This window comes from Actinokineospora iranica (assembly GCF_900101685.1).
GTDB lineage: Bacteria > Actinomycetota > Actinomycetes > Mycobacteriales > Pseudonocardiaceae > Actinokineospora > Actinokineospora iranica.
Genome location: NZ_FMZZ01000015.1, coordinates 1 through 113237, shown reverse-complemented (window position 1 = coordinate 113237; position 113237 = coordinate 1). Strand labels below are relative to the sequence as shown.

General features: G+C 71.5%; 108 protein-coding genes (1 of these 108 running past the window's edge). 57 read left to right on the top strand and 51 right to left on the bottom strand.

All coding sequences use genetic code 11. From position 1 onward, the window contains the following. Positions 1–692, bottom strand: the 5' portion of a protein-coding gene (locus BLS56_RS25150; protein ID WP_091455643.1) for a lipase family protein. 130 nt of this gene lie to the left of the window's left edge; the window shows 692 of its 822 coding nt (coding positions 1–692); its start codon is at positions 690–692; its stop codon lies beyond the left edge, outside the window. Positions 693–998: 306 nt separating this feature from the next. Here BLS56_RS25150 and BLS56_RS25145 point away from each other — a divergent pair, with 306 nt between their 5' ends. Further along, a complete protein-coding gene (locus tag BLS56_RS25145; RefSeq protein WP_091455640.1) occupies positions 999–1835 on the top strand; it encodes a peptidoglycan-binding domain-containing protein in 837 nt (278 codons plus the stop codon). 43 nt (positions 1836–1878) lie between these two features. On the opposite strand, the gene BLS56_RS25140 is transcribed toward BLS56_RS25145, so the two are convergent. Together BLS56_RS25140 and BLS56_RS25135 are read right to left on the bottom strand one after the other, a co-directional pair. Next, positions 1879–2433, bottom strand: coding sequence for a hemerythrin domain-containing protein (locus BLS56_RS25140; RefSeq protein WP_091455638.1), 555 nt, complete (start codon positions 2431–2433; stop codon positions 1879–1881). A gap of 117 nt (positions 2434–2550) precedes the next feature. After that, positions 2551–3381, bottom strand: a complete 831-nt coding sequence (locus BLS56_RS25135) for an SDR family oxidoreductase (RefSeq protein WP_228771913.1) — start codon at positions 3379–3381, stop codon at positions 2551–2553. A 116-nt stretch (positions 3382–3497) separates the two neighbouring features. Here BLS56_RS25135 and BLS56_RS25130 point away from each other — a divergent pair, with 116 nt between their 5' ends. From BLS56_RS25130 to BLS56_RS25090, 9 genes are read left to right on the top strand one after another with little or no spacing between them, the layout of a single operon-like run. Then, positions 3498–4589, top strand: coding sequence for an Rv2629 family ribosome hibernation factor (locus BLS56_RS25130; protein ID WP_091455633.1), 1092 nt, complete (start codon positions 3498–3500; stop codon positions 4587–4589). A gap of 49 nt (positions 4590–4638) precedes the next feature. Next, complete coding sequence (locus tag BLS56_RS25125; protein ID WP_228771912.1) at positions 4639–5715, top strand: glycosyltransferase family 9 protein; 1077 nt, start codon at positions 4639–4641, stop codon at positions 5713–5715. Beyond that, positions 5712–6734, top strand: coding sequence for a glycosyltransferase (locus BLS56_RS25120; RefSeq protein ID WP_091455630.1), 1023 nt, complete (start codon positions 5712–5714; stop codon positions 6732–6734). Before BLS56_RS25125 ends, BLS56_RS25120 begins: the two co-directional genes overlap by 4 nt. Further along, positions 6731–7948: a glycosyltransferase gene (locus BLS56_RS25115; protein WP_091455628.1), complete on the top strand. Its 1218-nt coding sequence runs from the start codon at positions 6731–6733 to the stop codon at positions 7946–7948. The genes BLS56_RS25120 and BLS56_RS25115 overlap by 4 nt, the downstream gene beginning before the upstream one ends. Positions 7949–7953: 5 nt before the next feature. Further along, entirely contained in the window at positions 7954–8535 is a 582-nt protein-coding gene (locus tag BLS56_RS25110; protein ID WP_091455625.1) for a D-sedoheptulose-7-phosphate isomerase, read from the top strand. Further along, a complete protein-coding gene (gene rfaE2 / locus BLS56_RS25105; RefSeq protein ID WP_091455622.1) occupies positions 8532–9836 on the top strand; it encodes a D-glycero-beta-D-manno-heptose 1-phosphate adenylyltransferase in 1305 nt (434 codons plus the stop codon). The genes BLS56_RS25110 and rfaE2 (BLS56_RS25105) overlap by 4 nt, the downstream gene beginning before the upstream one ends. A gap of 17 nt (positions 9837–9853) precedes the next feature. After that, on the top strand, positions 9854–10552 hold the full coding sequence (locus BLS56_RS25100) for an SDR family oxidoreductase (RefSeq protein WP_091455620.1): 699 nt from the start codon (positions 9854–9856) through the stop codon (positions 10550–10552). Then, complete coding sequence (locus BLS56_RS25095) at positions 10543–11157, top strand: UdgX family uracil-DNA binding protein (RefSeq protein ID WP_228771911.1); 615 nt, start codon at positions 10543–10545, stop codon at positions 11155–11157. Before BLS56_RS25100 ends, BLS56_RS25095 begins: the two co-directional genes overlap by 10 nt. 31 nt (positions 11158–11188) lie before the next feature. Further along, entirely contained in the window at positions 11189–12484 is a 1296-nt protein-coding gene (locus tag BLS56_RS25090) for an aldehyde dehydrogenase family protein (protein WP_091455617.1), read from the top strand. Here BLS56_RS25090 and BLS56_RS25085 read toward each other — a convergent pair. Next, entirely contained in the window at positions 12378–13346 is a 969-nt protein-coding gene (locus BLS56_RS25085; RefSeq protein ID WP_091455614.1) for a glycosyltransferase family 9 protein, read from the bottom strand. The two genes, BLS56_RS25090 and BLS56_RS25085, sit on opposite strands and share 107 nt — an antisense overlap. Next, on the bottom strand, positions 13337–14437 hold the full coding sequence (locus BLS56_RS25080) for a glycosyltransferase family 9 protein (RefSeq protein WP_228771910.1): 1101 nt from the start codon (positions 14435–14437) through the stop codon (positions 13337–13339). Before BLS56_RS25080 ends, BLS56_RS25085 begins: the two co-directional genes overlap by 10 nt. A 72-nt stretch (positions 14438–14509) precedes the next feature. Here BLS56_RS25080 and BLS56_RS25075 point away from each other — a divergent pair, with 72 nt between their 5' ends. The 7 genes from BLS56_RS25075 to BLS56_RS25050 all read left to right on the top strand — a co-directional run bounded on the left by BLS56_RS25075 (position 14510) and on the right by BLS56_RS25050 (position 21724). Next, a complete protein-coding gene (locus BLS56_RS25075) occupies positions 14510–15031 on the top strand; it encodes an HAD-IIIA family hydrolase (protein ID WP_091455611.1) in 522 nt (173 codons plus the stop codon). A 31-nt stretch (positions 15032–15062) separates the two neighbouring features. Beyond that, positions 15063–15560: a hypothetical protein gene (locus BLS56_RS30920; protein ID WP_139190984.1), complete on the top strand. Its 498-nt coding sequence runs from the start codon at positions 15063–15065 to the stop codon at positions 15558–15560. Continuing rightward, entirely contained in the window at positions 15548–16819 is a 1272-nt protein-coding gene (locus BLS56_RS25070) for an MFS transporter (RefSeq protein WP_091455608.1), read from the top strand. The genes BLS56_RS30920 and BLS56_RS25070 overlap by 13 nt, the downstream gene beginning before the upstream one ends. A 152-nt stretch (positions 16820–16971) precedes the next feature. Next, a complete protein-coding gene (locus BLS56_RS25065; RefSeq protein WP_091455605.1) occupies positions 16972–17274 on the top strand; it encodes a type VII secretion target in 303 nt (100 codons plus the stop codon). Next, positions 17274–18479, top strand: a complete 1206-nt coding sequence (locus BLS56_RS25060; RefSeq protein ID WP_091455604.1) for a DUF6973 domain-containing protein — start codon at positions 17274–17276, stop codon at positions 18477–18479. The genes BLS56_RS25065 and BLS56_RS25060 overlap by 1 nt, the downstream gene beginning before the upstream one ends. Positions 18480–18569: 90 nt before the next feature. Then, on the top strand, positions 18570–20006 hold the full coding sequence (gene rfaE2, locus BLS56_RS25055) for a D-glycero-beta-D-manno-heptose 1-phosphate adenylyltransferase (RefSeq protein ID WP_091455600.1): 1437 nt from the start codon (positions 18570–18572) through the stop codon (positions 20004–20006). Between the two features lie 488 nt (positions 20007–20494). Further along, positions 20495–21724: an MFS transporter gene (locus BLS56_RS25050; RefSeq protein ID WP_091455597.1), complete on the top strand. Its 1230-nt coding sequence runs from the start codon at positions 20495–20497 to the stop codon at positions 21722–21724. Here the strand turns inward: BLS56_RS25050 and BLS56_RS25045 are convergent. After that, positions 21702–23027, bottom strand: a complete 1326-nt coding sequence (locus BLS56_RS25045; RefSeq protein WP_091455595.1) for a cytochrome P450 — start codon at positions 23025–23027, stop codon at positions 21702–21704. The genes BLS56_RS25050 and BLS56_RS25045 overlap by 23 nt on opposite strands. A 182-nt stretch (positions 23028–23209) precedes the next feature. Between BLS56_RS25045 and BLS56_RS25040 the strand changes: the two genes are divergently transcribed. From BLS56_RS25040 to BLS56_RS25025, 5 genes are all read left to right on the top strand, one after another. Next, entirely contained in the window at positions 23210–23458 is a 249-nt protein-coding gene (locus BLS56_RS25040) for a hypothetical protein (RefSeq protein ID WP_091455593.1), read from the top strand. Positions 23459–23521: 63 nt separating this feature from the next. Continuing rightward, positions 23522–25045 (top strand): hypothetical protein, encoded by a 1524-nt coding sequence (locus BLS56_RS32540; RefSeq protein WP_228771908.1) that lies wholly within the window; start codon positions 23522–23524, stop codon positions 25043–25045. An 85-nt stretch (positions 25046–25130) separates the two neighbouring features. Then, positions 25131–26390 (top strand): hypothetical protein, encoded by a 1260-nt coding sequence (locus tag BLS56_RS25030; protein WP_139190982.1) that lies wholly within the window; start codon positions 25131–25133, stop codon positions 26388–26390. Between the two features lie 475 nt (positions 26391–26865). Next, positions 26866–27156 carry a hypothetical protein gene (locus BLS56_RS30915; protein ID WP_139190981.1) on the top strand — a complete coding sequence of 97 codons (291 nt, stop codon included), beginning with the start codon at positions 26866–26868 and terminating at the stop codon, positions 27154–27156. Between the two features lie 267 nt (positions 27157–27423). Further along, positions 27424–27687 carry a hypothetical protein gene (locus tag BLS56_RS25025; protein WP_091455588.1) on the top strand — a complete coding sequence of 88 codons (264 nt, stop codon included), beginning with the start codon at positions 27424–27426 and terminating at the stop codon, positions 27685–27687. Between the two features lie 71 nt (positions 27688–27758). Here BLS56_RS25025 and BLS56_RS25020 read toward each other — a convergent pair whose 3' ends face one another. Further along, on the bottom strand, positions 27759–28955 hold the full coding sequence (locus BLS56_RS25020) for an aKG-HExxH-type peptide beta-hydroxylase (protein WP_091455586.1): 1197 nt from the start codon (positions 28953–28955) through the stop codon (positions 27759–27761). Continuing rightward, the gene (locus tag BLS56_RS25015) at positions 28952–30067 is read right to left on the bottom strand and encodes an FxsB family cyclophane-forming radical SAM/SPASM peptide maturase (RefSeq protein WP_091455583.1); all 1116 of its coding nucleotides are present in this window, start codon (positions 30065–30067) and stop codon (positions 28952–28954) included. Before BLS56_RS25015 ends, BLS56_RS25020 begins: the two co-directional genes overlap by 4 nt. Before the next feature lie 158 nt (positions 30068–30225). Between BLS56_RS25015 and fxsA the strand changes: the two genes are divergently transcribed. From fxsA to BLS56_RS24995, 4 genes are all read left to right on the top strand, one after another. Then, positions 30226–30414: an FxSxx-COOH cyclophane-containing RiPP peptide gene (gene fxsA, locus BLS56_RS25010; protein ID WP_091455581.1), complete on the top strand. Its 189-nt coding sequence runs from the start codon at positions 30226–30228 to the stop codon at positions 30412–30414. 36 nt (positions 30415–30450) lie between these two features. Further along, the gene (fxsT, locus tag BLS56_RS25005) at positions 30451–34158 is read left to right on the top strand and encodes an FxSxx-COOH system tetratricopeptide repeat protein (protein ID WP_091455578.1); all 3708 of its coding nucleotides are present in this window, start codon (positions 30451–30453) and stop codon (positions 34156–34158) included. Continuing rightward, entirely contained in the window at positions 34136–35125 is a 990-nt protein-coding gene (locus BLS56_RS25000) for a hypothetical protein (RefSeq protein ID WP_091455576.1), read from the top strand. Before fxsT ends, BLS56_RS25000 begins: the two co-directional genes overlap by 23 nt. A 156-nt stretch (positions 35126–35281) precedes the next feature. Beyond that, positions 35282–36454: a cation:proton antiporter gene (locus BLS56_RS24995; protein WP_091455574.1), complete on the top strand. Its 1173-nt coding sequence runs from the start codon at positions 35282–35284 to the stop codon at positions 36452–36454. Between the two features lie 393 nt (positions 36455–36847). Here BLS56_RS24995 and BLS56_RS24990 read toward each other — a convergent pair whose 3' ends face one another. The 3 genes from BLS56_RS24990 to BLS56_RS24975 form a co-directional block, all read right to left on the bottom strand. Then, positions 36848–39067: a hypothetical protein gene (locus BLS56_RS24990; RefSeq protein WP_091455572.1), complete on the bottom strand. Its 2220-nt coding sequence runs from the start codon at positions 39065–39067 to the stop codon at positions 36848–36850. After that, positions 39064–39948, bottom strand: coding sequence for a hypothetical protein (locus tag BLS56_RS24985; RefSeq protein ID WP_139190980.1), 885 nt, complete (start codon positions 39946–39948; stop codon positions 39064–39066). The genes BLS56_RS24990 and BLS56_RS24985 overlap by 4 nt, the downstream gene beginning before the upstream one ends. A gap of 963 nt (positions 39949–40911) precedes the next feature. Next, a complete protein-coding gene (locus BLS56_RS24975) occupies positions 40912–43239 on the bottom strand; it encodes an MMPL family transporter (RefSeq protein ID WP_091455568.1) in 2328 nt (775 codons plus the stop codon). Positions 43240–43391: 152 nt separating this feature from the next. Between BLS56_RS24975 and BLS56_RS24970 the strand changes: the two genes are divergently transcribed. The 4 genes from BLS56_RS24970 (at position 43392) to BLS56_RS24955 (ending at position 45961) form a co-directional block, all read left to right on the top strand. Beyond that, the gene (locus BLS56_RS24970; RefSeq protein ID WP_091455567.1) at positions 43392–43802 is read left to right on the top strand and encodes a type III secretion system chaperone family protein; all 411 of its coding nucleotides are present in this window, start codon (positions 43392–43394) and stop codon (positions 43800–43802) included. Positions 43803–43879: 77 nt separating this feature from the next. After that, complete coding sequence (locus BLS56_RS24965) at positions 43880–44818, top strand: hypothetical protein (RefSeq protein WP_139190979.1); 939 nt, start codon at positions 43880–43882, stop codon at positions 44816–44818. A 223-nt stretch (positions 44819–45041) separates the two neighbouring features. Next, positions 45042–45662 carry a DUF6801 domain-containing protein gene (locus tag BLS56_RS24960; protein WP_091455563.1) on the top strand — a complete coding sequence of 207 codons (621 nt, stop codon included), beginning with the start codon at positions 45042–45044 and terminating at the stop codon, positions 45660–45662. A gap of 53 nt (positions 45663–45715) precedes the next feature. Further along, the gene (locus BLS56_RS24955) at positions 45716–45961 is read left to right on the top strand and encodes a DUF2630 family protein (protein ID WP_091455760.1); all 246 of its coding nucleotides are present in this window, start codon (positions 45716–45718) and stop codon (positions 45959–45961) included. Positions 45962–46087: 126 nt separating this feature from the next. Here the strand turns inward: BLS56_RS24955 and BLS56_RS24950 are convergent, their stop codons facing one another. After that, positions 46088–46345, bottom strand: coding sequence for a DoxX family protein (locus tag BLS56_RS24950; protein ID WP_091455561.1), 258 nt, complete (start codon positions 46343–46345; stop codon positions 46088–46090). A gap of 159 nt (positions 46346–46504) precedes the next feature. On the opposite strand from BLS56_RS24950, the gene BLS56_RS24945 reads away from it, so the two are divergent. After that, the gene (locus tag BLS56_RS24945) at positions 46505–47125 is read left to right on the top strand and encodes an L-threonylcarbamoyladenylate synthase (RefSeq protein WP_091455559.1); all 621 of its coding nucleotides are present in this window, start codon (positions 46505–46507) and stop codon (positions 47123–47125) included. Positions 47126–47372: 247 nt separating this feature from the next. Further along, positions 47373–47576 carry a cold-shock protein gene (locus tag BLS56_RS24940; RefSeq protein ID WP_091455558.1) on the top strand — a complete coding sequence of 68 codons (204 nt, stop codon included), beginning with the start codon at positions 47373–47375 and terminating at the stop codon, positions 47574–47576. Between the two features lie 65 nt (positions 47577–47641). Here the strand turns inward: BLS56_RS24940 and BLS56_RS24935 are convergent, their stop codons facing one another. The 3 genes from BLS56_RS24935 to BLS56_RS24925 all read right to left on the bottom strand — a co-directional run bounded on the left by BLS56_RS24935 (position 47642) and on the right by BLS56_RS24925 (position 50595). After that, a complete protein-coding gene (locus BLS56_RS24935; protein WP_091455555.1) occupies positions 47642–49180 on the bottom strand; it encodes an adenylate/guanylate cyclase domain-containing protein in 1539 nt (512 codons plus the stop codon). 154 nt (positions 49181–49334) lie between these two features. Further along, positions 49335–49970 carry a GNAT family N-acetyltransferase gene (locus BLS56_RS24930; RefSeq protein WP_228771907.1) on the bottom strand — a complete coding sequence of 212 codons (636 nt, stop codon included), beginning with the start codon at positions 49968–49970 and terminating at the stop codon, positions 49335–49337. 136 nt (positions 49971–50106) lie between these two features. Then, positions 50107–50595, bottom strand: a complete 489-nt coding sequence (locus BLS56_RS24925) for a DUF6328 family protein (RefSeq protein ID WP_091455553.1) — start codon at positions 50593–50595, stop codon at positions 50107–50109. Positions 50596–50698: 103 nt separating this feature from the next. On the opposite strand from BLS56_RS24925, the gene BLS56_RS24920 reads away from it, so the two are divergent. Beyond that, entirely contained in the window at positions 50699–51043 is a 345-nt protein-coding gene (locus tag BLS56_RS24920) for a GNAT family N-acetyltransferase (RefSeq protein WP_324187538.1), read from the top strand. A gap of 33 nt (positions 51044–51076) precedes the next feature. On the opposite strand, the gene BLS56_RS24915 is transcribed toward BLS56_RS24920, so the two are convergent. Both BLS56_RS24915 and BLS56_RS24910 read right to left on the bottom strand, forming a co-directional pair. Further along, on the bottom strand, positions 51077–51592 hold the full coding sequence (locus tag BLS56_RS24915; protein ID WP_091455549.1) for a hypothetical protein: 516 nt from the start codon (positions 51590–51592) through the stop codon (positions 51077–51079). 212 nt (positions 51593–51804) lie between these two features. Beyond that, positions 51805–52326, bottom strand: coding sequence for a hypothetical protein (locus BLS56_RS24910; protein WP_091455546.1), 522 nt, complete (start codon positions 52324–52326; stop codon positions 51805–51807). A 152-nt stretch (positions 52327–52478) separates the two neighbouring features. On the opposite strand from BLS56_RS24910, the gene BLS56_RS24905 reads away from it, so the two are divergent. From BLS56_RS24905 to BLS56_RS24895, 3 genes are all read left to right on the top strand, one after another. Beyond that, the gene (locus BLS56_RS24905; RefSeq protein ID WP_091455544.1) at positions 52479–53228 is read left to right on the top strand and encodes a maleylpyruvate isomerase family mycothiol-dependent enzyme; all 750 of its coding nucleotides are present in this window, start codon (positions 52479–52481) and stop codon (positions 53226–53228) included. 133 nt (positions 53229–53361) lie between these two features. Next, the gene (locus BLS56_RS24900; RefSeq protein WP_228771906.1) at positions 53362–54336 is read left to right on the top strand and encodes an ATP-binding cassette domain-containing protein; all 975 of its coding nucleotides are present in this window, start codon (positions 53362–53364) and stop codon (positions 54334–54336) included. Positions 54337–54427: 91 nt separating this feature from the next. Then, complete coding sequence (locus BLS56_RS24895; RefSeq protein WP_091455542.1) at positions 54428–55282, top strand: ABC transporter permease; 855 nt, start codon at positions 54428–54430, stop codon at positions 55280–55282. 60 nt (positions 55283–55342) lie between these two features. On the opposite strand, the gene BLS56_RS24890 is transcribed toward BLS56_RS24895, so the two are convergent. From BLS56_RS24890 to BLS56_RS24880, 3 genes are all read right to left on the bottom strand, one after another. Continuing rightward, complete coding sequence (locus BLS56_RS24890) at positions 55343–56128, bottom strand: TetR/AcrR family transcriptional regulator (RefSeq protein WP_091455540.1); 786 nt, start codon at positions 56126–56128, stop codon at positions 55343–55345. Positions 56129–56367: 239 nt separating this feature from the next. Then, positions 56368–57819: a DUF2637 domain-containing protein gene (locus BLS56_RS24885; RefSeq protein WP_139190978.1), complete on the bottom strand. Its 1452-nt coding sequence runs from the start codon at positions 57817–57819 to the stop codon at positions 56368–56370. A 365-nt stretch (positions 57820–58184) separates the two neighbouring features. Continuing rightward, positions 58185–58856: a hypothetical protein gene (locus BLS56_RS24880; RefSeq protein ID WP_091455535.1), complete on the bottom strand. Its 672-nt coding sequence runs from the start codon at positions 58854–58856 to the stop codon at positions 58185–58187. Between the two features lie 355 nt (positions 58857–59211). On the opposite strand from BLS56_RS24880, the gene BLS56_RS24875 reads away from it, so the two are divergent. Further along, complete coding sequence (locus tag BLS56_RS24875; RefSeq protein ID WP_091455532.1) at positions 59212–59871, top strand: thiaminase II/PqqC family protein; 660 nt, start codon at positions 59212–59214, stop codon at positions 59869–59871. An 84-nt stretch (positions 59872–59955) separates the two neighbouring features. Here the strand turns inward: BLS56_RS24875 and BLS56_RS24870 are convergent, their stop codons facing one another. After that, complete coding sequence (locus BLS56_RS24870) at positions 59956–61236, bottom strand: cyclase family protein (protein ID WP_175483034.1); 1281 nt, start codon at positions 61234–61236, stop codon at positions 59956–59958. A gap of 143 nt (positions 61237–61379) precedes the next feature. On the opposite strand from BLS56_RS24870, the gene BLS56_RS24865 reads away from it, so the two are divergent. After that, the gene (locus BLS56_RS24865) at positions 61380–62417 is read left to right on the top strand and encodes an NAD(P)-dependent alcohol dehydrogenase (RefSeq protein ID WP_228771905.1); all 1038 of its coding nucleotides are present in this window, start codon (positions 61380–61382) and stop codon (positions 62415–62417) included. 262 nt (positions 62418–62679) lie between these two features. Further along, complete coding sequence (locus BLS56_RS24860) at positions 62680–63114, top strand: histone-like nucleoid-structuring protein Lsr2 (protein WP_091455527.1); 435 nt, start codon at positions 62680–62682, stop codon at positions 63112–63114. Between the two features lie 31 nt (positions 63115–63145). Here BLS56_RS24860 and BLS56_RS24855 read toward each other — a convergent pair whose 3' ends face one another. Both BLS56_RS24855 and BLS56_RS24850 read right to left on the bottom strand, forming a co-directional pair. Then, positions 63146–63841: a DUF6218 family protein gene (locus BLS56_RS24855; protein WP_139190977.1), complete on the bottom strand. Its 696-nt coding sequence runs from the start codon at positions 63839–63841 to the stop codon at positions 63146–63148. Then, positions 63838–65166 carry an exonuclease domain-containing protein gene (locus tag BLS56_RS24850; RefSeq protein WP_228771904.1) on the bottom strand — a complete coding sequence of 443 codons (1329 nt, stop codon included), beginning with the start codon at positions 65164–65166 and terminating at the stop codon, positions 63838–63840. The genes BLS56_RS24855 and BLS56_RS24850 overlap by 4 nt, the downstream gene beginning before the upstream one ends. Before the next feature lie 293 nt (positions 65167–65459). On the opposite strand from BLS56_RS24850, the gene BLS56_RS24845 reads away from it, so the two are divergent. Continuing rightward, complete coding sequence (locus BLS56_RS24845) at positions 65460–66296, top strand: spermidine synthase (protein ID WP_139190976.1); 837 nt, start codon at positions 65460–65462, stop codon at positions 66294–66296. Between the two features lie 58 nt (positions 66297–66354). Here the strand turns inward: BLS56_RS24845 and BLS56_RS24840 are convergent, their stop codons facing one another. From BLS56_RS24840 to BLS56_RS24810, 8 genes are all read right to left on the bottom strand, one after another. Beyond that, complete coding sequence (locus tag BLS56_RS24840) at positions 66355–66717, bottom strand: STAS domain-containing protein (protein WP_091455522.1); 363 nt, start codon at positions 66715–66717, stop codon at positions 66355–66357. A 158-nt stretch (positions 66718–66875) separates the two neighbouring features. Continuing rightward, positions 66876–70385 carry an alpha-amylase family glycosyl hydrolase gene (locus tag BLS56_RS24835; protein ID WP_228771903.1) on the bottom strand — a complete coding sequence of 1170 codons (3510 nt, stop codon included), beginning with the start codon at positions 70383–70385 and terminating at the stop codon, positions 66876–66878. A 116-nt stretch (positions 70386–70501) separates the two neighbouring features. Further along, positions 70502–70822, bottom strand: coding sequence for a hypothetical protein (locus BLS56_RS32535; RefSeq protein WP_228771902.1), 321 nt, complete (start codon positions 70820–70822; stop codon positions 70502–70504). After that, on the bottom strand, positions 70786–71136 hold the full coding sequence (locus tag BLS56_RS32530; RefSeq protein WP_228771901.1) for a hypothetical protein: 351 nt from the start codon (positions 71134–71136) through the stop codon (positions 70786–70788). The genes BLS56_RS32535 and BLS56_RS32530 overlap by 37 nt, the downstream gene beginning before the upstream one ends. A 59-nt stretch (positions 71137–71195) precedes the next feature. Then, the gene (crcB, locus tag BLS56_RS24825; RefSeq protein ID WP_091455517.1) at positions 71196–71570 is read right to left on the bottom strand and encodes a fluoride efflux transporter CrcB; all 375 of its coding nucleotides are present in this window, start codon (positions 71568–71570) and stop codon (positions 71196–71198) included. Beyond that, positions 71567–72013 carry a fluoride efflux transporter CrcB gene (crcB, locus tag BLS56_RS24820; protein ID WP_175483033.1) on the bottom strand — a complete coding sequence of 149 codons (447 nt, stop codon included), beginning with the start codon at positions 72011–72013 and terminating at the stop codon, positions 71567–71569. Before crcB (BLS56_RS24820) ends, crcB (BLS56_RS24825) begins: the two co-directional genes overlap by 4 nt. A 105-nt stretch (positions 72014–72118) precedes the next feature. Further along, positions 72119–73090 carry a choice-of-anchor P family protein gene (locus BLS56_RS24815; RefSeq protein ID WP_139190975.1) on the bottom strand — a complete coding sequence of 324 codons (972 nt, stop codon included), beginning with the start codon at positions 73088–73090 and terminating at the stop codon, positions 72119–72121. Between the two features lie 538 nt (positions 73091–73628). Next, the gene (locus tag BLS56_RS24810; protein ID WP_091455510.1) at positions 73629–74171 is read right to left on the bottom strand and encodes a DinB family protein; all 543 of its coding nucleotides are present in this window, start codon (positions 74169–74171) and stop codon (positions 73629–73631) included. Between the two features lie 545 nt (positions 74172–74716). Here BLS56_RS24810 and BLS56_RS24805 point away from each other — a divergent pair. From BLS56_RS24805 to BLS56_RS24795, 3 genes are all read left to right on the top strand, one after another. Continuing rightward, entirely contained in the window at positions 74717–75985 is a 1269-nt protein-coding gene (locus BLS56_RS24805; protein WP_091455508.1) for a family 4 glycosyl hydrolase, read from the top strand. Further along, on the top strand, positions 75982–76929 hold the full coding sequence (locus BLS56_RS24800) for an N-acetylglucosamine kinase (RefSeq protein ID WP_091455745.1): 948 nt from the start codon (positions 75982–75984) through the stop codon (positions 76927–76929). The genes BLS56_RS24805 and BLS56_RS24800 overlap by 4 nt, the downstream gene beginning before the upstream one ends. A gap of 359 nt (positions 76930–77288) precedes the next feature. Next, positions 77289–78521 (top strand): hypothetical protein, encoded by a 1233-nt coding sequence (locus BLS56_RS24795; protein WP_091455506.1) that lies wholly within the window; start codon positions 77289–77291, stop codon positions 78519–78521. A 75-nt stretch (positions 78522–78596) separates the two neighbouring features. Here the strand turns inward: BLS56_RS24795 and BLS56_RS24790 are convergent, their stop codons facing one another. The 4 genes from BLS56_RS24790 to BLS56_RS24775 form a co-directional block, all read right to left on the bottom strand. Next, the gene (locus BLS56_RS24790) at positions 78597–79454 is read right to left on the bottom strand and encodes an NAD(P)H-binding protein (RefSeq protein ID WP_091455503.1); all 858 of its coding nucleotides are present in this window, start codon (positions 79452–79454) and stop codon (positions 78597–78599) included. A 101-nt stretch (positions 79455–79555) separates the two neighbouring features. Further along, positions 79556–80416, bottom strand: a complete 861-nt coding sequence (locus tag BLS56_RS24785) for a carbohydrate ABC transporter permease (RefSeq protein ID WP_091455502.1) — start codon at positions 80414–80416, stop codon at positions 79556–79558. After that, on the bottom strand, positions 80413–81381 hold the full coding sequence (locus BLS56_RS24780; protein WP_091455499.1) for a carbohydrate ABC transporter permease: 969 nt from the start codon (positions 81379–81381) through the stop codon (positions 80413–80415). Before BLS56_RS24780 ends, BLS56_RS24785 begins: the two co-directional genes overlap by 4 nt. Positions 81382–81450: 69 nt before the next feature. Beyond that, positions 81451–82710, bottom strand: coding sequence for an ABC transporter substrate-binding protein (locus BLS56_RS24775; RefSeq protein ID WP_228771900.1), 1260 nt, complete (start codon positions 82708–82710; stop codon positions 81451–81453). Positions 82711–83034: 324 nt separating this feature from the next. Here BLS56_RS24775 and BLS56_RS24770 point away from each other — a divergent pair, with 324 nt between their 5' ends. Further along, positions 83035–84132 (top strand): ABC transporter ATP-binding protein, encoded by a 1098-nt coding sequence (locus BLS56_RS24770; RefSeq protein WP_091455495.1) that lies wholly within the window; start codon positions 83035–83037, stop codon positions 84130–84132. 137 nt (positions 84133–84269) lie between these two features. On the opposite strand, the gene BLS56_RS24765 is transcribed toward BLS56_RS24770, so the two are convergent. Beyond that, complete coding sequence (locus tag BLS56_RS24765; RefSeq protein WP_091455493.1) at positions 84270–85307, bottom strand: LacI family DNA-binding transcriptional regulator; 1038 nt, start codon at positions 85305–85307, stop codon at positions 84270–84272. A gap of 1 nt (position 85308) precedes the next feature. Beyond that, entirely contained in the window at positions 85309–86913 is a 1605-nt protein-coding gene (locus tag BLS56_RS24760) for a glycoside hydrolase family 13 protein (protein WP_091455488.1), read from the bottom strand. A gap of 300 nt (positions 86914–87213) precedes the next feature. Between BLS56_RS24760 and BLS56_RS24755 the strand changes: the two genes are divergently transcribed. Beyond that, entirely contained in the window at positions 87214–87657 is a 444-nt protein-coding gene (locus BLS56_RS24755) for an SRPBCC family protein (protein ID WP_091455487.1), read from the top strand. 129 nt (positions 87658–87786) lie between these two features. After that, on the top strand, positions 87787–87987 hold the full coding sequence (locus tag BLS56_RS24750) for a hypothetical protein (protein ID WP_091455484.1): 201 nt from the start codon (positions 87787–87789) through the stop codon (positions 87985–87987). A gap of 93 nt (positions 87988–88080) precedes the next feature. Here the strand turns inward: BLS56_RS24750 and BLS56_RS24745 are convergent, their stop codons facing one another. After that, a complete protein-coding gene (locus BLS56_RS24745) occupies positions 88081–88491 on the bottom strand; it encodes an anthrone oxygenase family protein (RefSeq protein ID WP_091455482.1) in 411 nt (136 codons plus the stop codon). A gap of 165 nt (positions 88492–88656) precedes the next feature. On the opposite strand from BLS56_RS24745, the gene BLS56_RS24740 reads away from it, so the two are divergent. Further along, positions 88657–89607 carry a GlxA family transcriptional regulator gene (locus BLS56_RS24740; protein WP_091455742.1) on the top strand — a complete coding sequence of 317 codons (951 nt, stop codon included), beginning with the start codon at positions 88657–88659 and terminating at the stop codon, positions 89605–89607. Further along, complete coding sequence (locus tag BLS56_RS24735; RefSeq protein ID WP_091455480.1) at positions 89604–91013, top strand: DJ-1/PfpI family protein; 1410 nt, start codon at positions 89604–89606, stop codon at positions 91011–91013. Before BLS56_RS24740 ends, BLS56_RS24735 begins: the two co-directional genes overlap by 4 nt. Here BLS56_RS24735 and sigI read toward each other — a convergent pair. Beyond that, on the bottom strand, positions 90943–91839 hold the full coding sequence (gene sigI / locus BLS56_RS24730; RefSeq protein ID WP_228771899.1) for an RNA polymerase sigma factor SigI: 897 nt from the start codon (positions 91837–91839) through the stop codon (positions 90943–90945). The two genes, BLS56_RS24735 and sigI, sit on opposite strands and share 71 nt — an antisense overlap. A 138-nt stretch (positions 91840–91977) precedes the next feature. Between sigI and BLS56_RS24725 the strand changes: the two genes are divergently transcribed. Next, positions 91978–92649, top strand: coding sequence for an NAD(P)-dependent oxidoreductase (locus BLS56_RS24725; protein WP_091455474.1), 672 nt, complete (start codon positions 91978–91980; stop codon positions 92647–92649). Between the two features lie 224 nt (positions 92650–92873). Here BLS56_RS24725 and BLS56_RS24720 read toward each other — a convergent pair whose 3' ends face one another. Genes BLS56_RS24720 through metH form a run of 3 tightly spaced genes read right to left on the bottom strand, consistent with a single transcriptional unit; the run spans position 92874 to position 97764 of the window. Further along, complete coding sequence (locus tag BLS56_RS24720) at positions 92874–93629, bottom strand: ArsR/SmtB family transcription factor (RefSeq protein WP_091455471.1); 756 nt, start codon at positions 93627–93629, stop codon at positions 92874–92876. Between the two features lie 35 nt (positions 93630–93664). Then, the gene (locus tag BLS56_RS24715; protein WP_139190974.1) at positions 93665–94108 is read right to left on the bottom strand and encodes a hypothetical protein; all 444 of its coding nucleotides are present in this window, start codon (positions 94106–94108) and stop codon (positions 93665–93667) included. Positions 94109–94146: 38 nt separating this feature from the next. Then, positions 94147–97764 (bottom strand): methionine synthase, encoded by a 3618-nt coding sequence (metH, locus tag BLS56_RS24710; RefSeq protein ID WP_091455740.1) that lies wholly within the window; start codon positions 97762–97764, stop codon positions 94147–94149. A gap of 324 nt (positions 97765–98088) precedes the next feature. On the opposite strand from metH, the gene BLS56_RS32525 reads away from it, so the two are divergent. From BLS56_RS32525 to BLS56_RS24700, 3 genes are all read left to right on the top strand, one after another. Further along, positions 98089–98637 (top strand): AAA family ATPase, encoded by a 549-nt coding sequence (locus BLS56_RS32525; protein ID WP_228771898.1) that lies wholly within the window; start codon positions 98089–98091, stop codon positions 98635–98637. A 70-nt stretch (positions 98638–98707) separates the two neighbouring features. Further along, on the top strand, positions 98708–99337 hold the full coding sequence (locus tag BLS56_RS32520; protein ID WP_228771897.1) for an AAA family ATPase: 630 nt from the start codon (positions 98708–98710) through the stop codon (positions 99335–99337). Positions 99338–99482: 145 nt separating this feature from the next. Beyond that, on the top strand, positions 99483–99851 hold the full coding sequence (locus BLS56_RS24700; RefSeq protein WP_091455467.1) for an RloB family protein: 369 nt from the start codon (positions 99483–99485) through the stop codon (positions 99849–99851). Here the strand turns inward: BLS56_RS24700 and BLS56_RS24695 are convergent. Next, positions 99835–100638: a hypothetical protein gene (locus BLS56_RS24695; protein ID WP_139190973.1), complete on the bottom strand. Its 804-nt coding sequence runs from the start codon at positions 100636–100638 to the stop codon at positions 99835–99837. The genes BLS56_RS24700 and BLS56_RS24695 overlap by 17 nt on opposite strands. Positions 100639–100756: 118 nt before the next feature. Between BLS56_RS24695 and BLS56_RS24690 the strand changes: the two genes are divergently transcribed. Continuing rightward, positions 100757–101431, top strand: coding sequence for a DUF998 domain-containing protein (locus tag BLS56_RS24690; protein ID WP_091455463.1), 675 nt, complete (start codon positions 100757–100759; stop codon positions 101429–101431). Positions 101432–101473: 42 nt separating this feature from the next. Here BLS56_RS24690 and BLS56_RS31770 read toward each other — a convergent pair whose 3' ends face one another. Next, the gene (locus BLS56_RS31770) at positions 101474–101620 is read right to left on the bottom strand and encodes a hypothetical protein (protein WP_175483032.1); all 147 of its coding nucleotides are present in this window, start codon (positions 101618–101620) and stop codon (positions 101474–101476) included. A 116-nt stretch (positions 101621–101736) separates the two neighbouring features. Between BLS56_RS31770 and BLS56_RS24685 the strand changes: the two genes are divergently transcribed. After that, positions 101737–103584, top strand: coding sequence for a hypothetical protein (locus BLS56_RS24685; RefSeq protein WP_091455460.1), 1848 nt, complete (start codon positions 101737–101739; stop codon positions 103582–103584). A 6-nt stretch (positions 103585–103590) separates the two neighbouring features. Here the strand turns inward: BLS56_RS24685 and BLS56_RS24680 are convergent, their stop codons facing one another. The 3 genes from BLS56_RS24680 to BLS56_RS24670 are packed head-to-tail and all read right to left on the bottom strand — an operon-like array spanning position 103591 to position 106260. Further along, on the bottom strand, positions 103591–104547 hold the full coding sequence (locus tag BLS56_RS24680) for a magnesium transporter CorA family protein (protein ID WP_091455457.1): 957 nt from the start codon (positions 104545–104547) through the stop codon (positions 103591–103593). Further along, positions 104544–105569 carry a type III polyketide synthase gene (locus BLS56_RS24675; protein WP_091455454.1) on the bottom strand — a complete coding sequence of 342 codons (1026 nt, stop codon included), beginning with the start codon at positions 105567–105569 and terminating at the stop codon, positions 104544–104546. Before BLS56_RS24675 ends, BLS56_RS24680 begins: the two co-directional genes overlap by 4 nt. A gap of 4 nt (positions 105570–105573) precedes the next feature. Continuing rightward, complete coding sequence (locus BLS56_RS24670; protein WP_091455451.1) at positions 105574–106260, bottom strand: class I SAM-dependent methyltransferase; 687 nt, start codon at positions 106258–106260, stop codon at positions 105574–105576. Between the two features lie 389 nt (positions 106261–106649). Between BLS56_RS24670 and BLS56_RS24665 the strand changes: the two genes are divergently transcribed. Beyond that, positions 106650–107402, top strand: coding sequence for a UbiA family prenyltransferase (locus BLS56_RS24665; RefSeq protein WP_228771896.1), 753 nt, complete (start codon positions 106650–106652; stop codon positions 107400–107402). Positions 107403–107453: 51 nt separating this feature from the next. Here the strand turns inward: BLS56_RS24665 and BLS56_RS24660 are convergent, their stop codons facing one another. Beyond that, positions 107454–108299 carry an aldo/keto reductase gene (locus BLS56_RS24660; protein WP_091455450.1) on the bottom strand — a complete coding sequence of 282 codons (846 nt, stop codon included), beginning with the start codon at positions 108297–108299 and terminating at the stop codon, positions 107454–107456. 121 nt (positions 108300–108420) lie between these two features. Between BLS56_RS24660 and BLS56_RS24655 the strand changes: the two genes are divergently transcribed. Continuing rightward, a complete protein-coding gene (locus BLS56_RS24655) occupies positions 108421–108723 on the top strand; it encodes a hypothetical protein (protein ID WP_091455447.1) in 303 nt (100 codons plus the stop codon). A 1-nt stretch (position 108724) separates the two neighbouring features. Here the strand turns inward: BLS56_RS24655 and BLS56_RS24650 are convergent, their stop codons facing one another. The 3 genes from BLS56_RS24650 to BLS56_RS24640 form a co-directional block, all read right to left on the bottom strand. Beyond that, positions 108725–109108, bottom strand: coding sequence for a hypothetical protein (locus tag BLS56_RS24650; protein ID WP_091455444.1), 384 nt, complete (start codon positions 109106–109108; stop codon positions 108725–108727). Then, positions 109105–111837 (bottom strand): FtsK/SpoIIIE domain-containing protein, encoded by a 2733-nt coding sequence (locus BLS56_RS24645; RefSeq protein WP_091455441.1) that lies wholly within the window; start codon positions 111835–111837, stop codon positions 109105–109107. The genes BLS56_RS24650 and BLS56_RS24645 overlap by 4 nt, the downstream gene beginning before the upstream one ends. A gap of 117 nt (positions 111838–111954) precedes the next feature. Continuing rightward, positions 111955–112212 carry a hypothetical protein gene (locus tag BLS56_RS24640; protein WP_091455439.1) on the bottom strand — a complete coding sequence of 86 codons (258 nt, stop codon included), beginning with the start codon at positions 112210–112212 and terminating at the stop codon, positions 111955–111957. 212 nt (positions 112213–112424) lie between these two features. Between BLS56_RS24640 and BLS56_RS24635 the strand changes: the two genes are divergently transcribed. Beyond that, on the top strand, positions 112425–113237 hold an 813-nt coding region (locus tag BLS56_RS24635; protein WP_175483031.1), incomplete at its 3' end, for a diaminopimelate decarboxylase family protein.

Genomic DNA, 113237 nt, shown 5'->3' with positions numbered 1-113237 from the left:
ATTCTGTCGCGCAGCTTCCCGGAGGCGTCGATGTAGTGCAGCGTGGCGGTGTGGTGGTAGGCCGGTTCCGGCGGCACCTGCGGCACGATGTCGTTGTTGTTCACGAACCGGTGGGTCCGGCCGCGGAACGCCTTGTCGTGAGCTTGGGCGAGGACGCGGTCGCAGACGCGGGGCTGGCCGAAGGTGTAGACGCCGTCGGCGAGCAGGTTGGGCTCCTCCAGGTGCAGGCGCAGCGCCGCGAGCAGCGCCAGCGCGGCGCCCAGGCTGTGGCCGGTGAACCACACGGTCTGCTCGTTGTCCTGGAACTCGGTGACGGCGTCGCGCACCCGAGGGTAGACCGAGTCCAGCGCCTCGCCGAAGCCGTAGTGGACCAAGCCGGTCTTTCCTGGCCCCGGCCACGGGGGAGTGGTGGCGTCGGAGAGCCAGTCGCGGATCTGCGCGGGCTCGGTGCCGCGGAACGCGGTGATGACCATGCGGTCGCTGCCCATGGTGTAGGCCTGCGTGTGCTCCAGCGGGAACGGCGGCGAGAACGTCGTCTCGTGGTGGCGGACCCGGTCGAATCCCCACTCCGCGGCCTTGGCCTCGATCTCTTCCCGGCTTCGGTAGGCCAATGCCGCGGCGTGCGCCATCCAGCACGCGTGCCGGAGGCTGTAACCCGTGGCCGACTGGTCGACCGTCGACATGGAAGTCATTTTTCTCGCCTTTCGGATCGGTGGCCGCCCTCCATCCGAATCTACGACTTTCCGCTTATCCGGCCGGCGTCAATTGATTCCATCGAGCCGAGTTCACCCGAAAAGGGAAAAAGTGATCGCCGAGTGTGATGCCGATGTGGCGAGAGTCCACGCGGCCAGTCGGCTGGCCTGCTAGGCGCGGGTCCGGGCGTCCGGAGCCTGAACGTCACGCGAGTTTCTGCCAAACCGCGGGCGGAAAGGGTTGATCTTTCTTGTCAGGTGATCGTCGTCGCGGTTCACTGAGGAGTCCTACGAGGGGGAGGAACCATGGTCAAGCCGTTCACCCGGATCGCCGTCGCCCTTGCGGTGGTTTCCGCCGCCGTCTTCGGCGTGCCCGCGGCCGCGGACGTCACCGCGCTGCCGACAGTCGACATGGAGGCGGTGCTCAAGGCCGCGCAGATCGACCCGCGGCGCGCCGACAGCGCGATCACCCCGGGCAGCGGGCCCAGCGTGCGGCTGGTGGAGCGGGCGCTGTCGGCCAAGGGGCTGCTGGCCGCGTCCTACGTCGACGGCCACTTCGGCACCAGGACCATCGACGCCTACGCCGCGTACCAGCGCTCGCTCGGCTACACCGGCATCGACGCCTCCGGGCTGCCGGGCCAGACCTCGCTGCGGCAGTTGGGCGACCAGCGCTACACGGTGGTGCGGCCGGTGTCGGCCGGGAGCAAGGTGACCTACCACGGCGCGCTGATGAACAGCCGCACCAAGGCGATGCTGGTCGAGGCCGAGCGCCTGTTCGGCGCCCAGGTCGGGGTCACCCAGGGCTCGTACAACCCCGGCGGCACCCCAGCGTCGGCGGGCACCCACGACGGCGGCGGCGCCATCGACCTGTCCGTGTCCGGGATGACGGCCACGACCCGGACGAACCTGGCCAGGTCCCTGCGCCGGGTCGGCTTCGCCGCCTGGGTCCGCACCCCGGCCCAGGGCGACTGGGGCTACCACATCCACGCCGTCGCCATCGCCGACCCGGACCAGTCAACCGGGGCCTACCACCAGTCCGGCGACTACTACCTCGGGTTCAACGGCCTGGCCAACCGCGGCCCCGACGACGGCCCCTCGGTCAGCCCCAAGGTGACCTGGGAGGAATACCAGCGCGCCAACTAGCCGTCGGGGGCGGGCACGCGGTCGCCGCCCGCCCCCCGAGCGCCTACTTGCCGCCGACCTTGCGGATGAGGCCGCCGATGAGGTCGCGGCCGCGGTCGAGGACGGCCATCGGCAGGCCGAGCAGCAGGTTCGCCTTCGCGCTCTCCACGCCCGGGTGGGGGCGGGTCGGGGCGACGGCCTCGGCGGCGCGGGCGGTCACCGCCATCGCCTGCAGCCTGCGCTCGTCGTGGGCGGCGCGCAGCAGCGGGAACTCCTCGCTTTCCTCGTGGTCGGCGTGCGCGAGGACGTCTTCGCGGAACTCCCGGAACAGGGTGTCGAAGCCCTCCGCGTCCGGGCCCAGCTCGGTCAGGGTGGACAGCAGCTCCTTGGCCCGGTGCTCCTCGCCGAGTCTGGCCTCGACCACGGTCTTGCCCTCGGTGAGCCTGCGGACCTCCGGGTGCACGACTTCCTCTTCCGCCGTCTCGTGGACGGCCAGCAGCCTCACCAGCTTGTGGAAGGCGTCCCGGCGTTCGTCGCCGTCGGTCTGCTCCACCTTGGCGAACAAGCCGCGGATTTCCTCGTGCTGGCGGCTCAGCAGCGCGATAACGTCCTCGGGCACAACGCCTCCTCGTCTCTTCGGTGGACCCGGATTACCCCGGACGCGCCCGGCCACACCCCGGCGACCCGGCTTGGTGACGGCGCCCGCCGGGCCGGTCGGCGCGGCGGGCGCCGTGGCTCAGGGGACGCGCCACGCGCCGTCGGGAAGGCGTTCGCTCGCTTGCGGGCCCATCAGCAGCATCCCGCCGTCGACCACATAGGACGCCCCGGTCACGTAACCCGCCGCTGGGGTGGCCAGGAACGCCACCACGGCGGCCACTTCGCGGGCGTGCCCGGGCCTGCCGAGCGGGTAGCCGGGCCGGGGCTCTGTGCGGGGGTCGACGTCCTCCTGGCCGGTCATCGGGGTGCTGATCTCGCCTGGCGCGACCGAGTTGACCGTGATGCCGTGCTCGGCCAGTTCCAGCGCGAGGACCTTGGTGAGCATCCCGAGCCCGGCTTTCGCGACGCAGTAGGGGCCAGCGCCGACACGGGGCGCGTGCTCGTGCACACTGGTGATCGAGATGATCCGGCCGCCATTCCCGCCCTGGATCATGTGGCGGGCGGCGCGCTGGGCGCAGAGGAAGGCGCCGTCGAGGTCGACGTCGAGGACCTTTCGCCACTGGTCGTAGTCGAGGTCCATCAGACGGGTCTTGCTGCCGGTGCCCGCGCAGTTCACCAGGACGTCGAGGCCGCCGAGGTCGTCGGCGAGCACGTCGATCGCGCTGGTGGCGGTGGGCAGGTCGGTGAGGTCCAGCTGGGCGATGGGGGCGCGGACGCCGTGGCCCTCGACTTCCTTCGCCGTCTGCTCGATTCCGTCGCGGTCGCGGTGCCAGGTGATGCCGACGTCGGCCCCGCCGCCCGCCAGCGCGACCGCGACGGCCCGGCCGATGCCGGAGTCCGCCCCGGTCACGACGGCGCGCAGCGGCGCTCCCCGTCGGTCTTCTGGCAGTGGTGCCGGTGTCGTGGTCACGGTGGTCGCGTTCCCCTTCTCCCGCGCCCTAAACGTCGCGCGTACCGCCCCCGGGGCGCGGGTATCCGATTCATTCGACAGGGATTCGACAGGGCTTGACGACTAAGGAGGACCGCGTGCAGACGACCGCGTTGCGTGACCTGATCCGCCACCCCGGCCCGTTCGCCTCGGTGTACCTGGACTTCTCCCACGACACCGAGGACGCCCTCGACCAGCGGCGGCTGCGCTGGCGGGCGGCGCGCGCGAGCCTGGAGGAGCAGGGGGCGGACCAGGGGACCGTCGAAGCCATCGAACAGGCTTACGACGCCAGGGAAACCGCTCCCGGCCAGGTGGGGCTCGCGCTCATCGCCGCGGCGGGGGAAGTCCTGCTCGACCATCTGATGCCGGTGCCGCCGCCGCTGCCGGAGACCCGGTTCTCGGCGCTGCCGTACCTGCTGCCGCTGGTGGCCGCCGCGCCGAAGGACCGGCCGTACCTGGTGGTCGTGGTCGACAAGGTGGGCGCGGACTTCCGGCTGTTCGAGCCGGACGGCACAGTCGCCGAGCCAGGCTCGGTGGAGGGGGTCGACCACCCCATCCACAAGGTCCGCGGCGGCGGCTGGGCGCATCTGTCGATGCAGCACCGGGTCGAGGAGACGGTGGCGCAGAACATCGCCCGGGTGGCGGCCGAGACCGCGCGCCTCGCGCAGCGCGGCGGCGTGTGGCTGGTGGTCGTCGGCGGCGAGGTCCAGTCTCGGGCGGACCTGCTTTCCGCGCTGCCCAAGGGGGTCGCGCGGATCGCCGTGGAGGTCGACGCGGGCAGCCGCGGCGCGGGCGCGGACGAGGACCGGCTGCGGGTCGAGGTGGAGCGGGCCGTCGCGGAGTTCGAGGCGGCCGAGCACCTCGACGTGGTCGAGGCGTACCGGGCCGAGCGGGGCGCGACCGCGGTCGACGGCATGGCCGCCGCCACGGCCGCGCTGCGGGAGGCGAACGCCCGCGTGGTCCTCGTCGGACCCGAGTTGAGCGGTAGCGCGTGGGTGTCGCCAAGTTCACCCGACCAGGTAGCGATTGACGACGACGCGTTGCGCGGCCTCGGCCTCGCCGACTTCACCCGGCTGCCCGCGGACGAGGTCGTTCCGGCGGCCGCGGTGGCCGTGGGAGCAGAGCTTGTCGCGGTGCGGCACGAGGTCCCGCTGTCCGGTGGAATCGGGGTGCTGCTTCGCCACCGTTGACCCGACAGTGTGACGATTACGCAGAGTAGTAGTTTTCGCGATCGCGTTTATGGCGGTGCTTCTCGGCAACCACCGCTGCATGACGAAGTCGAGCCCCGTCCGCGTTCTCGTGGCCCGTTTGGACAGCGACGGCGACGTCCTGCTCACCGGGCCCGCGGTTCGCGCCGCCGCGGTGGGCCTGCGGGGCAGGCCCACCGAGGTGACCCTGCTGGCGAGTCCGGCGGGGGCCCAGGCCGCGCGGCTGCTGCCCGGCGTCGACCACGTGCTCACCTGGTCGAGCCCGTGGATCGCCGCGCAGCCGCCGCCGGTCCGCCGCGCCGACCTGGCCGCGCTGGCGCTGCGGCTGGCCCGCCGCCGGTTCGACGCGGCGCTGCTGCCCACCTCGTTCCACCAGTCCGCGCTGCCGCTGGCGCTGCTGCTGCGGCTGGTGGGCGTGCGGTTCATCGCGGCGATCTCCGCCGACTACCCAGGGTCACTGCTGGACGTGCGGCTGCGGCCGGGCGTCGACTTCGACGACGACGCGCCCGAGCCGGAGCGCGCCCTGGCGCTGGCCAGGGCCGCGGGGTTCACGCTGCCCCCTGACGATGACGGGGCGCTGCGCGTTACCCCGCCGCCCGCGGTGAGCCACCTGGTCGAGCCGCCGTACGTCGTGGTCCACCCCGGCGCCACCGCCCCGGCGCGGGCCTGGTCGCCGGGGCGCTGCGCGGGCGCGGTGGAAGCGCTGAGCGCGGCGGGGCATCGGGTGGTGGTCACCGGGTCGCCGAACGAGCGCGCGCTCACCGCCCTGGTCGCCGGGCGGTCCGGGCTCGACCTCGGCGGCCGCACGACGTTTCCCGAACTCGCGGGCGTCCTGGCGGGCGCGGACGCGGTGGTCGTGGGCAACACCGGGCCCGCGCACCTGGCCGCGGCGGTCGGCACGCCGGTGGTGTCGCTGTTCTCCCCGGTCGTGCCCGCGTCGCGGTGGGCGCCCTACGCCGTGCCGAGCGTGCTGCTCGGCGACCAGAGCGCGGCGTGCCGCGACACCCGGGCTCGGACGTGCCCGGTCCCCGGGCATCCGTGCCTGGACTCGGTGACTCCGGCGGCCGTGGTGGCCGCTGTCGGCGAACTCGCGGGGGTGGCGGCGTGAAGATCCTGCTCTGGCACGTGCACGGCGGCTGGACGACCTCGTTCGTCCAGGGCGAGCACGAGTACCTGCTGCCCCTGCTGCCCGAGGGCGGCCCGTGGGGCGGCGGGCGGATGGGCCGCGACTGGCCCGCCGCGGCGCGCGAGGTGCCCGTCGACCGGCTCGCCGACGAGCACGTCGACGTCGTGGTCCTGCAGCGCACCGAGGAACCCGAGCTGGTGCGCCGCTGGCTGGGCAAGACCCCGGGCGAGGACGTCGCCGCGGTCTTCGTGGAGCACAACACCCCCAAAGGCGACGTGCCGCGCACCCGCCACCCGTTCGCCGACCGGCCCGACCTGCTGATCGCGCACGTGACCCACTTCAACGAGCTGATGTGGGACACCGGCACGACCCCGACGACGGTGGTGGAGCACGGGATCGTCGACCCCGGCCACCGCTACACCGGAGAGCTGGCGCGCGCGGCGGTCTCGGTCAACGAGCCGGTGCGCCGCTGGCGGGTCACCGGCACCGACCTGTTCCCGCGCTTCGCCGATGCCGTCCCGCTCGACGTGTTCGGCATGGGCTGCGACAGCCTCGGCGACGCGGTGGGGCTCGGTCCCGACCGGCTGCGCGTGGTCGGCGACCTGCCCACCGACCGCCTGCACGCGGAGATGGCGCGCAGGCGGGTCTACCTGCACACCGTGCGCTGGACCTCGCTGGGCCTGTCCCTGCTGGAGGCCATGCACCTGGGCATACCGGTGGTCGCGCTGGGCGTGACCGAGGCCGCGCGTGCCGTGCCACCCGAGGCGGGCGTGCTGTCCACCCGGGTGGACGACCTGGTCGACGCCCTGCGTGCGGTGGCCGCCGATCCCGCCCGCGCGGCGGAGATGGGCGCGCGGGCACGCGAGTTCGCGCTGGCCCGGTTCGGGCTGCGTCGGTTCCTGCGGCGGTGGGACGACGTCCTTGCCGTTGTCGCAAGCGGAGATGCCGCTGTCACCAGCGGGAATGCTCTCGCCAGAAGCGGAAATGGAGTCTCAGCATGAGGATCGCGATGGTCTCCGAGCACGCCAATCCATTGGCGGTGCTCGGCGGAGTGGACGCCGGTGGCCAGAATCTGCACGTGGCCGAGTTGTCGGCCGCTCTCGCCCGGGGCAGGCACGAGGTGACCGTCTACACGCGACGGGACGACCCGCGCGCGCCGGAGCGGGTGCGCGCTCCCGGCGGGTACGAAGTGGTCCATGTGCCAGCCGGGCCACCCGGCCCGATCCCCAAGGACGACCTGCTGCCCTACATGGGCGAGTTCGCCCGCTTCCTGGTGGAGGAGTGGCGGGAGCGCCCGCCGAGGGTGGCGCACGCGCACTTCTGGATGTCCGGCCTGGCGACCGCGACGGCGGCGCGCGCGACCGGCGTGACGAGCGTGCTGACCTTCCACGCCCTCGGCGTGGTCAAGCGTCGGCACCAGGGCGCGGCCGACACCAGCCCGCCGGGCCGGGTGGTCACCGAGCGGATGATCGGCAACCAGGTCGACCGGGTGGTGGCCACCTGTTCCGACGAGGTCTTCGAGCTGGTCAGGATGGGCGTGCCGCGCGAGCGCATCTCCGTTGTGCCCTGCGGGGTCGACCTCGACCTGTTCACCCCCAACGGCCCCCGGCTGCCCCGCGCGCTGCCGCACCGGGTGGTCACCGTGGGCAGGCTGGTGCCGCGCAAGGGTTTCGCGGGTCTGATCAACGCGCTGCCCGCGCTGCCCGACACCGAGTTGGTGATCGCGGGCGGGCCCGAGCCCGCGGCGCTGGACCGCGATCCGGAGGCGGCCCGGCTGCGTGCCGAGGCCGAGCGGCTCGGGGTGGCCCACCGGGTCGTCCTGGGTGGACAGTTCAGGCGCGCGGACATGCCCGCGCTGCTGCGCTCGGCGGACGTGGTGGCCTGCGTGCCGTGGTACGAGCCGTTCGGCATCGTGCCGCTGGAGGCGATGGCCTGCGGTGTGCCGGTGGTGGCCTCGGCCGTGGGCGGCCTGACCGACACGGTGGTCGACGGCGTGACCGGTTTGCACGTGCCGCCGCGCAAGCCCGCCGCGCTGGTCTCGGCGCTGCGCGGCCTGCTCGGCGACCCGGTGCGCAGGGAACTGCTCGGGGTCGCGGGCCGCGACCGCGCCCGCGCCCGCTACGGCTGGGACCGCGTGGCCCAGGACACGATGCGCGTGTACGAACGGTGCCTGTCCACTGTGGACAGCACGCCGCAGGCGGTGGGGGAACGATGAGCCCGATGAGCTGGAACCACGTGGACGACCTGATCCGCGCCCTGGGAGACCTGCGCGGCCAAGCCGCGCGGCTCGACCGCTGGGGCCGGGTGCTGGCCGCCCGGCTGCAGGCGGGCGGGCGGCTGCTCGCCGCGGGCAACGGCGGCTCAGCGGCCGAGGCGCAGCACCTCACCGCGGAACTGGTGGGGCGCTTCGACGGCGACCGCAAACCGTTCTCCGCGATCGCGCTGCACGCCGACACCTCCAGCCTGACCGCGATCGGCAACGACTACGGCTACGACGACGTGTTCGCCCGCCAGGTCCACGCGCACGGGCGGCCGGGCGACGTGCTGGTGCTGCTGTCCACCAGCGGCCGCAGCGAGAACGTGCTGCGCGCGGCCGACGCGGGCATCGCGGTCGGCGCGTCGGTGTGGGCGATGACCGGCCCCGGGCCCAACCCGCTGGCCGAGCGGGTCGACGAGGCGGTCTGCGTCTCCGGCGCCACGGCCACCGTGCAGGAGGCCCATTTGGTCCTGGTGCACCTGCTGTGCGGCGCGTTCGAGGCCGCGCTGTCCACACCGGACGTCCGGGTGGTGCGGGCGTCATGACTCTCGTGGTGGTGGGCGATTGCCTGCGGGATGTGGACCTGATCGGCGCCAGCGACCGGCTGTGCCCGGACGCCCCGGTCCCGGTGGTCGACATCGAGCGCGAGGTGAGCCGGGCGGGCGGCGCCGGTCTGGCGGCCACCTTCGCCGCCGCCGACGGCGCGCCGGTCGTGCTGGTCACCGCGCTGGCCGACGACGCGGACGGCGAACTCCTCCGGGCGGATCTGCGGCACCTTTCTGTGCTGAGCGCGCCGATCAGGAGCACCCCGGTGAAGACCCGGCTGCGCAGCGCGGGCCAGTCGCTGGTGCGCATGGACCGCGGCGGCGACGGCCCGCCGCCGCGCGCGACCGATGACATGCTCGACGCGGTGCGGTCGGCGGAGGCGGTCCTGGTCGCCGACTACGGGCGTGGCCTCGCCGCCGACGACCGGCTGCGCGCCGAGTTGACCGCGCTCGCGCGCCGCCGCGTCCCGGTCGTCTGGGACCCGCACCCGCGCGGCCCGGAGCCGGTGCTCGGCATCCGGATCGCCACGCCGAATCTGGCCGAGGCACGGGGTCTCACCGGCCACGCCGATCCGGCCGCCGCGGCGGGCGAACTGCGCTCCCGCTGGGCGGCCGAGACCATCGCGGTAACGCTCGGATCTCAGGGAGCGTTGCTGCACAACGGGTCCAGGTCGATGGAGCTGCCCGCGCCCAGGGTCCGCACGGTCGACACCTGCGGCGCGGGCGACCGGTTCGCCGCCGCCGTCACGGTCCGGCTGATGGCGGGCGACCCGACCGCGCGCGCGGTAGCCCGGGGCGTCGAGGAGGCGTCCAGGTTCATCGCCGACGACCGGGTGCCGGTCCGCTCGACCGACGCGCTGGACTTGACCGAGCGGGTGCGCGCCGCGGGGGGCACGGTGGTGGCCACCGGCGGTTGCTTCGACCTGATGCACGCCGGTCACGCCCGCACGCTGGCCGCGGCCAGGCAGCTTGGCGACTGCCTCATCGTGTGCCTGAACTCCGACGCGTCGGTGCGCAGGCTCAAGGGACCCGACCGGCCGATCGTCGACCAGTCCGACCGCGCGGAGATGCTGCGCGCGCTGGACTGCGTGGACGCGGTGGCGATCTTCGACGAGGACGGGCCGCAGCGAATCCTGTCCGAGCTGCGCCCGGACGTGTGGGTCAAAGGCGGCGACTACGCCGAAGACGACCTGCCCGAGACCGCGCTCGTGCGCGGCTGGGGCGGGCGCGTCGTCATCACCCCCTATCACGACGGCCGGTCCACGACCCGGCTGGCAACCGCGCTCGCGGCAGCGGGCTGAACCTGAGGGAGTCCACTGTGGAGTCTGATCGCAATCCCGGCCGTGTCCTGGTGACCGGCGGCGCGTCCGGCTTGGGCGCGGCCGTCGTCACCGCGGTGCGCGCCGCTGGCGGAACCCCGCTGGTGCTGGACAAGCAGGCGCCCGGCCCGGACGCCGCCGACTTCGCGACCGTCGACGTCTCCGACAGCGCCGCGGTCGCCGAGGCGGTGAACACCGTCGCCGAGCGCGTCGGCGGGCTCGACGCGGTGGTCACCGCGGCGGGCACCGACTGCTGCGGCCCGCTCGGCGAAGTGTCCACAGCGGACTGGGAGCGGGTCGTGCGGGTCAACCTGTTCGGCACCGCGGCCGTGGTCCGCGCGGCGCTGCCGCACCTGGAGCGCACGCACGGCCGCGTGGTCACCGTCGCCTCGACGCTGGGCGTGCGGGTGGCGGGCGACGCGACCGCCTACTGCGCCTCGAAGTTCGGCGTCGTCGGGTTCACCCGGGCGCTGGCCATGGAGACCGCCGGGAAGATCGGCGTGACCCTGCTGGTCCCCGGCGGAATGAAGACGCGCTTCTTCGACGACCGCACCGAGCAGTACCGCCCGCCCAGCGACGCCGCGCTCAACAGCCCGGACAACGTGGCCGCGTCGATCTTGCACGCGCTCACCGCCCCCGAGGGCTGCGAGGTGCGGGAAATGGTGGTGTGCCACGAGTTGGAGCCGTCGTGGCCGTGACCACCGCCGAGCCGTACGTGCCAGCGGCGGGCGGCCTGGACGACCTGCGCGCCGCTGCGCAGTCCTGTCACGGCTGCGACCTCTACCGGCACGCCACGCAGGCGGTGTTCGGCGCGGGATCGCCCTCGGCGTCGGTGATGCTGATCGGTGAGCAGCCCGGCGACCGCGAGGACATCACCGGTGAGCCGTTCACCGGCCCGGCGGGCAAACTGCTCGACCGCGCTCTCGATGAGGTCGGCATCGACCGCGACAGCGTCTACGTCACCAACGCGGTCAAGCACTTCCGGTTCGACCAGCGCGGAAAACGCCGCATCCACAAGACACCGGGCCGCACCGAGGTCGTGGCGTGCCTGCCGTGGCTGCTGGCCGAGCTGTCCCGGGTGCGCCCGGACACGGTCGTGTGCCTGGGCGCCACAGCGGCGAAAGCCGTGCTGGGAACCGGTTTCCGACTCACCGAGAACCGGGGCTCGGTGATCAGCCCGCCGGAGGGCGTGTTCGAGGGCCTACGCGTGGTCGCCACCGTGCACCCCTCGGCGGTGCTGCGCGCCCCCGACCGGGACCAGGCCTACGCCGATTTCGTCGCCGACCTGCGGGTGGTGGCGTGACTCTTGTCCCCTACACGAACGGAGCAACGTGATGGTCGAGCAGGTCGTCCAAGCCGCCCGGGCGGCGTTCGGGTCCTGGTCGCGCACCGCCCCCGCCGAACGCGCCGCCGCGGTCCGCGAGGCCGCGGCCGAACTGCGCGCCCGGGTCGACGAGGTGGTCGACGCGCACGCCGAGACCAACCGGGACCGCGAGGGCGCGACCGGTTCCGTCCTCGCTGGTGTGTCCACATTGGAGCAGTACGCCGAACTCGGCCCGTTGCACCGGGGCCGCGCGCTGCAAGGCGGCTGGGACGCCACCGACCTGATGGTCCCGCAGCCGCGCGGGGTCGTCGTGGCGCTCACCCCGTGGAACGACCCGGTTGCTGTCGCGTGTGGACTGATCGGGGCCGCGCTGGTCACCGGGAACACCGTCATCCACAAGCCCAGCGAGCGCGCGCCGAAGACCGGCGACCTGCTCGGGTCCATCCTTTCCGCCCACCTGCCGCCCGACGTGCTCACCACGGTCACCGGCGACGCCTCGGTGGGCGCGAACCTGGTGGCCGACCCGGGCGTCGACGTGGTCGCCCACGTCGGGTCGACCAGGACCGGTCGCGCGATCGCCGAGGCCGCCGCAAGGACCGGGGCCCGCACGCTGCTGGAGAACGGCGGCAACGACCCGCTGATCGTGGACGCCGACGTCGACCCGGAGTGGGCCGCCGAGCAGGCCGCGCTCGGCGCGTTCGCCAACGCGGGCCAGGTCTGCACCAGCGTGGAGCGGATCTACGCGCACCGGGCGGTCGCCGAGCCGTTCCTGGCTGCCCTCGTGCGGCAGGCAGGCGAGTGGGACAAGCGCATGTGCCCGCTGGTCGACCGCGCGCACCGCGACGCCGTGCACGCCCACGTCGCCGAGGCCGTGGCCAGCGGCGCGCGGCTGCTCGCGGGCGGCCGGATTCCGGACGGGGAGGGCAGCCGCTACCCGGCGACGGTCCTGACCGACTGCGGGCCGGACCTGCGGGTCGTCACCGAGGAGACGTTCGGCCCGGTCGCGCCGGTCGTGGTGGTCTCCGACTTCGACCATGCCCTGGCGCTGGCGTGCTCAGGCGGCTACGGCTTGGCGGCGTCGGTGCTCTCCGCGTCGATGGAGCACGCGCAGCGGGCGTGGCGCGAGCTTCCGGTCGGCACGGTCAAGGTCAACGCGGTGTTCGGCGGGGCCCCGGGCGGGGCGGCGCAGCCGCGCGGGCTCAGCGGGCACGGGTTCGGCTACGGGCCGGAGCTGCTGGACGAGCTGACCGCGACGAAGGTGGTCCACCTGTCACCCGCTCCGGCCGCAGCGTCCGTGCGGCCGTGAGCACGTCCCCGACCCCGACCCCGAGCAACGCGGGGTCGGGGTCGTCGGCGAACGGGTCGCCGCGCCGCAACCCCTCCGCGGACAGGGAAATGTGCGGGCCGGGCGGCGGCCCCCAGATCTCCGGCCCGACCGGGCCGAACAGCACCACCGACGGCGTGCCGAAGGCGTAGGCGAGGTGCGCGGTCCCGGTGTCCCCGCAGACGACCAGCGCGGCGTGCGCGACCAGAGCGGCCAGTTCCAGCAGCGAGGTCCGCCCGGCGAGCACGGCCTCCGGCGCCAGCCCCGCCAGCGCGACCACCCGCTCGGCCAGGCCGCGCTCGATGGCCGACCCGGTCACCACGACCGGCCCGCTCAGCTCGGCGATGACGGCGGCGAACCGCTCGGCGGGCCAGATCTTGCTGCCGTAGGCCGCCCCGGGGTGCACCAGCACCGCGCCCGGGGCGGGCGAGGGGATCGCGGGCCGCGCCAGCCGCAGGTCGTCGGGGTCGGCGGGGATGCCGTGCGCGATCAGCAACCGGCACATCCGGACCCGCTCGTGGAAGCCGTCCTCCCAGTGCGGCCCGGACCGCCCGTAGCCGACGCGCCTCGGTGCGCCCAGCGCGTCCAGGATCTCGTCGCTTTCCGGCCCCGCGCCGTGCAGGTTGACGGTGACGTCAGGGCGTTCGACATCCAGCGGTTCCAAGCCCTTGACCGGCAGCACGCGGTCGACGGCCCCGATCAGCTCCACCAGCGGGGCGAGCCAGCCGCTGGTCGCCAGCACGATGTCCTGGTCCGGCCAGTGCGCGCGGATGGCGCGCAGCGCGGGCACGGCCACGAGCAGGTCGCCCAGCTTCAGCGCGCGCAGCACCAGGATCACGCGCACTCCAGCTCTTCGGCGCGGTCGAGCAGGTCCAGCACGTCGTCCGCGATCTCGTCCACGGTCACCTCATCCACAAAGGACACATCGTGCGGGCAGCGCGGAATGTCCTGCCGCGTGCACGACACCTGGCAGACCGGGCAGTGCGCCGTCCAGGAGATGTGGACCCGGTGGTCGTGGCGGCCGGGCGGCCCCGCGTTGATCACGTTGCCCATCCAGTAGACCGAGACAGTGGGCGTGCCGACCGCCTGCGCGATGTGCCGGGGCCCGCTGTCGTTGGCCACCATGACGCTCGCCGAGGCGAGCACACCCACCAGCGCGGGCAGGCTCAACTCGCCCGCCACCGACACCACCCGCCCGCGCGGAGCGGCGGGCACGGCGTTCACGATCTCCGCGCCGAGCGCCGCGTCGTCCGCCGCGCCGACCACCACGACGTCTGCGGTTTTGGCCGCGGTCGCCGCGACCTCCCCGAACCGCCGCGCGGGCCACCGCCGCCGAGGGTCGGTCGCGCCCGGGTGGATGGCCACGAGCGGCCGCTCCCTGGGCCCCAGCGCCGCGGCCGCCGCGTCGAGGTCGCGCTCGGTGACCGACAGGCTCGCCTGCACCATGGTCGGCGCGGCCCCGGCCAGCCCGGCGACCTCCAGCGCGCGCATGGTCTCGTGCTGGAAGTACCGGAACGGCAGCCACCGGGTCAGCGCCGCCGCGTCGTCGGTGCGCGACCCGACCGTCCAGGTCGGCGCGGCCCGCAGCAGGAACGGGTTGGACCACCGGCCGCCGCCGTGCACCTGGACCCCGAGGTCCACCGGCCCCAGTTCGGCGAAGAACCGGGCGACGGCCGCATCGTCGGTCCCGCCCAAGCCGTGCACGCCCTCGGCCCGGGGCAGCGGCGCCACCGAGTCCACCGGCCCCGGCCGGTCCCGCAGCAGCGCGGCGTGCGCGGGCGCGCCGAGCAGCACGATCTCGGCGTCGGGATAGGCGTGGTCCAGCGCCTCGATGGCGGGCAGGGCCATGAGCAGGTCGCCCAGCCCACCGCCACGCAGGACGGCGATGCGCGCGACATTCGGAAACGGGTCGCCCAACGGGCCGATGGTCTGCACGGCCCCGGCATACCCTGGCGCGGGCCGGACAAACCGGGGTTTGCCGCGCCGCCACCCGGGTAAGCGCACCCCATGCCTCCCCGCGCCGTCCTGTTCGACCGAGACGGGACCCTGGTGCACGACGTCCCCTACAACGGCGACCCAGCCCTGGTCCGCCTCGTCCCGGACGCCCGCGCCGCCGTCGACGCCGTCCGCGCCGCGGGCCTGGCGACCGGCGTGGTCTCCAACCAGTCCGGCATCGCCCGCGGCCTGCTCACCGTCGACCAGGTGCGCGCGGTGAACACCCGGACCGACACCCTCCTGGGCGGCCTCGACACCTGGCGCTTCTGCCCCCACGGCCCAGCCGACGGCTGCCGCTGCCGCAAACCCGAACCGGGCCTGGTCCGCCAAGCCTGCGCCGACCTCGGCGTCCCCCCACAGGACACGGTCCTGATCGGCGACATCGGCGCCGACGTCGCCGCCGCCCAGGCCGCGGGCGCCCACCCGGTCCTGGTCCCGACCCCGGTCACCCGCCCCGCCGAGGTCGCGGCAGCCCCCGTCGTCGCCACGACGCTGACCGAGGCCGTCCGGTGGGTGTTCGCTCTTCTCCGGTAGCGGGCCACGAGTCCCCACCTAAGATGCGCTGGTGTCGATCGACCGGTCGGCCGCCCGACTCGGCGCGGTGCTGGCCAGACTCGCCCACCTGAGTTCTGGCGGAATGAGCACGTTGTCGCCCCGTGACGGAGTGGCAAATCGACATGGCGATCACTACCCGGAAGAGGCGTATCCGAACGCCGCCCACATGCCGCCACGGGTGATCGCCTCCGCTGGTGACGTCGACCCGTTTTCTCGCGATGAAGAATCGATTACTGTCGGCGTTCACGACGAAGTCGGCGTGTTGATTTGGACGACCCAGGATGCTGACTACGTTCCTGCGGATGGGGTCAATCGTGAATGGTTGAGCTATTTCCTGGCTGGTTCGCATGAGACAGCCGTGCCACCGTACGCTGAAGTGGCTGTGGAGATTGCCTACGCTGCGCTCGACGAGTTCTTGCGCGGGGCCGCCCCACGTGTGCGCGATGGCAGGAAGCGGCGCCGTTTGAATCGGTGTTTGAGTGAAATGACGCCTGAGTGGGGCGGGTGAAGGTGTCGAGCGGCGTCGCGCCGTCTGCTGACTCGGTGCCGTTGCGCCGCAACAGGTCTTTTGTGTTGCTCTGGGCGGGGCAAAGCGTGTCGCTGGTTGGGTCGCAGGTGACTGTGGTCGCGTTGCCGTTGGTCGCGGTGGTGACGCTGGGGGCGGGCGCGTGGGAGATGGGGGTTCTCGCCGCTTGTGGGCGGGTGCCTTATCTCCTGTTCGGGTTGCCCGCCGGGGTGTGGGTGGACCGGTTGCCGCGCAAGCGGGTGCTGGTGGTGTGCGGGGTGGGGCAGGCGGTCGCCCTCGGGGTGGTGCCCGCCGCCGCGGTCGGCGGGGTGCTGTCGCTCGGGTTGTTGGCGGGGGTGGCGTTCGTGGCGGGCGTGTTCGCGGTGTTCGCTGATATCGCGGCGCTCGCGCTGGTGCCGTTGGTGGTTCCCCGCGCCCAGCTCACCGCAGGGCAGGGGGCGTTGGAGGTCGGCCAGTCGGTCTCGCAGGTTTCCGGGCCCGCGGTGGCGGGTTGGCTCGTGCAGGCGCTGTCGGCGCCGGTGGCGATTGTGGCCGACGCGCTCAGTTTCCTGGTGTCGGCCGTGACCGCCGGGGGCATCCGGGTGCCGGAGAGCGCGGGTCGGGCGGTGGAGCGGGACTCGATGGCACGGCAGATCGCGGCGGGCGCGCGGGCGGTGTTCGGCAAGCGGGTTCTGCGCCACGTGACCCTGTGCACGGCGACGCACATCTTCTTCTACAACGCGTTCACCGCGGTCCTCGTGCTGTACCTGGTGCGTGACTTGGCTTTGTCACCGTCTGTCCTCGGGGCCACGTTGTCCGCCGGGGCGGTCGGGGGGCTGGCGGGGTCGGCGGTCGCCGCCCGTCTCGGCGCGCGGTTCGGCTCCGGCCCGACGATGGCGGCGGCCATCGTGGTCGCGGGAGCGGCGTCCTGCCTGGTCGTGGCGGCGGGCGGGGCGGTGGCGGCCTCGGTCGCGGTGGTCGCCGGGTCGCAGGCGCTGATGTGGTTCGCCATGCAGGTCTACAACGTGCTGCAGGTCCCGGTCCGCTACGCGCTCACCCCGGATCACCTGCACGGCCGGGTGAACGCGACCATTCGGACGACGGTGTGGGGGCTGGCCCCGCTGGGCGCTCTCGCCGGTGGCCTGGCGGGCGACGCGCTCGGCGTGCGGGTTTCCCTGCTCGGGGCCGGAATCGGCGCGGCCATGGCCGCCCTGTGGCTCGTCCTCGGCCGCACAGGTCCAGCGTCTTCGTGCGCTCGCTGACCCGACGATGAGTGCGGCGCCGACAAATCCTCCTCCAGCCCCATACGACGGGTCCGTCGCCCGCCTCCTGGCGTTCATGTGCGGATTCTGTGCGGTGGTTCTGGCACGCTCGAAAGCACATGGGTTCGGCGTGGACAGGTGAGGGAACGGCGATGGGAAATGGATTCCAGGTAACTCCGCAAGATCTGAAGACGATCACCAACCTGGTCCGCGGCACGGCCGCGGACCTCCGGTCAGTGCGCAAGAGTTGGGACGAGAAGACGGGCGACGGCGCCGCGGCCTTCGGCACCGTCGAGTGCGGCAAGGCTCACGAGGCGTTACAGGACGCGACTTTCACCAGCCTCGGCAAGCACGTCGACCACCTGACTTCCCTCGCCGACTCGGTCTCGGATTCCGCGCTGGCCTACACCGGCACGGACGGCGCGGGCGAGCGTTCCTTCGGAGGTGGCGACTAATGGCTGTGCCCGCGAGCGAACTGGTCCGTAAGGCGGGTGAGCTGACTTCGATGGCGAAAGCGGTCAGCGCGGCCACTGTGGTGGCCACGCTGCGTTCGGCGATCAGACTGTTCGACGAGGTTCCCGGCAACCCGGACAGCCTGGACGATCTGGCCGCGGCATACCGGAACGCGGGCGCCGGTGTGCAGGAGGTCGGTGCTCAGGCCAAGACCGTCGGCGGCACCCGGATTCCCGCGGTGTGGTCCGGGCGGGCAGGGAATGCCGCTGCGCGGAGCATCAACTGGTACGGCTCGGAACTCGAACTCGGCAAGCAGGTGTTCGATGTCGTCGCGGAGGCAGTAGGCGTTCTGGCAGGCAGACTGCGCCAGTTGCGGAAGGAGCACGGAGAGATTCGCCAGTCGCTGACCGAGATCCTGAACACCGCGGAGGCGGCGGGTGACGACGAAGTGCGACTCGTTCACCAGGCCCACCTGGCTGGGCCGTTGCTGTCCCAGGCGGGTTCGGTGCTCACCCGGGCGCAGGACGCGCACGCCACCACCATGACCGCGCTGACCGAGCCAATGGCGCTACCAGGACAGCTGCGCAAGCCGTCGACGTGGGAGATTCTCCAGAAGTACCAGGTGGAACCGGACCCGGACGGCACCGTCAAATTCCCGGTTCCCAAGTACGGCAAGGAGATAACCAAGACTGAGCGGGACCTGCTCGACGACATCGGATTCCGTGGACAGCGCGACGTTCAGGAGATTCGGCAGAAGGCGATCGACGCGGCCAACGAACAGTTCCCCGACAAGGAACAACAAGACAACCACCTGGATGCCTTCCGGCACACCTACGCCAACGCGTTGCTGGCCCGGAGGTTCGGCGATGACTGGGCGGAACGCTTCACCACCGCGCATGAGAGGTTGCCCGGCAACCGACCGGACCAAGAGGCGATGGACCTCTACAACAACGAACTGGGACGGCGGATCGCCGCGCAACACCCGGACGCGGGCGAAGACCAACTGAAGGCCCTGGTGAAACAGGCGATCGACCGAGGCGACGCGGTGGTGATCGATCGCGGCGGCGACCTCCAGCACAGCGACGCGGTTCCGCGCGGGCAGGTTGGGCGCGCCGACGACGAACCGTCGGAGCGCCCCAACGCCGACTCACTTGGCTCCGACAGCGGCGGCTCCGGCAGCACGGGCAGCGGCAACCAGGAGTACTGAGAGCGTTGGCGCGCGGGCCACCCCGTCGTGCGCGCGCACACACATCGGGCGCGGGTGGTTTCCCGGTCGGAGGACGGGTATCCGGCGGCTATGGAGCACTGGATCTCGGGTGGGCAGGACGGGCCGCGGGTGGTTGTCGTCGGGGACGCGTTGCTCGACGGGTGGATGACCGGTCGGTGCGACCGGTTGTGCCGGGAGGCGCCCGCGCCGGTGGTGGATGTGGTGGCTGAGACGTTTGTGCCCGGTGGGGCGGGTAACACAGCGGTGAACCTGGCCGCGTTGGGCGCGCGCACGTCCCTGGTGACCGCTGTCGGGGACGACGACGCTGGTGAGCGGCTTCTCGACACCCTGCGCGCGGCGGGGGTCGACGTTCGGCACGTGCTGCGCGTTCCCGGGCGGAAGACCACCACGAAGCGGCGCATCGTGGCCGGTGACCAGGTGATGCTCCGCTTCGACGATGGTGAGAGCCGTCCCCTGCCTGATGACGACGCGGCGCGGTTGTCTGATCTGGCGGCGTTCGCCATCCGCGAGTGCGATGCCGTTGTGGTGTGCGACTACGGCACAGGTGTTCTGGCGGAACCGGTGCGCCGTGAGCTTGTCCGGCTGCGTGACCGCGTCCCGCTGGTGGTCGTGGACGCGCATGAGGCGGGGCGCTGGCGGGAGCTGCGGCCCGACGTGGTGACGCCGAACGCCGCCGAGGCCGCCCGGTTGATCGACGTGCCCGCGCTGGACCGGGGCGACCTGGACGGCCACCGGGCCGCGCTGCGGGGCGCTTCCGGGGCGGCGGCGGTGGTGGTCACCCTCGATCGGGACGGCGCTGTCCTCTTCGATGGTGACGCGCCGATGCACCGCACGCACGCCCACCCGGCTCCGGACAACTTCACCGCGGGCGCGGGAGACACGTTCGTGGCCGCGTTGACGGTCGCGGCCGCCCAGGGGGCGCCGCTCGCCGCCGCCGTGGAGATGGCACAGGCCGCCGCTGACATTGTGGTCCACCGCCCGGGGACCGCTGTCTGCTCGCGGGCCGAACTGGTGGAACGGCTGGACGGCGGGCCGTCCGCAGCGGTGAGCGTGGACGAGTTGGTGCGGCTGGTGGCTGAGCACCGCGCCGCCGGTCGTCGGATCGTATTCACCAATGGGTGCTTCGACGTTCTGCACCGGGGGCATGTCGCGTATCTCGACCAGGCTAAGCGGTTGGGGGATGTGCTGATTGTGGCGGTCAACTCGGATCGAGGGGTGGCTCGGCTCAAGGGGCCGGGGCGGCCGGTGAACCCGGTGGCTGATCGGGTGGCGGTGCTCGGTGGGTTGTCCTGTGTGGACTATTTGGTTGTGTTTGACGAGGATACTGCGGTGGATCTTATTCGGGCTGTTCGGCCTGATCTCTATGTGAAGGGTGGGGATTACTCGCCGGACATGTTGGCTGAGAGTGAGGTTGTGCGGGAGGTCGGTGGGGAGGTTCGTATTCTGGACTACCTCGCTGATCATTCCACTTCGGCTGTGATTGATCGTATTCGGACTACTGCTTAGGGTTCGTGGGGGCTGGCCGGCTGTGTGGGGTTGCTCGATGGGGTGGAGTGGTTTCTTCGGGGCCCCTACGAAGGAAGATCCCATCGCGGGAAAGACGGGTGGGGAGCCTTCGGCCCCACGACCACGGCGAGTTCAGGGATCTTCCTTCACCCCCGAAGAAACCACTCCACCCCATCGAACACTTGGCGAGTGCCGGTGCGGCCTGGCAGGAGGGCGGGTGTGCTGTCCCGCGCCCATTGAGTACTAGGCGGGCGTCGGTGCGGCCTGGCAGGCGCTCGGGGTGTGTTGGTTCGCCCCAGCGAACACCTGGCAGGTTGGGTGCAGCAGGTGGGTAGGTGGGGCTTGGCTGGCTGCCGCTGGTTGTTGCCGTGAACTGCCGGAGGTGCCTGGTACCGCGAAACGCGGGTTGTGGTTCGTGAGTTGACTTGCCTGTGCCGTGCTCGCTTCGATCTTGGTGGTGTCGAGGAAGCGACTGGGGGCGGCGGGGGATGGGTGGTCGGTCGTTGGGGCGGGGGTTCGGGTGGTTGTGGACCTCGTATGCGTTGAGTGTGTTCGGGACGCGTCTGGCTTTTGACGCGTTTGCGTTGATTGCGATTCTTGTGCTGGATGTCGGGCCTGGGGCGGTGTCGGCGCTGGCGGCCGTGGGGCTCGCGGTGGGGGCGGTTGTCGCGGTGCCGATCGGGCCGTGGGTGGAGTTTCGCCGGAAGAGGGCGGTGATGATCGCCATGGATCTGGTGCGGTTCGTGGCGGTGGTCAGTGTTCCGGTGGCGTTCGGGTTTGGGTGGCTTGGGTTTGGGCAGTTGCTGGTTGTCTCGGTTGTGGTCGCGGTGGCCGACATCGCGTTCATGGCGGCCAGTGGGGCGTGTTTGAAGGGGTTGGTGGCGCCTGGGGATTTGTTGGTCGCCAATGGGCGGCTTGAGTCGACCAACTGGACCGCCACCGCGCTGGGGCCGCCGCTTGGCGGGGTTGCGGTCGGTTTGTTCGGGCCGATCATGGTTGTGGTGGTCAACGCGGTGAGTTATCTGCTCTCGGCGGTGGGGATTCGGGCGATCGGGGGTGGGGAGGCGCGGCCCGCGCGTGGTGCGGGGACGCGGCCGCGGCTGGGGGATTTGGCTGTGGGGTGGCGGCACATTCTGGGCCATTCGACGCTGCGGGTGTTGTTCTGCAACACGATCCTGGTCAATGGGCTGATCATGGCCTCGGCGCCGCTACTGGCTGTTCTCATGCTCGGCCAGTTGGGGTTCACACCATGGCAGTACGGACTGGCGTTTGGGCTGCCCTGCGTTGGTGGTCTCCTTGGCGCGCGGCTGGCTCCGGGGCTGGTGGCGCGGTTCGGACGGCACCGCGTCATGGTCACGGCTGGGGCGCTGCGCGCGTGCTGGCCGCTGGGGCTGGCCTTTGTCGGGCCCGGGGGCGCGGGGCTGGCGCTCGTCCTGGCGGTTCAGTTCTGCATGATCGCGTGCATCGGGGTGTTCAACCCGGTGTTCGCCACCTACCGGCTTGATCAGATCCCCGACGACCGGGTCGTTCGCACGTTGTCCGCGTGGTCGATCACCAGCAAAGCCACCATCGCCGGGTTGACCGCCCTGTGGGGAGTGCTGGCGACGGTCACGAGCGTCCGGGTGGCGGTCGCGGTCGCGGGGCTGCTGCTGTTGGCGACCCCGTTGCTGCTTCCGCGTGCGCGGCACGAGTCGCTTAGCGGTGCGGGGTTGTCGTGAACCGCAGGTGGAACGGGTCGAGGGTGGCGGGCAGGGGGGTGAGGCGCTGACGCGAGACGACCGTGAAACCGGTGTCCGCCACCATGGTGGCCACGGTCGTGGCGATCACGTGCAGCACCAGGTTGCGCCCCGGGCAGGTCGCGGGGCCCGCGCTGAACGGCAGGAGCGTCGGCGTGCTCGCGGCCCGGCCGTCCAGCCAGGCGTCGGGGGTGAAGGTGTTGGCGTAGTCCAGGGTCTGTTCGTCGCGGTGGAAGTACGGGGCCAGCACCACGAACGTGGTCCCGCGCGGCAGGGGAGTGGCCGACCAGTCGGTGTCGACGGTCGAGTCGCGCAGGATGGCGGGGGTGGTCGGCCACAGGCGCAGGGTCTCCAGCACCGCCGCCCTGGTGACCCGCAGCGGCTGGGGCTCGTCCGGCTCGCCGTGGGCGTGTTCGTCGCGGACCCGGCGCAGGACGTCGGGGTGGGTGGCGAGCAGGGCCACTGTCCTGGCCGCGGTCATGCCCGCCGCGTCGAAGGCGAACAGCCAGTGCGCCACCTGGCTCAGCGGGTCCGTCCTCGGCGCGCAGACCGAGGCCACCAGACCCGCGAGGCTGCCCGGCTCGGTGCGGTCGAGGTGGGCGCGCAGCCGCCGCTGGAACCGGACGCGCACCCGGTTGCGGGTGGGCCGCAGGTAGGACCAGTTGCCGTCCGAGCGCAGAGCGTGCAGCAGCGAGATCAGCTCCTGGTCGTCGCGCGCGCCGTCGCCGAGCACGATCCGGCGCACGATCCGCCACCAGGCGTCGGCGAACTCCGGCCAGGCCAGCTCGGTGCGGTCGGCGAGCAGCCGCGCGCACTCCTGCCGGATCACCGCGTTCATCGGATACGCGAGCCGGTGCAGCTCGTGCGGCGTGTCGAGCACCCGCTCGGTGAACCGGCGCCGGTCCACCCGGTCGTCGCCCTCGGAGATCAGCACCCCGTGCGGCTGGAAGTGGCTGAGCGCCCCTTCCTTCTCCCGGCTCGCCGGGCTGAACGTGGCCGGGGTGTCCCGCAGGACCCGCTCCACGTCGTGCCCGTCGAGCGGGATGGCCACGGTGCGCCGGGGCAGGCGCAGGACCAGCAGCGCCGGGCCGTAGCGCTCGCGCAGCCGCCGCAGCTCGGTCACAAGCCACTGGTCGGTGCCCAGCCGGGCGAGCAGGCCCACCGTGCGCGGTCTCCGGACGATCAGTCCTTTCGCGACCAAGGGAAGCCCCACCCGGCCCACGAGCCGCAGGGTGTCCGCACGGGATATCTCGACCACCTTCCGAGCCGCCGCAAGCCGCGTCATCGTCAGCGCACTCCTTTCAGGACGGTCTCCGGTGAACAACCCGGTCGGGTTACCCAAGACCGCTGTCGGCCAACCGTTGCGTCGCTCGATCGTGTGGTCGCCGATCTTTCGCCGAGATCACCCGTCCGGAGGTGTCCGGCGGCGATTCCCGGGTAGTCCCAGATCATCAGGAGGTGGCGGAAATGCTCGACTTCGACCCCGTCGCGTTTGGCGTGCTCCGCGCGACGGCCCAGGGCCGCAGCGCGGCGGGTGCGCCCTCGGTGACCGCTCGCTGGCTGCGGAGCCTCTCGGCCCACGGCTACATCCGGTCCCGGCGGGACGGCACGGCGATGGAAGTGACCGTTCCCGGTATGCAGCTGCTGTGGTTGTGGGCGCACGACCCGCACGCCCATCCACCCGCCGACAAGCCGCCATTGCGCCAGCCGAAATAGCGAGTGCCGGGGTGGGCGCGTGCGGCAAGATCACCGGGTCTCGCCGCGCGCAAGGAGGACCCCGTGGACGACCTCGATCCTCGGCTGACCGCCCGCCTGCGAGCCCGCTCCGGCAAGCCTGAATGGCCGCTGTATCGGCTTGGGGAACGTCCGCGGGACGCGGGAGGCGCCCTCACCGAGGTCGCGAAGCTGCTGCTCGCGGCGGGCGCGGCTCCCCAGCCGCCGACGATGGCGGCGTGGCTGGCGGACGCGGCCGTCGAGGTCTGGCTCGCGCTCGACCAGCACGCGCGCCACGGGTGGTGGCGGACGGTCTGGTGGCACGAGCGGATGATCACCGGTCTCCTGGCTGGCGACCTCGACCCGCTGAACCTCGTCCTCGCCGCCGGTCACTCGGATGGGTATATCCGGGAGGCGGCCGTGATCAGGCTCGCCCCGGTGGCGCACAAGGTCGCGTCACCCGTTCTCGCCCTGCGTGCCGCCGACCGCGTGCCCCAGGTCCGCGACCGCGCTCGCCAGGAATGCCAGCGGCGGCTGCGGGACGACCCGGCCGCCGCGCTGCGCGCCGCCGCCCCGGTGGCCTTCGCCCTGGCGAACCGCGAACGGGGCGCGTGGCTCGACCGCGTGCTGCGGGACCTGCTCCGCGACGGGCCGCCCAGCGTGTTCACGGCCGCGATCGGCGCACCGGACGGGCGCACCCGTCGCGTCGCCACCATGCTCGGCGTCGACAGGCTCGACCTCGCCAAGCTCATGCGCGCCGCCAAGACGGACCCCGACTTGCCGACGCGCGTGCTCTGCGCCGACACGGCGCTGCGGATCGCGCGCGCGACCGGCGACACCACAGTCCCCCGCAGCCTGCTAACCGGCGGCGCGGCCCCCGTCCGGGCCGAGGCCGTGCGCGCCCTCGCGGACGCGGGCGACCTCGCGCCCGCCGTCGCCGCGCTTCCGGACCGCAGCGGCATCGTCCGCGCGAGCGCCCAGGCGGCCCTGCGGCGCGCGGGCGCCGACCCGTCGCCGCACTACCGCGCGCTCGTGGGCCAGTGGCCCGTCAGCCCCGGCGCCATCGCGGGCTTCGGCGAGACCGGCGGGGACCCAGACCTGCTGCCGCCGCTGCTGGCGCACCCGCTGCCCCGCGGCCGCGCCGAGGCCGTGCGCGCCCTCCGCGCCCGCGGCGTGACGCCCGTGCCCCTGCTCTGGCCGCTGCTCACCGACCCGTCACCGCCGGTGACCCGCCAGGTGGTCGCGTCCCTGAGCGGCCAGCCGCTGGACCGGACCGCGCTCCAACGGCTCATGGACCACCCCGCGCCACACGTCCGCACGGCCGCCTACCACCTGTTCCGCGCGGGCGGCGCCTGGACGCGCCTGGCCACCACCCTCCACCTGCTGGGCGACCCGGACCCGTCCCTGCGCGGCCGCGCCCGCGCCGACCTCCACACCTGGCTGGACCGCGAGGCCGCCACCGCCTACTCCCGCCCCACCGAGGCCCAGGTCGCGGAGCTGTCGGCCCTGGTGCCCGCCGCGGCGCCGGTCATCGGCCCGGCCCGGCTCAGGACGCTGCGCTTCCACTGCGGACTGCCCGCGGAATCTTGACCGGCGTGATCACCCATGGTGACCGTGTGAGCCAGGTCGCGGGTTCGCGGGTGAAAGACGCGGGACATGCCCTAGCTTCTTGGGCATGTCGAAACCCGGGGACCGTGTGGTCGTGTGGGCGGTCGCCGCCGCCGTGGCGGGAGTGGTGCTGCTCGGGCTGGCCGGGGCGCCGCAGTCGGTGGACTTCCTGTTGTGGACCGGAATCGACTCGCCGCACGCGGTGGGGGCGCAGCTTGCGGTCGCGGTGAGCGGGGCGGTCGCGACCGCTGTCGCCGTCGTGTTGGCGCGGTGGTGGCGGTGGGCGCTCGTCGCCGGGGCGGTCGGGGTCGCGGTCGCGCTGGCCGTCGACGCGCCGCCCAGCGGCGGGTTGTCCGTGCGGCTGCGGGGCGCGACGCCGTCCGGGGAGTTGGCCATGTCGGCGGGGTGGGCGTGCGTGCTCGCGGCCGCGGCGGGGGTGCTGCTCGTCGGGGTCCTCGGCGCGGTGCAGCGGCTGATGTCCGAGCGGCCCCGCTACGCGGTGCTGGCCGGGGTCGCGGCCTGCGCGGGCTACTTCGGCGTGTCGGTCACCGGAATCCTGCGCGGGGTGGACCCGGCTGTGCCCGCGGTCGGGATGGCGCTGGTGACGGTCGGCGCCGCGCTGCGCGCGGGCGGGGGCGCGACCTGGGGCAGGACCCGGCCTGTCGCCGCGGTCATCGTGCTGCTCACGGCCGTGCCGACCGCTGTGGTCGCGTTGCGCGGCGCGGAAATCCTCGGCACGGAGGTCGGCGGTGTGGTCGGGGTGCTGCTCGCCGCGGCGGCGATCGCCGGGGGCGGGCGCGACTGGGCGTTCGTCGGCGCGCTCGGCGCCGTCCTCGCCGCGCCGGTGCCGATGCTGGTGCTGCTGCACTCCACGGCCACCGGCGAGGTCTGGTACGCGTGGCCGATCGCGCTCGCGGGCGTCCTGGCAGGCGCGGTCGCCGCCACCCGGGTGGCCTGGGCGGCGCCGCCGGTCGTCGCCGTCGCCGCGCTGCCGGTCGCCGCGATGGCCTCCCAGATCGGCGGCAAGGACTTCGGCGTGCCGCTGGCCTGGATCTTCCTCGGCCTGGCCACCGCCGCCGTCGCGGCGGTCGGCGCGGTGTCGGCGACCGCGTTCCCCGACCTGCCCTCGCTCGGCGCGCTGGCCACCACCGCGGCCGTGGGCGTGTCCCACGCGCTCGGCTTCGTCCGGTCGGGCCCGGACGGCGCGCTGGACCTGGACAACGTCGTCGGCCCCGCCGGTCAGGGCGTGTCGGCGGTGCTGCTGCTGGCGGGCGCGGCCCTGCTGGTGCTTTCCACTGTGCGACAACGGGAACCGGTCACGGTCTGAACCAGTGTCACTCCTGTCGTTGATCAGATGACCCCAGAAGTCACCCCGAACGACAACCAGGATGACACCGACGGCCTGCGGGCGGCCATCGACAAGGTGAAGCGGGAGTGCTCGCCGTCCGCGTCCTACGATCGGCGTCCCTGACCACCCTGCCCGCTGGCGTCCTCGATGTGACCGGCCAACTCCGGGTCGACGCGGACTACCTGGTCATCCGCGGCGCGGGCGCGGACCCCGCGACCGGCACCCGGTTCGTCTTCCGCCCGGACGAGAACACCCGCTATGACGGCCTCACCAAGGACGGCAACGCCTGGGACCCCGACGAGATGGGCTACGAGAGCGGCAACGGCGGCTGGCTGTGGCCGGGGCGGGGCCTGTTCCGGGTCCAGTCCGCCGCGGTGCACGAGGATTACCGGGAGGACTACGAATCCGCCCCCGCCAACCGCAGAGACCTGTTCGAGGGCAGCGTGAACGTCCATTGGAAGGCAGGCGGAAACTACGCGACAAGGACGGCGACCCAGGGTTCTCCGCGCGGACAGGCGACATCGTCGTCCACTTGGCGGGCAAGGTGGAGTGGGACCACTTCGCTGTCGGCGGCTACGTCAACATCCGCGGCGCGGACTCGGTCGGCTTCTACCGGGCGCAGGAAGCGCAGTCCGGCAAGCCCGGAACACGCATACGCGCCAACAGATTTTCGCCATCGCCGCCGTCAACCAGTCCGCCCGCACCATCACCGTCGACAAGCCCCTGGAGTTCGACCTACCGGTGACCTCCACTTCGGACGGTTCCCCCGAGATCGACAACAAGACCTATGGTCCGCGTCCAACAACGTCGTGACCGCCAACGACTTCGACACCGACCCCAACCTCCACGGCGGCTGGGAACGCCGCAACCTCTTCGAACAGAACACTGCCCGCGTCCCCTTCGAGCACAGCCCCGGCAACTGCCGGACCAACTGCGGCGGCGAAGGTGGAGCGGAAACCGACGAGTCAACCTGGTACCCGATCTGGTGGGGAGCAGGAGCCAAAGCAGTGAAGTGGTCGGCGCGACCGGCCCCCAGAACGTCTTCTTCAACAACACCTTGACCAAACAGCTCGCAAAGGGTGGCGACTACACCCCCTTCTATCCCGACCACCAGCGCATCTACCAATTCGCCTGGAACGGCACCGGCTACCAGCACCTCACCACCCCAGAAGGCCCCATCCCCGACTGGGCAGGCCGCGAACAACTTGACTACACCAGCAACGGAGTCGATGCCTCCCGCACCGATGCCGCCGAGTCCCTGTTCCTCGCAAGCTGACTCGCGCGTTCGGGGACTCGGATGACTTGTCTCGGACCGGTTCGTTGACCTGCCATGGCATGGTGTCACTGCTACGAGTGCCGGGTGAGCCAGTCCTCGCGGTGTTCGGCCAGTAGTCGGAAAGCCGCGGTTCGGTCGGCGGGGGGCACTGGTTCGTCGGCCCACTCCGATAACGCGGCGGTCATGCCGGTGACGAACTCATGGCCCACTTCGGTCAGGCCGCCGCTGGTGAGCAGGGTTCGGCAGCCGAGCAGGGAACCGGATCGCCAGCGGGCGAACTCGCGGCCCGCTTGGCCGTGTGGTTCCACGGCTCGGTGGGCTCGCCAGAAGGCGGTAACGCCAAGGTAGGCGTAGGTGCCGTGGAGCAGGCCGGTGATCGGGCGCGGGTCGGCGCGCCATGGGGCGTAGTAGCGGGCCTTGTGGGTTGGGTCGACCAAGGGGAACAAATCCATGAGGGCCACCAGTTTCGTGTGCTGGACCTCGTGGGCCAGGGTCACCGCGACGGTGGTGTCGTCGGGGCCGAGGGACAGGAACAGACAGCCGAAAGCGTCCGACATGGTCACACTGCTGACCCCGTCCGCCGCCGGTTCCAGGGGCGCGAGCACGGTGACGCCGGTGGCCAACTCGTCGGCCACCTCGGGGTGGTGGGTGCGGAGCAGGGCCCAGGCGCGGGCGATTCGGTCCTGCCACTCGGGGATGTCCACCGAGCGGGCCAAGTGGAGATCGCTGGTGGGCGGAGCGGGCCAGCGGCGGTGGATGGTGAAGGTGACGCCGCCGGGGAGGGTGATTTCCGGGTCGGGCGTCCAAGTGAGGGCCGATGTGATGACTGGGCCCGAAATTGGAGTGGGGAGCACGCCTAGCGATGGGAGCACGGGGTGGGGACTGGGCGGCAACTCCACGACCGCGTCGACTTCGCCGCGGATGGCCGCTGCCGCCGCGAGGTAAGCCAGGTCTTCCGGGCGGGCTGGGGTGTTTCGGCGGAGGGCCAACACAGTCTGGGTCGCCCACGCGCCCACCGAAGGGGAGTCCAGCACGCGGTCGGCGGCCTCGGGGGAGTGGCGGCGGACTTCGGCTAAGAGGTTCCAGGCGGACCTGGTTAAGAGGTTGTGGCTGGCTAAGAGGCGGATCAGTTGCAGCGTGCGGCTTCTGCGGGCCGCCACCAGGGTTCGCATGATCGGCTTGCCGCCGCCGCCTCTGGCCAGGGTGGCGAGGTCCGCCGTGCTCAGCCGGTGGCGGGAGCCGGGTGAGTCGCAAGGGGCAGGGGTCATCGGAGGGCGGCCAGATCGGTGGTCAGCCGGGTGCGGACGTGGTGGATAAGACCCAGTAGGTCAGGGCAGTAGACCGACGGGTTGGTGAAACCGTTGTCCGCGCGATAACGGTGCGCGGGTAGACCGCCGCCGCAGATGGCTAGTTCCGGGCACGTGGCGCAAGCCCGCGACCGTTCTGGTTCCGGCCGCAGGGCCGCGTCGAACGGGTCTCGGGAAACGTGCAGACCGGTGATCGCGGCGCCGTCGTATGCCGAGGCAAGAGTGTCGGATAGCTCTATAGAGCCGTCGGTTTGCACTACCACGTGTTGAGCGGGAGCCGCGCCGATGCTTTCCACCCCTGAACGACCGTTGAGAAGCAGGTTCAGCAGTTCGTCGAACAGCCGCACCGACGTGCGTTTTACCGGCGCGGCGTACCAGTGGTCGAACACCGCGCCCAGCCAGTCCGCGTAGGGGGTTTCCGCCGAGCCCGGCTCCCGGCGGGGCGGCGGGGCGGTCCAGTTCCCGTGCGGCAGGAGGAGATCGATCGCGGGCGGTTCGTGTTCCAGCAGCGCCGAGTACGTCGCCAGTGGGTCGTGGGACAGGTCGACCACGCACAGCAGGCCCGCGTAGATCGGGCGGAACTCGGGCGCGGCCAGCAGACGCAGGCCGCGTGCCGTCGCGCCGTGGCTGCCCGCGCCGTCGTGGCCGCGGCGGCGGTGGTCGTGGGTTCGCGCGTCACCGTCGACGCTTACGCCTACCCGCACGCCCAGATCGGCGAACAGGTGGAGGAAATCCTCGTCTAAGAGCGTGCCGTTGGTCTGGACCGTTACGCGAACCTCCGCGGGAACCCGCTCGCGCAGCGTGCGCACGGTCCAGGCCAGGTGGGTTCGGCCCGCCAGCAGCGGTTCGCCGCCGTGCAGGGCGATGTCGACTTTCCCCAGGCCGTGCGCCCGGGCGTGTTCGGCGATCCGGTCCGCGGTGTTTTCCACCGTCGCCCGGGACATCGCGTGCGGCTGCGCGCGCCAACCCTGGTCGGCCATTTTGTAGACGTAGCAGTAATCGCAGGCGAGATTGCAGCGGCTGTGCGCCTTGAGCACGAACTGGCGAAACGGCCGCAGGCCCTGGTCGGTCATCTGCCCTCTCCTCGGCTTCGCGCGTGGTCCCCCGAGGTAATGAAACACAGGCGAACCCACCGCATGGGTGGTCCGATCGGCGTATCCGTCACTAATGTTGATGTTCCGGACTACTATGTGAGAGGGGGTTCAGCGAAACCAGGAAGGGGAAGCGGCGCATGGACGACGACGGGGGGCGCGGCGCCGAGCACCGGGTCCACGAGTCCGATCTGCTGGACGTGACCGACCTCGACCTCGATCGCCTGGCCGCCCTGCCCGACACCGTCCTGGCCGCGTCGCTGCGCCGGATCTTGACCGAGTACGACGCGGTCCCCGACCGGTACGCGGCTTTCCAGAACGCGATCTGAGGCGGCGCCCATGACCGACGCCGGATTGGGGACACGATGAACAGCCCGGGGCCAGCGAACAACCCGGGGCCCGCGCCGCGCCAAGCCGGGATCGTCGCCTTCCTCGCCGCGACCACCGGGGCGGCCCGCTCCGGCGTGGTGGCGACCCTCGCCTGGCAGCTCGCCACCGCGGGCCGCGCGGTGCTGGTCGTGGACTGGGCCGAGGAGTCGCGCGCGGTGGTCGACCACCTGCGCCCGTTCCGCGTCGGCGCGCGGGAGTGCCCGCCCGAGGTCGCAGGCGCCCTGCGCGCCGTCCACCGCGCGCGCGGCGGCGGGCAGGCGACCGGCCTGACGCGCGTGGAGTTCCCCGAGGCGGAGGGATTCGTCGAGCTGTTCGACGTCCCGGTGGGCGCCGGGGCCGATCGGCTCACCGTCGAGCACGACCCGGTCGCCGACCTGCGCGGGAAGCTCGCCACGCTCGGCTATGACGACGTGCTGGTCAACGTCCCGCAGGGCGCGGGAACCGGTGTGGTCGCCCTCGCCGCCACCCTGAGCGACATCGCCGTGGTGTGCTTCCCGCCCGGCCTGCGCGAGATCGCCGACGCCGCGGAGCTCGCCGCCGCGGTCCAGGGCAAGACCCCCGTGCACGTCGACCTGATCCCGGTGGTCACCCGGTTCGACTCGGCCAACGAGAGCAGGCGCCGCGCGGTGTGGTCCGGGATCCGCCTGGCGTTCGGGCAGTCCCTTGGCCGAGGGCACACCGTCGCCGACGCCCTGGTCGAGATCCCCTACCGCTCATGGGAAATCCACCGGCCGATGCTTCCCGCCCTCGCGGAAGACCCGGCCGATGGCGACCTGTGGGACCGCTACACCCGCCTGTCCAAGGCGGTGACCGGCGCGAACGGGCCCGCGCCCGTGCCGCCGTCCGCGGCGCTGCGCGACCGCTACCGCCGCGCGTTCGACCTGCCGGTGTCGAGCAGGCCGAGCCGCCTGATCGTGGCCCACCGCGCCGAGGACCGCCCCTGGGGCGACTGGGTGCGCGCCCGGCTCGAAGACGTGGGCGCGCAGACCCGGGACCTGCGCTCCGCGGGCGACTGGCTCGGCGCCGACCCGGCCGACGGCCTGCTCGTCCTCGTGCGCGGCGGCGACCAGGACGACCCGCCCGGTGTCGACGCCGCGCTCGCCGCGCGCATCCCGCGGCACATCCGGGAGATCATCCCGGCCACCACGGCCCGCGCCGAGGCCCGCGACCTGCGCAGGCGGCTGCTGCGGCACTTCGCCCTCATCGACCGCGACGACGGCGCCGGAACCGGGATAGCCCCCGTTCCCGGCACGACCGCGCACGGCGTGGTCAGCCTGCCGCCGCGGCCCGGTCCGTTCCTCGGCCGCGGCGACGACCTCGACCGGCTGCGCGACACGTTCCGCGCGGGCGAGGGCCGGGTCGTCACGGTCCTCACCGGGGCCGACGGCATCGGCAAGAGCGCGACGGCGCTGGAGTACGCGCACCGCTTCGGCTACGACTACAGCCTGGTCTGGTGGGTGCCCGCGCACGACCGGGCCGCCGCCCACGCCAGCCTGGACGACCTGTCCGTCCGGTTCCCCGGCGAGCGGTCCGACACCGGCGGCAGCCAGCGCGCCCTCGACGTGCTGAGCCGCGAAGGCCCCCCCGGCCGGTTCCTGCTCGTCTACGACGACGCCGTCGACCTCGCCGCCGTCGCCGACCTGCTGCCCGACGGCGACACCGGGCACATCCTGATCACCACCCGCGACCGGGAAGCCGAGGGCCTGCGGCTGCGCGGCATGGCCGAGGACGAGGCCGTCGACCTGCTGCGCGCCCGACTGCCCGGCCTCACCTGGGAGCGCGGCCGGGAGATCGCCGGGCTGCTCGGGCACGTCCCGCTCGCCCTCGACCTCGCCGCCTGCCTGCTCGCCGAGCGCGCCGAGTCGTCCCGGCTGGCCCGCGAGGCCATGGTCGACTCCGCGCGGCTCGCCGCGGACCAGGTCATGGCCGCGTGGGCGGCGGCGCCAGCGGGACCCGTGGTCGAGCGGATGCTGTCGATCACCATGGCCGCGCTGCGCGAGACCGCGCCGGGCAGGCTCGCGGCGCTGCTGGCGCAGGCGTGCGCGTTCCTCTCGCCCAAGGGCGTGAGCCTGGGCCTGCTCCGGTCCCGCCCGTTCCTCGACCGGCTCCTCGACGCGGTGCCAGCGGCCGAGGCCGAGCCGGTGCGCCAGGACGCCGCCGAGATCGACCGGGCGCTGTGGCTCGGCGAGCGCCACGGGCTCTTCCGCGTCGACTGGGGCCACAACCACCAGCTCCGGATGAACCGCAGGACCCAGGAGGTGCTCCGGGCCGCCATGTCCGACGGGGAACGCGCGGCCCGGCAGGCGGCCACCCTCGCGGGCCTGGCGGGCTACGCGCCGACCGAGGTCGAGATATCCGCGCCCGGCGCGGCGGAGCGCTACGACGAACTCGCCGCGCACGTGGCGACTTCCGGCGCGCTGGAAAGCGCCGACCCGCAGGTCCGCCGCTGGCTGGTCAACCAGACCTCCCGCGCGGCCGCGACCCGCCGCCCGGACGTCCAGCGGGCCGCGCTGGCCACCGGCGTCGCCCTGCTCGCCGACTGGGCCGACCGGTTCGGCGCGGGCGACTGGCTGCGGGTCCGGCTGGCGGGCAAGGTCGCCGACCTGCACCGCGAGCTGGGCGACCCGCGCGCCGCGCTGCGGCTCACCAGGGAAGCGCTCACCAGCCAGCTGGAGACCCGCGAGCCCGGGCACCCGCAGGTGCTCATCGCCGCCCGCGGCCGCGGCGCCGACCTGCGCGGGCTCGGCGTGTTCACCGAGGCGCGCACCGAGGACGAGTTCACCTACCTCGGCTTCGTCCGCGCGCTGGGCGCAGACCACCCGCAGACCCTGATGGCCGCCAACAACCTCGCCCTGTCGCTGTTCCTCGCGGGCGAGCCGACGAGCGCGCTGGAACGCGAACGCGACACCTACGCCCGCCGCATCCGCCTGTTCGGCCCGACCGACCCGCAGACGGTGTGGTCGCAGGCGAAGGTCGGCTTCTACCTCAGCGAACTCGGCGACCACAACGGCGCGACCATGCTGCACGGCGCGCTGCAGGTGCTGCAGCAGCGCGGGCCCCGCCCCGACCACACCGAGCTGACCACCCAGTGGCGCTACGGGGTGGCGCTGCGGCGCATCGGACCCGAGCGGCACCGGGTCGCCCGCGACCGCCTCGCCACCACCCTGCGCGACATGCGCGCTGAACTCGGGCCGTACCACCCGGAGACGCTGGCCTGCGGGCTCAGCCACGCCACCGCGCTGCGGCTGTCCGGCTCCGACACCGGGTACGCGGTGAAACTGGCCCGCGGTGCGCTGCACGGGTTCACCGCGGAGGTCGCGCTGCCGTCCACGCACCCGTTCCTCGCGCTGTGCGGGCTGGGCCTCGGCCTGGCGCTGCTCGCCGCAGGCGACACCGCGGGCGCGCTGACCGAGACCGCCACCGCCGCGGCCCTGCTGCGCGAGCGCCTCGGCGGCCTGCACCCCTGGACCCTGGCCGCCGAACTCGACAACGGGCTCGTCCTGGCCCGCTCCGGCGACCTCGGCCAGGCCGTGAAGACCACCGAGGCCGCGCACGCCGACGCGCTGGAGTTCCTCGGCAAGGACCACCCGTACACCGTGGCGGGCGCGCACAACCTGCGGCTGGCCCGCGAGGGCGTCGACCACGGGTGGAAGGAGATCGATGTCGACGTTCCCCGGACCTGAACTCGGCGCGGTCCACGAGGACTCCGCCGACTACCTCGGCCCCGAGTTCGAGCAGACCCGGATCGCCTGCCGCGACGCCATGGCCCTCGGCGGACTCGCCTACCTCGCGGTCTTCGACGACGGGGTCTTCGACTTCGCCCTGGACACCCTGGGCGAGCCCGAGCCAGACCCGGACGGCGTGCCGGACGGCAGCCGCCGCGACGAGTTCCGCAGGCTCGGCCGCCAGTTCAGCCTCACCGCCGACCGGCTCGACCGCGACCTGCAGGCCGTCGTCACCGGCAGGCTCATCCGCACGGTGCTGCACGCGGAGGAAGGCGCGCTGTTCTGCGAGGCCGTCGTGCCCGCCCGCTACGTCATCGGCGTGGCCCCGGCCGGCTCCGCCGACCAGGTGGCCGTGCCCGACCGTCGCGTCGAACGGGGCGACCGGGTGGTGTCCGCGCTGGTCACCCGGCTGCGGCGGGAGCAGGGCCTGCCATCGCTGAACCCGGGCGGCTTCGACACACCCGCGGCCCTGCGCCCCGCGCCCCCCGGCACCGCGGAGCCGTACCTGCTGGTCGAGGACGACACCGAGGAGACGACCAGGGTCGCCCGACTGTGCGCGGCCGCGGTGAACCCCGCGGACCTGCACCACGTGTCGTACTGGGACCAGGACGTGCCGCTGGTCTCCACCGACCACTTCGACGCCCCGGAACTGGCCAGGTTCTTCACCGAGGTGAACCCCCAGTTCCGGCGCCGCTTCTACGAGCGCTTCGGCCGATCCGTCGGCTCCCTCATGAACGCCCTCAACCGCACCACCAACGCCGCCATCGGCGGCAAACTCCTGCGCGTCGTCCTCGACGTCGAGATGGGCGCGGTCTACTACTACCGCCTCGGGTTCCGCCGGTACCTGTTCGGCGTCACCCTCGACCAGACCCGCGTCACCATGGCGGATAACCGCTTGGCGGCGCTGGCGGGCGAGATCGGCTGATCCCGATGGCGGTTGATTACCCCGATCGGGGCTTGAGCGTGATCATCGGCGGCCCTATGGTCGAACGAGGTCCCCTGAGCTGGGCGAGGGCATGATGATGAGTGACCGCGTCGGTGCAGTCGCCATGAGCGCTGTCGTAGCCCGCGGGGGCACGCGGTGAGCACCGCCTTCCGCACGGTGAGCCTGCTGCTCGCGGTCACCGTCGGCTGGCTGGCCGCCAAGCTCTTCGGCATCGACGACGCGGCGTCCTCGACCGTCTATGTCTTCGCCATCAACGCCCTGCTCGGCTTCGGCCTCTACGCGAGCACCCGGGGCATCGAACTGTCGGAGTTCCGGCAGCACTGGGGCACAGTCCTGATCGCCGTGACGCTCGGTGTGCTGGCCAAGGTCGCACTGGTCTTCGGCTTCCTCTACCTGTTCTACCGCCGCCCCGAACACCTCTTACTCGCGGTCGCGGTGGCGCAGATAGACCCGCTATCAGTCGCCGCCATGCGCGCCCGGTCCAGACTGTCCGAGTCGGCGAAAACCCTGCTGGCCGCCTGGGCCTCCTTCGACGACCCGATCACCGTGCTGCTCACCACCTACCTGACCGTCCTTGTCCTGGGCACCGGCGACACCGCCCTCCTGGGCGCGGGCCTCGGCTCGTTCGCCCTGAACTTCGCCTTGAACCTGGCGCTGGCAGCCGCGGCCTTCCTGCTGTGGCGGCTGTCCACCCGCCTCCGCCCGGTGTCGGCCACGGCCAGCTTCCGCCGCGCGGCCACCCGAACCGGAGTCGTGGTGGTCGTCCTGGGAGTCGGACTGGTGGCCGTGCACTTCTCCCTGCTCCTGGCCCTAGCCCTGATCGGCCTGTTCTACCGCCCCGGCCTGAACCGCGACCTGGACCGGGCTGCCCAGATAGCCTTGTACGCGGGCACCTTCGCCATCGGCCTGGTCCTGGTGAACGGCATCGACCTGGCCACCGGCGCGATGCTCGGGCTGGCCGCGTTCCTCGCCCAAGCAGTGGTCGCCGCCATCCTCACCACCCGCCCCCGCTGGCGCGGCGACCGCACCCGCCTGGCCCTGGGCCAACAGAACGGCCTGACCGCGATCATCCTCGCGCTCCTCCTGGAACCCCAACTCCCCGGCGCCGCGGCGATCATCGCCCCGGCAATCGTCGTGGTGAACCTCCTCCACGCGCTCACCAACACCCTCTACGACAACTGGCGCCCACTACCCACAGCAGAGGAATCCGACGACCGCCTACCCGAAAGCCCCACATCCACAGACGAGCCCCTATCCGGCAGGCAAGAGGCAGCGGTCCGCTGGTTCCCCACCCTCCGCCGCGCCTGAGCACCCACGGCCCCTCTCAAGCCCTGTCCTGCGCCCGAGAACACCCACTCACCTGCCAACCGCAGGCAAAGCTCAAGCTGCCAGGTGATCGACGGAGTGCGGCAGGAGCAGCAAACCCGCCCTTCTGCCAACCGCACCCGAAGCTGCCAGTTGCTCGTCGGGAGCAGGACAGAACACCCGCCCTCCTGCCAACCGGCACCCACGCTCGCCAGGTGCTCGATGGGGTGGAGTGGTTTCTTCGGGGGTGAAGGAAGATCGCCAAGCTGGCTTCGCGCGTGTGATGCCGCAGGCTTCCCACCCGTCTTTCACACGGCGATCTTCCTTCGTAGGGGCCCCGAAAAAACCACTCCACCCCATCGAGAGACCCCGAGCAGCCAGACCCCGAGCAGCCAGTCAGCGAAGACCGCCGCGAAGCACAGCGGTCTTCACCCGAGGCCCCAGATCCTCCAACGCCTCCTGCACCCGGTTCAACCGAGCGTGCGCCGTGGCCACATCAGGCGCCCCCAGCAGCGGCCCCGCAGTCGCCAACGGCGTGAGCCGGAACAGCGGAAGGAACTCCGTGATGCTGTCGTAGGTGTCGCAAAGCTCATCCAGGTGGTCCTGCGCGGAAGGCTCCGCCCGCCACCGGTTCTGATACCAGGTGGCCAACGCGTCCCGGAAGCTGCGAACCGTTCGCTGGGCCAGCACCGCGACCCCGGTGGCCAAGAAGTAGTCCGGAATCCGCGCGACCCGGCCGGTGACCGCGCGAGCCTGTTGCGCTCCAGCCCGGAAGCCGGTGTCGAACATGGAATCGATGTGGGTCAACTGGGCCAGGGCCTCGTCAGCGTCACGGAACAGTCGGTCGACGTCAGCCGGAAGGGTCGTCGCGGGGTGTGGGATCGACTCGGTGGAGGTGGCCATGGCGGATTCCACCGTGTCCGTGAGCCGTTGGACCACGCCGATCAATCCTGCCTGGTCGGCCGCCAGTTGGGTGAGGCGCCGTTCCAGCGCGGACGTCGTCTCCGGGCTGCCTGTGATCGGGAGGCGTTGGCGGGTGGTCGCCAGTTCCGCGCGGACGTCCTCCACGAACGTGCCCGGCACATACCGCAGGGGGGTGCGGTCGAGAGGTTCGCGTAGCCGCACGGACGCGGTGTCGGTGAGCACGCCCGCGACTACTACCAAGACGTCCGCGCGGTTGTCCGCCTCGTGCACCGACAGGAGCCTGCGGATCACCCGGTCGACGTCGGCCGCGGTGAGCAGTGAGCGGGTGATCAGCACCGCGCAGCCGCTTTCCCGGTCGGGGAAGGTGATCCAGTAGTCGGCCGTCGTGCCGCCCTCGCCGAGGACGTGGTCGCGCTGGTATTCCCAGTCGCCGCCCGCGAGCGCCTGCCGCATCTGGCGGTCGACGTCGGCTGGGCCGGGGCCGCCGAACAGTTCGGTGGCGGCGCGCTGGACGGTCTCGTCGTCCACCGCGAGATTCCGGGCGCTCGCGGCGATGGCCTTGTCCTCGGTCATCCGGAAGATGAGCTTGCACAATCGGATCACCGCGCGGGCGTTGCCCCGGGTGACGTCCCGAATGGATCGCACGGTGTCCCAGCCGAACGGCTGGACACGCGTGCTCTTGCTTTGTCCTTGGACGAGCGCGACGAACTCGGCGATCTCTTCCGCCGACAGTCCGGTCAGCTCTACCGGGTACGGGATGCGGGCGTGCACGGCGGGAGACAGCACGTCGCGGAAGTCCGGTAGTCCTACCAGGATCAGGCAAGCGCCTGCCTTGCTCGCGGTGTCCAACAGCGACTGGAAGGCGGTCATCGTCTCCGCCTCCGGCTTGCGGCGGACGGAGAAGATCTTCTCCAGCTCGTCGATGGCGAGCACGAACCGCCGTCGCTTACCGCCGAAAAGGAGAGCGAACACGCCCAGCGCTTCCAGCGCGGCGACATCGTTGTCGATGCGGTAAGTGATGCCGCGGTCCGCGAGCACCTGATCGGGAACCCCGCCAACGAGCCAGTTCCACACCGAGTCATCGAAACCGGTACGCAACAGCAATGTCAGCGCCACGCTGAAGTCGCGTTTCTGGGTGACCGCCAGCAGGGTCCGCTGCACCTCGCGCAGCAGCGTGCTCTCCATCAGCCCCAGGCGCTCCACAATGGTCTGCGGCGCGGTGGCGGCGTCGACCGACAGCGTGTCGCCCGCCAAGCCGGTGCGCTGCAGCGCCTCGCCCACGGTGTCGGCGTAGTAGTGGTTGACCTGCGCGCGCAGGCCCTCCGCGGTGACCTTGTCGATGAACTGCCGAAACAGCCCGAGGAACGAGTTCGCGTTGAGGTCGATGTACATCGCGCGGGTCGGGTCGCCGAGTTCGCTTTGCACATGGCTGACCAGGCTGACCGCCAGGTGCGTCTTGCCCATCCCGTAGTCGCCGGTGATCGACATGACCGTGCCGCCGGGGTCCGGGCACTCGGGGTCGGGATCGACGTCCAGATAGTCGGACACGTACCGCAGGGCCTGGTTCATCGCGTCGGTTTTGACCGTGACGTCCAGCAGGTTCGTCGCGGAGCCGACAGTGGCGAACCTGGCCACGGCCATGGGCGCGAACGGGTTCCTGCTCCCGCTCTCGATGTCGTTGCCGCCGGTCATGGCCGCGTCCTCGATCCGACTACAGCGATCTCGTTCAGGTACCGGCGAACATCGTCCACGGTCACCAGTCCGGTCTGGTCATAGTTTAGCCCTTCATCGAGCAGCATCTCGTATGTTCCGTGGAGATGCTGCTGAACCATCCCGATCGAGGAGAAGGTCTCCATCAGATCGGTGACAGCGGGCTCCACCTTCGGGTAGACGCCCAGGTCGCCATGCCGGTGCAACCGGTCGGTGATGTACTTCGCCACGTCGCCTACCCCTAGTTTCCCGATGCGCACGATCACCGGCGGCGTCATCGCGGCCAGCCTTGTCTTGATGTTGTTGAACTGCTCGTCTTCAAGCCAGGACGACTCGGTGACGAACAAGACCCGGCCACTGCGCAGCGTTTCGGCGTAACGCACAACCTCGTTGGTGAGTTCCAGCACCGAGGGCAGCAAGATGATCAGGACAAGCCCGCTCTTGAGGTTGTCCCGCAGCACCGGAAAGATCCGGCTCGGCACATTCCGGTCCGCGCGCAGCGCCTCGGTTCGCTCAGGGCGTAACGCCTCGACGGCGACCAACTGGTCGAACAGTCGATCGCACACGGTCACGATCCGATCATCGATCGACAGTTCACGCCCCGCGGGCAGACACGTCGTGAGATCGAGCACCACCTCCCGCTCACTGGGCCGCAGGTGGTCGCGCACCCACGCGACACAGCGGTGCGCCATCGCGGTCTTGCCGCTGTGCTCCTGCCCCACCACCAGCACCATGTGCCCGCGGTTGCGGAGGATGTCCAGGTCGCCCATCGCCCGGGTGAACTTCGGGAAATCCCGATCGCAGTCGTGTATCGGCAGGTAGTACGACTCGCGCTCCGGGTGGTTCCACAGCAGCGGAGGCATCGGCGAACTCTCCCACCCCGGGAGCGCGAACGGGTTTATCCGAGGCAGGTCGGCGGTCGTCACGGCACGTCCCACGCGCTGTCCGCCCAGGTGGGCGCGGCGGCACGCGCCAACCCGTGACGGGTGCGCGGTCGGCTGCCCCGGTGGTCCACCCGAACTCCTGTCGGTCCCGTCCCTGCTCGGCCTCTCCACTGTATCGACGCAAGGTCAACATCTGCGTCGGAAAGCCGAAATCCCCACCCGTCCGGACCACCGAGACGACCGGACACAGGCGGATTCCGGTCACACTCCGTGTCGGCGACTCACGGCCCGGGCGCGCCACCGCCGAATGAGCCCACGTCTTCCACCGCGTCATCGCGGTTCGCACCAGGCCGGAGACGCCCACCGAGCACCCCGAGCAGCGCGGGATGAACCCGGTGCCCGCGCGGCCGACGTGCTGTTCCCGAGATCGACGTGCCGAGCGGTCGGGGTTCAGCGACGTGTCGCGGAGTGGAGATCGGCGGCAACCGGCTCCCGCGCGGTGAGCCGGCCGCGCCGAACGCGGTCGCCGCCATCCCGCTCGCGCCGCCACCGGCGTCCGGCCGCACTGCTATTTCGAATGGTCCGAAGGCAATCCGATGGGAGACCTGTTTCGCTATCGCATTCTGGGCCAAGGGGACACCGCCCGGTCGTTCCCGAGATCCTGCGTGGCGGCGAGCCTGATCCGGCCCGCCGCCCCCCACGTGCGCTGACCGCGCGGCGGCACGGCGCGAGCGGGCCGGGGGAGGAAACCCGCTCGCGCCGTGGTTCCACGGCGGCGGACGAAACTCCGCGATGGTGGCCGGACATTTCCGGGATAAAAGAACTGTGGCGTCAGGAAACCGGTGTGTCAAGCATTCCGGAAACGAAGATCCGAATTTGTCAGCGGCCGCGCACCGTTATCTGATCCGGCGCCGAAAAATGTGCTCGGCCCAGCAAAAACTGTCACGGCCGACCGCGCCTCGCCGCGTCGCGCTCCCGGGCGCGCGATCGGTCCGCGCGCCCCGGCCGACCGCGGGTGTGGCGTGCTCCGCCGGGGACAGCGGGTGGCAGGGGAGCGGGACGGGTCGCGGGCCGCGGCGCGGCGGGTGTCAGGGAGGGGGAGAACCAGTCGAACCCGCCGGGGCGGGGGCCCTCGATATCCAGGCGGGGGAGCAGGCGGTCGAGGAAGCCGGGCAGCCACCAGTTGGCCCGGCCGAACAGGGCCATGATCGCCGGGACCAGCGCGACCCGGATGACCACCGCGTCGAGCAGGACCGCGATGGTCAGGCCGAGGCCGGACTCCTTCACCACCCGGTCGCCCGCGGGCACGAACGAGACGAACACCAGTCCCATGATCAGCGCGGCGGCGGTGATCGTCCGTCCGGTCGAGGCCAGGCCGTGCACGGTGGCCTCGATGGTGTCGCGGCGTTTGTGCCATTCCTCCTGGATCCGGCCGACCAGGAACACCTCGTAGTCCATGGACAGCCCGAACAGCCCGGCGAACAGGAACACCGGAATGTAGGGCTCGATCGGCCCGGTGCCGTCCAGTCCGGTCGCCGAGGCGAACCAGCCCCACTGGAACACCGCCGTCAGCACCCCGAACATCGCCGCGGCGGCGAGCAGGTTCATCAGCGCCGCGGTGAGCGGGATGAGCAGGCTGCGGAACACGATCACCAGCAGCACGAACGAGATCGCCACCACCGTGCCGAGGAACAGCGGCAGCCGGTCGGTGATGGCGCGGGCGAAGTCCGACTGCACCGCGGTCGACCCGCCGACGTGCAGGGTGGCCCCGGTGCCTCGGACCGCGGCCGGGACGACCTCGCCGCGCACCCGGTCCACGAGCCGGTCGGTGGCCGGGTCCTGCGGCGCGGTCTTCGGGTACACCAGCAGCGCGGCGATGGTCCGGCCGTCCCTGGTCGGCGAGAGCAGCGGCGGCGGCACCAGCGCCACCTCGTCGAGTTCGGCCAATTGCCGCCGCGCGGTCAGCACGGCCTGGCGTTGGCCGTCGGTGTCGACCCGGCCGACGACGACCAGCGGACCGGTGAACCCGGGCCCGAAGCCGTCGGCCAGCAGGTCGTAGGCCTGCCGCGAGGTCGACTCCGGCGGGTGCAGGCCCGCGTCCGGGACGCCCAGCCGCAGCGACAGCACCGGCAGCGACAGCACGCCGATCACCAGCAGCGCCGCCAGCGTGCTCCACAGCGGCCGCCGGGTGACCCCGCGGGCCAGCGCGGCCCACATCTTGCCTTCCGGCTCGGTCTTGAGGTGCCGCCGGGCGAGATCCGTGCGCAGCCGACGGGAGAGCATCCGGATGCCGAACAGCCGCAGCAGCGCGGGCAGCAGGGTCAGCGCGGCCACCATGGTCATGAGCACCGCGACGCTCGCGCTGATCGCGATGCCGTCGAGGAAGTCGATCCCCACGGTGAACATGCCCAGCAGCGACACGCACACGGTCACCCCGGCGAACAGCACGCTGCGCCCGGAGGTCACCGCCGCGTGCCCCAGCGCCGCTTCCGGCGGCTCGCCCGCCACCAGTCCCTGCCGGTATCGGGTCACGACGAACAGCGCGTAGTCCACGCCGACGCCCAGCCCCAGCAGCGCCACGATCTCCTGGCTCACCGCGGGCACGTCCATCGTGTGCGTGAGCAGCCCGACCACGCCCGCGGCGGTCGCCACCGACACGACCGCGGTCAGGATCGGCACCAGCATGGAGAACAGCGAGCCGAAGGTGACCAGCAGCACGATCGCCGCGGCCAGCAGCCCGAACCCGGCGTCGTTGAGGTTCGGCGGCGGGATCGTCCGCGCCGCCACCGCGCCGTCGACCGCGACCCGCAGCCCGGCGCCCTCGGCCGACCGGGCGGTGTCGACCAGGGCGCGCGCCTGCGCCAGGTCGACGTCGTCCGCGGCGACGCCGTAGGTGACGGTGGCGAAGGCGATGCGCCCCTGCGGGGAGATCTGCGCCTGCCCCTCGGGTGTGTACGGGGACACGACGGCCGTCACGTGCGGCAGCCGGGCGATGTCGGCGAGCATCGGCTCGATCCGCGCCCGGACTCCGGCGTCGGACACCGGCTTGTCCGCGGCGAACACCACCCGTTCCTGCGCGCCGCTCACCCCGCCCGCGGTCTGCCGCAGCAGGTCCTGCGCCTGGGTGCTGTCCGCGGCGGGAAGGGCGAGGACGTCGCGGTAATCGATGCCGGACGCGCGCGAGGTGACCGTGACCCCGGCGAGCAGCACCAGCCAGACCGCGATGATCCACCACGCGTGCCGGTAGCAGAAAAGCGCAAGTGGCCGCACCGACGCGAGCTTAGTTCAGCGGGGCCGGACGGGAATACGAGCGGACGTGACAAATGACGTCGCTGTGATTGTGCGCGGTGTGATTATGTGTGGCGCGGACTATGCCGCCGAGATGGTGGATCATGGTCGCGGATGGCCGCTAGGCTGATCACATGTCGACGACCTGGGCCGATCTCGCACGGTACATCCATGAGGAGTACGAGGTGATCTCCGAGCAGGACGACGAGATCCGCATCCTGTTCGGTTTCGAGCAGCACGATGAGGATGACGAGCGCACCCAGGTCGTGATCATCGTCCGGGAGGTGCTCGACACCCAGCACGAGTGGGTGCAGATCGCCTCCCCGGTCGGCCTGGCCGCCTCGGTGGACCTGCGGGCGCTGCTGACCGAGATCGGGCACTCGTCCATCGCGTGCGGGGCGGCGATCATGGGCGAGCACGTCGTGCTGCGGCACTCGCTGCCGATCAAAGACCTCGACATCCACGAGTTCGTCGACCCGTTGTCGCTGCTCGCGGGCACCGCCGACCAGATCGAGGAGATGTTCTTCGGCGGCGACGAGTACTGAATCTCCCCGATGGGCCCAGCCGTTCCGATGGGCGCGGCAGGTGGCCCGCTGTGGCGCAGGTCTCCTACGCTGCGAAGGTGAGGTTATTTCTGGCACTGGCCACCGCGCTGTCCCTGGCCGCGGCGGGCTGCTCGGCCGAGCGGCCCGCGCAGCGACCGCCCGCGAGCGACGACGGCCGCAGCCCGTCGGCCGTGGTCGCGGCGCTGCGGCCGCTGGACGCGTGCGCGCTGGGGGCGACCGAGGGGCTGACCGCGGTCGGGCTCGGCCCGCACCGCTGCCGCTTCGACGGGCAGGCAGGCCAGGACTACCTCTTCCTGGTCATCGGCGCGTACATGGACGCGGCGACCCGGGCGGCGAGCCCGCCGGAAGAGGTCGCGATCGACGGGGCGCGGGGCTGGCGGCGCTCGCTCGACACCGGGTGCCAGATGGCCGTCCCGGTCGGCGCCGACCTGGTGATCCGGGTGAGCAGCCTGCGCGGCTACAAGTCGCCGCGCCCGCAGAGCCACCGCTGCGCGGACGCGACCGCGGCGGCGGGGCGCGTGGTCGAGCGACTGGGCACCCCGGCGGCGGTCTCGCCGCGCCCGCCCCGCCGCGACGCCTGCGACCTGCTCGACCGCGCGGCAGGCGACCACGTGCGCGGTCTGGATCTGCGCTTCGACGAGGTGAACTACGGTCTCGACCACTGCCAGGCGCGCCGGACCGTGCCCGGCGGTTGGTCGCAGGAGTACTCGGTGCAGGTCCGCTACGGCCGCGCCGACCCGCGGCAGAAGGGCACCCGCCAGATTTCCGTCGAAGGCCGCGCCGTCACCGTCGCCGAGACCTCGAAAGACTGCGAGTACGGGTGGGCGGCCGAGCCGTCCCCGGTCGCGCGGCCGGAACTGAGCGAGATCATGGTGCGCCTGCGGGCTCCCGACTGCGCCCGTGCCGCGGAACTCGCGCCGCGGGTGATGCGGTTCTATGTGACCCCGCCGCCGGAAGTCGCCCCGCAGTCCCCCATTCCGCTGCCGCATTCCTGACCACTGGCCAACTGGCCATTCTGGCTGTTGTGGACGGTCGGAAGATATCGTTCCGATCCGGGCAATCGATTGTCCGGTGATGACAAAAATGGACTGGGCTGATTTTCCGGCCGTTTTTCCTTGCCGCGACTTCGGCGTGATCGTTACTGTCGGCAGTCCGCGTCCCGGACCGCGCGATCCCTGATCCGGGGCGACATCCGCACCTCTTGCCCAAGGAGTCCGCATGTCCGGAATCACCCGCTGGATCGGTGTCTCCGCCGTTGTCGCCGCGACCGCCGCGGTGCTCGCCGTGCCCGCGAGCGCGCATTCCGCCGCACCGCCGGTTCCCGGTCCGCAAAAAGTGGTCAGACCGCTGGCGTTGAACTGCCAACACCCGCTTCTGGTGCTCGACGAGGTCGTCGCCGAGATCACGGCGACCTTTCCTGGCCGGGTCGCGGTGGGCGAGCCGATCCGCACCACCGGCTTCGGCGTCGCCGTCACCCTGGACCGCGCCGTGGTGACCGGGCTCGCCCTGGTCGGCGCGGCCACCGTCGAGGGCACGGCCGTGGCCGGGGTCGACCTCGACGTCAACGGCACCGAGATCGGCATCGCGCTGCCCGGTCTGACGTTCCCCGCCACGCCGGTCGCCCCGCACCAGACCGCCGACCTCGCCATCACCGGCCCGGTCCCGGCCTTCACGGTCAAGCGGCCCGGCGTGGTGCGGATCGGCATCGGGGACGGGGTCACGGTCACCGTGACGCCGCGCCGCGCCGACGGCACGCTGACCGGGCTGGGCGTGTTCGACGTGCCGTGCCGGGTCGCGCCGGGCCAAGACCTCGCCATGGCGACCATCCCGGTCACCTGACCGACACCTGTGCGGGCGGGCACCCGCCCGCACAGGTATCTAGGGTGGTCGGCATGGACGACATCCAGATCCACACCCGCATCGGCGAACTCGTCGACGAGGAGCACGCGCTGCGTGAGCGGGCGCAGAACGGCGAGGTCGGGCCCGCTGAGGAGCGGGAGCGGCTGCGCGCCGTCGAGGTCGCCCTCGACCAGTGCTGGGACCTGCTCCGCCAGCGCCGCGCCCGCCGCTCGGCCGGGCAGGACCCGGACGAGGCGAGCCTGCGGCCCGAAGGCGAGGTCGAGGGCTATCGCCAGTAGTACTGGGCCGTACGTTGTAACGCGGCGGCCGCTTCGCGCGAAAACCACCATGCGGCCCCGACCCAGGCTTCTGACAAGCCCCCCGATCAGTCTCTGGCCGGGGCCGCACCTAACTTCCCGGCTCGCTCAGCGGTTGGCCAGCACCCGGCTGCCGAGCCAGCCCGCGTACGCGAGCAGGCCGAGCACGCCCAGCTTGCGGGTGCGCCTGCCCGCGACGGCGGCGCCGAGGACGATCTCGGTCGCGCCGTTGCGGTAGACCCACTGGCGGGTGTCCTTGGGGAACGCCTTCGCCGAGACCGGCTCGAAGACCTGGGGCGCGGCGAAGTGCGCCGCGCCGGTTCCCGCGATCAGCAGGCCGACGACACGGGCGGAGCGACGGGCCATGGCAGGGTCCTTTCGTTGTCCGGCAGGCGAGCCTACTCGCCGGAAGGTTCCGCGCGAGCGCGGCTTCGCCGAACCGGACGTCCGCGCGGGCGGCACTGTCCACAAGCGACCGGGCGGCGGGGCGCGCGGCGGCCGCCCACCCGCTCGTAGACTCCCGGCATGGCGAAGTACTTCGACGTGCACCCGGACAATCCGCAGCCCCGGTCGATCGGTCAGGCGGTCGCCCTGCTGCGCGACGGCGGGCTGATCGCCTACCCCACCGACACCTGCTACGCGCTGGGCTGCGCGCTGGACAACCGCGAGGGCATCGAGCGCGTCCGGCAGATCCGCAAGCTCGACGACCGGCACCACTTCACCCTCATGTGCCGCGACTTCGCCCAGCTCGGGCAGTTCGCGCACGTGGGCAACGCGGTGTTCCGGGCGGTCAAGGCGGCCACCCCGGGCCCGTACACGTTCGTCCTGACCGCGACCCGCGAGGTGCCGCGCAGGCTCCTGCACCCGAAGAAGAAGACCGTGGGCGTGCGCATCCCCGACCACCCGGTCACCCAGGCGCTGCTCGCCGAACTCGGCGAGCCGATGCTGTCGAGCACGCTGCGGATGCCCGGCGACGACGAGCCGATGACCGGCGGCTGGGACATCAAGGAGCTGCTCGACCACGCCGTCGACGCGGTCATCGACGCCGGGGAGTGCGGCACGGCGCAGACGACGGTGGTCGACTTCTCCGAGGACGAGGCGGTGGTCCTGCGGCGCGGCGCGGGCGACCCGGCCCGCTTCGAGTAACGCCTGTTCCTGGCCGCCGTCGGTAGCCGAACGGGTGAGTGTGTTGACCCACAGTGGCGGAGGGCGGCTGTCTGTGGTTGACTGATGGTGGTCGTTGGTTTTGTGTTCGTGTTCATGCACGCTCGCGAAAGCATCGCGCGGGCGTTGTTTTTCCTCCAGGCATGGTTCGCTTGCGAGTTCTCCCGCGAAACGGCCCGGACCGCCGCATCGGCGGTGGTCTGCTTTCGTCACTTTTGAGGATTACAGCATGACTCAGGGCACCGTGAAGTGGTTCAACTCCGAAAAGGGCTTCGGATTCATCGCCCCCGACAACGGCGGGGCTGACGTCTTCGTGCACTACTCGGAGATCCAGAGCGGCGGCTTCAAGTCGCTCGAGGAGAACCAGCGCGTGCAGTTCGAGGTCGGCCAGGGCCAGAAGGGCCCCCAGGCGACCGGCGTCACCATCATCTGATTTACGGTCTTGACGACGGGCCCCCACTCCTCGCGGAGCGGGGGCCCGTTGTTCGTCTCCGGGGGCTACTTGGGGACGACGAGGGTGGTGTTCTGGGTGCGGCCGCGCAGGGCGACGGTCTCCGTCGGGCGCCACCGGTCGGCTTCCTCTTCCGCGGCCAGTTCCAGCGTGTGCGCCGAGGCCACCAGCTTGCCGGGCACCGACTTCGCGAGCTCGGTCAGCCGGGCGGCCTCGTTGACCGGGTCGCCGATCACGGTGTACTCGAAGCGGCGCTCGTCGCCGATGTTGCCCGCGACCGCCAGTCCCGCCGCGACGCCGATGCCCGCCTCGCAGTCGGGCACCTCCTTGGGCAGCCGGGTGGCGATGGCCCGCGCGGCGGCCAGGGCGCTGCCCGCGTTGTCCGCCAGCGCGACCGGGGCGCCGAAGATGGCCAGGGCCGCGTCGCCGACGAACTTGTTGACCAGGCCGCCGTGCGCGTCGATCTCGTCCACCACGACGGTGAAGAACCGGTTGAGCAGGTCGACCACCTCGGTCGGCGGGCGGGTGGCGGCCAGGGTGGTCGAGCCGACGATGTCCACGAAGATCACCGCGACCTCGCGCACCTCGCCGCCGAGCTTCTCCACGCCCGCGGCGACGGCCACTTCGGCGACCTCCTGGCCGACGTGCCTGCCGAACAGGTCGCGGATGCGCTCCCGCTCACGCAGGCCCGCGGCCATCCGGTTGAACCCGGCCTGCAGCAGGCCCAGTTCGGTGCCGTCGTAGACCTGCACCTCGGTGCTCAGCTCGCCGCGCTGCACCCGGGCCATCCCGTCGCGCACCGAGCGGATCGGCGCGACGATCGCGCGGGCGTTGAACACCATGATCAGCAGCCCGAAGCCGAGCACGACGCCGCTGAGCACCACCACGGTCACCGCGAGCTGGTTGGTCGAGACATTGCCCCGGATCATCGAGAACAGCGCCACCAGCAGCAGCCCGGCCACCGGCACCCCGGTCCCCAGCGCCCAGAACAGCAGCGTCCGCACCAGCACGCCCGCCCCGACGACCCGCGCGGGCGGATCGTGGGCCAGCGCCCGCGCCGACACCGGGCGCAGCGAGAACTCGCTGAGCAGGTACGCGTTGGCGCACACCACGATCCCCGCGAAGCCCGCGGTGAAGGCCACGTTGAAGACCAGGTCCGGCTGTAGGAAAGCCATGCCGATGGTGAACAGGACGGTGGCCAGGCCCCAGAGGAACGCCTGCATCTGGGTCAGCCGCAGCGGCACCCGCAGCGTCTCGCGCCGGTCGATCTCGGTGGGCTCCTGCTGCCGGATCGCCCACCGCAGCGAGCGCAGCGCCCGCCCGGTGCCCCAGACCCCGCCGACGATCACCGCCACGACCACGTAGGCGGGCACCAGGATGGCCATCACCAGCAGCGTGTCGCGCTCCAGCCCCGGCCCGGGGATGACGAAGGTCGACAGCACGACCACCACCGCCGCGCCGATCAGGTTCGCGAACACCAGGGTCACGGTCAGCAGCCCCTGGACGCGGATGCGCAGCGCGAGGCTGTCCTGGTCGGCCGGACCCAGCAGCCGGGACCCGAACGGCCCGGGGGAAGACCCACTCACGGAGCCACCTCGCCGGTTCGCTGGCTCCGCGTGCGTGCGCACTGTGTCGGTGGTTCGCTCGCAAGCTCGCTCACGGGCGGTCCTCGACGGAGTCGGGGGAGGCTGGGATGGTCATCACCGTTCCTACGAGTAGCACAACCTACTCCTGGGTAGGTTATGTGCGACGGATGCTGCCGTCAATTCTGCTCCCTGCCCCGTCGACACTCGCGCCCACCTCGGGAAACCGGTGCCGCCCGCCGAACTCGTCGGCGGTCATGCCGAACAGCACCACGTCGTGGTGCCTGCCCGCGAAGAACTCGTGGTCCCGCAGCCTGCCCTCGACCCGAAACCCCAGCGCGCGGTGCAGGGCCAGCGACGGCTCGTTGTAGGCGTGGACCGCCGCCTCGCACTTGTGCAGCCGCTGCTCCCCGAACAGGTAGCGCAGCAGCAGCACGACCGCGTCGGCGGCGTAGCCGCGCCGCTGGTGCGCGCGCCCGATGCCGATCCCGTAGCCGAAGCGCCCCGCCCGCCGGTCCACCCCCGAGGTGGACACCATGCCCACGAGCGCGCCATCGGCCAGCGACTCGATCGCCAACCCCAGGTCGTCGGACGCCTCCCGGGTGGCCTGCTCGGCGGCCCAGCGCCGGTATCCCTCGGCGGAGCGCGGAGGGTGGACGCGGTCGGCCGCCCGCATGTCCGCCGAGTGCCGGTCGAAGGCCATGAACGCCTCCCAGTCCTGCGGCTCGACGCCGCGCAGGCGGACCTTCGCGCCGGTCCAGACGTCCACCGGCCCGGCGTCGGCGGGCGTCACCGCGCGGGCCCCTGCCCGCGCGGCCCGGGTTTAGCTTCGCGAACGGGGGTTGTCGTCATGCGATGAGGGTGCCGCCCGCGGCCGGGAAGAAGCCAGCCGTTTTCCACCGCTCCCACCGAGTGGCACTCGGGGGCGGTCAGCCGCCGTTCTCGTCGTCCCAGCGTTCGTTGAGGGGCACGATGAACCACAGGAAGCCGATCACCACGCCGCAGGCGGCCGCGATCACGAAAGCGCCCCAGCCGCCGACCACGATCTCGGCGAGCAGGAGGACCGACGCGGTCACCGCGAGGGACAGGAACACCAGGCCGGTGATCGTCGTCCAGGTGGCCAGCCGCATGATCTCCTGGCGTTTGCCCCGGCGGAACAGGATGCGGTGCCAGGCGGCGGGCGCGGTCAGCAGGGCCACCGACACGACCGCGAACAGCACCGCCACCAGGTGCGTGACCCGCTCGAAGAGGTTCGCGTCCCGGGCGTACACCTCGGTGAAGGTGATCGAGAGCAGGAACCCGAACAGGATCTGCACGCCTGCCTGCGCGACCCGCAACTCCTGGAGCAACTCGCTGAGGTTGCGGGTCAGCCGCTCGTCGGGGGTCTCGGTCGATCCTGGTTCCGGGGTGGTGGACATCGGCGCACTCCTCGCTGGGCGGGTCTGCCGGGGAGAGTTCCTCCTGATCGACGCACGGAAACGATCCATTCGGCTCAACTCATGCGCCCGACCGATCGCGGATATGCTGAAAACCGCCCGTCCGGGGGCGCGAATGGAGGGTTCGATGACCATCGAGGTGACCGACGCGGCCGACCGCCACCGGTTCGAGGCGACGGTCGACGGGGAGATCGCGGGATTCGCGGAGTACATCCGCAGCGCGAACCTGGTCGTCTACCCGCACACCGTGGTCGAGCCCGCCTTCGAGGGCCGGGGCGTCGGCGGCGCGCTCGCCCGCGCCGCGCTGGAGGACGCCAAGGGGCGCGGGCTGCCGGTGCTGGCCATCTGCCCGTTCATCGCGGCGTGGATGCGCAAGCACCCGGAGTTTCTCGACCTCGCCTACCAGAACCGCAGCAGCGTCAGCGACTGAGCCACCAGCCACTGTGGACTGTCCGGTCCGCGCTCAGTGCCTGCGCTGGGCCATGTCGGTGAGCACCCGGCGCAGGTACACGTCGAGCGGAACCGTGCGGGTGGCGTCGATCTCGACCTCCACCGGCGGCGGGTAGGGCTCCCAGTCGCTGATGACCGCGCGCACGATGACGCCGCCGGGCCGCAAACCCGCGCTCTCGCCGCGCGCGACGGGGGTGTAGACCGGCCGCACGGTCGTCTGGCCCATGCTGATCACCACGCCCCGGCCGAGGTTCCAGCCGCGGACCTCCCCGGGCATCGCCACGACCCGGTGTCGCACCCGCGCGCCCTCGGTGGTCTCCCGGTGGTCGCTCCTGGGCAGCTTCTCGGCGTGCTCGATGGGGAGCGGGTCGGGCAGCAGGCCGATGGCGAACGCCTCGGCGGGGAAGTCGCGCACCGCGTGGTCAAGGCGGGCGAGCACCTCGGGTGCGACGACGCGACGCCGCTCGGCGTCCCGGGCGAGCCATCGCGGCCAGCCGAGGGGATCGAGGAGCGTGTTCGGGTCGATCACGGCGTGATAGTACGGCGGCGGCAAGGGGTTCGCGGTGAGACGTCTGTCGCTATCTCAGGGGCGGAAACCCATTGACCAGAGGGAAATTGTCACCTGTCAAGCGGTCAGTTCACTCGGAACTGTCGCGAACGGACAGTCCGTCACCGGGGCGTTACCCGGTGGTCAGGCCGCGGCAGCCGGAAACCAGGCCAATCTTCCCCAGGGCCTTGGGTCTAGTGCCGGAAGGAGGGGTGCGGCCCGCGCTCGGTGAGCACGCGGTCGAGGAAGCGGTCCAGGGCGATCGTGGCGACGGAGTCGCCGACCAGGTCCAGTTCGACCTCGACCGGGGGCGGATACGGCTCCCACCCGGTGATGACCGACTCGACCAGGACGCCCGACTCGGACAGCGCGACGGTGTCGATGGCGGTGTGCACGGGGCGGACCGTCACCTGCCCCATGGTGATCACAACGCCGCGGCCGAGCAGCCAGCCGCGGACGGGGCCGGGCTCGGAAGCCACCCGGTGGCGGACCTTGCCGCCGTTGGGCGCGCGGCCCGCCCAGGTCTGCTTCTCGACGTGCTGGACGGGCAGCGGGACGGGCAGCAGGCCCGCGGCGAAGGCCATCGCGGGGAACTCCCGGACGGCTTGCTCCGCCCGGTCCAGGGCGCCGGGTTCGATGACTCGCCGTCGTTCGACGTCGCGGGCCAACCGGCCGCGCCATCGGGCCGGGTCGATAAGGACGTCGTCGTGAATCACAGTCCGATTCTAACTTTTATAGGTTAACGACTCACTGAGCCGCGATGTCATCCGCGATGTCATCCGCACTCTACGTCCGACTCCGCGCGGCGCTGGCCCCGGCGGGGCGAAATGGCCGCTTCGCGCGAGATCGGCCAGCTACCGTGGGGCGCATGGAGCACAGCAAGGCCGCCGAGGCGCTGGTCGAGCAGAACACCCTGCTGGCCGATCTCACCCACGCCGGGGACCCCGCGGCCCCGGTGCCGACCTGTCCCGGGTGGACACTCCGGCAACTGGTCAAGCACGTCGGGCGGGGCCACCGGTGGGCGGCGGCGATCGTGCGTGACCGCGCGCAGGACCCCGTCGATCCCGCCACCGTCCCTGGTGGCAAACCCCCGCGAGACCAGGACGGGACGACCGCCTGGCTGACCGAGAGCCCGTCGGTGCTCTTCGACGCCGTCACCGCGACCGGGGCCGACACTCCGGTGTGGACGTTCACCGGGCCCAAGCCCGCCGGGTGGTGGATTCGCCGCCGTCTGCACGAGGCGGTGGTGCACCACGCGGACGCCGCCATCGCCCTCGGCGCGCCGTTCGCGGTGGACCCGGCGGTGGCCGCGGACGGCGTGTCCGAGTGGCTGTCGCTGCTGTCCGCGCGGACGGTGGACGAGCCGTTGCTCGCCGCCGGGGCGACCATGCACCTGCACGCCACCGACGACGGCTTGGGCGCGGCGGGGGAGTGGCTGGTGCGCGCGGGCGGCACGGGCGTCGAGTGGGAGCACGGCCACGGCAAGGGCGCGGCCGCCGTCCGCGGGACCGCGGCCGACCTGCTGCTCGTGCTGCTGCGCCGCGTCCCGGCTGACCGGGTGGAGGTGCACGGCGACGCGGGGATTCTCGACACCTGGCTGGCGCGCACCCCGTTCTGAGCTTTCCGTCCGCAGGCGGCGCTTTCGCTCCCGAAAGCGCCGCCTTCTCGCGTCCGCGGTTTGCCTGGACGCGTGCGTCGTGGCGATCGTCGTACGCTGTACGGTACGCTGTACGGTAGACGAAGGGAGCGCAGTGGGTGCGAGCGGTGACGCGGTGGTCGTGGCGGGCCTCCGCAAGCGGTACGGCGGAAAGAACGGCGGCGGCCTGGACGGCGTCGACCTGGTGGTGCCACACGGGACGGTGTGCGGGCTGTTGGGGCCCAACGGCGCGGGCAAGACGACAACCGTCCGGATTCTGGCGACGCTGCTGCGCTTCGACAGCGGCCGGGCGCTGGTCGCGGGCTTCGACGTTGCCGAGCGGCCCGATCAGGTGCGCGCCCGGATCGGCCTGGTCGGGCAGAACCCGGCCGTGGACGAAGTCCTCAGCGGCAGGCGGAACCTCGTGCTGTTCGGCAGGCTGCACCACCTCGGCGCGGCGGCGGCGCGGGCCAGGGCGGGCGACCTGCTGGACCGGTTCGGCCTCTCCGACGCGGCGGACAAGCCGGTGAAGCACTACTCCGGCGGGATGCGGCGCAGGCTCGACCTGGCCGCGAGCATGATCCTCTCGCCTGCCGTCCTGTTTCTCGACGAGCCGACAGTCGGCTTGGACCCGCGCGGCCGGGCCGAGGTCTGGCAGGCCGTGCGGGAACTGGTCGGGCGGGGCACGACCGTGCTGCTGACCACCCAGCACCTGGACGAGGCAGACCAGCTGGCGACCCGAATCGCCCTGCTCGACACCGGCAAGGTCGTCGCCGAGGGCGCCCCGGGCGAGCTCAAGGCGCGGCTGGGCGGCGACCGCGTCGAGTTCGTCGTGCGCGACCGGTCCCGGGTGGCCGACGCGGCCAGGGCCGTGGCCCGGCTCGGCACCGCCGAGCCGACCGCCGACCCCGACGACCGGCGGGTCGGCGTGCCGGTCGCGGCCGGGGCCACCGCGCTGGTGGAGGCGGTGCGCCTGCTCGACGCCGCGGGCGTCGCCGTGGACGACCTTGCCCTGCGCCGCCCCACCCTGGACGAGGTGTTCCTGCACCTCACCGGGCGTCCGGCCGACCGCGTGGAGGTGCGGAAATGACGACGATGCCGGAGATCGTGGCGAATGTCGGGCCTGTCGACGTGCCCCCGGCGAGCACCGGGCCCATGACCGAGCGTGTGGGGGTGCGGAAATGACGACCATGCCGGAAACCGTCGTGCCGGATACCGGTCCGGCGGACGTGCCCCCGGTTCCGAGCGGGGGCGTGCGCTGGGCGCTGGTCGACGGGTGGACCCTCACCCGGCGGGCGGTCGCGCACTGGGTTCGCGACCCGGCGCCGGTGGTGTTCTCGCTGGTGTTCGGCGTGCTGATCGTGCTGATGTTCGGCTATCTGTTCGGCGGGGCGATGCGGGTGCCCGACGGCGGCGAATACCGGGAGTTTCTGATGCCCGGGATGTTCACGATGACGATGCTCTTCGGTGTCGGGCACACCGCGCAGGCGGTCACCGCCGACCTCGACCGGGGCGTCATCGACCGGTTCCGCGCGATGCCGATGTCCTCGGCCGCGGTGCTCATCGGCCGCGCGGTGGCCGACCTGCTGCTCTCGGCGGTCTCGCTGGCCGTCATGGTCGGCGTCGGCCTGCTCGTCGGGTGGGCCGCGACCGGGTCGGCAGGCGAGTTCGCGGCGGCGATCGGGCTGATCCTGCTGCTGCGGTTCGCGCTGAGCTGGGTCGGGGTCTACCTGGGGCTGGTGCTGACCGGCCCGTCGGCGGTCTTCGGCGCGCAGACGCTGGAGTTCCCGGTCGCCTTCCTGTCCAGCGCGCTGGTGGCGACCGGCACGATGCCGGCGTGGCTCGGCGTGATCGCGGACTGGAACCCGCTGTCCTCGACCGCCACCGCCACCCGGGACCTGTTCGGCAACCCCGGCGTCGGGGGCGAAGCGTGGGTCACGCAGAACGCGGTGCTCATGGCCGTGGTGTGGCCGGTGGCGCTGCTGCTGGTCTTCTTTCCGCTGTCGGTCCACGCGTTCCGGGGCCTGCGCGGCTGACCCTGCCCCCGGGCCCGTCCACGCGGCGGGTCCGGGGCCGGTCCGGTGTGGACGGCCGGGTCAGCCCTGGGCGGCGCGGGAGGCGACCAGCACCTCGACGCCGTCGAGGATGCGCCGCAGGCCGAACTCGAAGTTGTGCGCGGCGTCGTACGCGGTGCCGTGCGCCGCGCCCACCGCCTGGCCGACGGCCGAGGCCAGCGGGAATCGGCTGGCATCGATGAGCGAGCTCAGCAGCGGGCCGCGCGCCTGCCACCACTGCTGGTCGGTCATCCCGGTGTCCCGCTCGGTTTCCGCGGCCTCGTGCGCGCGGCACGCGGTGGTCTCGGCGTGGCCGACGACCAGGTTGAGCACGCTGTCCATCTCGACCTCGGTGAGCCCGATGCCCGCGACGGCGCGTAGCTCGTAGTCGTACTTGGCCATGACGTTCGGGCCGAGCGGCGGGCGGCTGACGCCCACGTGCAGCATCCACGGGTGCCGCTGGAACAGCGCCCAGTTCTCCCGGGCGACCTGCTCCAGCCGCTCGCGCCAGCCCAGCTCGCCCGGGTCGGGCTTGGCGGTCTCGCCGTAGACGGTGTCGAGCATCAGGTCGATCAGCTCGGCTTTGCCCGGCACGTAGGTGTAGAGCGACATCGTGCCGACGCCGAGTTTGTCCGCCACGCGCCGCATCGACAGCGCGGCCACGCCGTCGGTGTCGGCGACCTCGATGGCGGCCAGCACGATGCGGTCGACGCTGAGATCGCGCCTGCCGTGCCTGCTCGGGCGTTGCGTCTGATCGCGCCACAGGAGCGCGAGACTCCGCGCCGGGTCGCCTGCCCCGCTGTTGGCCTTCGTCGCGTCCTTAGCCATGGTGTCCAGATCCTACTTGGCCTGTTGTCCGTTGTTGCAACTTGCAGGCTGGATCCGTTACCCCGTCGCGTCCTGTTGGGACGGCGGGCTGGGCCGTTTGGCGGCGTTAACCCCGCATTGCCCGGCCATGTCCCTTGTGGACACCTCAGGCGCCCCCGGACACGCCCCGAACATGACGACGGGCCCGGACCGATCGGTCCGGGCCCGTGCGGATGGCAAAGGCTGGGGCGCGCGCACGCTCAGGGCGTGGACGACGCCCGCAGTTCCTCGATGCTGTTGAGCTCCTTCTCGCGGACCGAGCGGCCGCGGGCGTGCGTGACGCGCCAGAGGGTGGTCAGGCTCTGCATGGGGTGCAGGAACCAGCCCCACGCGCCGATGACCGGCAGGGAGCGGGCCACCCGGCCGCGCGCCCTGCGCTCGGTGCGCGAGTGCCAGCCGATGTGCAACTCGAACAGCAGGATGCCGACCGCGGCGGGCGCGGCGAACATGATCGACGCCTCGACCCCGTAGCCCTTGCCCGCCGCGTGTTCCCAGTTGAGGTACACGCTGCCCGCGAGCAGCGCGAGAAGGGCGAACCGGGGGCCCGCGCCGGAGTACGGGGACAGCGCGTAGCGGTGCGCGAGCCCGGCCACGATCAGCGCCGACGCGTCGAACACCAGCGAGACGACCGCGGCGAGCGGGGTGGGGATGCTGAAGCCGCGGGCGTACTCGAACAGCGACCACCAGGAGATGCCCATCGCGGCGACCAGCACCACGATCCAGGCCATGCCAGCCGACCAGGACAACACCGTGGGGACCCGGCCGACGGGCAGCGGCGCGGCGACCTCGGCGGGCTCGTCGACCCGCTCGCCGCGGGGGGCCAGGGCGTCGGCGCTGTCGGCGACCACGAGAGCGGTCCGCGCGGGCTCGGCGACCGGTTCGGCGAGCGTGGCGTCGGCCTGCTCGTCGGTGTCGGCCTTGTCCGCGGTGTCCGCCTTGCCTTCGGGGTCGGTCTTGCCTTCGGGGTCGGTCTTGCCTGCGGAGTCGGTCTTGTCCGTGTCGAGGGAGTCCACCGAGCCTGCGGTGGCGGCGACGGCGGTGGCTGTCGCGGCGGCCAGCGTGGCGGTGTCGATGGCCGAGGCGTCGAACTTGACCGTGTCGGTGGCGGCCGAGTCGAACTTGGCCGAGTCGGTGATCCGTTCCTGGTCGGTGACGGACGGCGTGGAGGTGTCGATCGCGGAGTCCTGGAGGTCGGTCTGCTGGGGCGCAGGGGTGTCGATGACGGTGCGGTCGCCGGTCTCGGCGCTGGAGGTGCCAGCGCCCGCGGTGTCGGCGAGGGCGGCGAAGACCTGGGTGTCGTCGGTGTCCGCGGGGGTCTCCGCGCGGTTCCCCGCAGAGGTGTCGGCGACCGTCGGGTCGGCCACCGAGGCGTCGGCGTCGGCGCGCAGCGCGTCGAGTTCGGCCAGCAGTTCCGGGCTCATCGTGACCAGGTCGCCGGTGTCGCCCAGGTTGTTCTCCCCCCGCCAGGTGTCGATGACGCTGGAGATGTAAGAGCGCGTGGTGGTGACTCCGTAGGCGTCGAGCCACTGCCGCACCTCGTGCGTGGTGGGCGGGTCGACGCGCTCACACGCGTAGCGGATCTTGTCGGCGATGGTGACGCTCTTGGCCAGCGCGACGGCGTGTGTGGGATCGATGTCAATCTTCGGACTCACCTGCGCGGTCCTCCTGGGGATGGCTGCGGATGACGCGTCTGACGTCCCGTCGATGGGTATGTGCACTTTGTCGGACCGGATGCGGACGCGTCCACCCGGGGGTGGCTGTGTCGACCACCTTGTCGCCGATCTTGACATAGTCGTTCCCGCTCTGTTACCTGCGGCCCCCGAAACGTTAATGCCGCGCGTTCTCGAACCTCGCCCGAGCAGCCATTCGGGCCGAACTTCGCGATCCGGGAGAAAGCGCCCGGCACGGGCGCGAACTTCTCCATCCGGTCATTGTGGGCGAACTCATCATCCGCCGCGTCTGGAATGTGACGGCCGCCTCTTTCCTGGTTCCGAAGGGCGGCGGCCCGCCGGTTGATTCAGTCCACACTGGACATTCGCATCGGGCGGTCCGAAACGGCTTTTTGGTTGTCCGCTGTGGATTTCGCCGCCCGGCGGCCCGGCCGGGCGATGAGGATCGCGGCGAGGACGATCAGCGACAGCGCGGGCATCGGCCTGCCGGTGACCACCGACAGCGCGATGTCGGCGAGCGGGGTCAGCACGGTCGCCACGAACACCCAGGTCGGCGCCGTCGCCGGGGCGCCCTTGGCGCTCCATGGCGTCCGTGCCCACGGCTTGGCCACCGACAGCCACGCCTGGAACGCGATCGCCCCGGCCATCAGGGCGGTGCCCACCAGCAGCGGCAGCGGGGCCGGGTCCGGCGCGCCCGCGCGGGCGGCGGCCTCGGCCGCGCGCATGGCGTCGGACAGGATGAAGATGCCCGCGTAGAGCTGGGCCACGGTGATCGCGAACTTCGCCAGCACCCACCAGTGCCGGAAGAAGCCCCACGCCGTCGCCGCGGCGAGCAGGAAACCGGTGAACGCCGAGGCGTTCGCCAGCGGGGCCAGCAGCGCGGTGTCGAGGGTGTGCGCCATCGAGGTCGCGCTGATCCGCACCGCGGGGTCGGCGGTGCTCGCGCAGACCGCCAGCAGGGTGAACAGGGCCAGCGCCTGCCCCATCCAGCCGACCGAGGTGAGCACGTGCAGCCACACCGCGGCCTGCCGCCAGCGCCTGGCCGACGTCCGGTTGGCGGGTGTCCGCCGGGGGGACGTTCGCTTGGCCGCTGTTCGCGCGGGCGCTGTCTGTGCGGGTGCTGTGTGCGGGGGTGCTGTCTGTGCGGACCCTGGCTGTGTGGGGGACGCCTGCCCGGGGAAGGTGCGCTCGGGGAACGACATGGCACAAGGCTCCCGTCGCGGCGGGCTTCGCCGCCTCGTGCGAGTTCCCGAGATCGCCCTGATCTTCGGCCCCTAGGGGCCCCGGTCACCCCGGCTCCCGTCGGGTCGGCTGTGGTCGGACTCACTAGGCTGCAAGGGCATTCGCCAGGAGTCCGGTGAGAGGAGCGCGGCGATGGAGCGTTCGGCGAGGGAGCTGCTGAGCACGGTCCAGCGGGAGCTGACTCCGGGCGAGCACGACAACCGGCTGGTCCCGCTGGTCGAGAGCGGCGACGCCCCGCTGTCGGTCCTGGGCGCGCTCGCCGCCGAGCAGCACCGCGTGATCACCAGCGACTGGCGCACGTTCCTCACCCTGGCGGCCCAGGCGGTCGACCCGGCCGCCCGGGAGGTGTTCACCGCACTCGCGCAGGGTGAGGGGGTGGCCCTGGCCAAGCTCGGCGACTTCGCCGCGGCCTGCGGTCTCGACCACGACGCCGTCCGCGCCCACCAGCCGCGGGCGGGGTGCCAGGCGTATCCCGCCTACCTCGCCTGGCTGGCCCTCAACGGCGCTCCCCGCGACGCCCTGCTGGCGATCCTGGCCAATTTCGCCGCCTGGGGCGGCTATTGCGCGAGCGTGGCCAAGGCGCTGCGCGACCACTACGGCTTCGACGAGCGGGGCACGGCGTTCTTCGATTTCTTCGCCACCCCGGTTCCGGAAGCAGAAGAACTTCACGTGACCGCGCTGCAAGAGGCCCTCGACCACGGCTGGCGACCCGACACCGCGATCGGCTACGGGCGGCTGTTGCAAGGCTACGAGCTGATGTTCTGGAACACCCTCGCCGATCTGGCCGTGTGACCGACCCAGGGGCAACGGTTGAAAAGCTTCCTTGCGCCCCAGCGATTCCCGGTGATGTGGTGAGTCCACAGTGGAAAAAGCGGGTCAGCGCCTGGGCGCGCCCAGGGCGGCGGGCGGGGTGTTGCCGCAGGTCGCGCCCTCGGCCAGCTGCGGGGTGACCAGGTAGACGAACGTGTGCAGCCGGTCCCGGGCCGGGCCGTCGAGCACCACCGACTCGGCGATGCGGATGCCGAAGCGCATCAACAGGTCCTGGTGCACGGGAAAGACGAGCCCGTCGTCGTTGACCGGGTTGCCGAGCACCTCCAGCGCCCAGGTGTCGCTGCCGATCAGCGCGGGCCGGTGCCGCGCGAGGTATCTGGCCTCCCGCAGATAGATCCCGGGCAGGCCGCCGGAGCCCATCCAGCGGTCGATGTCGGCCGGGTCGGGTTGGCGGTCGACCCGGTGCAGCAGCTGATTCCAGCCGGTGCGGAACAGGATCGCGTCGCCGGGCTCGAACCTGCCGATGCCGCCGAAGTCCATCGCGTCGTGGATGTCGCGCAGGGTTATCCGGTAGTCGCTCGCCAGCACCGGCGCGCCATTGGCCGCGGGCGGGCCGAGGGCGGAGTCGTCGCCGGTGGCCAGCTTCACCCCGAGCACGTCGAGCAGCACGCCCCGGGTGACGATCGGGCCGGTGTGCTCGGCGCCCAGCTTCGAGGTGCCGTAGAGCTCGTCAATTTCGGGGCCCCGGTGCCCGTTGTAGAAGTACTCGCCGCACCCGACGTGGTTGAGCCCGTCAAGCTGCACGCCCAGTTGGTACGTCGTGGAGTACTGCCGCGTGTGACCGGGGCTGGCGACCGCGGCGAACCGCTCCTCGTGCAGGCTCAGGCGGTTGCTGCCCAGCGGCTCCCGGAACTGCACGATGCCGCCTTCGGCCTCGAACCGGGGGGAGGTGTAGCCGCCGATGGTCAGCCGCTGCTCGTAGAGCCGAGGCGGGGTGGTCACGAACCCGGGGAACCCGTTCCACATGACCTCGCCGAGGTTGTAGGTGCGCACTTCCCGCGCGTCACGCACCAGCCGCAGCGCCCGCGCGGTCGTCTCCGGCGTGATCTCGTTGAGGCTGCCGCGCTGGTCGTCCGGCCCGTACCGGCTGGGCGCCCACGCCGCGAGGTCGCTGTAGTCGAACGGGCTGTCGTCCGCGGCGCCGTCCGCCGTGGTGTCGTCCGCCATGGTGTCGGCTGGGGTGTTGGTCGTGGTGCTGTCCGCCGCCGCGATGCCTGGCGCCAGGGCGCCGCCGGTCGCCGCGACCCCGCCCGCAACCGCGGCCCGCCCGGCGAGGCCGAGGGCCGCGCGTCTGCTCAGGTAGCTCTCAACGAGATCCGGCCGCACGCCGCCCGCCTTCCGCCAATCGGGAACCGAGGGCGAATCGTAGTGCTCCCTCGGCCCGGTCCGCTTACATCGAATGGGTTGCTTTCCGGCTGACATTCCCGAGCGGAGAGTGGTAGGAACGGACAGACGGAACAGCGGGGGTGATGGCGGTGCCGGACACCATGCGCGTGAGCGTTCTGCGCGCCCCGGGCGAACTCGCGCTCGAGCGGCGCCCGATCCCGGCTTTCGGGCCGCGTGAAGTGCTGGTGCGGGTGTTGTCGGTGGGAACCTGCGGTTCGGACACGCACTATTACCGGCACGGCCGCATCGGGCGGTTCGTCGTCCGCGCCCCGCTGGTGCTCGGCCACGAGCCAGCGGGCGAGGTGGTCGCGGTGGGCGCGGAGGTCGAGCGGGTCCGCCCGGGACAGCGGGTGTCGCTCGAACCCGGCGTGCCGTGCTTCACCTGCCCGCTGTGCGCCTCCGGCCGGTACAACCTGTGCCCCCGGATGCGGTTCTTCGCCACCCCGCCGGTGGACGGCGCGTTCGCCGAGTACGTCGTGCACCACGAGGCGATGGCGCATCCGGTGCCCGACACCGTCTCCGACGACGCGGCGGCGCTGCTCGAACCGCTCTCGGTCGCGATCTGGGCCTGTCGCAAGGCCGGGGTCGGGCCGGGGAGCCGGGTGCTGGTCAGCGGGGCAGGGCCGGTCGGGCTGCTGGCCGTGCAGGCCGCCAGGGCCTTCGGCGCGGCCGAGGTCGCGGTGACCGACCTGCGGTGGGCGCGGCTGTCGCTCGCGCGTGACCTGGGCGCGTCGCGGGCCGTCGACATGGGCGCGGACACCGGGCCGAAGGAGGTGTCCGGGTTCGCGCCGGACATCCTGATCGAGTGCTCCGGGTCGCCGGAGGCCACCGCGGGGGGAGTCCTGGCCCTCGGCGGCGGCGGGCGCGCGGTGCTCGTCGGCATGGGCGGGGACACGGTGGCGCTGCCGCTCTCGCACGTCCAGGACAACGAGATCACCGTGACCGGCGTCTTCCGCTACGCCAACACCTGGCCCACCGCCATCGCGCTCGCCTCGGCGCGGACGGTGGACCTCGACCGGCTCGTCACGCACCATTTCGGACTCGCCGACGTCGAGGGCGCGCTGGGCGCGGGGGCGGAGGACCCGACCGCGGTCAAGGTGGTCGTGCGTCCGCAAGCGTGAGCGTTCCCGCTTCCTTTCCCGCGCCATTTCCGACTGGCCGAACTCCCGGCCGGGAGCCCCCGGTCGGGGAATAAGTCGAGATCAAGGTCACTGCGATCACCGGGTGCGGCGCTGCCCGGTCCGACCGACTACCCTTCGATAGGTGTCCCTTTGGGACGTCCGAAGCATCCGGAATGGACACGCGACCCGGGTCGTGGCGCGCCCGTGCTTCGCCACTGCTAACTTCCTGTCCACAAACAACCCGTTTCAATAGAGGTGCCGCATGGCTCAGAAGACCATCGTCCAGCTTTTCGACGACCTCGACGGCTCCGCCGGCGACGACATCCGGTCGGTCGAGTTCGCCCTGGACGGCGTGCAATACGAGATCGACCTGAACGAGGAGAACGCCGAGCGCCTGCGCGAGGAACTCGCCGAGTTCATCGCGGCCGCCCGCCGCACCGGCGGCCGGATCAAGCGGGCGACCGGCCCGTCCTCGGCCAAGCAGCCGGGCGAGGGCCGCAGCAAGGAGCAGACCAAGGCCATTCGCGACTGGGCTCGCCAGAACGGCCACGACATCTCCGAGCGGGGCCGCATCCCCTCGGCGGTCGTCGAAGCGTTCGAGGCCGCGCACGCCGTGGCCGAGGAGCCCGAGCCCGCTCCCGCCCCGAAGACCCGCGCCCGCGGTTCCAAGGCGAAGAAAGCCGCGTTCTCCGGCTGAGTCGGTTTCGGTTCCTGCGCCGGGTCCCGCCTCACAAGCGGGTGGCGTAGGCGTCGGCCAGGCGGCGCTCCCATGCAGGCGGGAGCACGCCTGGCGCCGGGCAGGCCCGGCGCAGGTGATCGCGCCGACTCCACGCCCCCGCGGTCTCCTGCCAGCGGTGCACGGCCCAGGTCATCATCGCGCAGGTCAGCAGCGCCTCCTGGGCGACCAGTGCGGTGTCCCGTCTGCGCGGCACCCGGGCGTGGCGGCGGAACTCCTCGGCGGTGGCCGGAATCGGGTCGGGGATGCCGACCTGCCATTCCAGGCTCGGGACGGTGCTCGTCGCGGCCCGCTCCGCCTTGACCGCCGCCGCGTACCGCGCCCGCACCTCGGCGATCTCGCCCAGCGCGTCGGGCAGCAGGACCAGCCGCCACTCCCGTGGCCGCGCCCCAGCCGCCCGCTCCAGCGTCGCCAGGACGTCCAGCGGCTCGTCCGCGGACCAGGCGACGATCGCCCGCTTCTCGCACTGCGCCAGCAGTTTCCCGGCGCGCTCCGCGTCGAGCGCGGCCACCGGCAGCAGCCAGGTGCCGACCTGCGCGCCGTGCGTGCCGATCTGCCACACCGCCACCGAGTCGGCTCCGTCCTCGCCCGGTCCCCTGGCCACGACGGCGTGGCCGATCATGACCCGGCCGTCCGCGGTGCGGGTGCGGGCGGCCGCGGGTCGCGGCGGCGGCGTCGGCTCGGTCATCGCGCGCACCGGACCCGCAGATCCGCCAGCAGGCCCGCGTAGGCGGCCTCGGTGACGATCGGAATGCCGTAGCGGCGCGCCTTGTCCGCCTTGCCCGAGAGGGAATCCGGGTCGGCCGCGACGACCAACCGGGTCTTCTTGGTGACCCCTGACCCCGTGACGGTCAATCCCGCCGCTTGTGTTCGCCGCAGCCAGTCCTCGCGTGCCAGGGCCAGTTCGCCGGTGAACGCGATGGCGTCGCCGAGGTCGAGGCGGACGGCCGGGGCCTTGGCGCGGTGCGCGTCGGCGATGGCGGTGTCGACGGCGGTCGCGGGCAGTCCCAGCAGGCCCGCGACGTCGGTGAGGTCGGCGTGCTCCGCGTCGGTGACCACGCCGTCCTCGACCGCGCCGAGGGCCAGGGCGGACAGGTAGCGGCGGTGCAGGCCGGTCACTTCGGCGAAGGACAGCCCAAGAGAGTCCGCCAGAGCGGTCAACGCGTCTTGTTCCTCCAGTGCCAGGACGCGGTCGCGCAGCGCGCGGTCCAGCAGCGCCAGGTACTCGTCGGCGCGCGCGGGCGCGGGCACCCGGGGGAGCCGATCGACCAGCCGGGTGAGGTAGTCGGCCGACTCGGCCGCCACGCCGCGCGCGACGGTGCGGCCGGAGCCCGCGGGGAGAGCGGGCCACGGCCGGGTGCCCGCGAGCAGGTCGGCCCACGGCTCCGGTTTCGGCGTGGCGTCGAGGAATCCGGCGAGCAGGTGGGCGCACGCGCGGGCGTCGGCCAGCGCCGAGTGGGCTTGGCCGATCTCGACTCCGGCGGCGGCGCAGCACCCGGCGAGCGAGCGCGACGGGGTGCGCAGGTAGGTCGGGGCCAGGGCCATCGTGCAGAGCCCGGCGTCGCGGGTGACCGGCGCGCTCACGCCGAGCCTGCCGAACTCCGCGGCGAGGAACGCCGCGTCGAACCGGAGGTTGTGGGCGACGAGCACCCGGCCGCGCAGCCGGTCGGCCACGTCCGCGGCGATCTCGGCGAACACCGGCGCCCGCCGCGCGTCGGCGGCGCGGATGCCGTGGACCCGCTGCGGCCCCAGATCCCGGCGCGGGTTCACCAGCGTGCACCACTCGTCGGTGACGTTCCCGTCGCGGTCGACCCACACCACCGCGATCTCCGCGATCCGGTCGTGCCGCCGCGGCGCGAGCCCGGTCGTCTCCACGTCGACCACCGCGTATCCGCCTGTCGCCATGCCCACCCCTGCCCCGCCGACCATGATCATCTGCTCGATTGTCGCCGTGCGGGCCGCCGGGGTTACACCGGGCGGATAAACGACATCGGCGCCGCCGCGGGCCGCCATTGACACCAGCGCCGCCGCTGTTGAGCGCCGGGCGGTTCGCGCTGTTTCCGCTCAGACCGCGGTTTTCGCCCGCGTGAATGCCGGTGCGGCCGCCAATGCCCGCGCGGTCACCGAGAACGGCGCGCCCTTTGTGCACGGGAGCGGGCGAATCGGAGCGATGCTGGTGAGCGATACCCGCGGGCAGCCATGCGGGGACCCGCCGCGCGCGGGTCGCCTCGCCGGACGCCGGGTGGGCGTGGTCTGCTGTGCGCGTGCGGGAGCGGGCGAAGGTGCCGAGGCAGGGGCGTTACCCGGTGCGATTCGGGACCGCCGAGGTGTTGCGCGACATCGACCGCGCCAACGGCTGGCTGCTCAGCGTCGACGGGGTCGCCCAGTCCTACCTCGACCTGGACGATCCGACGCACCTGGAGTTCGACTACGTGCGGCGGATCGCCGATGTGGTCGACTGCCTGGGGCGGGCGGGGGCGGCGCTGGCCGCGGTGCACGTCGGCGGGGGAGCGTGCACGCTGGCCCGGTACATCGCCGCGACCCGGCCCGGGGCCCGGCAGGTCGTGGTGGACGCGGACGCCGCGCTGGTGGCGCTGGTGCGGGCCCAGTTCGGGCTGGACGTGCCCGGGGTGGACGTGCGGGTCGGCGACGGGCGGGCGGAGGTGGCCGCCATGCCGGACGCGTCGGTCGACCTGGTCGTCCTGGACGCCTTCGAGCGCGGTCTGCTGGCGGGCGGCCTGGTCACCATCGAGGCGACCCGCGACATGTCCCGCGTCCTGCGCGCCGACGGCGTCTACCTGGTGAACCTCTCCGACGGCCCGGGGCTCCCCTTCGCCCGGCGGGTGGTGGCTACCCTGTGCGCGGTCTTCGGGGAGGTCCTGCTCATCGCCGAGCCCGGCGTCCTGCGCGGGAGGCGGTTCGGCAACATCGTGCTGGCCGCGGCGGCGGCGGACCTGCCGGTGGCCGCCGTCGCCGCCCGCGCCGCCGCGGCGGCGTTCCCGTCCCGCTGCCTGACCTCGCCGGAACTGCGCGCGCGGTTCGGCCCCGCGCGCCCGCTGACCGACGCCGAGGCCGTCGCGGCGCCCCTGCCGCCCAAAGACCCCTTCGCCCGCCCGGAGGACCCCACGGGCGAGCCGGACTAGGCCGCGGCTGCCGCTGGACCGGTCTGATTGGTCAGGTCAGGAGAGTGGGCAGGTCAGGTCAAGCGCCCAGGCCTTGGGGTTCGCCCGTGGTTTCCACCGGGGTGAACAGGTGGGCCAGGCCGGTGATGGTCAGCACCCTGGCCAGGTTCGGATCGATCGCGCTCACCGTGAGCTTGCCGCCCAGGCTGGCCATCCGCTTGTGCGCGCCGAGCAGGACCGACAGGCCGGTGGAGTCGCAGAAGCCAAGGCCTGCCAGGTCCAGGGTCAGGGTGGAGCCGCTGTGCAGCCGCAGGGAGCCCAGCGCCGCGGTCAGGTCGGGGGCGGTCATGTAGTCCAACTCGCCGCGGATGACCAGGCGGTGGTCTGCGGCGCCGGGGTCGCCGAGGTGCGAGATGGCTAGCGGAGGGGGATCGGGATTCACCGGGTGGGCTCCTCGAGTCGGGTGCGCGGGCAGGACGTACCCGCCCCCGGCGGATTCCACACCTGCCGCCGCGAAACGAACGGAAATCGAGAGGCGCCCGCCCTTGGTGTTCACCCCCTAGAGTGGCAGTGCTCGGTTTGTGTCACCGAGAGCGCCGCTCAGCCCGCGGGCCGGGTGCCGGTGGCGTGCCGCAGCGACCCACTCGCGTCGAGGTGCACGGCGGCCTGCTGGACGTGCCGCGCGTCATCGATGCGCCCGGCGTCGGCTGCGCGGACGTGGAACACCGGCGTGCCTGCCAGGTGCGGGAACCTCGTCGCGAGATCGCCGGAAAGCGTCCCGCCCGGCTGCAACCGCAGGATCTGGCCGCCGCGGACCTGCCCGTCGACGATCTCGATCCGGCCCAGCGGGTCGTAGCGGACCTGATAGCCGTTGGTGTGCAGGGCGGGGACGTCCCAGGCCAGCGTGTCGCAGTCGATCCAGACGGCGTCGGCCGCGCCGAGGTCCGCGTCGGCCGTGCGCGGAGGCGGCAGGACATAGGACGCGGACCCGTCCGGCCGGGCCGACCCGGAGGCGAACCACACCTCGTGCCCGGTGCCCGCGAGATCGAGGAACTGGTCGGCGCCGGGGTCCTTGTCCTCGCCCCGGTGGATGATGTTGCTCAGCCCGGCCGCGCCCGGGGCCAGCGGCACCGACCAGAAGACGCCGAACCCGTCGCGGCCGTCCGGCGGCCGGGACTCGGCCCAGCTCGGACTCGGCCGCAGCGACCCGGTCCAGTGGTAGAGCGTCCAGTCCGCGTAGTCGCCGTCCTGGCGCGAGTAGTGGATCACCGCGTGGTTCTCCGCCGCCGCCAGGCTCCGGTGGACCTTGGCCGCGCCCTCCCGCACCCACCCCGCCGCGCCGGTCAGCGTGCCCGCTGCGACCGTGGTCGCGCCCTGGGCCACGGTGAACGGCAGCGGGACCGTCGCCGCCGGGACCTCGGCGAACGCGCCGAACGCGTCCCGCCCGGTCATCGGCACGTCTGGCAGGCCGGGAGTGCGCACGACGAGCCCGCCGTAGTCCCCGGACGGCCGCTGGACGTGCACGGTCGCCTTGCCGGTGGCCGAGACCTCGTCGGCGTGCGCGGTCTCCACTCCCTGTTCGAGCCACACCTGCGGCGTGCGCGCGGGGTCGACGAACCGGTCGCCGCCGTCTTTGACCTCGCCCCGGTGCACGGCGAACCCGACCTGGCGCGCGCCCGGCTTGAGCTTCACCCAGGCGAACCGGCCGTAGCCGGTCTCGCCAGCGAAGGGCAGCGGCGCGGCCCAGTCGGTGCGCGCGGCCACGTCGCCCCAGACGTGCAGGCCCCAGCCGTCGTAGTCGCCCGCTGGCCGGTTGTAGTGCACGACCAGCCAGTCCGGGCCGTGGCCGGGCACGCCGGGCGGCGGGGCAGCGGCCAGCCGCACGGCGGCGCCGTCCGCGCCCAGCCGGGCAGTGCCGTCCTTGACCACGACCCGGTATTCGATCTTCTTGCCGACCGCGGCGCCCGCCAGCCCCGACACGTCGGCGAACACCCGGTACGGGGCGGCGTCGTCGGTGCCCAGCACGGTCCAGTCGCGGCTGCCTTCCACCCGCGCGGCGAAGGTCGCCTGCGCGAACGGCGCGGTGATGCCGTCAGCGCGCACCTCGACCCGGTCGTCCAGCGGCGTGCCCACGGCGGGCGGGACCAGCGTCGGCGTCGGCGGCACGGCTCGCGCCCGCTCGGTCGAGGCCAGCACGAGCGCCGACAGCGCGGGCACGGTCACCCGGACCTTGCCGTCCGGGCCGCTGACCGGGCCGCCGCTGCCCGAGTCGCCGCTGCCCGAGTCACGGTCGCCGCTGCCTGGGAACTCGGTGCGGAACCGCTGCCCCGGCGCGCCGACGGGCACGGCCACGGTCGCGGCCTCGGCGCCCGCGTTGGCCACGACCAGGTGCTCGCGCTGGTCGCGCGCGGTCATCCGGCTGAACGCCAGGACGTCGCCCTCGGCCAGCCGCAGTGTCTGGTTGCCCTCCGCCCACACCCTGTCTTTGTCCACAAAGGACGCGAGCTGGGCGAGTTGCCGGTACAGCGGGTGCGACGGCACGAAGTTCTCCTGCGCCCCGGTGCGGTCGCTGCCGACGAACTTCTCCTCGGCGTACTCGGGAGTCTTGCTGGCGAACATGTCCTGCCGGGAGAGCTTGTCGCCGCCGCCGCCAGCGAAGCCCTGCTCGTCGCCGTAGTAGACCACCGGGTTGCCGCGCCACAGGTACATCAGGGTGTTGCCCAGTTCGATCCGCTTGAGCAGGTCGGCCTCGGTGCTGCCGGGGCGCTCCTCGCGCAGCAGCCACGCCACCCGGCCCATGTCGTGGTTGCCCAGGAACGTCGGCAGCGACGCGGCGTTGGAGTCGGCGTCGGTGTACTGGTCGTCGGCGAGCAGCACCTCGGCCAGCCGCCGTGATCCCTTGCCGGACAAGAAGTCCAGCGCGCCGCCCTGGAACGGGAAGTCCAGCGCGGCCTGCATCCGGCCGGTCGTCGTGTAGGACGAGGTGACCATGGTGTCGCCGCTGAACACCTCGCCGAAGACGAAGAAGTCCTTCTTGCCGCGCGCGTGCGCGTAGGCCACCACGTGCGGCGCGAGCGCCTGCCAGAACTCCATGTTGACGTGCTTGACCGTGTCCACCCGGTACCCGTCGATGCCCAGGGTGTCGATCCACGTGGTGAAGATCCGCTTCATGCCCTCGACGACGCGGGGGTCCTCGGTCATCAGGTCGTCGAGGCCTGCGAAGTCGCCGTACTCGTCGGACTCGCCGCTGAAGATGGAGTTGCCGCGGTTGTGGTAGACCGCCGGGTCGTTGAGCCAGGCCGGGGTCTTGGCCGTGGCGTCGGCGGGAGTGGGAAAGATTGGCGTGTAAGGGAAAGAGGTCGCCGGGTCCAGATCGGGGAACCGCGGGGTGCCCGCGACGGCCTTGATGTCGACGGGATTCCCGTGCCGGTCGAGGTACGGGTGCGTGGCCGTGCTGAGGTAGTCGTGCCTGCCCTCGGCGTAGTCGAGCACGTCGGCGGTGTGGTTGGCCACGATGTCGAAGAAGACCTTGATCCCCAGGCGGTGCGCGTCCGTGATCACCGCCCGCATCTCTTGCGTGGTACCGAAATGCGGGTCGATGCGGGTGAAGTCGGTCGTCCAGTACCCGTGGTAGGCGGCCGAGGCGTCCGCGCCGCTGCCCTGCACCCAGCGGTTGGCGAACATCGGCGTCATCCAGATCGCGGTTGCGCCCATGCCCTTGATGTAGTCCAGCTTCGACCGCAGCCCGGCCAGGTCGCCGCCGTGGTAAAAGCCTTTGTCCGCCGGATCGAACCCGGTCTTGAGCCGGTCGGTCTCCGCGCTGCCGCCGCGGTCGTTGCGCGGGTCGCCGTTGGCGAACCGGTCTGGCATCACGAAGTAGAAGCGCTCCCCGCTCAGGTCGGCGCGCAGCGCGTCCCTGGCCAGCCGCCGGTCGTCCGGGCGCGTTCCCGGGGCGATGTCCACGACCTCGCCGACGGAGAACCGGGTCGGCTGCTCTGCCGCGGCGGCCGGTGCGGCGCCGGGTCCGAGCGGGACCGCCAGCACAGTGCTGACAAGCAGAGCGAGAGCACGCCGACCCATGACGACCTCCGGTGTCGTAAGGACTTGCATCGCCTTGCCTCCCCGATCGGCCAGGCCACCGCACCAAACCACGTCCGGCGGCGGGGGGACAAGGCCCGATCGGTTGCAAACCTTGCAGGTGGTTGCGCAATCATCCTTCCTCCCGGCTAACTTTCCTCCCGGCTAGCTTCCCGCGCGCGCATCCCGAGCCTGCGCAACTCCGACCGGGCGAGGGCGGCGATCACCTCCGGGTCGCCCGCCCGCCAGCAGGCGCCGACCGCGCCCGCCCGGCTCAGCCGGGGCAGCGGCTGGAACACCAGGGCCCGCAGGGCGAGCAGGTCAGCGCCGTCCGCGCCCAGCGCGCGCAGCCGCCGCGCCGCGCCCGCGTCCCGGACGAAGCGGAGCCTGCGGGGCAGCCAGACGACCAGCACCAGTGCCACCGGGACGATGATCAACGCGCCGGTGAGCCAGAACGCCAGGCTCTCCACCGCGTCGATCTGCTGGCGCCCCGCGTCGGCCAGTCGCGCGCCCGCGCCCGATCCGCTCTTGAGCGCGTCCGCGAGCGGGCCCCCGACCTGAGGACGTGTCCTGGCACGTCGTCGGCGTTGTCGGCGGCGGAGTCGAACGTCCCGCTCAACCGGGTCCCCGCGGTCACCAGGCCGTCGCCCGGCGCGCGCAGCCGCAGCACCTGCTCGCGGACTTCGGTGGCCAGCCAGCCCGCGAAGATCAGCAGGGCGACCGCGGCCAGGTCGGCGGCGGCCTGCCGGGTCCGGCGGGCGGGGTGGTCGGCGTAGAGCTTCATGGGTGCGCTCCTGAGCCCGGGAGAGAGATCGGGCGGGAGGTACCCGCGGCGGGAGACGATCAACCGAGCAGGGCGTTCGCGCAGGCCAGGCCCAGGCACAGCGCGCCGAGACCGGCCCCGACCGAGACGGCGGCGTTGGCGGCGGCCTGGCGGCGCGCGCCGGTCTCGGCCAGCCGGAGAGTCTCGTAGGAGAACGTCGAGTACGTCGTCAGCGCCCCGCAGAGCCCGGTGCCCAGCAGCGTCTGCCAGCGCTGGTCGGCGCCCGCGAGGGTGGCGCCGGTGACCACGCCGAGCACGAGGCTGCCCACCACGTTGACCGTCAGGGTGCCCCAGGGGAAGGAGCCCGGCGTCCGCGCCTGGATCGCGCGGTCGGTCAGATAGCGCAGCGGCGCGCCGACCGCGGCGCCGAGAGCGACCAGGAGAGCGTCGGTCATCGCGGGCAGGCCAGCCGTCGGGTGAGCGCGGCGCCGAGAGTGACCGCGGCCAGCGCGCCGACCACTGTGGACGCCAGATAGGCCAGTCCCACCGCGACCCGGTCCGCGGCGAGCAGCCGCTGGATGTCGGCGCAGTAGGCGGAGAACGTGGTGAAACCGCCCAGAAGCCCGGTCCCGAGGAACGGCCGCGCCAGCCGGTGCGCCGCCCACACCTCGGTCACCGCCACGATCAGGCAGCCCATGGCCAGACAGCCCGCGACGTTGATCGCCAAGGTCGCCCAGGGGAACCCGGTCGGCCGCGCGGGCCACAGCAGACCGAGGCCGTAGCGGGCCAGCGCGCCGAGCACGCCGCCCAGCGCCACCGCCGCGACGGTGCTCCCGAGCGCGGCGCGGGGCAGCGGCAGGGCCTCGATGTCCGGGTCGACCGGGTCTTCGTCGTGCACGCCGCCACGGTGCCACAAGCGACAGGAGGGGCGGACATGGCGAAGGCCACCCGCACCGGAGTGCGGGTGGCCTTCTCAGAGCCGGTGAAGCTACTTACGCGATAGTCACTCGCCCGCGCCCGCGGTAGCGGCGCGCTTGCGACGGGTCATCCAGACCGCGGCGCCACCACCGGCGAGCAGCACGATGCCGCCGATGGACAGCGGAACGATCGCGCTGACGCCGGTCTCGGCCAGGTCACCGCTGTTGCCAGCGGGGCTGACGCCCGCGGCCGCGGCCGGGGTGGTCGAGACGGAGGCGGAGGTGGCGGGCCACGACGAGGCCGGAGCCGAGGGGCTGGGCTCGTTGCCGCCGTTGTCACCGGGCTTGCTGGGCGCGGTGCTCTCGCCGGGGGTGCCCGGGTTGGTGCTGCTGACCGGCGGCTTCTCGCCATCCTCCGGCGGGGTCACGACGGCGCCCGGGCCGGTGCAGGTGGCCTGGGACAGGATCACGTCGGCCTGGGCGACGTTCTTGACGGCGCCACCGACCTTGACGTGCAGGGCGTTGACGGTCAGCTTGTTGCCCTCGACGATCTGCTCGTTGACCAGCACGGTCACGAGGTCGCTGACCTTGATCTCGGCGGTGACCGCGGCGTCGATCTTGACGCCCGCGACTTCGACCTCGGCGAGCGAGGACTTGCCGGTGGTGGTCTTGCCGTCCGAGACGCAGTCAGCCGTGATCAGCTTGGCCTTGATCAGGTCGAGGATGTTGACATCGGCGATGCTCGACTCGCTCTTGAGCACTCCGCCCTTGGCCTCGGAAGCAGCGTTCAGCAGCTTCGCGTGGCCCGCGAGCCCGAGGCTCTTCTCGGCGTCGATCTTGACGACCGACTTCTCCTGGCCGGCCGGGTAGGTGGCCTTGGGCAGCGGGTCGACGTCGACGCTGACGAGGTCCTTCAGCAGCGCGGCGTCGACGGAAACCGCAAACGCGCTGCCGGTAAGGGTGCCCTCCGCCACCGCGAGCGGGGCGGTGAGCACGGCGGCCAGCGAAGCGGTGCCTGCCAGGCCACCGGCGAGGGCGAGCATGCGGGTACGGCGCACGGATCGTCTCCAGTTCTCGGTAATGCAGGGTGGGGTTATTTGGGAGACGCCAGAATTGCAATGCCCCGCCGGAAAAGCAAGTCGGTCCGCTGGGGCGAAAACGTTTGCAAGATAACGACTTCGACACTTCCGGCCGCCGGGGCGGAGTTGGTGTCGCCGCACGGCCCGTTCCTTTGTCAATCACATCAAAAAATGCGGTCCACACCGGGGGTGGACTGTGACAAAGGACACAACTGATCATAGGATGTAACGCTCGGCCTGCGTCGTCAATCCAGTGTGCGGGATGAACAGGGCTCATGTCTTCCCTCGGGCCGAAAGTTGGTCTGGATGGACGATCGCGGGGTAACCCGGGCGAGGGAGTCAAGCCCCACTTGCGGGACGTTAACGATCCGTGTCCTTTGCCTAACGCGCACTTAGACGCACCGTGACAATGGCTCAGGGCATTTATACGCAGCGTGATCGACGGTCGAGGAAAGGGTTGGTTTCCATTTACTGTGGACGTCCAGAAGGGACACCGCGCCGTCGCTGATTCGTTACATCACATTCCGGTCGCGCCATCGATTCGTTCCCGCAGCAGGTCGGCGTGTCCGTTATGTCGGGCGTATTCGGCGATCATCGCCACCAGGACCCGGCGCAGCGCGACCGGCTCGCCGGTGGCCAGCCGCACCCCGGTGTCGGCGAGGTCCGCGGCGGCGACGATCTCCCGCGACCGGGCGCACTCGGCCGCCCACCCGGCCAGCGCCGCGTCGGGGTCGCCGTCGAGCCGGTCGAAGTCCTGCTCGGGGTCCTCGTCGGTGTAATAGAGCATCGGCACGTCCTCACCGGCGAACTGGATGCGGAACCACCACCGCTCCACCCCGGCCAGGTGCCGGATCAGCCCGTGCAGGCTCATCGCCGACGGCGGCACGCCCCGCTCGGACAGCCGCTCCGGCGGCACCCCCGCGCACTTGAGCCGGAACGTCTCGCGATGCCAGTCGAGGAACGCGGTCAGGATCTCCCGCTCGTCGCCGACCAGCGGCGGCTCCCGGCGGGTCGATGCCTCGGCCCACTGGGGCGAGGTGGAACTCGGTGTCTGCGGCATGGACCCGAGAATGCCCCCGACCCCCGACAGGCAGCCCGCACCCGGGTGCGGCGACCTCCTGTCCGGAAGGGGTGTCCCCGCTGACCTCCGCTGAACGGCCGCGACCGGCTTGGCCCCGTCGTCGTAGCGGCGCGGGCTGCCGGGCTCGACGTCATGGCGGGCCGCGCGGCGGGAGCGGACGGGCGTCGGTGGAGGCCGACCTTCGCGGGTGGGTCCGATGTGGGCGGCGGTCCGGTGTCCCGCTGATCTCGATCATGTGCCGTCCGGCGAAGTGCGGGGGTGGGTCGACACGCGACAGAGCGCCCGCCAGCGTCCTCAATGGAGCGTCTATTGAGGACCAAAGCGGGTCGGCCGGAGGGCTGGGGGCGGTTGGTCCTGTACGCGCTTTTCCCCGCTGGTTCAAGGCTTGTGTCGCATCTCCGCCAGTCGGGCGGTGGGGGTTGCCCGGCCAGGTAAAATTCTCCCCGCGTGGGACCGCGCCTGGACACGACGAAGTGTGGCAGTGCCCGCCGCACGCAGGCCGGGCTCCACCTCGGGAGGCGCTAGTGAAACTCGCGGTCGTCGGCGGCGGCTCCACCTACACTCCGAACCTGATCGACGGCCTGGCGCGGCTGCGCGCCGACCTGCCGCTCACCGAGGTCGTGTTGATCGACCCGGACGAACGCAGGCTGGACCTGGTGGCGGGTGTCTCGCGCCGGATCTTGCGCCGAGCGGGGCATTCCGCCAGGGTCACCACCAGCACCGAGGTCGAGCTGGGCGCCGCGGGCGCGGACGCGGTGCTGATCCAGTTGCGCGTCGGCGGGCAGACCGCGCGCCACCAGGACGAGACCGTGCCGCTGGAGTGCGGGTGCGTCGGGCAGGAGTCCGTGGGCGCGGGCGGGCTGGCCACCGCCCTGCGCACCGTGCCGGTGGTGCTCGACCTGGCCGAGCGGATCGCCTCGGTGGCGCCGCGGCCGTGGTTCATCGACTTCACCAACCCGGTCGGCATCGTCACCCGCGCCCTGCTCGACGCGGGCCACCGCGCGATCGGCCTGTGCGACGTGGCGATCGGCCTGCGGCGGCACTTCGCGAGCCTGCTCGGCCTCGAACCCGAGCGGGTGTCCCTCGACCACGTCGGCCTCAACCACCTGACCTGGGAGCGCGCGGTCTACGTGCGCGGCGAGGACGTGCTGCCCCGGTTGCTCGCCGAGCACGGCCCGTCGATCGCCGAGCGCGTCGGGCTGCCCGAGTCGGTGCTGCGACGGCTCGGCATGGTGCCCTCCTACTATCTGCGCTACTTCTACGAGCACGACGCCGTGGTGGCCGAGCAGAAGGTCTCGCCGTCGCGGGCCAGCGTGGTCGCCGCCGTCGAGGACGAGCTGCTGCGCCAGTACGCCGACCCCACGGTGGACACGAAGCCGGATCTGCTCGGCAGCCGGGGCGGCGCGCAGTACTCCGAGGCCGCCGCCGCGCTGCTCGCCTCGCTGTTCGGCGACGCGCGCAGCGCGGACGTGCACGTGGTGAACGTGCGCAACAACGGGACGCTGGCGTTCCTGCCGGACACCGCGGTCGTCGAGGTGCCCGCCACGGTCACCCACACCGGCGCGCAGACCTGGCCGACCGCGCCGATCCCGCCGCTGCTCGCGGGCCTGATCGGGCACGTCTCGGCGTACGAGACCCTGGCCGTGCGGGCGGCGATCAACGGCGGCGAGGACCTGGTGACCGAGGCGCTGCTGGCGCACCCGCTGATCGGCCAGGTGTCGGTCGCCGAGCACCTGGCTGCGCGGATCATCGCGGTGCACCAGGCGCACCTGCCGTGGGCCTCGGTTCGATGAGGACGGTCCTGGCCGTGGACGGCGGCCCGGGCGAGACCGATGTCGCGCTGGTGCGCGAGGACGGGGCGGTGCTCGGCCGCGGCCGGGGGCCGGGGTTCGCCCCGCGGTCGGTCGGGGTGGCGGCGGCGGTGGACGTGGTGGCCCGCACCGCGCGCGCCGCGCTCGGCTCGGAGCCGCCGTTCGCCGACCACGTCGCGGCCTACCTCGCGGGCGCGGACCTGCCGGAGCAGGAGTCGGCCGTGCGCGAGGAGTTCCTGCGCCGGGGCCTCGGGCACACCGTCGACGTCGGCAACGACGCCTTCGCCCTGCTGCGCGCCGGGACGCGCGCGGGCTGGGGCGTCGCGGTCGTGTGCGGCGCGGGCGTGAACGCCGCGGGCCTCGGCCCCGACGGGCGGATGGCCCGGCTCCCGGCGCTGGGCCGGGTCAGCGGGGACTGGGGCGGCGGGCAGCACCTGGGGGAGGAGGTGCTGTGGCACGCCGTGCGCGCCGAGGACGGCCGCGGGCCCGCGACCGCGCTGGTGTCGCTGGTGCGCTCGCACTTCGGCGTCGCGCGGGCGGTGGACGTGGCCCTGGCGGTGCACCGCGGCGAGATCGATCCGGTCAGGCTCGCCGATTTGGCCTGGCCGCTGCTGGAGATGACCGACGAGGTCGCCGAGAACCTGGTCGCCCGGCTGGCGGACGAGGTGTGCCTGCTCGGCTGCTCCATTGTGGACCGTCTGGGCCTGTCCGGAGCCGCCGTCGAGATCGTGCTGGGCGGGGGCGTGCTGACCGGGGGATCGCCGTCGCTGATGGGCGCGGTGGCGGCGGGCTACGCCGCCCGCGTCCCGCTCGCGCGCGTGGTGGTGGCCGACCGGCCGCCGATCGTGGGCGCGGTGCGCCTGGGCTTGGACCGCGTCGGCGCCGGGGCAATCGCGCACGAGCGCGTCCTCGCCGCATTCGACTAAGGCCGCCGCGAATCGTGAAAAAAATTTTCGCACGCCGTTGATAAAGTGCCTGCGGCGGTGAGGCGTGCGTTGTGACTTGAGGCCAAGCGCGGGGCCTGGGGTGGGGCTGGTGTGCCCGGCGAGGTGGGAAAACCAGTCCTAAGCTGGGGGAACGCCCCGGTGGGCGCGTGCGATCACGTGACAACTTCGTTGGATACATTTGTTCCGCGTTGGCAACAATTAAATCGACTCTTGTCATGAGGTTTTTGGGTACCGTACTGTCTCTCGGGTACGCACAAGTTTGCGTAATAGGTGAAACTCGTGAGAAGAGGCCAAGAATGGTTCCTGACAAGGCGACGCGACAGCGAAGTCGTTCGCGATTGAGGAGGACACTGACGGCGCTGACCGCCGCGGTGAGCGGCACCGTCGTGCTCACCCTGGCCGTGCAGGGCAGCGCTGTCGCGCTCAAGCCCGCCGAGCTGCCCCCGATCGGCGCGGACTCCGGCCGGTTCAACCTGCCGATCACCTGCGCCATCACGATGCCCGACCTCGGCGGAGTCAAGGTCCTCGACCTGCCGCTCAACGTCGACATCCAGGGCGTTGCCCCCACGCAACTCGGTCCCGGGCAGCAGTTCTTCCTGACCCAGGGCTCGGGCAGCATGACGTTCCCGCGCTGGCTCACCGACTTCGGCGCCACTTTCGGCTTCACCAAGGTCGACGCCGTCGTGAACCAGATGAACATCGGCGCGGCCAACGCGAGCCCGGCGCAGATCAACATCACCGAGAAGCCGATCGCCATCAAGGACATCAAGCTGGAGCAGGGCAAAGAACTGACCGTTCGCCTGCCCGTCGACCAGACCGCCACGTTCCCCGACATCGGCCCGTTCACCGCGCCCGACAGCGGTATCGTCACCCTCCAGTTCAACAGCGCCTCGGTGATGATCAACCTCAAGGCGAGCTGGGGCTTCACCATGAAGGTGAAGGCGGACTGCAAGCCAGTGGCGGGCAACGCGCTGCTGTCCATGGCCGTCGGCGGCCCGGCAGGTCTGCCGCCGCTCGCCTACCACAACGTGCCGATGAACTTCCCGCCGATTCCGGTCAACAACCAGATCGGCATCATCAACTCCCCGTACCGCTGCACGGTTCTCGACGCCCCGTTCGACGTGGGCATCGCCGTCGGCGCGTTCACCCCGCTCTCGGTCACCCGAACCGGCTCGATTGAGTTCACCGAGTCCTCCGGTGCCCTCATCATTCCCGCGGCCACTGTGGACAAGCTGCTGAAAGCGGGCATCACCAAGGCGTCCGGCCGGGTGAAGGAACTCAACCTGGTCGCCGAAGGCGGCTCGCCGAAGATCTCCAACGTCCTCGGCGACGGATTCCCCATCCCGGAGACCACCCTGGTCCAAGGCCAGGACCTGGTGGTGGAACTGCCGCCGAACGGCGCCACGCTCACCGCAGGCCCCTGGACCCCCGACGCGGGCTCCAACCACGTGAAGATCTCACTCGGCACCGCGTCCGCCGAACTCAGCTTCAACGGCGCCGCGCCCACGTCCGCCACGTGCGCGGTCCCGTCCCCGGAGGTGATCCTGCTCGACGCCCCGGTGACCGGCTGAGCTGAATCGGTGGCGCTGTTCCCCCGGCTGTCGGGCAGCCGGGGGAACAGCGCTGTCCACGAGGGAGAGTCTTGCTCAGGCGGCGAACTCGGCCGTGTGGTCGGCCGCCCATTGCGCCAGCGTCCGTCCTGGCCTGCCCAGGACCTCGGCGAAGTCCGGGCGCACCGACGGCGGCTCTTGCGCGTACTCGGCCTGGTATCCCAGGACGTACTCGGCGATCTCCCCGGGAATCCCGGCCGAGATCATTCCCGCCCGCGCCTGCCCATAGGTCTGCGCCTCGAACCGCAGGTCCCGCCCCAGCCCGGTGCCGATCGCCGCCGCCTGTTCGCGGTGCGTCAGCGCCTCCGGGCCGCTGATCGAGTACGCCCGGCCCGTGTGGCCGTCGTCGACGAGCGCGGTCACCGCGACCTCCGCGATATCCGCCTCGTGCACCGGAACCCCTACCGCGTCCGGGAAGGCGGCACGCACCACGCCTTCTGCCCGGATCGACGGCGCCCACACGTCGAGCTTGTTCGCCATGAACTCGCCGGGCCGCACGTGCGTCCAGGCAAGCCCGGACCGCTCGATCACCCGCTCCACCGCGAGGTGCGTCTCGTGGCTGCCCGGACGGCGAACCGTCACCGCGTCGGTCGACAGGAACACCACCCGACCCACACCCGACCTGACCGCGCACTCCATAAAGGACTTCGCGTGCGTCACGGCCGCCTCTTGCGAGTCCAATACGGCGAGCAGGAAGACCCCGGTCACCCCCGCCAGCGCGTCCGCCCACTCCCTCGGCCGCGCCAAGTCGCCGCGCACCACCTCCACGCCGTCGGGAAACCTTGCCCCGTCAGGGTTCCTGGTCAGCGCGCGCACCTTCCGGCCACGGCTGACCAACTGGTCCACCACCGCCCCGCCCACGGTTCCGGTCGCCCCGGTCACGAGAATCGTCACGTCGTCCCCTCAGGTTCTTCCCACTAGCCGGTCGTTTCCGACGCTAGCCACGCCGGAAACGACCGCGCACATAGAAAGTGCCCGCTATGTGACGTGGTTCACTATTTGACGCCGCCCGCGGTGAGTCCGGCGACGATGCGGCGCTGGAACAGCAGGACGAGGATCACCAGGGGAATGGTGACGATGACGCCCGCGGCCATCTGCGTGCCGAAGGGCGAGTCGAACGCCGTCGAGCCGGTGAACTGGCTGGTGATGACCGGTGCGGTCTTGAGTTCCCGCTGGTTGACCACCGACAGGGCGATGATGAACTCGTTCCATGCCGCGATGAAGGTGATGATCGCGGTGGTGAACACGCCGGGGGCGGCCAGCGGGAGGATCACCTTGCGGAACGCCTGCGCCGGGGTGCAGCCGTCGATCTGGGCGGCCTCTTCGAGTTCGAGGGGCATCTGCCGGAAGAACGCGGTGAGGTTCCAGACCGCGAGCGGGAGCGCGAAGCTCATGCTGGGCACGATCATCGCCTGGTAGGTGTTGATCCAGCCGATGCCGGAGAACAGTTCCAGCAGCGGGACCAGCAGCGAGATGCCGGGGAACATGCTGGTGGTGATGATGATCGCGAGCACGACGTTCTTGAAGCGGAAGTCCAAGCGCGCCAACGCGTATGCGGTCAGAATGCCGATGATCAGCACCAGCGCCGTCGTGGTGCCCGCGACGAAGAAGCTGTTCCCCAGGGAGCGCACGAACCCGTTGCCGGGGGCGAACGCCGCCCCGTAGGAGTCCAGCGACACCGGGCTCGGGAGCGGCGCCGAGTCGAAGATGTCGTTGGTGCGCCGCAGACTCGACACCAGCATCCAGTAGAACGGCGCCAGGCAGTACACGACGATGGCGGCGATGCCGAGATACGGCGCCCACCACCACCGGCCGCGGGTCTTGGGCTTGGCTGGGCTGGTCTGGGTGGCGGTCATCGGTTCCTCCCGCTCCTGGCTCCCACGACGTCCGCGCCGAGCAGCCGCACGAACACGAAGGCGACCACGGCGACGTAGAGGAACAGGAAAATCGCGTACGCCGACGCGGGCCCGTACTTGCCGAACTTCACCGCTTCCTCGAACGCGATGACGGTGACGGTGTCGGTGGCGTTCTTGCCCGGCCCGATCAGCGTGTAGGGCAGGTCGAACATCCGCAGGGTGTCGAGGATGCGGAACAGCACCGCCACCATGAGCGTCGGCTTCACCAGCGGCAGGGTGATGGACCAGAACGTCTTCCACGGCGAGGCGCCGTCGAGCTTGGCCGCCTCGTAGACCTCGTTGGAGATCACCTGCAATCCGGCCAGGACAAGCAATCCGATGAACGGCGCGGTTTTCCACGTGTCGGCGATGATCACCGCGAACCAGGCCTGGATGCCGTCGGTGGTCCACAGCACCGGGTCGCCGGGCAGCAGGTCGTTGGCGACCCCGTCGGCCTGGAAGATCCAGCGCCACAACAGGCCCGCGATCGCGGTGGGCACCGCCCACGGGACCAGGATGCTGGCGCGCACGAGCGCGCGGCCCTTGAACGCCTTGTGCATCACCAGCGCCATCAGGATGCCCAGGACGACTTCCAGGCTCACCGCGACGATGGTGAACGTCGTGGTGTTCAGCAGGGCGTTGCGGAACCGCTCGCCCGCGTCGCCGACGAACATGTCGGTGAAGTTGTCGATGCCCACGAACCGGTCGCCGGTCAGGCGCAGTCCCGTCTCCGGGTCGACGCCGTCGTTGCGTTGGTAGAAGGCCAATCGCAGCGCGGAGACGATCGGATAGGCGACCACCAGCCCGAGCACGAGCAGGGTGGGGGAGACCAGCAGCGCGGCCAGCCGTCCCACGCCAGCCTTGCGCCCGACCGGGGCTTTGGCGGGGGGTTCCGGGGTGATCGGCGCGTCGATGAGGGTGGCCATGTGTTCCTCCTCCAGGCGTGGGCGGGGTCGCGGCCTGCTTCGGTGTGGGCCGCGACCCCGCCCGACGACTCAGCCCTTGGTGAGCTCTTCGAGCCGGGTCTGGAGTTTGGCCAGCGCGTCGGCGCTGCTCGTCGTGCCGCTCATGGCCGAGTAGGCGGCTTCCTGGATGGCGCTGGAGACCTCCTGGTACTTCACCACCGCAGGCCGCTTCTTGGCCTTCTCGATCGACGTCTTCAACTCGGTGAGATACGGGAACTTCTCGATCAGGGCCTGCTCGTCGTACAGCGAGGCCCAGGTCGGCGCGATCGATGTCTTCTCCAGGTTCTCCCGCTGCTGCTTCTCGTCGACCATGTGCTTGATGAAGTCCAGGGCCGTCTTCTTGTTCTTCGCGAAGGAGCTGATCGCGTAGTTGTGCCCGCCCAGGGTCGACGCGCCGAGGCCGTCGAGGCCGGGCAGCGGGGCGACGGCGAACTTGCCCGCCACCGCGGACGAGCCGTCGGTCGCGTTGGCCTCGGCGTACTGGTAGGGCCACTGGCGGTGGAAGAGCAGCTCACCGGCCTGGAACGCGCGGCGGCCCTCCTCTTCCTTGAAGGTGCGGGCCTTCTGCGGAATCCGGCCGCTCTTGACGCCCTCGACCAGGAAGTCCAGGCCCTTCTTGGCGTTCTCGGAGTTCACCACGGGCTTGCCGTCCTCGCCGACGACCTCGCCGCCCGCGGAGTTGACCGCCTCGGAGAAGTTGACCGTCAGGCCCTCGTACTTCTCGAACTGCCCGGCGTAGCAGGAAAGCCCTGGGTTGGCTGGGACGATCTTCGCGCACGCCGCGTCCAGTTCGGCCCAGGTGGTCGGCGGCTGCACGCCCGCGGCGTCGAGCAAGTCCTTGCGGTAGTACAGAAGACCGCCGTCGGAGGCGACCGGGATGCCGTAGAGGCGCTTGAAGTACTTGGCTGTCTCCACCGTGGCGGGCAGCAGCTTGTCGAGCGGGAACTCCGACTCCGGCAGCTGCGTCACCCACTGGTTGGCCGCGAACTCCGCCGTCCAGACCACATCCAGGTTCAGCACGGTGTACGTGTCGGAGCCGGTCTGCGCGTTCTGCACCATCTGCTGCCGCTGCGCGTCGGCGTCCTCCGGCAACTCGATCAGCGTCACCTTCTGGTCGGGGTGCGCGGCGTTCCACCCGTCGAGCTGGTTCTGCAGGTTCCCCGACGTGTCCTTGCCGGTGACCAGCGTGATCGGCCCGACGCCATCTAACGCGGGTGGAGCGGTGGATTGTCCAGGCGATTCGGTTTCCGAACCGCACGCGCTGACGCCCAAGGCGAGGGCTGCCGCCACCGCTACGGCTCGTTTGACGCGACCTTGCGTGACCACGACGCCTCCAGAGATCGAAACAGGTACCGCCCCGCTTATTCGGTGGCGGGCCTGACCGGCTCAGTGCTAAGCGGACTGTTCACGCAAGTCGCCGACAAGGGAACGGCGCTGCCGTCGTCGTTACCGTTTCGAGACCACGATCGTGACACCTCCGTCATGAAATTGCTGCAACCCTTGCAAGGCCTCTGGTGCGCCCCGGTTCCATGGGGCATCCTGTTGCCCCAACGGCACACAGCGGTGACAGAAGTGCAGCGGTGACCGAAGTCCCGACGGCGTAAGGATGTGGCCATGGCCCAGGTCAGTTTCGACAGCGCGTCCAGGGTCTACGCGGGCTCACCGCCGGTCCGTGCGGTCGACCGCCTCGACCTGGCCGTCGAGGACGGCGAGTTCCTGGTCCTGGTCGGCCCGTCCGGGTCGGGCAAGTCCACGGCCCTGCGGATGCTCGCGGGCCTGGAGGACGTGGACGAGGGCACGATCCGCATCGGCGACCGCGACGTCACGCATGTGCCCCCCAAGGGCCGCGACATCGCCATGGTGTTCCAGTCCTACGCGCTGTACCCGCACATGACCGTCGCCCAGAACATGGGCTTCGCGCTGAAGTTGCAGGGCCTGCCGAAGGCCACCATCGCCGAGAAGGTGGCCGAGGCGGCCAAGCTGCTCGACCTGGAGAAGTACCTGGCCCGCAAACCCAAGGCCCTCTCCGGCGGCCAGCGCCAGCGCGTGGCCATGGGCCGGGCGATCGTCCGCGACCCAGCGGTGTTCCTCATGGACGAGCCCCTGTCGAACCTCGACGCCAAGCTCCGCGTTGAGACCCGAGCCAACATCGCCGCCCTCCAACGAAGGCTGGGCACCACCACCATCTACGTGACCCACGACCAGGTCGAGGCAATGACCATGGGCCACCGCGTGGCCGTCCTCAAGGACGGCATCCTGCAGCAGTGCGACACCCCACGCGCCCTCTACGACCGCCCAGCCAACGCCTTCGTCGCGGGCTTCATCGGCTCCCCGGCGATGAACCTGCACGCGGCGGCAGTCGAGGGGGACAAGATCCGCCTGGGTGGTTTGGACATCCCCCTGCCGCGCGAGTCCGCTGCCGCTGTCCACGGTTCCGGGTTGGCCGAGGTGACCTTGGGCGTCCGCCCGGAGTCCCTGACCCTGGTCCCCGCCGACACCCCAGACGGCTTCGGCGTAGTGGTGGAACTGGTAGAGGAACTAGGCGCGGACGCCCTGGTGCACGGCTCTGTCGCAGGTGAGAGCGGCGACCGACTCGTCTTGCGCGTGGATGGACGCACCCCGCCCACTCTCGGCCAGACCATCACCGTGACCGTGCGCAACCCAGAGGAACTGCACCTGTTCCACCCCCAGACCGGCGACCGCCTGGTCTGAGGCACGTTCTGCCAACCGCACCCAAACAAACTGCCAGGTGCTCGATGGGACCGAGCAGCGAACCTGCCCTCCTGCCAGGCCAACAAGCGCCCGCCGAGCCGCCCCACGAAAGCCCGGGAACCACCCCACCCCGCAAGCTACCGCGCAGAAGCCGTAGACCCCCGGACGACGAGTTCCGGCATGAAGACGTACTCCGCGTGCGGTGCCGGATTCCCCGTGACCTCTTCCAGCAGCGCGTTCACCGCGGCCTGCCCCATGGCTTCGACCGGCTGCCGCAGTGTGGTCAACGGCGGATCAGCGAAAACGATCAGCGGAGAGTCGTCGAAGCCGACCACTGAGACATCACGAGGAACCGCCAGCCCGCGATGCCGAGCCGCCCGGATCGCGCCGAACGCCATCAGATCGTTCCCGCAGATGATCGCCGTGCATCCCTTGTCAATCAACGCGTTCGCCGCAGCCTGGCCACCCTCCACAGTGAACAGCGAATGCCGCACCAACTGTTCGGCCTCTTCGGCCGAGAAGGGGAACGCAGTCCGCATGTGCTGCACGAAGCCCTCGATCTTGCGCACCACCGGCACATACCGGCGCGGCCCGACCGCCAGCCCGATGCGCTCGTGCCCCAGTTCCACCAGATGCCGCACCGCGAGCCGCATCGCAGACCGATCATCGGTCGACACGAACGGCGCCGACACCCGCTCGGTATAGCCGTTGATCATCACGAACGGCACCCCGCGCCCGGCCAGCTTCACATACCGGTCCATGTCCGCGGTCGAGTCAGCGTGCATCCCGGAAACGTAGATGATCCCGTTGACACCGCGGTCGACCAGCGTGTTGGTCAATTCGTCCTCTGTGGACCCACCGGGGCTCTGCGTGCACAGCACCGGCGTGTACCCGTCGCGGGTGAGAACCTGCTCGATCACCTGCGCGAAAGCGGGAAAGATCGGGTTGCTCAGCTCCGGGGTGATCAGCCCGATCAGCCCGGCGCTGCGCGCCTGCAGTCGGGCGGGCCGCTCGTAGCCGAGCAGGTCCAGTGCCGCCAGGACGGTCTGGCGGGTCGTGGTGGACACGCCTGCTTTGCCGTTGAGGACCCGGCTGACGGTCGCCTCGCTTACCCCGGCCTGGGTGGCGATGTCACTGAGCCGGGCCGTCGCGCCCGGCGCCGGGGTTTGCGCCATGTCACTCCTCCCACCACACCGCGGTGTCCGTCGGCAGCAGCAGGTCGGCGCTGTCCGCGGCCCAGGGACCCGAGGCGAGCAGCACATTGTCGGGGACGGGAAGCCGCGCGGGCGCGGCGCCGAAGTTTACCGCGCAGGAGAACCCGCGTCCGGTGGCCGGGTCGACCCGGTCGAACCGCAGCAGCGTGGGCTCGTCGTCGTGCCAGTGCACCGCGCGGCCCGCGCCGAGCGCGGGGTGCGCGCGCCGGTGCCGCAGCGCCGACCGGTACAGCTCCACCATGGATTCGGGGTCGCCGGTCTGCGCCTCGACCGAGAGCGCCGCCCAGTCCGCTGGCTGCGGCAGCCACGGCGTCGACCCGTCCGGCCCGAAGCCGAGCGCGCTTCCCCGCGCCGACCACGGGATCGGCACCCGGCAGCCGTCGCGGCCGCGCTCGGTGCGCAGCGACCGCTCCCAGATCGGGTCCTGCAGCACCTCGTCCGGCAGGTCGAGCACTTCGGCCAAGCCCAGTTCCTCGCCCTGGTACAGGTAGGCCGAGCCGGGCAGCGCCAGCATCAGCAGGATCGCCGCGCGCGCCCGGCGCCGCCCGGTTTCCCCATCGCCGTAGCGGGTCACGTGCCGCTGGACGTCGTGGTTGGACAGCACCCAGGTCGCGGGCGCGGGCACCGGCTCCATCGCGGCCAGCGAGTCGGCGATGACCTCCCGCAGCGCGACCGGGTCCCATTCGGTGGTGAGGTAATGGAAGTTGAACGCCTGGTGCAACTCGTCCGAGCGCAGGTAGCGCGCGGTGCGTTCGGCGCTGGCTGTCCACGCCTCGGCGACGGCGATGCGCGGGGGCTCGTAGGTGTCGAGGATCTTGCGCCACTCGCGGTAGATCTCGTGCACGCCGTCCTGGTCGAAGTAGGGCAGCGGCCGGGTGTCGAGCAGCGCGTGCTGCCCGGTCGTGCCGACGTCGGGCAGGCCGTCCTGTTTGACCATTCCATGCGCGACGTCCACCCGGAACCCGTCGACGCCCAGGTCCAGCCAGAACCGCAGCACGCTGTCGAACTCCTCGCGCACCTCCGGGTTCTCCCAGTTGAGGTCGGGCTGAGTGCTGTCGAACAGGTGCAGGTACCAGTCGCCGTCGGGCAGTCGGGTCCACGCGCCGCCGCCGAAGACCGACTCCCAGTCGTTCGGCGGCAACTCGCCCGCGACGCCGCGGCCGGGGCGGAAGACGTAGCGGTTGCGCTCGGGCGAGCCGGGCCCTGCGGCCAGCGCCGCGCCGAACCAGCGGTGCGCGGACGAGGAGTGGTTCGGGACGATGTCCACGATCACCTTGAGCCCCAACCGATGCGCGTCCGCCAGCAGCGCGCGGGCGTCGTCGAGGGTGCCGAAGAGTGGATCGATGTCGCGGTAGTCGGCCACGTCGTAGCCGCCGTCGGCCATCGGCGACGGGTAGAACGGGGTGATCCACAGGGCGTCCACGCCGAGGTCGGCCAGGTGCGGGAGGCGGGCGCGGATGCCCGGCAGGTCGCCGATCCCGTCGCCGTCGGCGTCGGCGAAGCTACGCACGTAGATTTGGTAGATGACGGCGTCCTGCCACCAGCCGCCGCGGCCGTTCTGCGTCATGGCGCTCCCTGGAGTGTGCTGTCGCTGCCGTGCCTGCGTCCGGCCGCCTGCCGTGTCGCCCGACGCTAGCAGCGGTGATACCTTGCCGAAAGGTTTTGCAGTCAAGATTCCCACCCTGGGGCCCTGCCGGGCACGCGATCATGCGTTGACCTTGGTGGGCCGACGGTGCTCGCCGTGTCTTCGGCAATTTTCGGCCATCTTTCCGCAAGTTCCAGCAAGCCCCGCGCCGTGCGACGCGCCGGTTGGGTCGTGGCTTTCGCGGGTATTGCTCGGCCGTCCGCCGAGCGAACGGGAGAAGCCATGGCGACGGTGACGAAGGTGATCGACGCTCCGCGTGAGCGGGTGTGGGCCGTCTTGGCCAACGGGTGGAGTTACGCGAGTTGGGTCGTCGGCGCCGCCCATATCCGCGCTGTGGACGCCGGATGGCCCGCTCCGGGTGCCAGCATCCACCACAGCGTGGCGCCGTGGCCGCTCACGATCGAGGACGTCACCGTCGTGCGCGCGGCGCGGCCGGGGGAGTCGCTCGAACTCGACGCCAAAGCCTGGCCGCTGGGCGCGGCCCGAGTCCGGTTGGAACTCGATTCGATCGATTCAAGTAACACCAAGATTCAAATGTCCGAATGGATAGAGCATGGTGCAGGCCGATTTCTCCCTTCCAAACTGCAAGTTGCACTGCTGGTAGCGCGTAATCGAGAATCCCTCGACCGTTTGGGTGATCTCTCTCGGGGAGATGGGCCGATGTGAACCTTGAGTCACGAAAGCGTGCGATCATGTTCACCCGATCGTGATTGCCTTGCGGCGGTCACACGGCACTATGGAAGGGTGGCCCGGCGACCGGGCCGCTCGGCGACAGGCGAAGCCCGGGGGTGGGAAATGCGCGAGAACGGGTCCTTAAAGCCGGTGGTCGATCCCGTGATCGTCGACCGGGCGGATGCGGCAGAGGCGCTTATGCGGTTCTTTCTGGCCAATGCCGATGCGAATGACCACGACGCCAATGACACGTTGGTCGAGGAAATCTGCAAGCGCTCGCGGGCGGCCCGGGCCCTGCCCTCGCCGCGCGCGGATCAGGACTGACTCGGCTGGGCGGCGGGGGGCCGTTCACTGGTAATGAACCGTCCGGCCCGGATGGTCGCCGTGCCGTATTCCGCCGCCCCGGAAAGACCGCTTTCACGCGGTGACGAACGCGGCCGAGGCCGCGGTGGCCGCGAGGGTCCGCATGTGGTTCCACGCGGTCCACCGCCGCAGATAGCCGCGCCAGTACTCGGCCGCGGACTCCGGCGCCAAGGCGTCGAGTTCGTTGTTCCACGGCACGTTGCGCGCGAAGGTGACCAGCAGCACGCCGAGCACGTAGACCGCGCCCCCGACAAGCCGGGAAGCGGCCCGGCGACCGCGAGGACCACCCCGGCCACCCCGGTGCCGAGGAACAGCAGCAGGAACAGCGGGGTGCTGATCACCCGGTTGATCGACCGCATCGCCGCCACCCCCCTGCGCGGGCGGCAGGGCGGTCAGCGCGCGCATCACGAACACCGAGAACGCGAAGAAGACCCCCGCCATCACCCCGCTCGTGACCGCCGCCACCGCGACAGAACGTCCGTGCGCCCACGGTAGGGCGTGTCCTGCGGAGCACGGTAAGCGGGAACCGCGTGCCGGAACCTGTCAACGCCGGGGCGCTGTGCCTGATCCGTCCGGTGAGTGGCCTACGCGACCCTCGTCGGTGCAGGTGGGCCGACCTACGGTGGCGGGGTGCGAAACACGGGGAAAGGGTCCGGCCGGGTCGTCGTGGTCGTGGTGCCCGAGGTGAATCTGCTCGACCTGGCCGGTCCGGTCCAGGTGTTCGACACCGCCGCCCACCTGGGCGGGGACTACCGGCTGGAGCATGTCGGCGCCAGCGCCGGGGCCACATCGGCGCAGGGCCTCGCGCTCGCCGGGCTCGCGCCGCTGCCGAGCCTGGCCGCGGGCGACCTCGTCCTGATCCCCGGGCCTCGGCTGCGGGCAGACGGACCGCTTGCCCCCGCCGCCGTGGTCGACTGGCTGCGGGCAGAGCGGAACTCGGGGGCGCGGTTCGCGTCGGTGTGCAGCGGCGCGGCCGTCCTGGGCGAGGCGGGCCTGCTTGACGGCAGGCGGTGCACCACGCACTGGGATCTCATCGAACCCATGCGGCGGCGCTATCCGAACGCGCACGTGCAAGAGGCCGTGCTCTATGTTCACGACGGCCCGGTCAGCACCAGCGCGGGCATCGCCTCCGGCGTCGACCTGGCCCTGTCGCTCGTCGAGCGCGACCACGGCCCGACGCTCACCGCCGCCGTCGCCCGCCACCTCGTGGTCTACCTGCGACGCGACGGCACCCGGTCGCAACTGAGCCCCTTCCTGTGCGACCGGGGGCATCTGGACTCGGCCGTGCACCGGGTGCAGGACCACATCGCCGCCCACCTCGATGCCCGCCACACCCTGGCCGACCTGGCCGAAGTGGCGCACCTGTCCCCACGCGGCCTGACCAGAGCCTTCACCACCGCGATCGGTATGACCCCCCTGGCCTACCGGCAACGGCTACGCCTCGACCTGGCCAGCATCCTCCTCACTGAAACCGACCTCCCCGTCGAAGCGGTCGCCACCCGCTGCGGCTTCGGTGACGCCCGGCACTTGCGCAGGCTGTACGCGGCCCGCTTCGGCACCTCTCCGGCGGCCCACCGATGACCGCCGCGCGTGGTCGTCGGCTGGTGGGTGCGCTGTGGGTTCTCTTGGCGGTCGTTCTGGCCGTCGCGGCTTTCGCCGGGCTGTGCGGGATCGGGGTCGCGGTGACCATGGGGCAGAGCTTCCGAGCCGAGGCGCCGGTGGCCGCATGGCCCGCGTCCCGCCCGCTCCCGCCGGACCGCAAGATCGTCGCGGTTGTGGTGGGCCGCACCGGTTCCGTCGCCGCCGACGTGCTGGCGCCGTTCGAGGTGTTCGCCCGGTCCGCGGCGTTCGCGGTCGTCACCGTGGCCGACGAACGCAAGCCCGTCGCCCTTTCCGGTGGGCTGGCGTTGCTTCCCGACCGCACCTTCGCCGAGCTGGCGAGCGGACCGCGGCCGGATGTCGTCGTCGTGCCCGCTGTCGTGGACCCGACCGGCGCCGAGGAGGCGGCCGCCCGGTCGTTCGTCGCCGACCAGGCGGCGCGGGGCTCGACGGTGCTCGGCGTGTGCGTCGGGGCGGAACTCGCCGCCGCGAGCGGCGTGCTCGACGGACGGCGCGCCACCTCGTTCTGGGACGCCGTCGACGGCCTCGCCGAGGACTACCCGGCGGTGGACTGGGTGCGCGGCAAGCGTTACGTCGAGGACGGCCCGATCGTCACCACCGCGGGCGTCACCTCAGGCGTCGTCGGCGCGCTGCGGGTGGTCGAACGGCTCGCGGGCCCGGCTGAGGCGGCGCGGATCGGCGGCGACCTCGCCTATCCCGGCTGGTCGCCGACGGCAGCGGTGGACATTCCCGAACGCGACCTGGCCCTGTCCGACGCGCCATACGCCCTGAACGTCGCGTTTCCGTACTTCCGCCCCACCATCGGCATCGGACTGGCCGATGGCGTCGGCGAAGTCGACGTCGCGTCCGCTGTGGAGGCTTATTCTGGAACGTCCTTCGCCGCGGACGCCGTGCCCGTGGCGCTCCATCCGACGATCACCACCCGGCACGGGCTGGTGCTGTTCGCCACCACCGACGCCGACGTGGACCGGGTCGTCGTGCCTGGGGCCGTCACCGACCCCGGGCTCTCCCGCTGGGCCGCCGACCGGGGGCTGTCCGCCGAGTTCCCGCACGCGGACCGGGCGCCCGGCGAGTTCAGCCTGGACCCGCTGCTGCGCGACGTCGCCGCCACTGCCGACCGGGCCACTGCCCGCGTCACCGCGAAGTTCATCGAATACCCCGACGCCCACCTGGACCTGACCGGTCCCGCCTGGCCGTGGCGGTCGACCTCGCTGGCGGGCGTGGCCCTGGCTCTGTCGGCGGGCGTCGGGTCGGCTCCGCTCCTGCTCCGGCGACGGTCTCGGCAAGCGGGCGCGGTCAGCGTCCCCGATCCCAGCGCGCGAGGTCGGCGAGCGTCTCGGGATCGGCGTCGACCTCGATCTGGGTGATCAGGTCGTCCACCACGGTCAGGCTCATGACCGCGAACAACCTGCGGTCGTAGTAGGCCAGCACCGTCGGACGGCCCGCCACCGGATGCGACACCAGCACCGTGCCCCGCCGGTGGTAGTGCCGCAGCAACGTCTTCGCGACCAAGTCGCGGCCGTGGTTGGTCCGGCGCCGCGCCGACCCGAAGTCGGCCGCGCCCCACACCTTCGGATGCAGGACACCCGAGAGGGCGTCAAGGTCGCCGTTGGCACAGGCCGCGATGAACGTCTCGGTGACCGTCCGATGCTCCGCCCGCCCCACCTCGTTGACCTGGACCGGCGCGTCGGCGATCTTCCGCCGCGCCCGGAGCGCCAGCTGCCTGCATGTGGCCGTCGTCTTCCCCAGGGTCTGCGCCACCGCGTCGAACGGGGTCTGGAAGACGTCATGCAGCACGAACGCCACCCGCTCGGCCGGGCTGAGCCGCTGCAACACCACGAACAGCGCCAACCGCACCTCGTCGTCCAGGGTGACCCGGTCCGCCGGGTCCACCGGCCGCACCTGCGCCACCGGCTCCGCCGAGTCCACCACCCCGACGTCCTCGACCCGCTCCCGCCGCGCCTGCGCGGACCGGATCTGGTCCAGGCACAACCTGCTGGTCACCACCGTCAACCACCCCCGGTCGTCGCGCACCTCCCCATCGCCGGTCTTCGCCAACCGGACAAACGCCTCCTGCGCGACATCCTCGGCCGCCCCCACATCCCCGAGCATCCGAAACGCCAGATCAACCAGGTACGAGTGGTGCGTCCGCCACGCCACCGCGATCCGGTCGCCGATCGCCCCTCCGGTCACACCCCAACCCCCTTCACGACACGTCCCACACATCAAGGACGGGACAGCACCCGGGAAAGTGACCGCCCCGCCTGTCACTTTCCCGCGCCCAAGATCGTCCTGTCTTCGTAGGGGTTCCACCACAACCTGGGAGACACAGTGAAACTCACCATCTTCGCGGCCACCGGCGGCATCGGCAGGCACCTGTTGGAACAGGCCATCGCCGGCGGCCACGACGTGACCGCGGCGGTCCGCAACCCCAAGAACCTGTCCGCAGACGTCCGCACGGTCAAAGTGGACCTGTCCACTCCCGACCCAGCCATGCTCGAAGCCGCCGTCACCGGAGCCGACGCGGTCCTCTCCGGCCTAGGCCAACGCGTCAACTCCAAGACGGACGCGGGAATCGCCACCACCGGCACCCGGGCCATCATCGAAGCCATGGTGGCCACCGACGTCCGCCGCATCCTGGTCGTGAGCGCCGCCCCGCTGTCCACGATCCCGTCTCCAGCCCGCCCCGATGCCCCCAAACACGACCCGGCGGAAGGCTTCCTCACCCGCCACGTGCTGACCCCCGCCATCAAAGCCGTGCTCCGCAAGCGCTACCACGACCTGGCCCTGATGGAAGACCTACTCCTCGACAGCGGTCTACAGTGGACAGTCGTCCGCCCGCCCCGCCTGACCGACAAGCCCACCACCGGCAACTACCGCACCGCCTACGGCCACAACCTCCACCGAGGCGACACCATCTCCCGCGCCGACGTGGCCCACTACATGCTCGACGCCATCAACCGCCCCGAAACCATCGGCCAGGCAGTAGGAATCGCCTACTAGCCACCAGCCCCACTAGCTCACAGGCTCGAACCTGCTGCCAGGTGCCAGACGGGGTGGAGCATGGAGCGCGCCGACTCCTGACAACCGGCTAACGCCCGCCAAGTGCTCGGCAGGAGCGGGGCAGGGCACCCGCCCTCCTGTCAGCCGCTCCACCCCATCGAGCAGGCCACCGAGAGCCCCCGGGAAACCCCATCAAGCAGGCCCCGATCAGCCCCGAGGCAACCTCACACAGGCATGGCCCAGGGCGCCTCAGGCAGCACATGCCCAGTCTCCAGCAACGACTTCAGGTTCGACAGCACAGCGGGCCACCCCTGCCCCACTGCCTGCCGCTCGCTCTCATCCGCAAGATCGACATGCGTCACCGTCAACCGGACAATATCCCCATAAGGCTCGATATCGAACGAGACCCGCGAGGGTTCGCCAGCGCCACTGGGGTCCGCCCAGGTGGTCACCAGCCGTCGAGGAGCGGAGCTCTCCACCACCCGTCCGACCACATCAACGCCCCCGTCCAGCCGCTGATGCTCCCAGCCGGACCCGACCTCCCAGTCCGACACATTCCGGTGATCCCAGTACAACCTGGTCAACTCGGGATCGGTCAACGCCTGCCAGACCTTCTCCGGCGTGCTCTCGATATAGATCACATACACAAACGTCGGCTTACCCGTCATGGCATCTTCCGCTCGTCGTTTGACCGCACTCAGCGCGCTCAGGCGCGGGCGCTCGAACTTCTCGATCCACCGCTCCTGAATCTCGTGCAGGGGAACAGGATTGAGGTAGTGCAGCTTCTCTCGCCCCCGCCGCGCTGTGCTGACCAGGTTCGCCGCCTCCAGCACTGTCAGATGCTGGGCAACGGACTGCCGCGCCATCTCGACCCGTGCGCACAGTTCGCTCAGTGTCTGTCCGTTGCGCTCGCGCAGGACGTCGAGCAGGAACCGGCGAGTGGGGTCGGCCAGCGCCTTGAAGACCGCGTCGGGGTGCACGCGTCACTTTAGGCAGGCAAATGCCTGCATGTCAATCAGGCGGGTTCGCGACCGGTGACCGACCGGGCGATGTCGACCCACCGCGGCTCCTGCCCAAGCTGGAACCGGGGTGTGTGCACGGCGAAGCCCACCACCGGCCGCGCCTCGGTGAAGTGGAACTCCAGGCCGTAAACGCCCGGTAGGACCTCGGCCACCTCAGCGGCTGGGAACCGCCGCGTCCCCCACGGGTTGACCACGGCCACCTGGCCGTCGGCAAGCTCGACCCGGGATCGGAACGCGGCCCAGGCTAAGAGCACCAGAACGGCGTACAGCGCCACGCTCAGCACCTGCTCGGACAGCGGCACGCCGTCGCTTCCGTCGCCGTCGAGCAGCAGCGGCCGGAGCACTGAGGGCAGCGTCAACAGGGGCACGGCGACCGCGATCAGCCGAACCCACCACCGCACCCGCCACACCCGCCGGACCGATCGAGGCGTCTCCATCGGGGGATTCTCACACGAGTCGGGCCCGATGTCGCCGGTCAATCCGGGTCGTAGGCGAGATTGGGCCGCAGCCACCGTTCCACTTCGGACTGGGCCATCCCTCGGCGCGCCGAATAGTCCTCGATCTGGTCGCGGCCCACCCGGCCCACGGTGAAGTACCGCGACGCCGGGTGCGCGAACAGCAGGCCGCTGACGCTGGCCGCAGGGGTCATCGCGAACGACTCGGTCAGGCCCATGTCGAGCTGCTTGGCCTCCAGCAGGTCGAACAGGAGTTCCTTCTCGCTGTGGTCCGGGCTGGCCGGGTAGCCCAGCGCCGGGCGGATGCCGCGGAAGCGCTCGGCGTGCAGGTCCTCGATCGCCGGGTCGGCGTCCGGCTCGAACCAGGCGCGCCGGGCGTCGAGGTGGATGTGCTCGGCGAACGCCTCGGCGAGCCGGTCGGCGAGGGCCTTGACCATGATCGCCTTGTAGTCGTCCTGCTTGGCCTCGTAGGCCGCGGCCAACTCTTCCGCGCCGTGGATGGCCACCGCGAAACCGCCGAGGTGGTCGCCTTCCGGGGCGATGTAGTCGGCCAGGCACCGGTTGGTCCGGCCCTCGGGCTTCTGCGTCTGCTGGCGCAGCATCGGGAACCGCACGCCGTTGTCGAGCACGATGTCGTCGCCCTCGGCGTGCGCGGGCCAGAACCCGTACGCGCCGCGCGCCTCGAACGACGAGTCGGCGATGATCTGGTCGAGCAGCGCGTTCGCGTCGTCGAACAGCTCGCGGGCCACCGGCTGCTCCAGGATCGCCGGGTACTTGCCCTTGAGTTCCCAGGCCAGGAACAGGAACTGCCAGTCGATCATCTCGCGCAGCGCGGTCAGGTCCGGCTTGACCAGGCGGATGCCGGTGAAGTCGGGAGTCGGCAGGTCGTCGAACGACACCCGCTCCCGGTTCGCGCGGGCCTGCTCCAGGGTCAGCAGCGGCTGCCGGGTCTTGGCCTCGTGCTGCTCGCGCAGCCGCTGCTGCTCGACCCGGTTGCTCGCCGCCAGCGTCTCGGCCCGATCGGTGTCGAGCAGGTCGGAGACGACGCCGACGACCCGGGACGCGTCGAGCACGTGGACCGTCGCGCCGTCGTAGGCCGGGGCGACCCGGACCGCGGTGTGCTGGCGGGAGGTGGTGGCGCCGCCGATCAGCAGCGGCAGCGACATGCCGCGCCGCTGCATCTCCCTGGCCACCGCGACCATCTCGTCCAGCGACGGCGTGATCAGACCGGACAGGCCGACGGCGTCGGCGCCCTCGGCGATCGCGGTGTCGAGGATGACCGATGCGGGCACCATCACGCCCAGGTCGACGACCTCGTAGTTGTTGCAGCCCAAGACGACGCCGACGATGTTCTTGCCGATGTCGTGCACGTCGCCCTTGACCGTGGCGAGCACGACTTTCCCTTGCCCGCGCACGGTTTCCGCGCGGCCGTCGAGGCGCGCCTGCTCCTTCTCTGCCTCCATGAACGGCTCGAGGTAGGCGACCGAGCGCTTCATGACGCGCGCGCTCTTGACCACCTGCGGCAGGAACATCTTGCCCGAGCCGAACAGGTCGCCCACGACCTTCATGCCGTCCATGAGCGGGCCCTCGATGACGTCGAGGGGCCGGGCGGCCTCCTTGCGCGCTTCCTCGGTGTCTTCCTCGATGAAGTCCACGATGCCGTGCACCAGCGCGTAGGACAGGCGCTCGGCCACCGGCGCGTCGCGCCAGGCCAGGTCGACGACCCGGCGGGTGCCCGAACCGCTCACCGTCTCGGCGAAGGACACCAGCCGGTCGGTCGCGTCCGGACGCCGGTCGAAGATCACGTCCTCGACCAGTTCGAGCAGGTCGGCCGGGATGTCGGCGTAGACCGCGAGCTGGCCCGCGTTGACGATGCCCATGTCCAGCCCGGCGCGCACCGCGTGCAGCAGGAACGCCGAGTGCATGGCCTCGCGCACGACGTCGTTGCCGCGGAAGGAGAACGACAGGTTGGAGATGCCGCCGCTGGTGCGCGCGCCCGGACAGCGCTGCTTGATCAGCGGCAGCGCGTCGATGAACGCCTTCGCGTAGCCGTTGTGCTCGGCGATGCCGGTGGCCACGGCCAGCACGTTCGGGTCGAAGACGATGTCCTCGGGCGGGAACCCGACCTGCTGGGTGAGCAGGTCGTACGCGCGCCCGCAGATGGACACCTTGCGCTCGGTCGTCTCGGCCTGGCCCTGCTCGTCGAAGGCCATGACGACCACGCCCGCGCCGTAGTCGCGGATGCGCCGGGCCTGTTCGAGGAAGGACTCTTCGCCTTCCTTGAGGCTGATCGAGTTGACCACGCCCTTGCCCTGCACGCACTTGAGCCCGGCTTCCAGCACGCTCCACCGCGAGCTGTCGACCATGATCGGGATGCGGGCGACCTCGGGCTCGGTCGCGATCAGGTTGAGGAACGTGGTCATGGCGCGCTCGCTGTCGAGCAGGTCGGCGTCCATGTTCACGTCCAGCAGGTTCGCCCCGCCGCGCACCTGCTCCAGCGCCACGTCGACCGCGCCCTGGTGGTCGTCGGCCTCGATCAGGCGGCGGAACCGCGCCGAGCCGGTCACGTTGGTGCGCTCGCCGATCATGACGAACCCGGTGTCCGGCCCGATCGCGAACGGCTCCAGGCCGCTGAACCGGGTCTTCGCGGACGGCGTGGGCACCGCGCGCGGCGCGACGCCCTTGGCGGCCTCGGCGATCCGGGCGATGTGCGCGGGCGTGGTGCCGCAGCAGCCGCCGACGATGTTGACCATGCCCGCGGCGGCGAAGTCGCCGAGCAGCGCCCCGGTCTCCTCGGGCGTCTGGTCGTAGCCGCCGAACGCGTTGGGCAGCCCCGCGTTGGGGTGGCTGGCGGTGTAGGTGCCCGCGAACCGGGCCAGGTCGGCGATGTGCGGGCGCATCTCCGTGGCGCCCAGCGCGCAGTTCACCCCGACCACCAGCGGGTCGGCGTGCTCGATGGAACTCCAGAACGCCTCGACGGTCTGCCCCGACAGCGTGCGCCCGCTCAGGTCCACGATCGTCACCGAGATCCACAGCGGCAGTTCCGGCGCGACCTCCCGCGCCGCCGCGATCGCCGCCTTCGCGTTGAGCGTGTCGAAGATCGTCTCGACCAGCAGGATGTCCACCCCGCCCTCGGCGAGCGCGGCGATCTGCTCGGCGTAGGTGGCCTTCACCTGGTCGAACGTCACCGCCCGGTACGCCGGGTCCTCCACCCGCGGCGACAGCGACAGGGTCACGTTGAGCGGCCCGATCGACCCGGCGACGAACTTCCCGCCCGCCTCGTCCGCGGCCTGGCGGGCCAGCTGGGCGCCGCGCACGTTCATCTCGTGGACCAGCGACTCCAGCCCGTAGTCGGCCTGCCCGATGCTGGTCGCGGTGAACGTGTTCGTCGTGGTGATGTCCGCGCCCGCCGCCAGATACTGCCGGTGCACGTCGAGAATGACGTCCGGGCGGGTGAGGTTGAGCAGGTCGGGGTCACCGGTCACATCACGCGGGTGATCGCCGATCCGGTCGCCCCGGTAGTCGGCCGGAGTGAGCCCGGCCCCCTGCAGCATCGTGCCCCAGGCCCCGTCGAGCACCGCGATCCGCCGGTCCAGAAGCTCCCGCAGGGCCGCGGTCCTGCTGCCTGCCTCTGTCACCACGCGCACACCTCCGTTGTCCGGAGGCGCCCTTGTCGTCCACAACCCTGGCCGAGCGTGGCGGACCATGGGCCCGTCGCAGCGCCTCTCGACCTGGACCTTGAGCCTACCGGACCACGCGCCGCCCGTTCGAGACGCTCACGCGCTGGAAGAATCACACAACGCGACTGTCAGACCGGGCGGCGATCACGAACTGTTCCCCGGTGCACGGACACCGTCTCATCCGCTCTCGCTGTCACCTGAGTGTCGACACGTGGCCAAGTTCGTCGGTTTCCGACGAGATCAGGGCCATGATGGCGCCATGGGCGCGAGTCGGAGCGTGCGGTGCTGATCAGGTTCGAGGTCGTGAACTTCCGTTCGATCCTCGATCCCGTCGAGCTGTCCATGGTCGCCGTCGACAGCGACCGCCCCGAGGCCCGCCCGGCCCCCGACATCGGCGAGAGCCTGCTGTCGGTCGCGGCGATCTTCGGCCCCAACGCGTCCGGCAAGTCCAACGTCGTCGCCGCGTTCGACTGGCTGCGGGTCGCCGTGCTGGAGTCGCTGCGCGTCTGGGACGAGGAAATTCCGGTCGAGCCGTTCGCTTTCCTCGACGGCCGCGACCGCCCGACGCAGTTCACCGTCGAGGCGATCGTCTCCGGTGTCCGGTTCGAGTATGTTCTGGAGCTTGATCGGCGGACGGTCCACTACGAGGGTCTGTTCCACTACCCGGAAAAGAAACGGCGTCGGATCTTCGAGCGCGAAGAGGGCGGGTTCAAGCTGCAACGTGGTCTGGGCAACCTGTCCGGCACACGTGAACTGCTGACCGCTCGCACTTTGGCGTTGTCAGTCGCGGCGCGCTTCGATGAACCACTGGTCTCGGGGTTTCGTTCGTGACCTACGCCTCACCCAGACTGTCGGTCTTGGGTCACTCTTCCGGACGCGGATGTTGCCTGGATACACCCGCTTGACCAGCCGCTGGTTCGATGAATCTGGTGATCGAGACCAGTTGACGCTGCCGGGGATCGAAGAACTCTATGGGGCCGCGCGGAACGACAGAGCGCAGGCCTTGGCCTTGCTGCAAATGGCGGATCTCGGCATTGACGACGTCGTGATCGACCAAGAGAAGCGAAACAGAGTGAGCCTTGTCCACAGAAGCGCCAATGAGAGAGTGCTGCTCGACTTTGCCGCTGAGTCGGAAGGCACACGCACCTGGTTCAAACTCATTGGCCCTGTGCTGACGGCGCTCAAACACGGGTCTCTGCTGCTGTTCGACGAGCTTGCCGCCAGCCTGCACCCCACCCTGTCCTCGCAGTTGATTCGCCTGTTCCAGGACCCGGCGACCAACCCGCGCGGCGCTCAACTCGTCTTCACCTCCCATGACACCAGCCTGCTCAACCACCTCAACCGCGACGAGGTCTGGCTGACCGAGAAGACCGAGGACGGCGCGACCCGACTGGGCGCGTTGGCCGATTTCGCCGGTGAGCGGGTGCGGAAGTCGCAGAATCTGGAGAAGGCGTACCTGCACGGCCGGTTCGGCGCGCTTCCCGATGTGGACCGAACCGACGTCCTCCGGGCTCTCGGGCTGATCGGCTGACGCCGGATGGCACCGAGGCGCACTAGGTCGAAGGGCCTCAGGCGGAGCACCGCGAGCAGGCCGGAACGCAAGACGATTGTGGTTTTCTGTGAAGGTGAGGCGTCGGAGCCGGACTACATCAACGGGTTGAGGCGAGTGCTGGTGCGTGTTCGACGTCGAATGGCCGCAAAACCATCCGAACCTCGACCAGGCGATGCGGTTGGCCCGCGAGCATGACATCAAACTGGCGGTGTCGAACCCCTGTTTCGAGTTGTGGCTGATCCTCCACCACGCGGACCAGTCGGCTTTTCTGGACACCAAGGCGGCCGAACGGAGAAGCCGCGAACTCGACGGGCGGGCAGGTAAGCGGATCGATGCCGCCGCGTACCTGCCCCATCGGCAAGCGGCGTCGAAGCGGGCTTCCGTGCCTGCGGAGCGGCACGCGCGTGATCAGACGGCGTTTCCCCACGACAACCCGTCGTCCACCATGGGTGACCTGCTTGCGGCGATCGAGCCGGTCAGTGGCCGGGGATGAGTCTGCGGGGGCCGATGAGGGCGGCGGCGCCGGTCAGGAGGTAGCCGACGGACGGGGTGAAGGCCCCGATGCTCAGGTCGCTGAAGGCGGTGGCGTCGACCAGGTCCATGACGGCGGTCAGGTGGATTCCGGACAGGGCGAGCAGGATGACGCCCGCGACGCGGCGGAAGGTGCTGACGGCGAGTTTGAGGGCGAGCGCCACGAGCACGACGGCGATCAGGGCACCCGCCGCGAGGATGATTTCCGCGGTGGTGAAGCTCATCGGCTCGGGGGAGCCGAACAGGCCGGTCAACGGGCCCAGGCCGTAGCGCAGCACCAGGTAACCCAGGCCGAGCAGCATCAGGCCGCCCCACACCACCTTCATCGCGACCGACTCCAGCACGGCGGCGAAGGCGAGGACGACGCCCAGGGCGATCAGCGGGTAGCTGAACAGCACGACGTACCAGTCGCCGAAGCCCTGGGAGTCGCCGTCGGTCAGGCTTTTCCACAGGGTGGGGAGGGAGACGTCGTCGCTCGCGGCGCGGGCTGCCCAGGGGAGGACGGTCAGGCTCAGCAGCTGGATCAGGGAGCCCACGGTCGCCAGCACCAGGCCCAGGCCGGGGACGTGGCGGGGAAACCGTTGCGGGGTAACGGGTTCGCGTGAAGGCTGGCGGTATTCGGGTTGGCGGTACTGGGGTTGCCCGTACGGCTGGTGACCGCGGGCGGGCGGGCGCGCGGGTTGGCTGTAGGGGTCGTAAGCAGGCCGCGGGGGCTGGTCGCCGTACGGGTCGTGCGGAGGAGTCGCCACGCTGGCACGGTACCCGTTGCGCCGTTGGAGTGCGGCCTGCCGCCAGGGGTTATGTTTCTCCCGGCCCACGCCGATAGATCATGCAGCGGCTTCGAGTTTCGAGGGACCGGAGGCGGCCATGACCGCGACGAACATCCCCCCACCAGAATCCCCACAAGACACGCTTGTCCACTCGTACCTGTTCCTGCGCCGGGCGATCGGCCTGGTCGGCCTGGCGCTGCCGGTGGTGCTCATCGTCGGCAAGGAGTTGGTCCAGGGCGGCGGACTGCTCAACTCGATCAGTGGTTACTACTACAGCGACATGCGCGACGTCTACGTCGGAAGCCTGTGCGCGATCGGCGTTTTCCTGTTGTCCTACCGAGGTTACGACTGGCTCGACGACGTCGCCGCCAACGTGGCGGGGGTCGCGGCGATCGGCGTCGCGCTGTTCCCGACCACGCCCGCGGGTGATCCCAGCGCGGCGGACAAGGCCATCGGGGTCGCGCACATCGTGTTCGCGGCCGTGTTCTTCCTGACGCTGGCGTACTTCTGCCTGGTGCTGTTCCGCAAGTCGGACAAGGCCCGGCCGACGCGCCGCAAGGTCCAGCGCAACCAGGTGTACCTGGTGGCCGGGCTCGTCATCCTGGTCTGCCTGGCGGGCATCGTGGTCGCCGGGCGGTTCCTGGACGACTCGCTGCATCCGGTGCTTTGGCTGGAATCAGGGGCGACACTCGCGTTCGGTTTCGCCTGGCTGACCAAGGGCGAGGCCATCCTCGGCGATTTGTCGCCGGTCGCGGTGGTCGCCGAAGCCTGAGCAGGCCCACGTCGGGGGCGGGCCGCGCGGCCCGCCCCCGAGTCATGTCCGGGGTGTCTGCTCGTCCTCGTCGGCCACCGGACCCTGCCTGCGGGCGAGGACGATCAGCAAGACGATGATCGCCACCGGACCCGCGACGAGCGCCATCTCGTCCCAGCCGCCGTTGTGCATCATCACCACCGGCGCCATCGGCGCTCCTCCTCCCGCCCCGCGACCCCCCTTGCCGTGGCCGCCGTCACTCCCTAAAGTGTAACCACAGGTAACAGTTACTTGGGGTCGCAGACTTGTCAAGGAGGGCGGTCATCGTGGACACCGCTGCGCAGAGCCCGCCCGCAGGCGGGGCCGAGGTCGGCCAGATCGTCATCGCGGCCCTGATGTTCCTGTTGGTCTTCCTGCCGCTGGCGGTGTTCGCGATCCGCGAGCGGGCGGGCAGGCCGACGGCGCTCGGGCGGCTCGCCGCCTGGGCCGCCGCCCGCGTCGAGCTGCCCCGCTGGGCGGCCCTGCCGATGGCCGTGGCGTTCCTCTCCGGCGTCTCCGCGCTCGTCGGCGTCTACTGGGACGTGCCGATCCACATGGAACTCGGCCGCGACGAGGGCCCGCTCGCCAACCCGTCGCACTACCCGATCTATTTCGGACTGATGGGCATCTTCGCCAGCGGCGTGCTCAGCGCCGCGCTGGCCAAGGGAAAGCTGCCCGCCCGCACCTTCGCGATCGGCCCGCACTGGCGCGCCCCGATGGGCGCGATCGCGATGATGGCCACCGGCGCGATCGGCATCGCGGGCTTCCCGCTGGACGACGTGTGGCACCGGCTCTTCGGCCAGGACGTCACCGAGTGGGGCCCGACGCACGTGCTGATGATCGGCGGCGGGGTCGGCGTGGTGATCGGCTTGCAGCTGCTGCTCGCCGAGGCCCGCCAGGTCGGCGCGTCCGGCCCGGTGGCGCGGCTGCTCGGCCCGGTGCTCGCGGGCGCCTGGATGATGGGCGCGTCGGCGTTCCTGATGGAGTTCGACCTGGGCGTGCCGCAGTTCCCGATGCTCGCGCAGGTGGTGCTGGTCGGGCTGATCGGCACCTGGACGCTGCTCTACGGGCGGCTCGCCTGGGGGCCCGGCGGCACCCTGATCGTGGTCGCCGTGCTGCTGGTGAGCCGGGCGGCGTTCTCGGTGCTGCCGCTGGCCGACGACCTGCACGTGGCCGTCCCGCTGCCCTATGTCGCCGAGGCCGTGGTGATCGAGGTCGTCGCCCTGGTGACGCGTCGGCGCGGATACGGCTTCGCCGTGGCGGCGGGCGCCGGCGCGGGCACGGTAGGGCTGCTGGGGGAGTGGGCGCTGTCCCAGTGGCTGATGCCCGACCCGTGGCCCGCCGCGCATCTGGGAACGTTCCTGCTGTTCGGCGCGGCGGCGGCCGTCGCGGGCGCGCTGATCGGGACCTGGCAGCACCAGCGGGTCGAAGACGTCGCGGGCATCGGGCACGGCACAGCCAGGGGCGACAGCGGACCGCGCGGGTTCGCCGCCCGGCACGGCGCGGGCCTGGTGGGCGCGCTGGGCGCGGTCGCCCTGATGGCCGCCGTCGTCGTGCCCGCCGATCCGCCCGCGGGCTTCACCGCCGACTTCCGCCTCACCGACGCGCCAGTGGGGCAGCCGATCTCCAACCCGCACGGCGGCGGCGACCCGCGCTGGGTGCACGCCACCGTCACGATCAACCGCGCCGATCTCACCGAGGACCCGATCTGGCTCAACGGCTTCGCCTGGCAGGGCGGCGACTTCTACTCCACGCCGCTGGAGAAGACCGGCGCGGGGGAGTACCGCACGACCGAGCCGCTGCCGGTGTTCGGGCAGTGGAAGTCCGGCATCCGGCTGCACGCCGCGAACCGGCTGCTGGCGCTGGCCCCGATCTACGCGCCGGAAGACCCGGCCGCCGACGCCGAGGCCATCCCGGCGGTCTCCGGCGTCCGCGAGTTCATGTCGGAAATCGACTTCCTGCAACGGGAACGCAAGTCCGACACCCCCGCGGCGCTGTGGACGGCGGGCTACCTCGTTGTCGGCGTGCTGTTCGCGGCCATGTGGGCCCTGTTCGCCTGGCTCTACGCAGCGGCGGCAGGGGGCAGGCCCACGACTCCGCGACGCCGGAAGGCGGGCGCGTCGGCCAACCCGTGACCGGGCTCAGAGCCAGTCCTTGCGCTTGAACATGGCGTAGAGACCGACCGACAGCCCGACGATCACGGCCGTGGACACCCAGAACCCCCACGGCCGCTCCGACCCCGGATACGGCACGTTCTGCCCGTAGAACCCGGTGACCGCGGTCGGGATCGCGATGATCGCCGCCCAGCCGGTCACCTTCTTCATGATCAGGTCGAGCCGGTTGCCCTGGATGTTGAGCTGGGTCTCCCGCAGCGTCGTCACATGCTCGCGCAGGGAGTCCGTCCACTCGGCGGCGTGCGCGGCGTGGTCGCGGACGTCGGCGAAATACGGCTCCAATTCGGCGTCGACCAGGTCCCGGTTCCTCGGCAGCCCGGTCAGCACCTCGCGCGTCGGCAGCACGACGCGGCGCAGGCCGGACAGGCCGCGCCGCAGCCGCACCACGTGCCGCTGCACCTCGCGCATGTCCGCGCTGTCGTCGAAGATCTGGTCCTCCAGGTCGTCGAGCAGCTCGTCCAGCGCGGACACCGCGCCGAGGTGCCGGTCGACCACGGCGTCGAGCAGGCCGTGCAGCAGCACGCCGACCCGGTCCGCGGACAGGCTCGACTCGTCCCAGGCGCGGGTCACCTCGGTCATGTCGAACCCGTCGCCCACGGTGACCAGGGCGCGCTCGGTCACGAAGACCGCGAGCTCGGAGGTCGTCATGGCCCCCGAGGCGTCGATCTCGGTGTCGTAGACGGTGAGGAACAGGTGGGACCGGTAGGTGTCCAGCTTCGGGCGCTGCCCGCGGTCGCGGGCGTCCTCGACCGCGAGTTCGTGCAGGCCGAGCTGGTCGCCGACGGTGGTCAGGGCGTCCTCGTCGCCGGACTTCAAGTCGACCCAGACCACCGCGCCCGGAGCGGCCAGGTGCGCGGACAACTCGGTCAGCGGGAAGTCGGCGGCGGTGACGGCGCCGTCGCGGTAACAGCGGGTCTCGCTCATGCTGTCCCGCGCAGCAGCACCGTGTAGAGGGTCAGCCCCGGGCCGAAGGCCAGCGCCACCACCAGCTCACCCGGCCGCGCCGACAGCTCGCGCAGGACCAGCAGCACCGTCGCCGACGAGCAGTTCCCGTGCGCGGCGAGCACAGCCCGCGACGGCTCCAGGGCGGCGGCGGGCAGGTCCAGCGCGGCCTGCACGGTGTCCAGGATGCGGGGCCCGCCCGGGTGCACCGCCCACCCGGCCACGTCGCCGATCTCCGCGCCGTGCCGGGCGAGCAGCTTCTCCACGGCGGGCCGCACGGACGCGGCGAACACCTCGGGCACCCGCGCGGACAGTCCCATCCGGAAGCCCTGGTCGGTGACGGTCCAGGTCATCAGCTCCCGGCTGTCGGCCTCGGTGTGCGCGGCGACGTCGACCACCGCCCAGCCCGGCCCGGACGGCCGCACGACCACCGCGGCCGCGGCGTCGCTGAACAGCGAGTGCGCCACCATCTGCTCGGGGTCTTTCGACGGCGGCTGCACATGCAGCGAGGTCAGCTCCACGCACACCAGCGCGGCGGGCTGCCCGCTGGCGGCCACGAAGTCCGACACCGAGCGCAACCCGGGAAGCGCCGCGTGGCAGCCCATATGCCCGATGACCAGCCGCTGCGTGTCCGCGGGCAGGTCCAGCGCCGCGGCCAGCCCGATGTCGAGTCCCGGGGTCCCGTAACCGGTGCACGAGACGACGGTCAGCAGCCCCAGCTCATCGGCGGCCATCCCCGCGTCGGCCAACGCGTTCGTCAACGCCCGCACCGCCAACGGCGGCGCCTCCTCGGCGAACCGCGCCATCCGCTCGCCGGTCGACCACCCCGACACGTCCTCGGCCACCGGGTCGACCACGGAGTTCCTGCTGCGCACCCCCGCCCCCGCGAACACCCGCCGGGCAAGCGCGCTGTCACCGAAGTGCCGCCGAAAGTACTGCTCCCACAGGACGTCCTGGCCCACCGACCGGGGCAGCGCGACGCCGATCCCGGTCACGACCGACACGACATCAACTCTCCTTCATGCCGACACCCTGAAACAGGACAGCGGTCGTCGGGACGGTCACCATCCGCACCGCCGGGCGCACCCGCAGCACCCACCCGGCCAAGTCTGTCAACGACGGCCGGATTCCGCGCAACCGCACTGTCACCCCCTGCCGCGCGCACTCCCGGACCAACTCCTCCCGATTGACCAGCAGGCTGGGCACATGCAGCCCACGCGGCACCTGCGGCAGCCGCTCGGCGATGTCGATGGCCAGCCACTTGCACAACGCCGTGTCGGCCAGCGTGTCCAACACCAACAGCCCACCCGGCCGCAAGATCCCACAGGCCTGCGCGACCGCCCGGCCCAGGTCCGGGACGTGTTCCAGGATCTCGCCCAGCACCACGACGTCCGCGCACTCCGGTCGGAGGGGGACAGCGAGCACGTCGCCCCGGATCGCCGCTACCCCATGCTTCGCGGCCAACCGGGGGCCTTGGGTGGAGAGATCCACTCCGACGTGCAGGTATCCCTTGCCCTCGATGTGCGGGGCGAGCAGTCCCGCGCCGCAGCCGAGGTCCGCCAGGACGGCTCCGGTTCGCTGTGCGGATGGGATGAGTCGGGCTCGGGCGGCCGCCAGCCAGTGCAACATCGCGAACGCTCCACGCGGTTGCCACCATTGGGTGGCCAGATCGTCGTAGAGGGCCGGGTCGGTCATGATCAGAGGCTGGCACAGGCTCGTATGTTCTGCTTGCTGTGTGGGGTGGCTGACTTCTGCGGGCGGCTGGGTTGCGGGGGTTGCTCGATGGGCCCATCGAGCACTTTGCGGGCGCAGGTTCTGTCTGGCAGGGAGGCTGGTGTCCTTGCTGCTCCACCCCATCGAGCACCTGGCAGGGGTGGTGTGGCCTGGCAGGGGGCGGATTGGCTCGTGGTCACCTTGGCCGGTGGCGGGGTTGGAAGGCATGGCAGTCGGTTCGCTGAGTGAGGGCACGACCGGGGCTGTGGTGATCAGCCAGGTGGGGTGATGTGCGCGAGACTTCGTGAGTGTTGTTGTCGTTGGTGCGGGCGTCTCATCCGGAACCTGTCGTCGGGGTCACTGTGGCTGTGGTGGGGCTGGGGGCCGCGTTGGGGCAGGTGGGGTGGTGGTTGGTCGCGTTGGGGGCGGCTGTGCTGACCGGACAGTTGTCAGTGGGGTGGCTCAACGATCTCGTGGACGCGGATCGGGACGCTCGGGTGGGGCGGGGTAGGAAGCCGGTGGCCGCCGGGGAAGTGGCGGCGTCGGCCGTGTGGGTGGCGGTGGTGGCGGCCGCGGTCGGGACTGTCGTGCTGTCGTTGGGGTTCGGGGCGGTCGCGGGGGCGGCGCACATCTTGGCGGTGGTGGTGGCGTGGGCGTACAACCTGCGGCTGAAAGCGACGGTGTTCTCCGTGGTCCCGTACGCGGTGTCGTTCGGGCTCCTGGTCGCCTTCGTCACCCTTGGGCTGCCTGGCCCCTACCCCCCGCCGTGGTGGATGGTCGCGACAGCCAGCCTGCTCGGATGCGCGGCGCACTTCGCCAACGTGCTCCCCGACTTCGACGACGACCGAGCCACCGGAGTCCACGGCCTACCACACCGACTCGGCGCGGCAGGCTCACGAGTCGCGGCGGCAGTCCTGGTGCTCGCGGCGTCGGCCACTCTGGTGGCAGGCCTACCTACGGAAGCGGTGCCCCTGGGCGTAGCCGCACTCGCGGTGGCCGGAGCAGTCACAGCGGTCGGCCTCATCAGGGGACAACGGCCACGCTCACGGGCCGCGTTCCACGCCATGCTCGTCGTAGCAGTGCTGGACGTCGCGGTCCTGATCGCAGCGAATCTTCCCGGGTAACCCCAGCGACTCTGCCAACCCACCCAACCCAGCCCCAGCCAGAAGCCAGCCTCAGCCCAACCGAGCCAACTCCGCAGGAGTCAGCACCAGATCCCCAGCCGCAGCGGAGTCGCGGATGCTCTCCGGACGCGACGACCCCGGGATCGGAATCACCACCGGCGCCTTCGCCAGGTGCCATGCCAGGCAGACCCGCTGCGGACTCACCCCGCGCTCCCTGCCGATCTCGGCGAACGCCGCGAACCGGTTGCCCAGGTCTCCAGCCCGCCCGATGCCGCCCAACGGGCTCCACGGCAGGAACGCGATCCCCAGTTCCGCGCACAGCTCCAATTCCGGCTCGCTGCTGCGAAACAGCGGAGAGAACTCGTTCTGCACCGACGCCAGTCGTCCGCCCAGGACGGACTGTGCCTCGCGGATCTGCCCGGGGTCGAAGTTGGACACCCCCGCCATCTGGATTTTGCCCTCGTCCAGCAAGTCGGCCAGCGCGCCGACCGATTCGGCGATCGGGACCGCCGGGTCGGGGCGGTGGAACTGGTAGAGCCCGATGGCTTCGACGCCGAGTCGGCGTAGGGACGCGTCGCAAGCTGCTCGTAGGTACTCCGGCCTGCCGTCGAGGCCCCAGCCGCCGCCTGCTGGGCGGGTGTGGCCGCCCTTGGTGGCAACGAGGACATCGGCGGGAGCGCCGCGCAGCGCCTCGGCGATCAGCTCCTCGTTGTGTCCGAGGTCGTCCGCGCCGAGCGCGTAGCCGTCGGCGGTGTCGATCAGGGTGATTCCGGCGTCCACGGCGGCCCGCACCGTCGCGATCGCGCGGGCGCGGTCGGGCCTGCCCTCGATGGACAGCGGCATGGCGCCGAGCCCGATGGCGCTGACCTTGACGGTTCCCAGTCGACGTGTCCGCATGAACCCATCCTTGCACCGTCGGCGGGCGGCGAGGCTTCACTCAGCCGAGTGGCAAGGGTGGCTCCGCGGCCTGGGCGGGGTTGTGATGGGAGCGACGACAATCCACTGAAGGAGATTTCCCATGCGTCGCATAGCCATCACGGTCGCTGTCGCGTCAGCCGTTGTCCTGTTGTCGGCTCCCGGCGTGGCCGCCGCCCCCGGCGTGGTTCGCCTGTACTCGCCGGATGGGCAGATCAAGACCGTGCAGGACCCGAGACCGTTGGTCTGCTACCGGGGATTCGGAGCGGACACCGCCGTGGTCAACCGCACCTCGGCGACCATTTTCCTGTTCCCGGACCCGGGTTGCCGCACCGACATCCACGACCCCGTGGAACCCGGCGACACCAAGTTCTCCACCGCGGCGGCTTTCATGACCCACGAATAGGTCACAGCCGCTTGGGCCAGGCCGCGCGCCGCAGGGCGGCGTAGAACGCCTTGGTGGCGGGCTCGATCTCGGCCAGGTACTCCCGCAGCAGTTCCGGGCGGGCGGACACGTCGGGCGCGGGGCGCGGGCCGGGAGTGATCCACCTGAGGGTGTCCAGCCGGTCGACCACGCCCCGCCACCAGGCGTTGATCTCGCCGGTGACCTGCGCCTCGGCCTCGGTGGCCGCGGTGACCCGCTGGTTGGCCTCGCGGATCTCGGCCACCAGGTCGATGGCGCGTTTGCGCTCGTGCTCGGTGTGCTTGCGCGCGGCCTTGTGCGCCGCGTCGAGCAGTTCCTTGTACCGGGCGACCGGATCGGTCACCGGGTTGCCAGCCGGGATGCTCATGACGCCTCCAACGCCGCCGAGGTGTCGAACGGGATCAGGATCTCGGGCTTGCTGTGCGTGGACCGGTCGAAGAACACCGCCCGGTGCGGGCGCGGCGACCAGTCCACGAACTGCCCGGCCGCCAGCGTGCTCAGGTCGGCGCCCTGCACGTCCAGGGCCACCCACGCGCCGATGTCGTCGGCGCCGCTGAAACCGAGGGTGTCCTTGAGCCTGCTGATTCCGCGCCACCAGCCGAAGGTGTGGATGCGCGCGGACGGGCCGTTCTTGAGCAGCGAGCGCAGGCGGTCCAGGCCGCTGATCATCAGCGGCGGCTGCTTGTGCTCCAGCCACTGGTGGGCGGCGTCCACGGCGTAGAAGAACACGTACCTGGGCTTGTCGGTCTGCTGCTCGGTCAGCGTGGCGATGACCTCGGCGAGCTTGCCCGCGTCCTCCCCGCTGCGGAACTCCACCTTGTGCTTGGCCCTGAGCAGCGCCTGTTTCACCCGGGCCACATGCTCGGCCATCGCCTCGACGGGACACCACAGGTGGAACTCGCACGTCTCCGGCACGTGCGAGCGGGCAAGCGACAGCACCGCAGTGTCCATGATGGACAAGGCGTCGGCGGTCGCGGTGCCGATGACGGCGACGTTGCGGCCCGGCACCGGGTCCAGCCGCAGGGTCGCCGACCGGTCGTCCACGTCGATGATCTGCCCCAGGATCGGGCCTTTCCGCGCCGTGAAGTCGGCCGCACCCGTCAGGTCCGGCTGGTGCGCGCCGTCGAACAGCCGGGGCGCGGCCGTGTTCGTGTCCTGCCACAGCCGGTGCTGCAACGCGTCGAACGTGCCGCGGCTGGACGCGTCCGGGACGTGCGCGGTCTCGTTCCCGTGCGGCACACCAGAATCGTGGTTGAGCACCGCGTGCCACCTGGGCAGGCTCAGCGCCGCGGTGTTCTCCGTGGACAGCACCCGTTTCGCCTTGGGCATGGCGATGCGCAGCGTGCACTGGTCATACACCGCGGGCTTGCCCCAGAACGCCTCGATGCCCGCGATGTCCTGGCTGGCCAGCACCAGGTGGATGCCCTGGGACCGGCCGCGCCTGGCCACGTCCTCCAGCAGCGTCGCGGCCTGCTGGGTGATCTGGTCGCGGCCGACGAACAGCGCCTGGAACTCGTCGATCACCGCGACGATGCGCGGCCAGTCCCGGTCCGGCTCGGCGTCGCGCAGCTCGGCGAGCTTGGTGACCTCCTGCCGCTTCGCCGCCTCCGCGCGCCGGGCCAGCTCCTGGGCCAGGTAGCGCAGCAGCGCCAGCCCGAACTCGCGGTCGGTGTTGACGTTCACTCCGACCAGCTTCGCCTGTGGCAGCCAGCTCGGGTCCTTGCGGCCGGGGGTGAGCCCGGCGAAGGACACGCCCTCCTTGAAGTCGAGCAGGTACAGCTCCAGCTCCGACGGCGGGTAGCGGGCCGCGAAACCGCCGAGCATGGCGTAGAGGAAGTTCGTCTTGCCAGACCCGCTCGGGCCCGCGACCAGCGCGTGCGGGGTCGCGTCGCCGAGCACGACCTCCACCGGGTCGCCCTCGTCGAACCCGACCGGGGTGCGCAGCTCGTCGCGGGAGCTCTCCTGGCCCAGCACCTCGGGCAGCAGGTCCGCGAACGACCGCGGCCGCCCGCGCCGGGCCACCACGTCGTCGCGGATCAGCGCGGCCGCCCGACCCACGATCGCGGGCGGCGCGGGCGGGTCGGCCCGCACCACGACGCCGGGGCCGGTCATGCTGGAGGTCGCGGTCTCCGCGTCGACAAAGGTCACCGTCTCCATCGGGCTGTTCGCCGACACCGGGACGTCGACCAGGATCAGGTGCACCCCGGCGTCCGGTCCGGTCCGGGCGACCCGGTTGAGCTCGCGGTACTGCTCGTCGTCCATCCGCTCGCCGTTGCCGAACAGCACCGCCACCCGCCACGGCTCGACGCGCCTGCCCGCGGCCACGCACACCTCGCGCAGCGACGTGCGGTTCACCCGCATCGCGTTGGCGTGCACCTTGCGGATGTGGCCCGCCAGGTGCGCCAGCAGGTCGTCGAGCCGGGTCGGGTCGTGCACGACCATCAGGCCCGCCGCGGTGAGCGGGTGCAGGTTGGGCAGCGGGCCGGTCAGGTGGCCGATGTCCCACAGGTGCAGCCGGACCATCCCGGGGGCGAAGGTGCTCAGCATCCGCAGCAGCACGGTCTCCACGATGGCGTCCACCGCGGCGCGGCTGCCCGGCGCGGAGTTGAGCCGCAGGTGCGCGGCGTCGAGCAGCGGCACCGCCAGCGGGAACCCGTGCTCGGGCCCGGCGTGCGCGACCTGGGCCGTGCCGATCCGCCACAGCCGGGGCGCCGCGACGCCCGGGTCGTCCCCGAGCCGCCCCAGCCACTCCTCCCACGGCCTGCCCGCTGGTCCGGTGGCCTCGGCGGCGACCAGGTCGCGGACCGCGCCGAGACCGTCGCGGTGCCACTCGGCGTAGCTGGTGTCGCGGTCGGCGGTGATCTTCGCCCACACCGCGGCCAGCGCCGGGTCCGACAGCCGCTCCAGGATGTCCTCGTCCCGGCTGGCCTGGGCCAGCCCGATGCGCTGGACGGACTGCTCGAACTCCAGCTGCCGCTTGAGCGCCTCGGCGCGCTCGCGTTCGCCCGCCGCAGCGCCCAGTGCCCGGTTGAGCACCGCCCGCAACTGGTGCAGGGCCTGCTCGGCGCGGTTCCTGCGCTCGCCTCTACCCAGCATCGGGGGCCTCATCGGTTAGTCGGTGGCCGCTCCCGCGCTGGGCGGGCGACGGCGGGGACAGCACGCGTGAACCGGTGTCCGGCACGCGGCGCGGCGTGTCGGAGAGTCCCGGTCCGGTCAAAGCCGCGCCGCGTAGTCCTCGGCGGAGATGATGCTCGCCCTGATGGCGGACTGGGCGGCGGCCAGGCCCTGCAGCGCCTCGGCGAGCAGCCCCTGCGACTCGGCCACGCTCGGGTGGCCGCTGCCCTGGGTGACGGTCGCCAACGCGCTGTGCGCCTCGTCGAGCTGCATCGACGCCTCGACGATGGCCGCGATGCCCGCCTGCGCCTTCTCGGTGGCCACCGCGATTCCGGCACGGACCTCTCGTACACCCATGTCTTCACAAGATAGTGCTGATGATCGCGGTCGGCCGAACCGGGTCGCGCGCCGTACCCCGATCGTGTTCCACGACCGGGTGATGGCGGCCACTCAGGTGTCCATATGGCGTCCAAATGGCCGCGCCCGCTGTCAAGACCGCGTCAGGGACCGGCTCCCACCGCCGCCCACGAGAGTCTGCTGAACGCGTGATTCTGCCTAGGGGAGGACTTGTGACACTCACCGAACTCGTGCCGACGCTGCGCCGGTCGCATCCGATCGCGCTACCCAGCGGCCTATGGCCTGCGTCGGCGACCCCCACTGACGACGGCGACGTCCAGCTTGGCGGCGTGCCCGCCACCGAGGTGGCGGCCCGGTTCGGCACGCCAGCGCAGGTGCTGGACCTCAGCGAGGTGCGCAGGCGCGTCGGCCTGCTGCGCAGGGCCCTGCCGGAGGCAGAGATCGCCTTCGCGGGCAAGGCGCTGCTCTGCAAGGGGCTGCTCAAGGCGCTCGCCGCCGAGGGCCTGTCCCTGGACGTGTGCTCGGCAGGCGAGATCGCCGTCGCCCGCGCCGCCGGTTTCCCGGCCGAGCGGATCATCCTGCACGGCAACGCGAAGACCCCGGAAGACCTCAAGGCGGCGCTGACCTACGGCGTCGGCCGCATCGTCCTGGACTCGCCGGAAGAGGCCGCCCAGCTCGCGGGCCTGGTGACCCACGCCCAGCAGGTGCTGCTGCGCGTCACCCCCGGCGTCGACGCCCGCACCCACAAGGCCATCACCACCGGCACCGAGGGCCAGAAGTTCGGCGTCGCGCTCGCCGACGCCGAGGACGCCATCGGCGCGATCCTGACCCAGCCGCGGCTGCACCTGGTCGGCCTGCACTGCCACATCGGCTCCCAGGTGTCCGGGGTGGACGCCTACGAGGAATCCGCCCGGCGGATGGTCCGGCTGGTGGCCCGGGTCCGCGCCCGCTACGGCCTCACCCTGACCCAACTCGACCTCGGCGGCGGCTTCGCCATCCCCTACACCGAGAACGACGAGGAGTTC

Excerpts from the sequence above, each read along its gene's own strand:
- BLS56_RS25145 (WP_091455640.1), top strand. The coding sequence starts at position 999 with ATGGTCAAGCCGTTCACCCGGATCGCCGTCGCCCTTGCGGTGGTTTCC.
- BLS56_RS25125 (WP_228771912.1), top strand. The coding sequence starts at position 4,639 with ATGGCGGTGCTTCTCGGCAACCACCGCTGCATGACGAAGTCGAGCCCC.
- BLS56_RS25115 (WP_091455628.1), top strand. The coding sequence starts at position 6,731 with ATGAGGATCGCGATGGTCTCCGAGCACGCCAATCCATTGGCGGTGCTC.
- BLS56_RS25110 (WP_091455625.1), top strand. The coding sequence starts at position 7,954 with ATGAGCTGGAACCACGTGGACGACCTGATCCGCGCCCTGGGAGACCTG.
- rfaE2 (WP_091455622.1), top strand. The coding sequence starts at position 8,532 with ATGACTCTCGTGGTGGTGGGCGATTGCCTGCGGGATGTGGACCTGATC.
- BLS56_RS25090 (WP_091455617.1), top strand. The coding sequence starts at position 11,189 with ATGGTCGAGCAGGTCGTCCAAGCCGCCCGGGCGGCGTTCGGGTCCTGG.
- BLS56_RS25075 (WP_091455611.1), top strand. The coding sequence starts at position 14,510 with ATGCCTCCCCGCGCCGTCCTGTTCGACCGAGACGGGACCCTGGTGCAC.
- BLS56_RS25065 (WP_091455605.1), top strand. The coding sequence starts at position 16,972 with ATGGGAAATGGATTCCAGGTAACTCCGCAAGATCTGAAGACGATCACC.
- BLS56_RS25060 (WP_091455604.1), top strand. The coding sequence starts at position 17,274 with ATGGCTGTGCCCGCGAGCGAACTGGTCCGTAAGGCGGGTGAGCTGACT.
- rfaE2 (WP_091455600.1), top strand. The coding sequence starts at position 18,570 with ATGGAGCACTGGATCTCGGGTGGGCAGGACGGGCCGCGGGTGGTTGTC.
- BLS56_RS25050 (WP_091455597.1), top strand. The coding sequence starts at position 20,495 with ATGGGTGGTCGGTCGTTGGGGCGGGGGTTCGGGTGGTTGTGGACCTCG.
- BLS56_RS25045 (WP_091455595.1), bottom strand. The coding sequence starts at position 23,027 with ATGACGCGGCTTGCGGCGGCTCGGAAGGTGGTCGAGATATCCCGTGCG.
- BLS56_RS25040 (WP_091455593.1), top strand. The coding sequence starts at position 23,210 with ATGCTCGACTTCGACCCCGTCGCGTTTGGCGTGCTCCGCGCGACGGCC.
- BLS56_RS25030 (WP_139190982.1), top strand. The coding sequence starts at position 25,131 with ATGTCGAAACCCGGGGACCGTGTGGTCGTGTGGGCGGTCGCCGCCGCC.
- BLS56_RS25020 (WP_091455586.1), bottom strand. The coding sequence starts at position 28,955 with ATGACCCCTGCCCCTTGCGACTCACCCGGCTCCCGCCACCGGCTGAGC.
- BLS56_RS25015 (WP_091455583.1), bottom strand. The coding sequence starts at position 30,067 with ATGACCGACCAGGGCCTGCGGCCGTTTCGCCAGTTCGTGCTCAAGGCG.
- fxsA (WP_091455581.1), top strand. The coding sequence starts at position 30,226 with ATGGACGACGACGGGGGGCGCGGCGCCGAGCACCGGGTCCACGAGTCC.
- fxsT (WP_091455578.1), top strand. The coding sequence starts at position 30,451 with ATGAACAGCCCGGGGCCAGCGAACAACCCGGGGCCCGCGCCGCGCCAA.
- BLS56_RS25000 (WP_091455576.1), top strand. The coding sequence starts at position 34,136 with ATGTCGACGTTCCCCGGACCTGAACTCGGCGCGGTCCACGAGGACTCC.
- BLS56_RS24990 (WP_091455572.1), bottom strand. The coding sequence starts at position 39,067 with ATGACCGGCGGCAACGACATCGAGAGCGGGAGCAGGAACCCGTTCGCG.
- BLS56_RS24985 (WP_139190980.1), bottom strand. The coding sequence starts at position 39,948 with ATGCCTCCGCTGCTGTGGAACCACCCGGAGCGCGAGTCGTACTACCTG.
- BLS56_RS24970 (WP_091455567.1), top strand. The coding sequence starts at position 43,392 with ATGTCGACGACCTGGGCCGATCTCGCACGGTACATCCATGAGGAGTAC.
- BLS56_RS24960 (WP_091455563.1), top strand. The coding sequence starts at position 45,042 with ATGTCCGGAATCACCCGCTGGATCGGTGTCTCCGCCGTTGTCGCCGCG.
- BLS56_RS24955 (WP_091455760.1), top strand. The coding sequence starts at position 45,716 with ATGGACGACATCCAGATCCACACCCGCATCGGCGAACTCGTCGACGAG.
- BLS56_RS24950 (WP_091455561.1), bottom strand. The coding sequence starts at position 46,345 with ATGGCCCGTCGCTCCGCCCGTGTCGTCGGCCTGCTGATCGCGGGAACC.
- BLS56_RS24945 (WP_091455559.1), top strand. The coding sequence starts at position 46,505 with ATGGCGAAGTACTTCGACGTGCACCCGGACAATCCGCAGCCCCGGTCG.
- BLS56_RS24940 (WP_091455558.1), top strand. The coding sequence starts at position 47,373 with ATGACTCAGGGCACCGTGAAGTGGTTCAACTCCGAAAAGGGCTTCGGA.
- BLS56_RS24925 (WP_091455553.1), bottom strand. The coding sequence starts at position 50,595 with ATGTCCACCACCCCGGAACCAGGATCGACCGAGACCCCCGACGAGCGG.
- BLS56_RS24920 (WP_324187538.1), top strand. The coding sequence starts at position 50,699 with ATGCTGAAAACCGCCCGTCCGGGGGCGCGAATGGAGGGTTCGATGACC.
- BLS56_RS24905 (WP_091455544.1), top strand. The coding sequence starts at position 52,479 with ATGGAGCACAGCAAGGCCGCCGAGGCGCTGGTCGAGCAGAACACCCTG.
- BLS56_RS24895 (WP_091455542.1), top strand. The coding sequence starts at position 54,428 with ATGACGACCATGCCGGAAACCGTCGTGCCGGATACCGGTCCGGCGGAC.
- BLS56_RS24890 (WP_091455540.1), bottom strand. The coding sequence starts at position 56,128 with ATGGCTAAGGACGCGACGAAGGCCAACAGCGGGGCAGGCGACCCGGCG.
- BLS56_RS24875 (WP_091455532.1), top strand. The coding sequence starts at position 59,212 with ATGGAGCGTTCGGCGAGGGAGCTGCTGAGCACGGTCCAGCGGGAGCTG.
- BLS56_RS24865 (WP_228771905.1), top strand. The coding sequence starts at position 61,380 with ATGGCGGTGCCGGACACCATGCGCGTGAGCGTTCTGCGCGCCCCGGGC.
- BLS56_RS24860 (WP_091455527.1), top strand. The coding sequence starts at position 62,680 with ATGGCTCAGAAGACCATCGTCCAGCTTTTCGACGACCTCGACGGCTCC.
- BLS56_RS24855 (WP_139190977.1), bottom strand. The coding sequence starts at position 63,841 with ATGACCGAGCCGACGCCGCCGCCGCGACCCGCGGCCGCCCGCACCCGC.
- BLS56_RS24850 (WP_228771904.1), bottom strand. The coding sequence starts at position 65,166 with ATGGCGGCCCGCGGCGGCGCCGATGTCGTTTATCCGCCCGGTGTAACC.
- BLS56_RS24835 (WP_228771903.1), bottom strand. The coding sequence starts at position 70,385 with ATGCAAGTCCTTACGACACCGGAGGTCGTCATGGGTCGGCGTGCTCTC.
- BLS56_RS32530 (WP_228771901.1), bottom strand. The coding sequence starts at position 71,136 with ATGAAGCTCTACGCCGACCACCCCGCCCGCCGGACCCGGCAGGCCGCC.
- crcB (WP_091455517.1), bottom strand. The coding sequence starts at position 71,570 with ATGACCGACGCTCTCCTGGTCGCTCTCGGCGCCGCGGTCGGCGCGCCG.
- BLS56_RS24810 (WP_091455510.1), bottom strand. The coding sequence starts at position 74,171 with ATGCCGCAGACACCGAGTTCCACCTCGCCCCAGTGGGCCGAGGCATCG.
- BLS56_RS24800 (WP_091455745.1), top strand. The coding sequence starts at position 75,982 with ATGAGGACGGTCCTGGCCGTGGACGGCGGCCCGGGCGAGACCGATGTC.
- BLS56_RS24785 (WP_091455502.1), bottom strand. The coding sequence starts at position 80,416 with ATGACCGCCACCCAGACCAGCCCAGCCAAGCCCAAGACCCGCGGCCGG.
- BLS56_RS24780 (WP_091455499.1), bottom strand. The coding sequence starts at position 81,381 with ATGGCCACCCTCATCGACGCGCCGATCACCCCGGAACCCCCCGCCAAA.
- BLS56_RS24770 (WP_091455495.1), top strand. The coding sequence starts at position 83,035 with ATGGCCCAGGTCAGTTTCGACAGCGCGTCCAGGGTCTACGCGGGCTCA.
- BLS56_RS24765 (WP_091455493.1), bottom strand. The coding sequence starts at position 85,307 with ATGGCGCAAACCCCGGCGCCGGGCGCGACGGCCCGGCTCAGTGACATC.
- BLS56_RS24760 (WP_091455488.1), bottom strand. The coding sequence starts at position 86,913 with ATGACGCAGAACGGCCGCGGCGGCTGGTGGCAGGACGCCGTCATCTAC.
- BLS56_RS24755 (WP_091455487.1), top strand. The coding sequence starts at position 87,214 with ATGGCGACGGTGACGAAGGTGATCGACGCTCCGCGTGAGCGGGTGTGG.
- BLS56_RS24750 (WP_091455484.1), top strand. The coding sequence starts at position 87,787 with ATGCGCGAGAACGGGTCCTTAAAGCCGGTGGTCGATCCCGTGATCGTC.
- BLS56_RS24735 (WP_091455480.1), top strand. The coding sequence starts at position 89,604 with ATGACCGCCGCGCGTGGTCGTCGGCTGGTGGGTGCGCTGTGGGTTCTC.
- BLS56_RS24715 (WP_139190974.1), bottom strand. The coding sequence starts at position 94,108 with ATGGAGACGCCTCGATCGGTCCGGCGGGTGTGGCGGGTGCGGTGGTGG.
- BLS56_RS24690 (WP_091455463.1), top strand. The coding sequence starts at position 100,757 with ATGACCGCGACGAACATCCCCCCACCAGAATCCCCACAAGACACGCTT.
- BLS56_RS31770 (WP_175483032.1), bottom strand. The coding sequence starts at position 101,620 with ATGGCGCCGGTGGTGATGATGCACAACGGCGGCTGGGACGAGATGGCG.
- BLS56_RS24680 (WP_091455457.1), bottom strand. The coding sequence starts at position 104,547 with ATGAGCGAGACCCGCTGTTACCGCGACGGCGCCGTCACCGCCGCCGAC.
- BLS56_RS24670 (WP_091455451.1), bottom strand. The coding sequence starts at position 106,260 with ATGACCGACCCGGCCCTCTACGACGATCTGGCCACCCAATGGTGGCAA.
- BLS56_RS24660 (WP_091455450.1), bottom strand. The coding sequence starts at position 108,299 with ATGCGGACACGTCGACTGGGAACCGTCAAGGTCAGCGCCATCGGGCTC.
- BLS56_RS24655 (WP_091455447.1), top strand. The coding sequence starts at position 108,421 with ATGCGTCGCATAGCCATCACGGTCGCTGTCGCGTCAGCCGTTGTCCTG.
- BLS56_RS24650 (WP_091455444.1), bottom strand. The coding sequence starts at position 109,108 with ATGAGCATCCCGGCTGGCAACCCGGTGACCGATCCGGTCGCCCGGTAC.
- BLS56_RS24645 (WP_091455441.1), bottom strand. The coding sequence starts at position 111,837 with ATGCTGGGTAGAGGCGAGCGCAGGAACCGCGCCGAGCAGGCCCTGCAC.
- BLS56_RS24640 (WP_091455439.1), bottom strand. The coding sequence starts at position 112,212 with ATGGGTGTACGAGAGGTCCGTGCCGGAATCGCGGTGGCCACCGAGAAG.